We start from the raw sequence: 111,682 nt of genomic DNA, 5'->3' as shown, positions 1-111,682 counted from the left end.
CGTGTCGGCGGTAGACATGCCGGCGGTAGCTGTGTCATCGGTGAAGTTGGGGGTGAACCAGCGCTCGCGGACGGCGTCGGCCAGCGGCCCGGTCCCCTCCTTGCGTACCAGCGCCGCGCGTTCGTGCCACGGGCCCGGGTCGCCGAAGTGCGCCGAGGCGCAGACCAGAGCCAGCGAGCTCAGCCGTTCGGGGTGGTGGACCGCGAGCCACAGACCCACCGCTCCGCCGAGCGAGACGCCCGCGTACGCGAAGCGCCCGATACCCAGCGAGTCGGCGAGGTCCAGCACCAGTCGGGCCAGGTCGGCCACGGTGGCGCCACTCTCGGTCGTGACACCCTCGCTGGCATCCTCGCTCGTGACACCCCCGTTCGCGGCAGCCTCGACCCCGTGCACCGTGGGCAGCAGGTCGGCGGGCGAGCCGCCGTGGCCGGGGAGGTCCCAGCGCACGACGCGGCGGCTCCGGGCCAGCGCCGGGACCTGCGGGTCCCAGACGGTGAGCGAGGTCCCCAGCGACGGGCCGAGCAGCAGCGGCTCGGCGTCCGGGGCGCCGTCGACGCGGTGGTGCAGGACGGGGCTGGTCACGGTGCCTCCGAAAGAGCGCGGTCCACCAGGGCCGCGGACGAGCCCAGGTACCCGGCGGGGTCGGTCAGACGGCGCAGCTCCTCCTCAGCGAGCAGCCCGCGGAGCTGCGGTTCGGTGGCCAGCGCGGCGTGCAGGTCGAGGCCCGGCTCCGCCGCGCGGGCCGAGGCGCGCGACAGCGCGGACCTGGCCTCGCCCCGGCCGATCAGGGCGCCGAGGACCGCCGCGAGGCGCTCGGTGACGATCAGACCACCCGTCAGATCGACGTTGGCGCGCATCCGCTCCGGACGGACGCGCAGTTCCTCGGCGAGCTGACCCGCCTGCCGGGCGGCGCCGCCGACCAGCCGCAGTGCCTCGCGCAGCGGCTGCCATTCGGCGTGCCAGGCGCCGGCCGGGCGCTCGTCCTCGGCGACCAGCGAGCCGAACAGGATCCCGGCCAGCGCGGGGACCTGACGGGCCGCCGCCGCGATCAGCGTCGCGCGCACCGGGTTGGCCTTGTGCGGCATGGCCGAGGAGGGGCCGCCGCCACCCTCCGACAGTTCCCCGATCTCGGTGCGGGACAGGGTGAGCACATCGGCCGCGATCTTCCCCAGGGCGCCCGCGGTGAAGGCCAGCGCCGCGCCGAGGTCGGCGATGGGCGTACGCAGGACGTGCCACGGCAGGCGCGGTTCGGCCAGCCCGGTCTGCCGGCCGTACGCGGCGAGCAGCCGCAGGCCGAGGTCCCGGTCCAGGCCCAAGCCCGGGTCCGGGACCGACCCCGGCACCGCGTCGGAGCTCACCCCGGGTGCGGCCCCGTCCGCCTCCGCGTAAGCGTGGAATGCCGCGAATGTCCCTGCCGCGCCGCCCAGTTGGACCGGAAGACCGGCCCGGGTGGCGGCCACGCGGTCGCGTGCGTCCAGCACCAGGCTCCGCCAGCCGGCCGCCTTGAGGCCGAAGGTGGTCGGCACCGCGTGCTGGGTCAGGGTCCGGCCAGGCATCACGGTGTCGCGGTGCTCGGCGGAAAGGCGGGCCAGTGCGGCGGCGGTGCGCTCCAGGTCGGCGGTGATCAGCCCCAGGGACTCGACGGCCACCAGCATCATCGCGGTGTCCAGGATGTCCTGGCTGGTCGCGCCCCGATGGACGTAGGCCGCGGCCTCCGGGTCGCCATCGGCCAGGGCCGCGGTGAGGTCGGCGACCAGCGGGATGACCGGATTGCCCCCACCGCGGGCGCGCAGCGCCAGGCTGCGCAGGTCGAGGCGGGTGACCGCCGCGTCGACGACCTCCGCCACCCCGGCCGGGGCCAGACCGAGTTCGGCCAGGGCCCGGACCAGCGCGGACTCCGCCGTCAGCATCGCCCGCAGCACCGCGGTGTCCCCGGTCGCGGCGGCGACGGCCGAGCCCGCCGAGACGGGCGAGAGCAGGCCGACGTCGTCGGAGCGGACGTCCTCGGCCGAGGACGCCTGCGACAACTGGTGGGGTTCATTCGACAACGGTTCAGAAAACGGTTCATTCGAAGGCGGTTCATTCGAAGACAAGGAACGTCGTCTCCTTCTCCCCCTGCAGGTGGATGTCGAAGCGGTGGAGCTTCTCGTCCTCGCGCACGCACTCCAGGGACGCCCGCCGCTGCGGGGTCAGCGCGGAGAGCAGGGGGTCTGCGCCGTGCAGCGGATGGTCGGTCAGATAAGCGCGGGTGAAGAGGTGGTGCAGCAGCCCACGCGCGAAGACGCACACCGACAGGTACGGAGCGTCCCCGGGCGGCAGGGTGCGCAGCGTGTAGTGGCCGTCGGGGTCGGTGGCGACGCGGCCGAAGCCGGTGAAGTCGACGCCGTCGCGTCCCAGGAACCCGCCGGTGACCTGGTCCCGGCGCATCGACCCGGGGCGTCCGGCGCGTGCGCCTCGCTCGCCATCAGTCCGTCGGCTGTGTTCCGGGCCGGACTGCCAGAACTCCAGCAGCGCGTCGGGCACCGGCCGGCCGGCCCCGTCGTGGACGCGCCCGTGCACGGTGATCACGCCGGGGGCAGTTGCGGCGGCAACGTTGCCACCGTCGGGGAAGGGCAGGGCGTAGCCGAAGAACGGTCCGACGGTCTGCGCGGGGGTGGGGAGGCTCATCGGCCCTCCTCGATCCAGGTGGGCGACGGGCCGTCCAGCACGATGTCCCAGCGGTAGCCGAGCGACCGCTCGGGGACGGACACGTCGTGGTCGTACGCGGCGACCAGGCGTGCGCGGGCGGCCTCGTCGGTGACGGACTGCAGGATGGGGTCGTAGCGGAAGAGCGGGTCGCCGGGGAAGTACATCTGGGTGACCAGGCGCTGGGTGAAGGCCGCGCCGAAGAGCGAGAAGTGGATGTGCGCGGGCCGCCAGGCGTTGGCGTGGTTGCGCCAGGGGTAGGCGCCCGGCTTGACGGTGGTGAACGAGTACCCGCCCTGATCATCCGTCAGGCATCGGCCCACGCCCGTGAAGTGCGGGTCCAGCGGGGCCGGGTGCTGGTCGCGCTGGTGCGCGTACCGGCCCGAGGCGTTGGCCTGCCAGATCTCCACCAGCTGCCCGGTGACCGCGCGGCCTTGCCGGTCCAGGACGCGGCCGGTGACGGTGATGCGCTCGCCGAGCGGTTCGCCGGTGTGCTGGCGGGTCAGGTCGGCGTCCAGTTCGGTGACGTCGGTGACGCCGAAGACCGGGCCGGACAGCTCGACCGCGTCAGGGTCCCGTACCGCGATCAGCGGCTGGCGGGGGTGGCGCAGCGCGCTGCTGCGGTAGGGCGCGTAGCCGCGGGAGGGATGGTGCCGGACCGTCCCGGACCGGGCGTAGGCCTCGCTCTCGGCGGCGATCTCGCGGCTGATGTCCGCCTGGGTGAGTGTCATGGCGGTTGTCCTGCTTCCTCTCTGGCGGGGGCGCGCAGCCATCGCACGGGCGCGCGGGCGCACCGCGTTCGGGCGTACACGGGCTCAGACGCTCAGTACGCTCAGTTGCTCAGTTGCTCAGTTGCTCAGTTGCTCAGTTGCTCAGTTACTCAGTTACTCAGTGCACTCAAGGCGCTCAGGCGCCGGCGAGCTTCACGGGTGCGTCGGTTCGGGCGGCGACCTCTGCCGCGCTGACGCCGGGGGCGGTCTCGACCAGGACCAGGCCCCCGGACGTGACGTCCAGCACGCCGAGGTCGGTGATGACCCGGTGCACGCAGGCTCTGCCGGTGAGCGGCAGGGTGCAGTCCCGGACGATCTTCGGCGAGCCGTCCTTCGCGGTGTGCTCCATCAGGACGAGGACCCTGCGGGCGCCGTGGACCAGGTCCATCGCCCCGCCCATGCCCTTGACCGTCTTGCCCGGGACCATCCAGTTGGCCAGGTCACCGCCGGCGGACACCTGCATCGCGCCGAGGATGGCGGCGTCGATGTGGCCGCCGCGGATCATCCCGAAGGACATCGCGGAGTCGAAGAAGGAGGCGCCCGGCCGGACCGTGACCGTCTCCTTGCCGGCGTTGATCAGATCCGGATCGACCTGCTCCTCGTCCGGGTAGGGGCCCACGCCCAGGATGCCGTTCTCGGACTGCAGCACCACGTCCACGCCCTCCGGCAGGAAACTGGGCACCAGCGTCGGCAGTCCGATCCCGAGGTTCACGTAGCTGCCGTCGGTCAGCTCGGCCGCCGCGCGGGCCGCCATCTCGTTCCGGGTCCAGGCCATCAGACGCGCACCTCCGCTCGGATCCCGGGAACTCGCGTCCCGGCAACGGAGACCGTTCGCCGCTCGATGCCCTTCTCCGCGACCTGCGCGGGTGTCAATTCGACGACCCGCTGGACGAAGACGCCCGGCAGGTGGATCTCGTCCGGCCCCAGCACACCCGGCTCCACCAGTTCCTCGACCTCGGCCAGGGTGACCCGTCCGGCCATGGCGGCGAGCGGGTTGAAGTTCCGTGCGGCGCGGTGGAAGACGAGGTTGCCGTGCCGGTCCCCGCGGGCCGCTCGGACCAGGGCGAAGTCCGTGGTGATGCCGTGCTCCAGGACGTGGTCCCGGCCCTGGAACCGCCGGATCTCCTTGGGCGCGGAGGCGAGCGCCACGCCGCCGTCGGCGGCGTAGCGCCAGGGCAGGCCGCCGTCGGCGACCTGGGTGCCGACACCGGCCGGGGTGAAGAAGCCGGGGATTCCGCAGCCGCCGGCCCGCAGCCGCTCCGCGAGCGTGCCCTGCGGGACCAGCTCCACCTCCAGCTCCCCGCCCAGGTACTGACGGGCGAACTCCCTGTTGTCGCCGACGTAGCTGCCGGTCACCCGGGCGATCCGGCCCGCCGCCAGCAGCAGCCCGAGACCGGCGCCGTCCACGCCGCAGTTGTTGGACACCACCGCGAGACCGCCCGCGCCCTGCGCGAACAGGGCCTGGATCAGGACGTTCGGCACGCCGCTGAGGCCGAAGCCGCCCACGGCCAGTGACGACCCGTCGCCGATGTCGGCGACCGCCTCGGCGGCGGTCGGGATGACCTTGTCCATGCAGAAGTCCCAATCGGAGAGGTGCCCTGTCGCAGATGTTCGCCTGATGAACTAAGGTTCAGTTCCTGCTCGCGATGAGTCTGCTGCCGCCGGCCGCGCCTGTCAACGGGGGAACTCGCCACCCCATGCGACCGGGGCGACCGAGCCCACCGGCGCGGATTCACTACGGTGGGGCCACCAGCTGCCGAGAGAACCGATGCCACCCATGACCAGCACCGACAGCGACACACCCACCGACAGCGCCGCCCCCGCCGAAGCCGTGGGCCCGCTGATCCGCGGAATCGCCGTCCTGCGCCGACTCACCGACGCGGGCGGCCGACAGAGCCTGGGCGACCTCGCCCGCGCCACCGAGCTCGCCCGCTCCACCGTCGACCGGATCGTCAGGACCCTGGAGCGGATGGGCTATCTGCGTCTGGAGGGGCGCGACGCGGTGCTCACCCCCGGCCTGATGGAGCTCGGCAACGCCTACCTGGCGGCGGCGCGCCTCCCCGGCCTGCTCGGCCCGTACGCCGACCGGCTTGCCGACCGCCTGGACGAGTCGGTCTCCATCGCCGTCGACGACCCCGACGGCGTGCGTTTCGTGCACCAGGCCACCCGTCGGCGCGCGCTGTCCCTCAGCTTCCGCATCGGTGACCTGCTGCCGGCCGAGCGCACCGGCCCCGGCCCGCTGTTCGCCGCGGACTGGCCCGAGTCCCGGTGGACCCGCTGGCACGAACAGCGCGCCGCCGACCCTGAGGACGGCCGTTTCCCCGCCGTCCCGCCGCGCGCCGGAGCGGGTGTGGACACCTTCCCGGCCCGCGCCGCCCACGCGCGGGAGCAGGGCTGGTCGCTGGACGACCAGCTGATCGAACCCGGACTGGTCGCCCTCGCCCTGCCCGTGCACGACCCGGCCGGTCGTCAGGTCTGCGCGGTGAGCGTGGTCAGCCACACCAGCCGGCACGACGCCGACGCCCTGCGCGACGCCGCACTGCCGCCGCTGCGCGAGACCGTCGCGGCCATGGAGCAGGCACTGCGACTTCCTCCGCCGGTACCGCCGCCCGCCGCACCCGCCGCCGCACTGGCCGGGTGGACCGCGGCCTCCAAGCAGGAACTGGGCCCGGAGTTCGTGGAATCCCTGGCCCGCGGCCTGACCGTGCTCACCGCCTTCGGCGAGGGCCGGGCCGCCCTGCCGCTCACGGCCGTCGCCCAGGCGACCGGCCTGCCCCGGGCCACCGCGCGCCGGGCCCTGATCACCCTGGACCACCTGGGCTACGTCGCCCAGGACGGCAAGGACTTCCGGCCCACGACGCAGGTGCTCGCCCTGGGCTTCGCCCCGCTCTCGCGGCTGACGCTGTCCCAGATCGCCCAGCCCCACCTGGCCGCGCTGGCCGAGCAGGTCCACGAGTCGGCCTCACTCGCCGTGCTGGACGACACCGACATCCGGTACACCGCCCGCGCCGCCACCGACCGGATCATGAGCGTGGACATCACCGTCGGCACCCGGTTCCCGGCCCACGCCACGTCGCTGGGGCGGGTCCTGCTGGCCGGCCTGCCCCCGCAGGAACGCGACGCCCGGCTGGCCCGGGCGGAGCCGCGCGCCCTGACCCGGCACACCGTCACCTCGACCGCCGAGCTGTCGACCCTGGTGAAGGAGGTCGACCGGCAGGACTACGCCCTGGTCGACCAGGAGCTGGAGGAGGGTCTTCGCTCGGTCGCGGTACCGGTACGCGACCGGACGGGGCAGGTGGTGGCGGCCGCGAACCTCTCCACCCACACCGGCCGCCGCAGCCTGGAGGAGTGCCGAACCGCACTACTGCCCGCACTCCGGCAGGCAGCTGCCCGGATCGAGGCCGACCTGCACACGGCCGGACGCTTCGCCCGGATCACCCTCCGATGACCGCCCTCCCCGACGGCGGGGCGGGACGGTCAGCCCGCCAGCTCGGCGAGCTGGATGGTGTGCCGGGTGTGCTCGACCTTGGCCCGGAGGTACCGCAGGTTGCTGTCGGTGACATGCGCACCGGTGGGGACACGCTCGGCGACCTCGATGCCGAGCGCGGTGAGCTGGTCCGCCTTGTCGGGGTTGTTGGACAGCAGCCGGACGCGGTCCGCGTCCAGCGCGGCCAGCATCTGGGCGGCGGCGCTGTAGTCGCGGGCGTCCTCGGGCAGGCCCAGGGCCGCGTTCGCCTGGTAGGTGTCCAGGCCCTCGTCCTGCAGGGCATAGGCGTCCAGCTTGTTGTACAGGCCGATACCGCGGCCCTCCTGGCGCAGGTAGAGCAGATAGCCGCCGGTCGCGGCGATCCGCTCGACCGCCTCGCGCAGCTGCGGGCCGCAGTCGCAGCGGGCGGAGCCGAACACGTCGCCGGTCAGGCACTCCGAGTGCAGCCGCACCAGCGGGGCGCTCTCCGCGCCCGGGTCGCCCAGCACGACCGCGAGGTGCTCGGCACCGTCGACCAGCCCGTGGAAGGTGACCAGCTCGGCATCGACCGAGTATCCGTCGCCGAAGCGCAGCGGCACCCGGACCCGGGTGCGCACGGTGGCGGCGGGAAGGTTCTGCGACATCAGTGCTCCGCTCGTTCCAGGCGTGGTTCAGATTTGAACCAGTTGGACCTGGCCGACAGTACACTCAGATTCAAATTTGAACAACAGGAGTAGGCTTCCCCCATGGACGAACCGCGTTGGCTGAACAACCAGGAGAAAGCCGCCTGGATCAGCTTCCTGGCCGCCAGCAATCTGGTGACCCGCAGACTGGAGCAGCAGCTCAAGGATGATGCGGGGCTCTCGCACACCCAGTACGAGGTGCTGGTCCAGCTCTCCGCCGCCGAGGGCCGCGCGATGCGCATGACCGAACTCGCCGACCGGCTGGTCACCACCAAGAGCGGGCTGACCTACCAGATCACCCAGCTGGAACGCGCCGGGCTGGTCTTCCGGCGCTCCTGCCCCAGCGACGTGCGCGGGGTCTTCGCCGAGCTGACCGACCAGGGCATGGAGGTCCTGCGGATGGCCGCGCCCGGCCATGTTGCGGCGGTCCGCGAGGCCCTGATCGACGCACTGACCCCCGAGCAGCTGAACCACGTCGCCGCAGGGCTGGGCGAGGTCAGCCGCAGACTCCGCGGAACCGAGGCCCCCGACGCGGGCTAACGGGGCGGCCCGGCCGGCGGCGCGCTACCCGGGTACCGGTTCGCGGCCGGCGAGACGGGCCTCGGACTCGGCCAGCAGTTCGCCGACCGAGCGGCGCGGCGTGGCGGGACCCTCGGGGCCGTACCCGACGCGGAGCAGCATCTGTGGCTGGGCCGAGCCCGCGGCGAAGGGGTCGCGCAGCAGCCAGCGCAGATCCGGCCACTCCAGGGCCTGGTGCATCATCTGGGCGACCAGCCCGTGCGCGGTCAGCAGCAGCAGGACCCGTTCGAGCGCCTGGCCGGCCCGCAGCCAGTCGGCCGGTCCGTCGGCGGCGGTGGTGAGCAGCAGCAGGCGGGGATGGTCCTCGAACCGCTGCGACGGCTGGGCCCGGCCGGGCTCCAGACCGGTGTAGTCGCGCACCGGCACGCGGGCCTCGGCGTCCAGCGGCCCCAGGGCCGTGTACGGGATTCCGTAGGGCCCCTCGTTGGAGTCCCTCAGCCAGGACCGGGTCTCCGCGATCCGGTCCGGGTCGCCGGTACGCCGCAGCTCGGCGTCGGCCGTCAGTCCGAGCAGGCGGGTGGACTCCAGATCCCCCGGCAGCTGCAGTTCGGCGCCCTCGCTGCGGGCGGCCGCCACGAGTTCCCCCAGGACGGTGTCCGGGACCGGTTCGCCGGCGAAGGGCAGCCGGCTGCTGTGCCTGTGCGCGATGGCCCCGTACAGGTCCGGGCCGCGGTCGACGGCGGTGCGCAGCGGCCCGGCCAGCCGGACGGTGGCCAGCAGATCGGGGTCGCTCGCCTTGGGCAGCAGGTGCAGGACCGGGTCCCAGCCCAGGTGGGCCACCGCGACCTGCAGGTTGCACAGCGCCGCGCCCACGGACAGGTACAGCGCCCGGCCCTGCGGGTCGGCCAGCGGCAGCGACCGTTCCTGCGCGGCGTACACCTCGACGGTGCGGCTGTGCGGTTCCATCCGGAACCGCCACGGCTGGGTGTTGTGGATCGACGGCGCCGCAGTCGCTGCGGAGAGCAAGGTCTCCAGCACGGCGGCGTCCAGAACCGGTTCCGTTCGCACGGCAATCCCCTCCTCACGGGGACACGGCTGACTCCTGCCTCCAGTGTCCGCCAGCCACACCCACCCCCGCAGCGCCGGGCGTCCCCGCAGCGCCGAGGACCCCCGCCGCCCGCACGGCCGATCAGCCCACGCGCGGCCGGATCACGCCCCGGGACCTGCGGGCCTACCTGTCGGGACGTGACCCGAGCGGGACCGGCGCGGGGCGGTGACAGCTGCTCTCCACCTCGACCGCCCGGCCCTCGCCCGCTGCTGTCATCAGCGCCTCCATCACCTCCAGGACGTGGAAGGCGAGTTCGGCGTCGGCCCGGTGCGGCCGTCCCTGGGCGAGGGCCTGAGCCAGTTCGGCCAGGCCGTAGCCCCGGGCGCCGTCCCGGTAGCCACCGGCCTCGGGAACCTGCCGCCACTGCCGGGTCTCGGCCGAGTAGAGCTCGACCGGCCCGTCGAAGTCGTTCGGGTCCGGTACGCCGAGCGTTCCCCGGCTGCCGTAGACCTCGATGTGCGGCAGCCGTCCGGCCCACACGTCGAAGCTCAGCAGCAGCGTCGAGATCACGCCGTCGGCGTGCTCCAGCAGGCCGCTGACGTGGGTGGCCACCTCCACCGGGAACGCCGTGCCGGCCCTCGGCCCGCTCGCGATACTGCGGGTGCCGTGCGGCGTCGCAGCGAACCCGGTGACCCGGCGCACCGGGCCCAGCAGCTGGACCAGGGCCGTGAGGTGGTAGGGCCCCATGTCGAACAGCGGGCCGCCACCCGGCCGGTAGTAGAACTCCGGGTCGGGGTGCCAGAGTTCGTGCCCGGGGGTGACCATGAACGCGGTCGCGGCCACCGGACGTCCGATCGCGCCGTCGTCCAGCAGCGCCCGCGCGGTCTGCAGACCGGTGCCGAGCACGGTGTCCGGCGCGCAGCCGATCCGCACCCCGGCGCGCGCCGCCGCGTCCAGCAGCCCGCGCGCGGCCGCCGTGCCGGCCGCGAGCGGCTTCTCGCCGTAGACGTGCTTTCCGGCGGCGATCGCCGCCAGCGCCACCTCGGCATGGGCGGCGGGGACGGTCAGGTTCAGCACCGCGTCCACGTCCCGCGCCCGGAACAGCTCGTCCGGCAGGCAGGCGCGGGCGGCCGGCGCGAGCGGCAGCGCCGCCTCGGCCCTGGCCCGGTCCAGGTCCGCGACGGCGGTGACGGCGACGTTGTCCAGCCGTTCCAGGGTCCGCAGGTAGGCTGCGCTGATCTTTCCCGCGCCGACGACGCCGACCCTCAGCGGGCCGCCCACAGCAGCCCCCTTCGGGTGAGCCGGTCCACCTCGGGCAGCTCCAGGTCGGCCGGCCGATGCCCCAGCGTGCTGACGAACACCCGGCCGGCACCCCAGGTCCTGGCCCAGACGACCGGGACGACGGTGCCGGCCAGCTCGGGAACGTCCGGGTCGTCGGTGAACACCGTGTCCGCGAGCACCAGCACGGCGGGGTCGACGTGCAGGTAGTACTGCTCGGTGGTGACCGTGAACGGTTCCTCCCCGGCCAGCGCCGGATGCTCCCGGCCCGCCGCCGTGGGGCGCACCTGGTAGCGGGTGAACTCGCGCGGGTGGTGGACGAACTGGCCGCCGATCAGGAGCTGGTACCCGGTCTCCTCACGGAACGAGTCCACGATCCCGCCGTGCCAGCCGGCCAGCCCGGTTCCGGCCCGTACGGCCCCGGAGAGGCCGGCCGCCTGCGCGGCGCTGATCCCGCCCATGGTCCAGCACTGCACCACCAGGTCGGTACGGGCCAGCGCCTCGGCGTCGAGGTAGCTGTCCAGCGTCTCCGAGACCTCGACCGACCAGCCCCGCCGCGCGAGTTCGGCCGCGTAGCGGTCGCTCGCCGCGACGGGCTCGTGCCCGGACCACCCTCCGCGCACCACGAGTGCGTGCTTCCGTTCCCCTGCCACCTGTCACGACCTCCACTCCGCCGGCGCTGCGCCGCAGCCTAACGGTAGCCATGTGACATATGACAGCCCACAATACAAATGAGCGAGGCCGGCCCGGTTCAGGACACGTCCCCTTCCGGATCCCGATCGGGTGGCAGGTCGGCGGTACGGCCGGGGACCGGGTCCGACTCCAGGCCGAAATGCCCATCGTCTTCCGGCAGTTCGACGGGAACGCCCGGGTCTCCCCCCTCCAGGTCTCCCCCCTCCGGGGGTGCGCTCCCCGACGGTGCCTCCTCCGACGGGGCGGCGTCCTTGCGGGGACGGCCGCGGCGCGGCAGGCCGCCGACGTTGCCCGGCAGCCGTCCGCCCTGGGCCAGGGCCTGGCGCAGCAGGTACTCGATCTGCGCGGTGGTGCTGCGCAGTTCGTCCCCGGCCCAGCGGGCCAGCGCGTCATGCACGGCGGGGTCCAGGCGCAGCAGGATCTTCTTGCGTTCGGTCACCTGTCGGGCTTACTGATAGAGGGTGCCGGTGTTCACAACCGGCTGGGTGGCGTGGTCGCTGCACAGCACCACGAGCAGGTTGCTGACCATGGCCGCCTTGCGCTCCTCGTCGAGGTCGACGATCCCCTGGTCGGCCAGGTCGTCGAGGGCCTGGCGCACCATGCCGACGGCCCCCTCCACCAGCCGCTTGCGGGCGGCGACCACGGCGTCGGCCTGCTGGCGGCGGAGCATGGCCTGCGCGATCTCGGCGGCGTAGGACAGCCGGGTGATCCGGGACTCGATCACGTGGACGCCGGCCGACGCGACCCGCTCGGTGATCTCCGCCGACAGCCGCGAGGTGATCTCCTCGGCGTTCTGACGCAGCGACAACTGCCCCTCGCCGCGCGCGTCGTAGGGGTAGAGCCCGGCGATGTGCCGCACCGCGGTCTCGGTCTGGATCGCGACGAACTGGACGAAGTCGTCGACCGCGTACACGGCCTTGGCGGTGTCGTCGACCTGCCAGACCACCACCGCGGCCATCTCGATCGGGTTGCCGTCGGCGTCGTTGACCTTGAGAACCGCGCTCTCGTGGTTGCGGATCCGGGTCGACACCCGGCGGCGCTTGGTCAGCGGATTGACCCAGCGCAGCCCGGTGGCCCGCACGGTCCCGTCGTAGCGGCCGAACAGCGACACCACCCGGGCCTGCCCCGGTGCGACCGCGGTCAGCCCCAGCAGCGTGATCACTCCGACCGCGATCAGCACCGGACCGGCCGGCTTCGCCCCCGAGCCCCCGGAGGCGGCCAGCACCGCGCCGCCGATCACCAGCGCCAGGCCGACGACCAGCGCCGGCCCGCCGGCCAGCGAGCGCGCGACGCGCTCGGTCACCGGCGATTCCGGGGTCCGAACCCCCGTCCCGTCAGGTTGTCTCATGACCATCTCTCAACGCCTCCTGGAGGACTGAGTGCGGGCTGTGGGCTTGGTTCCGGTGATCAGGCGCTCGCGGTCGAAGAGCCTCGCGACGACCCGGTAGGCGGCGCAGTCGATCACCAGCAGGGCGCCGGCGAAGGCGAGGGCGATCGTCAGCGTCGGCTTGACCACCTGGAACGACATCAACGCGATCAGGGCGAGCGGCGGCAGGCTGGCCAGCGTACTGAGCTGCTGGGCGACTCGGGTGTCGCTCATCTTGGTGGACACGGCCAGCCCGACCCAGATCGCCCAGGCGGCCAGCAGCGGGATGTAGAACAACTCGGCGATCAGCTGCGGAGCGTGCCACACCGCCGAGGCGATCACCGGACTGGCCCCGATACTCACGATCGCCAGGAAGACACCGAAGATCAGGTACGCCAGGGCGGCCGCCGGAACGAGGTTCGCCACCGCCTTGCCGATCAGCAGTTCCTCGCGGCTGATCGGCGTGGTCAGGACGGGCTCCAGCGTCCCCTGTTCGCGTTCGCCGACCACCGCGTTGGCGGCGATGGTGGAGGGGATGAGCAGCGGGATCAGGAGCAGGAACATCAGCGAGAAGCCCACCGCGGTATCCAGACGCGAGCTCGACGCGGTGGCCTTGATGGAGAGGATGGTGGCGGTCGGCGAGATCAGGAACAGCACCGGAAGGACCGCCATCGTCGACAGGATGAAGCGGTTGCGCCGGTACTCGGTGAGTTCCTTGCGCACGACGGCACCGATGCGGGTCGCGTTGATGCTCATCGTGCCGCGCCTTCCTGGTCCTCGACCAGTTCGAGGTAGACGTCCTCCAGCGAGTACCGCGATTCGGTGATCGACAGTACGTCGGCTCCGGCCGCGACCAGCGCCCGGGTCACCGCGGGTGCCGCCCGCGCGGGGTCGGACACGGCCACGACATAGCCGGACGGGGTGGCGGCCGAAGCGCCCGCCGGGACGGCGGTCGGCGTCCCGGCGTCCCGCCAGCTCTCGACGGCGGGCAGGCCCGCGAAGATCCGGTCGGGGTCGCCCAACGGCGCGGCGGTCGTGACGGCGAGCGACCGGCTGAAGAGCATGTGACGCAGTTCGTCGGGTCGGCCGATGGTCCGCAGTCCGGTGTTCATGATGGCGACCCGGTCGCACAGCCGTTCCGCCTCGTCCAGCCGGTGGGTGGTCAGGAACACCGTGACGCCGCGCTGCCGGAGGGTGTTGATCAGGCCGTGCACCTCGTGCGCCGCCACCGGGTCCAGCCCCGAGGTCGGCTCGTCGAGGAACATCACCTCGGGGTCGTTGAGCAGCGTACGGGCCAGGGCCACCCGCTGGCGCAGGCCCTTGGACAGGCTGCCGCAGAGGTCCTGCGCGCGGTCACCGAGGTCGACCGCGTCCAGGGCCTCCCTGATCCGGGCCTGACGGCCCGGCAGGCCGTAGAGGCGCGCGAAGTACTCCAGGTTCTCCGTGACCGTCAGCCGCCGGTACAGGCCCGGCGCCTCGGGCATGATCGAGATGCGCCGGCGGATCTCCGCCTCATTGGCCGGGACCAGCGGAATGCCGGCCACCACCGCCGACCCTGACGTCGGCGCGATCAGCGTGCCCAGTATCCGGACCGTGGTGGTCTTGCCCGCCCCGTTGGGGCCCAGGAACCCGAACACCTCCCCGCGGGCGACGCTGAACGACACGTCGTCGACGGCGATCCGGTCACCGAACGTCTTGGTCATACCGCTGACTTCCACCGCCGCGGCCCCATCGGGGGGCACACGTGGGGACCTGTCGTGAACCTGGCTCATAGCGCCATCACCTCATACCGATAGCATAGTGATATCACTTTTTCCCACCCCCAGCCACCCCCGACTGCCACCGCTCGACCCGCCGATCTGCCACCGCCGCCCCTCAGCGACCGAAGGAGGCCGTTCCGGCTCCCCCGCTCGGCTAAAATCGGCCCGGTGAGCACAAGCAAAGCGCTGGCGGCGTGGCTGGGCGGGTTCTCCCGTGAACGGTTGACCGAGCTGCTGGAGCAGCGGGAGTTGCCGTATGCCGCGCAGTTCTCCGGAGGCTCGGACCTGCGGACGCTGGAGGGGCTCGCGGACCACCTGCTCACCGACGCCTCCGTGGGCGGCGCGCTGACCGCGCTCAACGTGCCCGACCTGCAGTTGCTGACCGCCGCAGCGGTCCTCGCGGAGCGCCGGCACGGCCCGCTCCCGGTGGACCCGGCGGGACCCGGACCGATGCTCACGGACACGTACGGGCGAGGCATCCGCCGGACGCAGACCCCGGAGCCGGATCCCGCCGAACGGGCGGTCCCCCGCGCCGATCTGCTGGCCTTCCTGCGGCTGGAGGGCGCCGCCCGCCAGGAGGCCGAGGCAGCGCTGGACCGGCTCGCGCTGCGGGCCCTGGTGCTGCCGCCGCACGGCGGGAGCGTTGTCGTACCCAACCTGCTGCACCGTGAGGCAGCCCGGGCCGGCGGCCGTCCGGTCGACCAACTGCTGTCCCGGGCCTACCAGTCGGCCGAGGTCCAGCGAATCCACCGGGCCCTCGCCCTGCCGACCGCAAGCACCCGGGACGCGCGCCAGCGCGCGGTCGTGGCCGTACTGTCGGATCCGGAGCAGATCCACGGCCTGGTCCGGCAGGCACCGCCGGAGGCCGTGGAACTGCTGGACCGACTGGTCGCCGGACCACCACTGCTGCGCACCCACTGCTTCCAGGACCGCTACGGCGGCGGCTACTACGGCTCCGGGGACAGCGTCTTCGTCTTCCGGCCCGGCGGCTCGGGCGATCCCGGCACCGACTGGCTGGCCGAGCGCGGGATGGTCGTCCCGGTCGGTCACGATCTCGCCGAACTGCCGCACGAGATCGGCCAGGCACTGCGCGATCCCGACGCCAGGCCGCCCTACGAACCCCGTCCGCCCCAGCCCGCGAGCACGACGGCGGTGGCTGCGGCGGCGGTGTCCCGGGAGGCGCAGGCAGCGGCTACCGCGGCGGCCTCGCAGGTCGAACTGCTGCTGCGCCAGGTCGACGCGCAGCCCCTGGCGGTCCGCAAGGCCGGCGGGATCGCGGTGCGGGACACCCGCCGGGTGGCGAAGCAGGCCGGGGTGAGTGAGGGTCAGGCCCGGCTGTGGCTGGATCTGGCGTCCAACGCGCACCTGATCACCGCTCGCTCACCCGAGCCCGAACCCGCCCCGCGCGGCCGCCGTCGTGCCACCCAGCCGCTGCCCGCACCCCAGGTGGTGCCGACCGAACGCTACGACCGCTGGCTCACCGCGCCACCGGCCGAACGGCTGCTGCCGCTGATCACCACCTGGGCGGTGACCCCCGAGGTGTTCAGCCACTGGCCGGACGGGGAGGAGACCCGGGTCGCCCTGGTCAGCCCGCAGGATCCGACCGCCGGGCCACTCCGCCACGCGCTGCTGGAGACACTGGCCGCACTTCCCGAAGGTCGTGGCGTGGACACCACCGATCCGGCGTCGCTGCGCGAGCTCGACCAGGCCGTGGTCTGGCACCGCCCGGCAGCTCTTAACACCGGCGCCGCGGCCGACGGCAGGCTCGCGGCGACGCTGATCGAGGCCCAACTGCTGGGCGTGGTCGCGCACGGGGCGCTGACGCCGGTCGGACACGGCGTCCTGGCGCTGCTGCGGGCGGGCGCGGCCCGCTACTTCCCGGCGGTGCCCGGAGCGGGTCCGTCCCTCAAGGACCGGCCCGCACTGGCCGAGGCCGTGCAGCAGCTGGCGAACGAACTGACGACACTGCTGCCCGCCCCGCAGGACAGGGCTCGCTTCCAGGCCGACCTCACCGCCGTCGTCACCGGTGCCCCCTCGGCGGACCTGACCGCCCTGCTGTCGTCCTGCGCGGACCGCGAATCCGAGGGACACGCCGTCGTCTGGCGCATCACCCCGGCCTCGGTCCGCCGCGCCATGGACGCCGGCGCCGACCCGGACGAACTGCTCCGACAGCTCAACGAGGTGTCCGAGGGCGGCCACCCGCTGCCCCAGCCCCTGGAGTACCTGGTCAGGGACACCGCCCGCACCCACGGCAGGATGCGCGTGGTCCGATCCGCCTGCTGCATCCGCTCCGACGACGAGGCCCTGGTGCTGGAGTTGTCCAGGACCAGGGCCCTCGGCAAGATCGGCCTGCGCCGTATCGCGCCCACCGTCCTGATCAGCACGGCCGACCCGGACACCACCCTGGCCGCGCTGCGCAAGGCCGGCTTCGCCCCGGTCCTGGAGGCCGAGACCGGCACCACCGTCCTCCAACGCGCCACCCAGGAGCGGGCACCGTCGAGGCCCGCCTCCCTCGCCGACGCCTTCCGCGGCCACGGCCGCGGTGCCACCACCGCCCCGGCCCTCGCCACCGCCCTGCTGGAAACGCGCCCGTCCTCCGCCCGGGGCAGGGAGCGCTGACGGAACTCGGGGCGCGGCGTGGGTCATCGCGAACCGAGCCCGGCTCAGGCCGCAGCGGACAGCGGCGTCAGTGGGGGGTAGCGGGTGTTGAGGGGTGGGGACATGTCGGGTGGAGGGACGGCATGGGGGGTGCCGTTGCGCATCTGCAGTTCCCAGCCGGTCTGGTGCAGATCGGTGTGGTGTTCGCCGCAGAGCAGGGCGAGGTTGTCCAGGCTGGTGTCGCCGCCGTCGGCCCAGTGGACCAGGTGGTGGGCCTCGCACCAGGTCGGGGGCCGGGTGCAGCCGGGCCACACGCAGTGCCGGTCGCGGGCGACGACCGCGTCGCGCAGGTGTCCGGGGACGGTACGGGTGGCGCGGCCGATGGACACCGGGCGGTCCTGACCCCGGGTCAGGATCACCCGCAGCCGACAGTCACACGCCTCCTTGCGCAGCTGCCAGGCCGTGAGCCGGTAACCGCGGGTGGTGTCCGCCGACGCCCTCGGGCGCAGCAGTCCCGCCAGACCGTTCCCGGACCCGTGGTCGGTGCCGACCACGTCGCCGGTCACGTTCCGCGCCTGGACGCCGTCGAGGGTGTCGTTGAGGGTGGGGTGAGTGGGGCATTCGGGCCGGAAGGCGTCAAGGTCGGCGATGAGGGTCAGCTGGGGGCGCTGGCCGCCGGTGGTGGGCAGCGCGTCCGACCGCAGGGCCAGGTCCGCGACGGTGGCCAGGGCGTCGCCCATGCGCTGGGCGTGGCTGCGCGGGTCGCCGTCGGCCGGGGCGGCGGTGGCGGCCTCCAGCGCGACCCGCAGCCGCTCGCCGGCCAGCGGGGACAGTTCCCCGGACAGCACCCAGAACGGGTCGTCCGAGGTGCCGGTGGGCGAGAGCTTGACCCAGGACTGGAACGCCGCCGGCGCCTCCCTCTGGGCAGGCTGAGCGTCGGTGACCAGGTGGGCGTGGATCTGCTTCGCGGCCTGGCGCACATGGGCCAGGTGCAGCTTGGGGGTCTGTTCCAGCATCAGCGCCTGTGCCTGCTCGCGCGCGGTGTCGTCCTCGATCGGGGCGAGTTCGTGGGCCAGAATCTGTGCCTGGTCGTACGACAGCTCCCCGCGCGCCTGCGCCTCGCGTACCTGCGGCAGCCGGTCCAGCTCCCGCGCCAGGGTCACCATCTGCCCCGCCCGTGCGTGGGCCAACTGTGCGTGCGTGCGCAGGAACCCCTTGGTGGACCGGCAGCGCACCGCGCACGGCCCGCCGGTACGGTCGAACACCGCCAGCCGGCGCAGTTGCTCGGCCGCCAGCATCTCCCCCAGCCGCTGCAGCGCCAGGACCTGTTCCGCCAGTTCCCGCGCGCCGCTGGCGTGCAGTTGCTGCTCGTCCTGGCTCGTGAGCGCATCCAGCAGCGTGTGCACCGCCGACGGCAGGGTCCGCAGCGGATCGGTGAACCGCGCCTGCCGCGAGGACCACGGCGTGCCGGTGACGTGGCGGGCACCGTCCGCATCCTGCGGCAGTCCCAACCAGCCCGCCGACGGGTCCGCAGACCCTACCGGCGACGTGAGCGTATGGGGAGACCGAGCCTGCGACCCGAAGGACACCACCGACGGGGAGACCACCCCACCCATGGACGCTTCGCCGTCACCACACTCGCCCCCGAACAACGAGGCGTCCATAGAACAATTATGACACCCCATTCAGTCGCGACCAACGCCCAGCGATCACCCACACGGGTGAAAAAACCCCAGCTCACGGCAGGCAATCCCCACGTATGCGGCGGCGGACCTGTTCAGTACACCCCACGCGGCGGTCATGCCCGGACGTACCCGCCGGGAAGGCCGCTCACGGCGCGACGGCCGCCCTCCACCCCCCACAGCCGGGTCACTCCGCGCAGCCGGAACGCTCGGCATCCGCTCGCAGCGCGGTGACCGGGTCACGGCGCCGGGCCCGCCGCGCCCCCGCATGCGGCGAAGTCACCGGCCTGGGCCGAACACATCGTGCAGGACCCATTGACGAGCCGCCATGTGAACGCTAACAATGCCGTATCGCACAGCACAGCGGCACCACCACAGCGACAACGCGGTAGCGTTCAGCGGACCGGGCGCAGAAGGGGACAACCATGACGGCTGACAGCAGCACAATCGGGCGCAAGCCCGTAATGGCCGATGTCGCACGGCTGGCCGGGGTGTCCCACCAGACGGTGTCCCGGGTCCTGAACGACAGCCCGAACGTCAAGGATCAGACCCGGGACCGGGTGCTGCACGCCATCCGGGAACTGGACTACCGGCCGAACTCGGCCGCCCGCGCCCTGGTGACCAGGCGCTCGCAGACCCTGGGCGTGGTCAGCTTCGACACCACGCTCTACGGCCCGGCGTCCATGCTCTACGGGATCGAGCAGGCGGCACGGAGCGCCGGGTACTTCGTCAGCATCGCCAGCCTGCGCTCGCTCGACGCGCGGTCCATGCAGGAGGCCATGGAGCGGCTGCACGACCAGGCGGTGGAGGGCGTACTGGTGCTGGCGCCGCAGATCTCCGCCGTCGGCGCGCTCGCGCAGGTCAGCGGCGAGGTTCCGGTGGTCGCGATCGGGTCGGGACCCCAGGCGCGGGTGCCGGCGGTGGCCGTCGACAACAAGGCGGGCGCCCGGGCGGTGACCCGCTACCTGCTGGACCTCGGCCACCGCACGGTGCACCACGTCGCCGGGCCGTCGACCTGGCTGGACGCCCAGATGCGCCTCGCGGGCTGGCGGGCGACCCTGGCCGAGGCCGGGGCGGCGGAACCGGCGGTGCTGGCGGGCGACTGGAGCGCCCGCTCCGGCTACGAGGCCGGGCTGCAGCTGGCGGAGGACCCGGAGGTCACGGCGGTGTTCTGCGCCAACGACCACATGGCGCTCGGGCTGCTGCGGGCACTGAACGAGGCCGGCCGGGCCATCCCGGGCGACATCAGCGTGGCGGGCTTCGACGACATCCCCGAGGCGTCCTACTTCACTCCCCCGCTCACCACCGTCCGCCAGGACTTCGGCGAACTGGGGCGCCGCGGCCTGGAGTTGCTGGTCGAGCAGATCGAGGGCGGGGTCCGGGTCAGGCCCCGCATGCTCGTCCCGCCGGAGCTGGTGCTGCGCCGCAGCACCTCCGCGCCGCGGGGCTGACCCGCGTCGACGGCCGAGGCGCACGAACGGGGCACACGAACGACGGCGCCGGCCCCTCGGACGGACAACCGCCGCGAGCGCGGACCGCAGATCCATCCACACCAGCATCCTGCCGCCATCAAGCCAAGATTGTGAGCGCTAACATGACCAGTGGACCGCTGAAGGTCACCGTCGGCGTGGACTTCGGCACGCTCTCCGGGCGCGCGGTGGTCGTCTCCGTCGAGGACGGTGCACAGCTCGCCGACGCCGTGTACGCGTACCCCCACGCCGTGGTCGACCAGGCGCTGCCCGGCGGCGGCCCGGCGCTGCCACCGGACTGGGCGCTGCAGATTCCCGAGGACTGGCGCGGGGTGCTGCGCCACGCCGTACCCGAGGCGCTCGCGCGGGCCGGGGTGACGGCCGATCAGGTCATCGGCATCGGGACCGACTTCACCGCCTGCACGGTACTGCCGACGACCGCCGACGGCACCCCGCTGTGCGAACTCCCAGAGTACACCGACCGTCCGCACGCGTACCCGAAGCTGTGGCGGCACCACGCCGCGCAGCCGCACGCCGACCGGATCAACGCCCTGGCCGCCGAGCGCGGCGAGTCCTGGCTGCCCCGCTACGGCGGGAGAATCTCCAGCGAGTGGGAGTACGCCAAGGCGCTTCAGCTGCTGGACGAGGACCCCGGACTCTACGCCGCGACCGAGCGCTGGATCGAGGCCGCCGACTGGATCGTCTGGCAGCTCACCGGCACGGAGTCCAGGAATCTGTGCACCGCCGGCTACAAGGGCATCCACCAGGACGGCACCCGGCCGTCCAGCGGCTATCTGGCCGCTCTCGACCCGGGCTTCGCGGACTTCACCGCCAAGCTCGACCACCCGCTCTCCCCGCTCGGCGGGCGGGCGGGCACCCTGACGGCCCGAGCGGCGGCCTGGACCGGGATCAATGAGGGGACCCCGGTCAGCGTGGGGCACGTCGACGCCCACGTCACCAGTGCCGCCGCCCGGGCTCTGGACCCCGGCCACCTGCTGGCCATCATGGGGACCAGCACCTGCCACATCCTCAACTCCGACGTGCTCGCCGAGGTCCCCGGGATGTGCGGGGTGGTCCGCGACGGCGTGGTGCCCGGGCTGTGGGGCTACGAGGCCGGACAGAGCGGCGTCGGCGACATCTTCGCCTGGGCCGCCCGTACCGTGCTGCCCGGGCCCTACGCCGTCGAGGCACGCGAACGCGACCTGTCCGCACACGAGTTGCTGACCGAGAAGGCCGAGCGGCAGCCGGTCGGCGGGCACGGTCTGGTCGCGCTCGACTGGCACAGCGGCAACCGCTCGACCCTGGTGGACCACCATCTGTCCGGCCTGCTGCTGGGACTGACCCTGGACACCCGGCCGGAGGAGGTCTACCGGGCGCTGCTGGAGGCCACCGCCTTCGGTACCCGCGTCATCGTCGAGGCCTTCGAGAGTGCGGGCGTGCCGGTCACCGAGTTCACGGTGGCCGGCGGGCTGGCGCGGAACCGGTTCCTGATGCAGCTCTACAGCGACGTGCTGCGCCGGCCGATCAACCTGATCGGCTCGGAGCAGGGCCCGGCGCTCGGCTCGGCGATCCACGCCGCGGTGGCCGCCAAGGCCCACCCGGACATCCCCGCCGCGTCCGCCGCGATGGGCCGGATCGAACGGGCGGTGTTCACCCCCGACCCGACCCGGGCCGACGCCTACGACGCGCTGTTCGCCGAGTACCGCGAACTGCACGACCACTTCGGCCGCGGCGGCAGCTGTGCCATGCACCGGCTGCGCACTCTGCGCGACACCGCCCGCGAGGCAACCCACGACACCGCCCGTCACCCTGCTCCTGCCGATGCAGCCGAGGAAGGCCGCGCATGAACGAGATCGACACCCTGAAGGCCGAGGTCTGCGCACTCCACGCGGAGCTGCTGCGCTGGGGGCTGGTCGCCTGGACCAGCGGCAACGTCAGCGCCCGGGTCCCCGGCCGGGAGCTGCTGGTGATCAAGCCGAGCGGCGTCTCCTACGACGAGCTGACGCCACGCCAGATGATCGTCGCCGACCTGGACGGCACCGTCGTCGACGGCGACCACGCCCCGTCCTCCGACACCGCCGCGCACGCCTACGTCTACCGCGCCATGCCCCAGGTCGGCGGCGTGGTGCACACCCACTCCCCCTACGCCACCGCGTGGGCCGCGCGCGGCGAGCCGATCCCGTGCGGGATCACCGCCATGGGCGACGAGTTCGGCGACGACATCCCGGTCGGCCCGTTCGCGCTGATCGGCGACGACTCGATCGGCCAGGGCATCGTGGCCACCCTCGCCGACCACCGCTCGCCGGCGGTGCTGATGCGCCAGCACGGCGTGTTCACCATCGGACGGGACGCCAAGGCCGCCGTCAAGGCGGCGGTGATGTGCGAGGACGTGGCCCGCACCATGCACCTGGCCCGGCAGCTCGGGCCGGTCCGCCGCCTCCCCCAGGGCGACATCGACCGCCTGCACGACCGCTACCAGAACGTCTACGGCCAGCAGCCCAACACCCCTCGGCCCGGCAGCCCTCAGCCCACCGGCCCGCAGTCGGTGTCCGCGTCCCCCGAAGGAGCCCAGGCATGACCGTATCCGTCGCCCCCGAGGTCTGGTTCCTCACCGGCAGCCAGGACCTGTACGGCGAGGAGACGCTGCGCCAGGTCGCCGAGCAGTCCCGGGCCATCGCCGCCCACCTGGGTGCCCGGCTCGGCGCGCCGGTCGAACTGGTGTGGAAGCCGCTGCTCAAGGACGCGGGGGCGATCCGTCGGGCGATGCTGGACGCCAACAGCGCGGACGGTTGTGTGGGGGTGATCGCCTGGATGCACACCTTCTCTCCCGCCAAGATGTGGATCTCCGGCCTGGACGTCCTGCGGAAGCCGCTGCTGCACCTGCACACCCAGAGCAACGTCGAACTTCCCTGGGCCACCATCGACATGGACTTCATGAATCTGAACCAGGCCGCCCACGGCGACCGCGAGTTCGGCTACGTGCAGACCCGGCTCGGGGTGGCCCGGAAGACCGTGGCCGGGCATGTCACCACCCCGGGCGTGGCAGCCAGGGTCGACGCCTGGGCACGTGCCGCACTCGGCCGCGCCGAGCTGGCGTCCCTGCGGCTGGCCCGGTTCGGCGACAACATGCGCGACGTCGCGGTGACCGAGGGCGACAAGGTCGAGGCCCAACTGCGCTTCGGGGTCTCGGTGAACACCTACGGCGTCAACGACCTGGTCACCGCCGTGGACGCCGCCACCGACGCGGCCGTGACCGAACTGGTCAAGGAGTACCAGGACGTCTACGCGGTCGCGACCGAGCTGCGCGAGGGCGGGCAGCGGCACCGGTCGCTGCGCTACGCCGCCCGGATCGAGCTGGGGCTGCGCGGCTTCCTCCGGGACGGCGGCTTCGGGGCGTTCACCACCAACTTCGAGGATCTCGGCGGTCTGCGCCAGTTGCCTGGACTGGCCGTGCAGCGGCTGATGGCGGACGGCTACGGCTTCGCCGGCGAGGGCGACTGGAAGACCTCGGCGCTGGTGCGCACGCTGAAGGCGATGGCCGCGGGCCTGCCCGGCGGGACCTCGTTCATGGAGGACTACACCTACGACCTGGCGCCCGGACGGGAGTTGGTGCTGGGCTCGCACATGCTGGAGGTCTGCCCCTCGATCGCGGCCGGGACCCCGCGGGTCGAGATCCACCCGCTCGGCATCGGCGGCCGCGAGGACCCGGTCCGGCTGGTCTTCGACGCCGCGCCCGGCGAGGCCCTGGTGCTGGGCATGGCCGACCTCGGCGACCGGTTCCGGCTGGTCGCCAACGAGGTCGACGTGGTCGCCCCGCCGCAGCCACTGCCCCAACTCCCGGTCGCCCGCGCGGTCTGGCGGCCGCGGCCGGACCTGGCGACGTCCGCCGAGTCCTGGATCACCGCGGGCGGCCCGCACCACACCGTCTACTCCAGCGCCCTCGGCGGCGAGGAACTCGCCGACTTCGCCGAGATGACCAGGACCGAGCTGGTCCTGATCGGCTCAGGCACCACCACCCGCGCCCTGGCCAGGGAACTGCGCTGGAACCAGGCCTACTTCCGGCTGGCCCAGGGTTTCTGACCCGGTACGGCCGATTTCCTCCGTCGACTGCCACAGCTTGTCCGGACAAGACATCTGCACTTGTCTGGACAAGTCTGTCTGTGCTGGTTCCACTGTGTTGGTTCGCTGTTCGCTTGGACGACAGTCCGGACCGTTAGTTATGACCTGCACTGACACAGGTGCGCATCGACGGAAGGGTCGGCGGAGATGAGACTGACTTTGCGCGCGCTCGGCGGCGTGGTCGCGCTGCTGGGCGCACTGATCGTGGTGACACCAGCGAACGCGGCCACCACCAGCGGAAATCTGATCGTGAACGGGGACGCCGAGGCCGGGTACTGCACCACGGACTGGACCGCGGCCACCACCATGCCGGGCTGGACGGTGCTGTCGGGCAGCCCGGACGTCGTCTGCTACTCGGCGGGCAGCTTCGCCCACCCGTCCACCCCGGCGCCGGGCAAGGCCTTCTTCGCGCCCGGCAACCAGGGTGACGGCGCGATGGAGCAGACCGTCGACGTCTCCTCCGCCGCGAGCGCCATCGACGGCGGCGGCATCAGCTACAACCTGTCCGGCTGGCTGGGTGGCTGGACCACCTACGCCGGATACGCCCAGGTCTCGCTGAAGTTCCAGGACGCCTCGGGCAAGCAGGTCGGCACGACCGCCAACCTGCCCACCGTCTCCGCCTCGGACCGCTCGAACGCCACCTCCTTCCTGGCCCGCAGCGCCACCGGTGCCGTGCCGGCCGGCACCCGCTCGATCCAGGTCGAGGTGCAGTTCCTGCAGAGCTCCGGCGAGTCCGGCTACCTGGACAACCTGTCGCTCACCCTCAACACCCCGGTCACCGCGCCGGTTCTGGCCCCGCCGGTGTCCCAGGTGCCCGGATACGACCACGTCTTCATGGTCATGATGGAGAACACCGACTACTCGGCGGTGATGGGCGACCCGACCGACACCCCCTTCATCCACAGCCTGATGGCCCAGGGCGCCTCGATGTCGAACTACCACGGCGTCTACCACCCCAGCGACGAGAACTACCTGGCCATCTCCGGCGGTGACACCTACACCACGGGCGCGACGTACTGGCCGCACATCAACGACCCGGGCACCAACCTGGGCGACCGGATCGAGGCCGCCGGCAAGACCTGGAAGGCCTACGAGCAGGGCATGGGCACGCCCTGCAACACCACCACCCAGTACGACTCCGAGTACATGCCGGACGACGCGCCGTTCATCAACTACACCAACATCAGCGGCAACGCGACCCGCTGCGCCGCCCACCTGTTCGACACCAGCCAGCTGACCACCGACCTGCAGAGCGCGGCCACCACCCCCGCGTTCTCCTGGATCGCGGCCGACGACTACAGCGACGGCGAGGCCTCCGGCAACGGCAGCGCCGCCAGCCTCAAGACCCAGGACGGCTGGCTCAAGCAGACCCTCGCCCCGGTCATGACGTCCCCGGCCTGGACCACGCAGAAGTCGCTGCTCATCCTGACCTGGGACGAGGACACCAGCAACCCCGACAACCAGGTGGTCGCGGTCGTCGACGGCTCCCAGGGCACCGTCCCGGCCGGCACCACCAGCGCCAGCCGTTACGACCACTACAGCACCGCCCGCACCATCGAGGCGGCGCTCGGCCTGCAGGGCATCACCGCCAACGACACCTACGCGACGCCGCTCAACGACGCGTTCGTGCCCGGCTCGGCTCCCGCTCCCGCCCCGACCAGCACCCTGACCACCGCGACGCCGAGCGTCAGCAACGGGTCGAGTGTCACCTTCCAGTACTCGACCCCGGCGGGCACCACCAGCTCGACCAACTGGATCGGCATCTACCCCAAGGGGGTGACGCCCGGTCAGCAGTCCTCCCTGACCTGGCAGTACGCCCCCAGCGGCAGCGGCAGCCTCACCTTCAGCACCAGCAGCCTGTCCGGCCTCGGTTCGTACGACGTCTGGTACCTCTACAACGACGGCTACACGGCCCTGGCCGGCCCGGTCCCGCTGACCGTGAACTGACGGCAGAGGCTTCGGCCCCGCGCCGGCGCACCCACGCAGGCCCCCGGCGCATCGGCGCCCGGGGGCCTGCCCCGCGCAGCACGGCCGGAAGCACTGCGAACATCACACCGATCAATAAATGTAACGAGTCAACTTTTATATCCCGTACAAGAGCCTCCAGCCGAGTCGCATTTCCACCCTTTCATCCCGATCGATCCGGGGCGACGATGGTTACGGATGAACCGGGATCGGGAGCCCGGATCACGTCGACCGGAGGAGCGATCGCGATGGAAGCGAAAGAGTGGAACGTACGGGTCCAGATCATCGAGGACGGCGGTGACACCACCGCCCGCGCGATGCTCACCACCGGGGAGAACTCGACGCTCGTCGGCCGCGGAGTGGCGCGGCGCAATCCCGTCGACCGCCCGGTCGCGGTGATCGGCGACGAACTGGCCGCCAGCCGGGCGCTCGAAGACCTCGCCACCAAGCTCCACGACGTCGCTTCGCACGACTTCGCCTACCTGGCGGGTCCGGTCCAGCACGCCTTCCAGTGACGACCCGGCCGGAGCCCGCTGCTGTCCGGGCGATCGGGATCCCTGTACGATGCGGATCACCGTAGTTACCGGCCAGTAGAAGTGGCGTTCGCAGGGGGGCGAGACGGGTGCGGCCTGAACCGTCCTCCGTCCGGCCAGCCGCCTTGGAGGAACAGTCATGCCCACGCTCGACCGTCAGGACGACGTCTTCATCCTTGACATCGGTGACACCGAGAACCGCTTCCACCCCGACTGGCTCGCCTCGGTCAACGCCCTGCTGGACGAGGTGGAGCAGGCGGAAGGGCCCAAGGCCCTGGTGACCGCCGCGACCGGCAAGTTCTTCTCCAACGGCCTGGACCTGGACTGGCTGTTCGCCCACGCCGACCAGGCCGGCGAGTACGTGGCCGGGGTGCAGGAGCTGTTCGCACGGGTGCTGACCCTGCCGTTCGTCACCGTGGCGGCGCTGCAGGGGCACACCTTCGCCGCCGGGGCCATGTTCTCGCTGACCCACGACTTCCGGGTGATGCGCGCCGACCGTGGTTACTGGTGCCTGCCCGAGGCCGAGATCAACATCCCCTTCACCGTGGGAATGTCGGCCCTGATCCAGACCCGGCTGACCCCGCAGGCCGCGCACCGGGCGATGGTCACCGCCCACCGCTACGGCGGGAACGACGCCCTCGCCGCCGCCGTCGTCGACCACGCCGCGGGCGAGCAGGAGGTCCGGTCGAGCGCCGTCGGGATCGCCGCGCTCCACGCGGCCAAGGCCGGAGCGACCATCGGCACGATCAAGACCCGGATGTACGCCCCGGTGCTCGACGCCCTGCGGGAGAAGGACATCCCGCTCGGCTGACCGGACCCCCTGACCAGACCATGGCGCGGGGCCGGCCGTCAGGCGTGGGACGGCTCGGCCCCGGCGCGCCGTCCTGCTGACGGCTGCTCAGAACCGGTGCCCGCACAGCGGTATCCGCACCCCGCGACGTGTACCGTGCGCGCTCACGGCGCCGGGGCCGGGAGCGGGGCCGAGCGGTAGATCAGGTGCAGCCAGGCCGCGAGCAGCGAGTCGACCACCCGCTCCTCGGGGATGGCCAGCGCACCGCCGCCGAACGCGCCGTAGGTGTCCATCAGCACGCGTTCGTTCATCGCGTTCAGCATGACCGCCAGGTCGCGGGCGGGCAGACCGTCCGGAGCCGCGCCGCGGGCGCGCTCCGCCTCCACCGCCGCGGCGGTGATGTCGACCCAGTGGGTCATCGACTGGGTCCAGCGGGTGTGGATCTCGCCTCCCGCAGCGTAGCCCTCGGCGATGGCGAGAGTGATCGCGCGGTGGTCCCGGAACGCGACGAAGACACCGGTCAGCGCGCTGCGCAGGCGCTCGGCGGGGCTGGTCGCGAGCGAGCCGAAGGCCTCGGCCACGGCCTGGTCGGCCTCGGCGACGACACCCTCCAGCAGGGTGAGCAGCACCTCGTCCTTCGAGCCGAAGTAGAAGTAGAAGGTGGGCCGGGAGATCCCCGCGCCCCGGGCCAGGTCGTCGATGGAGATGTCCCGCAGCCGGCGCTCGGCGAGCAGCCGCTCGGCAGTCTCCAGGATCGCGGCGCGACGCTCGTCGCCGGTGGGCGGCGAGGGCTGTCGGGGCCGTCGGCAGCGGCGCGGTCGATCGGCGGCGGCGGTTGGCATACCCAGACCATACAAGACCGTTCACGCCCTCAGCAGGTCCCCACTCGACACACTGTTGACTGTGTCGTCGCAGCGTTGATACGTTCCGGCGACCAGCCCCGCCGCCAGCTCCCGCCGCCACGCTCCGGCCCGATACTCGGGGGAACGACATGCCGCAGTCTCCTGCACCGCATCAGCCGCCGCTGCAGGATCCCCACCGGGATCCCGCCGAGGTCCAGCACGCCGAGGTCGAGCATCTGGACGTGCTGATCGTGGGGGCCGGGCTGTCCGGGATCGGCGCCGCCTGCCAGCTCCGGCGCCAGCATCCGCGGCGAAGCGTCGCGCTGCTGGAGGCGCGCGACGCGATCGGCGGCACCTGGGACCTGTTCCGCTACCCCGGGGTGCGCAGCGACTCCGACATGTTCACCCTCGGCTACGCCTTCTCGCCGTGGACCGGGACCAGGTCCCTCGCCGACGGCGCCTCGATCCTGGACTATGTGCGGCGCACCGCACGCGAGTTCGGGGTGGAGGAGCTGGTTCGCTTCGGCCACCGGGTGGTGCAGGCCGAGTGGTCGTCCGCGAACGCGCGCTGGACGGTGACCGCCGAGCACGGCGACGGCTCCGAACCGACCACGCTCACCTGCTCGTTCCTCTACGCGTGCGGCGGCTACTACCGCTACGACGAGGGCTACACCCCGGACTTCCCCGGACTCGCCGACTACACCGGCACTCTGGTGCACCCTCAGAAGTGGCCGGAGGACCTCGACCACCAGGGCAAGCGGGTCGTCGTGATCGGCAGCGGTGCCACCGCGATCACCCTGGTCCCGGCGATGGCGGAGCGCGCCGCGAAGGTGACGATGCTTCAGCGCTCACCCACCTACGTGGTGTCGCTGCCCGCGCACGACCTCGTCGCCGACAAGCTGCGCCGGATCCTTCCGGCCCGGGCCGCCCACACCGCCGCGCGCTGGAAGAACGTGCGGGTGGCCGTGGCCTCGTACCAGCTGAGCCGGAAGGCGCCGAAGCTGATGCGCTCGCTGCTGACCCGGGGTGTGGCCCGGCAGCTGCCCGCCGGCTACGACGTAGGCACGCACTTCACCCCGCGCTACGAGCCCTGGGACGAGCGCCTGTGCGTGGTGCCGGACGGCGACCTGTTCAAGGCCATCAGCGCCGGTCGCGCCGAGGTGGTCACCGACCGGATCGCCCGCTTCACCGAGCAGGGCATCGCGCTGGAGTCCGGTGCCGAACTGCCGGCCGACATCGTGGTCACCGCGACCGGGCTGAACCTGCTCGCCTTCGGCGGCATGCGGCTGCTGGTCGACGGCACGGAGGTGCAGCTCAGCCAGACCGTGGCGTACAAGGCGATGATGCTGTCCGGGGTGCCCAACTTCGCCTTCACCGTGGGCTACACCAACGCCTCGTGGACCCTCAAGGCCGATCTGGTGGCGCAGTACGTCTGCCGGGTGCTGGCCCACCTGGACGAGCACGGCTACCAGACGCTGACGCCGGTGGCCCCCGACTCCCTGGTCCGCGAGCCGCTGATCGGCCTGGCCTCCGGCTACGTGCGGCGCAGCCTGTCCGACTTCCCCAGCCAGGGCACCACCGCGCCGTGGCGGGTCGACCAGCACTACCCGCGCGACGTACGGATGGTCAGGGACCAGCCGGTCGAGGACGGGGTGCTGCACTTCGGCCACGCCTCCGGCCCGGACGGCACCGAGACCTCCGCGACCTCCGCCGCCCCGAGGACCCTCACCGTCCGGGGGCGCACGGTGCGTTATCGCGAGACCGGCGCGGGCCGGCCCGTGCTGCTGCTGCACGGGGTGGCCCGGAGCCTGGACGACTGGTCCGAGCAGCACGATCTGCTGTCCGGCGAGTACCGGGTGATCAGCGTCGACCTGGCGGGCTTCGGCGGCTCGCAGCGGCTGACCGAGCCGACCACGCTGCCGGGCCTGGCCCGGGCCGTCGGGGAGTTCCTCGACGTGCTCGGCGTGGACGAGCCGGTACGGGTGGCCGGCAACTCGCTGGGCGGGGCGGTGGCGATGCGACTGGCGGTCCAGTCGCCGGACCGGGTGCACAGCCTGCTGCTGGTGAACAGCGCGGGCTTCGGCCGCGAGGTCACCGCGACGCTGCGGGTGCTGGCGATCCGCCCGCTGGGCCGGACACTGCTGCGTCCCAGCCGCCGGGCCTCGGTCATGGCCGAGCGGTCGATCTTCCACGACCGCACCTTCGCGACCCCGGCCCGGGTGGACCGCGCGCTCCGGCTGGCCGGGCGACCGGACGGCGCGTCGGTGATGCTGGAGACCCTGCACAGCCTGGGCGGTATCCGCGGTATCCGCGGCATCGACGCCGGGTGGCGCCGCGAGTTGCTCGCCGCAGTGGCCCCGCTGGACCTGCCGACCATGGTGGTGTGGGGCGACCGTGACCTCATCCTCCCGGCGCACCACCTCGACGCCGCCCGCGCCGCCTTCCCCCGGGCCCGCACCCACCTCTTCCCCCGGACCGGCCACATGCCGCAGATCGAGCGCTCGGAGGAACTGGCGAAGCTGGCCCTGGAGTTCTGGGCCTGAGCCCCGCCGGGCCTGACGCACGCCGGGCCTGGCCCACACCGGACCTGACGCACGCCGGGCCCGGCCGCTACCGGGGGACGCGCTCGGGGGTCGGCACCGGCACCGCCGCGGCGGCCAGGCGGCAGGCCTCGCGCTCGGGGCGCAGGAAGAACGCCGCCGTGAGGCCGGCCACCAGGACCAGGACCGCAGTGACCGTGAACGCGTGCCGGTAGCCCAGGGCCACGGTGGGCGCCGCGTCCACGATCCGGCCGGTGACCAGCGGCGACAGCGCACCGGCCAGCGCGTAGAAGCAGGCCACCGCACCGAGGACGACACCGCGCTGCTCCGGCGGGCAGATCCGCGCGCAGGCCAGCTGAGCGGCCGTCAGGATGACGTTCGCCAGCGCCATCGGCCCGAGCAGCAGGGCGATCCGCAGCCAGGTCGGACCACCGACGGCGAAACCGACCACGCCGGCTCCGGCCACGCAGACCAGCAGCCCGGTACCGGCGCCTTCGGGCAGCCGTCGGCGCCGGGGTGCGTCGGCCGATGCCGCGCGGCTGGTACGGGCGCCGTGGACCAGCAGTACGGCCCCGGTGGTGAGGCCTGCGGTCATGGTGATCAGCCCGGTCCCGTGGGGGCTGATGCCGACCACCTGGTGCCAGTAGTCGGGCATCCAGGTGAGACTCGCGCTGAGCAGCCAGTAGGCCGCGAAGCACCCGAAGGCGGCGCTCAGCACGGTGCCCGAGCGCAGCAGCGTCCGGTAGGGGACCCGGTGTCGCGGTCCGGTGTCCGACGCCACCGGTGCCGGATCGGACGGCGCGGTGCCGGCCACTGCCTCCCTCGCCGCCCGGGCCGCCCCGGTAGCACCCGCCGCGCCGGCCACCCTCGGCACCCCCGCCGCGCCGGCCACCCCGGCCACGCCGGCCACGCCGGTAGCCCCCACCGCCCCGGCCGTCCTCGGCGCCAGCGGGCCGTCGCGACCGAGCAGGAGCCAGAGCACCGTCCACACCAGCCCGGCTGTTCCGACGGTCCGGTTCGGCCTGCGGCTGTTCCTGCGGGCGACGCAGGGCGAGCGCGAGGCCGGGCCCGACGCGGTCCGGCTGTTCCGCGAGCGCGCCGAGCAGCGCGCCCGCGAGGGCCTGCCGCTGCATGTGCTGCTCGGCACCCATCTCACCGCCCGGCACGCGCTGTGGTCCGCGCTGCGGCGGCTCGCGCGCCCCGGCGAGGAGGAGGCGCTGCTCGAACTCACGCAGCTGCTGCTGGAGGGGCAGTCACGCGACATCGGCATCACCACCCAGGCCTACCTGGAGGAGCGGTCCAGACTGGCCGCCGACCCCCGCGAGCAGCACCGCGAGCTGGTCCGGGCCCTGCTCGACGGCTCGGCTCCGCCCGCCCCGGGTCAGGCTGAGGCGCTCGGCCTGACCCGGGGCGGCCAGGTGCTGGCCGTGCGGCCGACGACCGGGGCGGACGGGCAGGGCTCCCCGACCGGTGCGGCGGCCGTCGAACGGCGCCGGCTGCAACACAGGCTCCAGCTGCTGCTGGAACGGAGCGTGGACGCAGGCGCGCTGGTCCTGCTGGACGACCCGCAGGGCTACATCCTGCTGCCGCGTCCGGTCGGCTCCGGCCCCGACCAGCCGACCGGAAGGCCGACCGGCCTGCCGACGGATCCGCCGGCGGATCCGTCGACGGACCTGCCGGCCGGGCTGCCCCGGCTGCTCGCCGACGCCTGCGGCGAGGAGCTGCCGCTGTCCGTCGCCGGGTTCACCGACGTGGCCGGCTTCGTGCAGGCGGCCGGCACCGCGCGCGAGGTGCTGCGGCTGTGCCTGGCGCTGGATCGCGGCCCGGGCCCGCACCGCCTGGCCGACGTGCTGCTCGAATACCACCTCTCCCGTCCCGGGCACAGCGCCGGGGCGCTGAGCACCCTGCTCGACCCGGTCCTGGCGCAGCCCGAGCTCGCGGCCACCGTGCGCGGCTACATCGCCCGCCAGCAGGACCGCCGGGCCACCGCGCAGGCGCTGGGCCTGCACCCCAACACCGTCGACAACCGGATCCGCCGGGCCGGTGAGCTCATCGGCACCGACCTCACCACCCCGCGCGGCTACGCGCTGGCCCTGGCCGCCATGGCCGCCCGCGACCTCGGCCGGCCGCCGCACCCAGACCCGCCCAGACCCCTGAAACCGCTCTAGGGTGGGCGCATGGAGCCGATGCCACGCCGTGCAGCCCGCCCCGACAACCCGCTGCGCGTCCTGACCCTCGATCAACTGCGGCGCCGCACCAGCATGAAGTGGCGCACCTACCCCGAGGACGTGCTGCCGCTGTGGGTGGCTGAGATGGACGTGCCGCTCGCCGAGCCGGTGGCGCGGGCGATCACGGACGCGGTGGCGCTCGGCGACACCGGCTACCCGGCCGGGTCGGCGTTCGCCGAGGCGCTGGCGGCGTTCGCGTCCAAGCGCTGGGGCTGGGACGGCGTGGCCGTGGAACGTACCGCGATCGTGCCCGACGTGATGCTCGGCGTGGTCGAGATGCTCCGGCTGGTCACCCGGTCCGGGGATCCGGTGATCGTCAACAGCCCGGTCTACCCGCCGTTCTACCAGTTCGTGCGGAACATGGACCGGCAGGTGGTCGAGGCCCCGCTGGGGCCGGACCGGCGCGTCGACTTCGGCACGCTGGAGTGGGCGTTCCGGCGATCCGTCGCGGACGGCAGGGCGGCGGCGTACCTGCTGTGCAGCCCGCACAACCCGACCGGCACGGTGCACACCCCCGAGGAGTTGTCGGCCGTCGCCCGGCTGGCCGCGGAGTGCGGCGTGCGGGTGGTGGCGGACGAGATCCACGCTCCGCTGGTCGCCGCGGGGAGCACGTTCACGCCCTACCTGAGCGTGCCCGGCGCCGAGTCGGGACTGTCGCTGATGTCGGCCTCGAAGGCCTGGAACCTGGCCGGGCTCAAGGCGGCGCTCGCCGTCGCCGGTCCCGCTGCCGCCGCGGACCTGGCCCGGATGCCGGAGGAGGTCAGCCACGGCCCGAGCCATCTCGGCATCCTCGCCCACACCGCCGCACTGCGCGACGGCGGCGAGTGGCTCGACGCACTCCTGGCCGGTCTGGACGACAACCGCCGCCTGCTCACCGCCCTGCTCGCCGAGCGCCTCCCGGCCGTGCGGCAGACGCCGGCCCAGGGCACCTACCTGGCCTGGCTGGACTGCCGCACCCTCGGCCTGGGCGACGATCCCGCCGCCTTCTTCCTCGACCACGCCCGGGTGGCCCTCACCTCGGGCACCGGTTTCGGCACCGGCGGCGCGGGCCACCTGCGGATGAACCTGGCGACCAGCCCGGAACTCGTCACCGAGGCGGTCCGGCGCATGGCCGCCGCCCTCGCCCTCCGACCGGACGCCTGACCGGCTGACCGGCCGCTCGGTCCCCTCGGGTCGCGCTGTGTCCGTCAGTGGTGGTGCGAGCTGCCACCCGAGTCGTGGTGCGACGAGGAGGAGCCGCTGTCGTACGACGAAGGGGAGCTGGAGCCGGGGTTCCAGCCCGAGTCGTGCGCACCGTGGTGGCCCTGGTGGCCCTGGTGGCTCTGCGGGCCGTGGTGGCCGTGGTGGCCGTGCTGCGGGTGGTGGCCGTGGCCGCCGCCCTGCGCGCCCGGTGCGTTCCAGGTGCCGTGCAGCATCTGGCGCTGTTGCAGGTCGTCCTGCGGCAGCCAGTCCAGATTGCCCGGAACGGGGTAGGCGGGCCGGGGATGGCGCTGAGCGCCTGCCCGGGCCGAGCGCGAGACCGCGACCATGATCCCGACGAACACCAGTACCGCGATCCCGCCGATTGCGAGCATGATCAAAACCAGGCCGACCGCCATCTCGGCTCCTTCCCCCTCACCGGCGGGCGTGTCCGCCGGAGTAACCGCACTGTGCCCCAGTGCTGGTCAGGCGACACCGTACTTGACGAACTTCTGAGATTCGCGGCACCCACCCCCTGGACCGACCGGCCCCTCCACCGTGGGCGACCGGCCCGACCCCGTCCCCGGACACGTCGACGCGACCACCGGCCACGCGCTCGACTGGTCCCGTCAGAGCAGCCGCTCCCCCGCGGTGTCGTGATCCCGGCCCGGGCCGTGATCGGGGCCGGTGTCGCGGTCGATGTCGCGGTCGAAGTCCCGGTCGAAGTCGCGGTCCGGGCCGGTGTTGAGGTCGGGACGGTCGTCGTGGGCCGGGAGGCGCGGCGACGGGACGGCCGGCCCGGACCGAGCCGGACCGTCCGCAGCGCGGACCGCGTAGTCGGGGACCGGGCGCTGCCGGCGCCGGGCGGCCCGGCGACCGGTCCAGCGCAGCATCGGGCCCACGACGGCCAGGCCGAGCAGGGTGACGGCGGTACCGGCCAGGCAGTCCAGCAGATAGTGGTTGGCCGTGCCCATCACCACCAGCGCGATCACGAACGGGTAGAGCAGGCCCAGCACCCGCACCACCCGGTGGCGCGCGTAGCGGTAGATCAGCAGCCCGGACCAGAGCGCCCAGCCCACGTGAAGGCTGGGCATGGCCGCGAAGTCGTTGGTCATCGACCCGAGCCCCTGGGGCGCGCTGCCGCTGGCCCCCCACCAGCCGACGGCGGCGTGCTGGGCCATGGTGTCGTGGAAACCGCCCCCGTGTGGCAGCAGCCGCGGCGGCGCGGTCGGGAACAGCACGAATCCCACCAGCCCGAACACGGTGGCCAGGCCGAGCCAGGTGCGCGCGTGCGCATAGTGGGCGCGGTGGCTGCGCCACATCCAGATCAGCACCAACGGGGTGACCAGGTAGTGCAGCGAGGCGTAGATGTAGTCGGCCGGCACGCCGAGCCAGGCGTGGTGTGCGAAGGCCGAGTTCAGCCAGTGCTCGGGTTCCATCCGGAACCGGCGCTCGGCGTGCAGCAGCATCTCGCCGTGGTGCTCGGCCTGCTCCTCCTTGTTGTGGACGAGCAGTCGGCTGCCGTCGTAGGCGGCGTAGACCAGGAGCAGTAGCTCCCACTGCCAACGCCGGTGCCAGCGGCGGCGCTTGTCGACGGCGGGCGGAATGGGTGGTAGGGATGAGGCGGGTGGCGCTGAAGGTGACGGCATGGTGTTCGAGGACTCCCCCGTGGTGCAAACAGACGTTCACCCATACCGTACGCCGTACGCTAGCGCCGCCCCGACCCGGGTCCCACCCGCTCCCCTCTTCCGTCGCAGAGGCCGGTCAGCCGAAGATCCCGTCAGCCGAAGATCCCGGTCAGCCAGTCCTGCCAGGCTCGCGCCGCCTTCCCGGCGTCCGCACCGGCGGCGAAGTCGTGCACGCTGACGCCGACGGGGGCTCCGAAGTGGTTGCGGCCGAAGATCCGCACCATCGCGTCCCCGGTGCGCAGCCCGACGAACCAGCGGTTGCGGTAGTCGAGCACCGCCTCGAACGGCGCCCCGCCCGGGGCGGTGACCAGGACCGCGTCACCCTGGGCCGCGTTGTCGGGGATGCCGAGGGCACGACTCACCACGTCGAGCGCGTCCGGCGCGGTAGAGGCGGCCGGACCGTCGACCGAGGCGTAGGCGGCGCCGCGGCCGGCGAAGTGGCGCAGGTACTGCCGCAGGGTGTGCAGGTAGAAGTCGGTGTGCTTGTCGGCGCCGTCGTACTGGTCGTCCCAGTTGTCGACGAAGATCCCGCTGTGGACGTAGCGGACCCAGGATCCGCCGCCCTCCCGGGGCTCGATGACATGGTCCAGCTGGTTCAGGATCTGCCCGGCGACCCCGTCGGGGCTGTCGACCCGGCCGGTCAGCCGGTGCGGCGGGTCCCAGACGGCGACGACGCCGCCGAAGGGGGCCGCCCCGCCCTGCTTCGGCTCGTACTCCATCGGCCAGAGCCAGCCGGAGGTACCCGTGGTGATCGCGGTCCAGACCTGGTCGGGGCTCGCGTCGACCCCGAACTCGCGGACGATCTCGAACTCCCGGCCGACCGGGACCCTGGCTGCTGCGTTCTCGGACATGTGCGGTGACTCCTTCGACCTTCCGACCGGGCGGTTCAGCCGCGCTTCGGCGCGTAGACGACGTGGTGGACCCCCGAGCCGAACATCCGCGAGGAGACGACGTCCAGCGGAGTGCGCTCCAGCCCGTCCTGGAACAGGCGCTTGCCGTGACCGATCACCACCGGGTCGACGAGCAGCTCGATCTGGTCGACCAGGCCCTCCCGCAGCAGCCACTGGACCAGGGTCGCGCTGCCCATCACGGTGATGTCGCCACCGTCCTGCTCCTTGAGCCGGGAGATCGCGGCGGCCGGATCGGCGCCGATGACCGTGGAGTTGTTCCAGTCGGCCTTCTCCAGGGTGGTCGACACCACGTACTTGGCGACGTTGTTCATATGGTCGGCGCCGGGCGCGTCCGGCATGGCCGGCCAGGCCGCCGCGAAGCCCTCATAGGTGGTCCGGCCGAGCAGCAACGCGTCGGAGGCGGCCATCTGGGCCGCGACCGTGCCGGCCATGTCCTCGTCGAAGTACGCGCCGTGCCACTCGTGCGGCGACTCCATGACGCCGTCTGCGGTCAGGAACTCACTGACGATCAACTTCCTCATGACGACTCCTCGATGACGGTCCGTCCGGACCTCGGCTCGGGCTCGGGCGTGGGCGTAGGGGCGGGGGCGGGGCCGGCGACCGCGACGGGATCGCCGTGTCCGGGTTTGACGGTGGGGTGCAGGGCGACCACGATCCGGTGCGGGCGCCCGCCTTCGGCGTCCGCGTCGTGGTACTTGGCGACCAGCGCGCCGACGCCCCGGGTCAGCTCGTCGACGAACGCGGCCCGGTCGGCGGCGGTGGCGAAGCGGACCTCGCCGTCCAGGGCGAAGGTGGCCAGCCGCCGGTCGGCCCTGGCCGCGCCGGTGATCAGCACACCGACATCGCGTACCAGCCGGGCGGCGACCGCGAGCAGCCAACGCGCCGAGAGCTGGTCCCGGAAGCGGCCCGGGTCGGGCTGCACGGCTGCCAGCGCCTGCGGGGAGATGACATAGGAGGCCGCGGTGGCCCGCATCATCCGCTCGGTGACATTGCCCTTGCGGCGCTCGAACGCCAGTTCCACCAGCCCGTGCTGCTCCAGCGCCCGGAGGTGGTAGTTCACCTTCTGGCGGGGCAGGCCCACCCGGCCGGCCAGCATCGCCGCCGAGGCCGGCTCGCCGGCGAGCTCGGCGAGCAGCGCGGCGCGTATCGGATCCAGCGAGGCGGCCGCCGCGGCGGCGTCCTCGATCACGGTCACTTCCCACATGACCTCACCATCTCACCGACAACTTTATTTGTCCAGACAGAATGGGCTGTCGGAGTGGCGCCGTCCGCACGAAGCCGCGTACGGCCTGCCGAACCGGCCCCCTGATCGGTAATCTTCGAAGCCACCGCGGCCCGCGCAGACACAGGTCGCGGACGCCAGAGCGACGAAGGGGACGAGGATGTCCGCAGAGCCCGGTCCGCAGCTCTCGCACCGGCAGGGCGAGTCGGCGCCGCCGCTGCCCGAGCGCACCATCGGCGCCGATCTGGCCCGCACCGCGCGACTGTTCCCGCACCGCGAAGCACTGGTGGAGTGCGCCTCCGGCCGCCGCTGGACCTACCAGGGATTCGACGCGGCCGTCGACGACCTGGCCCGGGGCCTGTGCGCGGCGGGGGTCGAGGTCGGCGACCGGGTCGGCATCTGGTCGCCCAACTGCGCGGAGTGGGTCCTGCTGCAGTACGCCGCCGCGCGGGCCGGTGCGATCCTGGTCAACCTCAACCCGGCCTACCGCGAACACGAGATCGCCTACGCCCTGCGCCAGTCGGGGACGAAACTGCTGGTCTCGGCGACGCAGGTGAAGAGCAGCGACTATGTCGCGCTGGTCGCCGCCGTACGCGCGGACTGCCCGGCGCTGGAGCGGGTGGTCCACATCGGCACCGCCGACTGGGACACCCTGGTGACGGAGGGTCAGCAGCTGCCGCTGGAACGGCTTCGGGAGCGGGAGGCCGGGCTGACGGCCGACGATCCGGTGAACATCCAGTACACCTCGGGGACCACCGGATTCCCCAAGGGGGCGACACTGTCGCACCGCAACATCCTGGGCAACGGCTTCCAGGTGGCCGAGGTGCAGGGCTGGACCGAGCTGGACCGGGTCTGCCTGCCGGTCCCGTTCTACCACTGCTTCGGCATGGTGATGGGGAATCTGGGCGCGACCTCGCACGGCGCGTGCATCGTGGTCCCCGGACCGCTGTTCGACCCGGTGCAGGCGCTGGACGCGGTGCAGCAGGAGCGCTGCACCGCGCTCTACGGGGTGCCGACGATGTTCATCGCCGAACTCGCGCAGATCGAGGCGGCCCCGGGCCGCTGGGACCTGAGCTCGCTGCGGACCGGGACGATGGCCGGGTCGCCCTGCCCGGTGGAGGTGATGAAGCGGGTCATCGGCGAGATGGGCATGACCGAGGTGACCATTGCCTACGGGATGACGGAGACCTCGCCGGTCTCCACCCAGACCCGCCGCACCGACTCGCTGGAGCACCGGGTGGCCACGGTGGGGCGGGTGCACCCGCACGTCGAGATCAAGCTGGTCGACCCGCAGACCGGTACGACCGTGCCCACCGGCACCCCCGGCGAGCTCTGCACCCGCGGCTACTCGGTGATGCTGGGCTACTGGGAGGATCCCGAGCGCACCGCCGAGGCAGTGGACGCGGACGGCTGGATGCACACCGGCGACCTTGCCGAGATGGCGCCGGACGGCTATGTCTCGATCGTGGGCCGGATCAAGGACATGGTGATCCGCGGCGGCGAGAACGTCTACCCGCGCGAGGTCGAAGAGTTCCTCTACACCCACCCGGACATCGAGGACGTCCAGGTGGTCGGAGTACCCGATCCCCGCTACGGTGAGGAGCTGATGGCCTGGGTGAAACTCCGGCCCGGTGCACCTGAGTTGACGGTCGATCAACTCCGGGGGTTCTGCGCCGGCAAGCTGGCGCACTACAAGGTCCCGCGTTACCTGCACCTGGTCGACGGCTTCCCGATGACCGTCACCGGCAAGATCCGCAAGGTGCAGATGCGGGAGGAGTCCCTCAAGCTCCTGGGCGACTGATCGACTGCGCGACAGCGCGACAGCGCGACAGCGCGACAGCGCGACAGCGCGACAGCGCGACAGCGCGACAGCGCGAACCCGGATCGGCGGCCGACGCACCCTGTCGCCCGGCCGCCCTGGCACCCGAACCGCCCGGGCGTGGGCAAGCCTCGCGGTGCCACCTGAGGCGATCGTCACACCAGCCCGCGGCAGGCCGCCCACCCCGCGGTGGCCAAGGTCACATCGGCGTGGCCCAGAGGGCTGCCCAGCCATGTCCGGGGGCCCCTCCGGAGCCGGGTGAGGAAGAACACAAGGGCCGTCACAGTGCCTCAGCGGACACCGCTGAGGCACTGTCATATCCCGGGCCTATTGGTCGCATTACCGGACAGGGCAGACAAATGACCATGTATCGACCGGTAGCGGTTCCAGCCGCCTGAGCGCCCGGTGGCTTTGGACCCATCTGCACCGGTGTGTGACTGTGGTTGCCGGGCAGCGATGCCCCCCGTGGGAGAACTGCGACCGCCGCGTGTGTGCACAACCAGTCGGCGGCTCGCACCAGGCCTCCAGCAGGCCGCAGCAGGGCCACCGGGCTCCGGGCACCGCCCCGATGCCGGCCCCGCTCTCCCACCGCGCCGACCGAACCCCTTCAGGGCCTGCGGCGCTGCTCCCTGTCGTCAAGCTTTGGATGGACATGCTCTTCTCTGCACGCACGCCCGCCGGTCTGGCCACCTACTTCGTGATCGCGTCCGCGGCGGCGCTCGGCTCCGCCCTGGCCACCGGCGAGGCCCAGGCCCACACCCCGGCGAACGCGCAGGCAGCCGCCAAGCCGACCGTGACCGCCGCCAAGCCCGCCCCGGCGGCGCACCACGCCGCGCCGGCCGCCGCCAAGCCCGCCGCCGCCAAGCCCGCCGCCGCCAAGCCGACCGAGCACGCGAAGGCCCCGGCCGCCAAGCCGCAGCAGAAGACCTACGCCGACAACCTGGACGGCTGGATCGCGCAGGCGCGCGACATCCTGGCCGCGGACGGCGACAAGGTCCCGTCCGCCGCCTCCGTCAAGGCGCGCGCGATGACCGAGTCCTCCGGCAACCCGCTGGCGCAGAACCACTGGGACGGCAACCAGGCGCTCTACGGCGGCACCTACGGGCTGATCCAGACCATCAAGCCGACGTTCAACGAGTGGTCGCTCCCGGGTCACAAGGACATCCTCAACCCGGTCGACTCGATCATCGCCGGCGTCCGCTACGCCAACGACCGCTACGGTTCCTTCGAGACCATCGCCTACGGCAGCCAGGGTTACTGACCGTAGTCGGACGAGTCCGGCCCGGCAGGGCTGCGGGTACGTTCCACGCTCCTGTCCGCCCGGGCGACCGACCGCGCCGCCCGGCGATCCGGGCGATCCGGACCGCGGTCCGGGCGCCGGCGCGGCCGGGTCCATCCCCGGGTGGAGCGGGGACTCCACCCCGCGCCCCACCCGTCGGCCGATCCCCCCAGCAGGCCGGATCGGCAGGCTGGACCCATGAGCGCTACCGAGTACCTCCTCAACGCAGTCCTGGTCCTGCTCGTGATCCGGCAGATCCGCGGGTCCCGCCTGGACCTGGTCAACCTGCTACTGCCGCTGGCCATCGTCGGGGTCGTCGGCTTCCAGTACCTGCACTCCATCCCCACGGACGGCAACGACCTGGTGCTGATCCTCACACTGACCGGCGTCGGGGTGCTGCTCGGCGCAGGCGCGGCGGTCTCCACCCGGCTGTCGCTGGGCACCGACGGGGTGCCCTTCGCCCGGGCGGGCGTGACCGCCGCGGTGCTCTGGGTGGTCGGCATCGGCCTGCGGATGGCCTTCTCCTACGCCTCCACCCACGGCGCCGGGCCCTCCATCGGCCGCTTCAGCGTCGAGCACTCGATCACCGGCAGCCAGGCCTGGGTCGCCGCCCTGGTGCTGATGGCCCTCGGCGAGGTGCTGACCCGCCTGGTCGTCCTCCGGGTCCGCGGCCACCGACTCAGCGCCGCCGCCCGCCGGACCCGCCCCGCCCAGGTCTCCGGCTCCTGAGCAACCTCGACGCAGGACACCAGAACACAGGACGTCTGGACCGCTGGACACCGTGACGACCCCTGCGGGAGTGGGGGTCGTCACCTACGCTGCCTGACGGCGCGCAGTACGACGAACTTGCGGTCACTGGCCACGAGTTGGGCGTTGCCGAAGAGCCGCTTCAGTTTCGCGTGGTAGCCGAGGTGCCGGTTGCCGATCACCCAGAGCTCGCCGCCGGGGCGCAGCGCGGTGCGCGCTCCGGTGAACATCCGCCAGGCGACCGCGTCGCCCTCGGCACGATAGGTGTGGAACGGCGGGTTGTTGAGGACCAGGTCCACCGAACCCGGGGCGACGTCGACCAGTCCGTCGGCGGCCTCGAACCGAGCGACCCGGTCCGGTCCGAGGTTGGCCGCGAAGGTCTCCCTCGCGGAGGCCACGGCCTGGAACGACTCGTCCGTGAACAGCAGTTCGGCCTGCGGGTTGGCCAGCGCCACCGCCGTGCCGACCACGCCGTTGCCGCAGCCGAGGTCCACGACCAACTCGCGCCCGTCGCGACGGGGCAGGTGCTGCAGCAGGAAGCGGGTGCCGATGTCGAGGTGCTCGGCGCAGAAAATCCCGGCATGGTTGCTGACCGTACGCCCGGAGACCACCCCGACACCGTCCGGCAGCGCGTAGCTGATCGGCCAGGGGCTGACCGGTGCGGTCGGACGGGGCCGCGGGGTGCAGAAGATCAGACGCGCCTTGCGTACCGCAAGGGAGGTGCGGGTGGGTCCGAGGATCCGCTCGAACAGCTTGAGGGTGGAGGTGTGGATCTCGGTGGTCATGCCGGTGCCGACGACCACGGTGCCCGGGTGCAGCGACGGGGCGAGGCGGCAGAGCTGGTCCTCCAGGAGGGCGAGGCTCTTGGGCACGCGCACCAGCAGCACGTCGATGCGCGGCGGCGGCTGGTCCTGGGTGCTGAGCAGCCGCACCATGTCCAGGTCCAGCCCGTTCGCGGCGAGGTTGGCCCGGGTCGCCTCCTGGGCCAGGAACGAGTCGCCGATCTGGACCGGCCCGTGCTGCGCCAGCGCGGTGGCCAGCGCTCCCCAGCGGTCGCCGAGCAGCACCACGGTGCCGGACAGGTCCACGGGCTCGGCGGTGGCGGGGGCGATCCCGGGCTCGGCGGCGTCGGTCCCGTCGGGGCTGGTGCCGGTGGGGGCGTCCGGGCCTTCGAGATGGCGGAGCAGGTAGGCGTCGGCGGCGTCCCAGGCGCGGAGCTGGTCGCTGGGGTCGGCGGGCCAGCGGAGCAGGTCGTACTCAGCGTGTGCAGTCGTCAGGCGGTTCATTGTGGGATCAATCTAGCCCGGACCCGGCACCGGCCGGACCCGCCGCCCCCGCGCGCCGCGCGCCGATGGGTCAGCCTTGGCATGTGCAAAAAACATGAGCACGCCTCTTGTTTTGTTACTCGGCGGTATCTATGGTCTGGACTCGACCGATCGCTGTTCCCCCGCTCCGTACCACCCGGCCACCCCCGGGCGGTCTCCCCTGCCTTCACAGGAGCCACGCGTGATCAGACCAGCACGTAACGGATCAGCCATGAGCAGGACGGCCGCCCTCGCCGGCGCCGTCGTGCTCGCCACTGTCGGACTCGCCGGGACCTCTGCCGCGAGCACCCCCACTGCGACCCACACCGGGCACACGGCCTCGGCCACCGCAGCCAAGGCCCCCGCGATCGTCGCCCTCGGCGACAGTGCGATCTCCGGCGAGGGCGCGGGCACCGACACCAGTGACGGCTACTTCGCCGGCACGGACGGACCCAAGAACTACTGTCACCGGCACCCGCAGTCGGAGATCTTCGACACCGGGCTCTCCGGCGTCACCGGAATCGATCTCGCCTGCAGTGGCGCCCAGACCGGCGACCTGACCAGCGACCCGACCCTCGCGAAGATCACCGGCGGCGGGAGCGGCGACTTCGGCGAACCGAAGCAGGACACGCAGCTGGCCCAGACGGCGGCGAACTATCAGGTGAAGATGGTCGTGGTGACCATCGGCGCGAACGACGACTTCAACTTCAGCGGGATCATGGAGAGCTGCCTGGGGCAGTACTTCCCGATCCCCAAGTCCCAGGGCTGCCGCGACACCATCGGCAGCGCCACGATCAGCGCCCGCGCCAAGGCCGTGATCCCCAAGATCGAGGCCGCGCTCACCGACGTGCGCCAGACCATGCGCAACGCCGGCTACGCCGACGGCGACTACCAGCTGGTCATGCAGTCGTACTTCACCCCGATCACCCCGGACATCCGCGACAACAGCTACGCGGGCAAGGTCGCCGACGGCTGCCCGGCCTTCCCTGAGGACCTGGCCTGGGGCCACAACTGGGTGGTGCCGCAGCTGGACGACTCGCTGCGGACGGCGGCCGAGGCGGTGCCCGGGGTCCGTTTCCTCGACCAGCGCCGGGTCAGCTACGGCCACGAGGTCTGCGCCGAGTGGACCAGCTCGCCGTACGAGTACACCAACGGCGACGTGATCGACCTGAGCGAGAACACCCGCAACGGATGCGACTACTCCATCGGCATTCTGAGCCTGTGCGAGAACGAGATCCGGCAGTCGTACCACCCGCGCGTGGCCGGCTACAAGGGTGAGGGCGTCTGCCTCGGCGAGTTCTACGACACCGCCGCGCAGCAGGAGGCCTACTGCACCCTGGACCAGGCCGACGGCACCACCATCGAGCCGCTGACCGCTGGTCAGCCGTTCAACGACGCGCCGGAGGACGGCGCCTGGTACCAGCTCACCAATCACGCCACCGGCCAGGTCCTGGACTTCTCCGGCGGTGGCAGCTATGGCGACAGCACCAACGGCCGCCCGGCCATCACCTACGGCGCGGACGGCGGGCTGAACCAGTCCTTCGTGTTCGAGGCGAAGGCCGGTGGCAGCTACGAGCTGGACTTCAGCGGCAACCGCACCATGTGCCTGGACGCCACCGGCGGTTCCGCCGCCGCAGGGACCAAGCTGGAGCAGTGGGGCTGCAACGGCGGCGGCAACCAGCACTGGATGCTGGAGCCGGCCGGCAACGGCCTCTACAAGCTGGCCGATTCCCAGAACACCGGCATGGTCGCCGCGCCCGGCAGCAGCACCGACTCGGCCGGCAACCCGGTCACCGAGCTGCAGAACGACAACGGCGGGGCGGGCCAGCTCTGGCAGCTGACCAAGCTCGGCATCGTCTACCTGCACGGCTGATTCCGCCGACTGCGGCGACGCGGCAGCGGCCGGCACGAGGGGCGGCGCGCGACCGACGGGTCGTGCGCCGCCCCTTGCCACGCCCTCCGCGACCACGGTCGCGACCAGACGTTTCCGGATCGATCAGACCCTCTTGAACGATCAGACTTTCCTGAACGATCAGACGTTCTTGATCAGGGAAATCTCGAACTCCAGCGTGATCTTGTCGCTGACCAGCACACCGCCGGTCTCCAGCGGCGCGTTCCAGGTGATGCCGTAGTCCTTGCGGCTGATGGCGTGGCTGCCCTCGAAGCCGAGGCGGTGGTTGCCGAACGGGTCGGTGGCCGCACCCTCGAAGTCAAAGTCGAGCGTGATCGCCTTGGTGACGCCGCGTACGGTCAGGTCGCCGTCGATCTGCACGCTGCCGTCGGACAGCTTGACGCCGGTGGAGGCGAAGGTGATCTGCGGGTACTCGTCCATCGCCAGGAAGTCGTTGCTGCGCAGGTGTCCGTCGCGGTCGGCGTTGCGGGTGTCGATGCTGGCGACCTGGATGGAGAGACTGACCGAGGACTGCTCGGGCTTCTCGGCGTCGACCACGGCGGTGCCGGTGAACTCGTTGAAGGAGCCCCGGACCTTGGTGACCATGGCGTGACGGGCGACGAAACCGATCCGGCTGTGCGCCGGGTCGAGGGTGTAAGTGCCGGAGAGCTCGGGGGTGATGGCCGTGGTCATCGCGTCCTCCTCGGGGATTGTGTCCTTGGTGGTTGATGCGTCATCTATAGCCTAGGCAGGAGTAGGTGATGCGTCAACTACATCCGGTAGAGTGGCGCCATGAACGACAGCGACCTCGATGACCGCGACGCCGACGCGACCGAAGGCGGCAGCACGAAGACCGGCGCCGGGAGCGGCGGAGGCGCGCACTGGCTGGATCCCGCGCAGCAGCACGCCTGGCGCAGCTTCCTGGCGATGCAGGCCCAGCTCACGGCGCATCTCGGCCGCCAGCTGCAGGCCGAGTCCGACCTGTCCCTCGCGGACTACGAGGTACTGGTGCATCTGACCGATGTACCCGAGGGCCGTCGGCGGGTCATGGAGCTGGCCCGCGCGCTGAACTGGGAGAAGAGCCGGCTGTCGCACCATCTGTCGCGGATGGCCAAGCGCGGGCTGATAGCCCGCGAGGAGTGCGCCACCGACGGGCGCGGCTCGTTCATCGCGATCACGGCGGCCGGACGGCAGAGCATCGAGGCCGCCGCGCCGCGTCATGTCGAGACGGTGCGCCAGCTGGTGTTCGACGCCCTCGACGGCGAGCAGACCGCGACCCTGGCCGCGCTCTCCGAGCGGATCCTGCGGCAGATAGCCACCGAGGACCCGTGCCCGGACGCGTGACCCCAGGCCCGGCCGGCGGTAGTGCCGGCCGGCGGCAGTCCCGGCCGGCTGCAGCCCTGGCCTCCGGCGCGATGGCCCCGGCCTGCCCTGATCCGGCCGGGCCGGGGCACCCTCGGAGCGGCGCAGACCCGTGCCCTACAGTGGTGAATGCTCATTCACCTCGCCGGGATCCCACGGAGGACGACGCCCATGCCGCAGCACCCCACCGGGCGGGCCACCCTGGCCGTACTCGGATTCGGCGCCATCACGGCCACGCTGGTGCAGACCGCGGTGGTGCCGCTGCTCCCCGACCTGCCCCGGCTGACCCACTCCTCGGCGGCGGACGTCGGCTGGGTGGTCACCGTCACGCTGCTGACCGGCGCGATAGCCACGCCCGTACTCGGCCGCGCCGGGGACATGGTGGGCAAGCGGCCGATGCTGCTGGCCGCGCTGGGTGCGCTCACCGCCGGGTCGCTGGCCTGCGCGCTCACCTCCGACCTGGGCGTACTGCTGGCCGGACGCGCGCTGCAGGGGGTGGGCGCCGCGGTCATCCCGCTGTCGATCAGCCTGCTGCGCGATGTGCTCCCCCGCGAGCGGATCGGGTCGGCCGTCGCCCTGATGAGCTCGACGGTGGGCATCGGCGCGGCCGTCGGGCTGCCACTGGCGGCACTGCTGGTCCAGTACGCCGACTGGCACCTGATGTTCTGGGCCACCACCGCCCTGGCGGCGCTGGCGACGGCGCTCGCCTGGCGTCTGGTGCCCCGTTCCGCACCCGGGGCGGCCGGACGCTTCGACGTACCCGGTGCGCTGGGGCTGGCGGTCGCGCTGACCTGCGTCCTGCTCGCCGTGTCCAAGGGCGGTGACTGGGGCTGGACCAGCACCAGGATCGCCGGGCTGCTGGCCGCCACCCTGCTGGTCGGGGCCGGCTGGACCAGACGGCAGCTGCGCACCGCCGAGCCGCTGGTCGACCTGCGGCTGACGCTGCGTCCGGCGGTGGCGCTGCCGAACCTGGCGGCACTGCTGGCGGGGTTCTCCTTCTACGCCAACTCGCTGGTCACCGCACAGCTGGTGCAGGCACCCCGGGCCACCGGCTACGGGCTGGGGCTCGGTGTCGCGGCGGCCGGTCTGTGCCTGCTGCCCAGTGGGGTGCTGATGGTGGCCTTCGCCCCGCTGTCGGCGCGGATCTCGGCGGCGCGCGGGGCCAGGATCACGCTGGCGGCCGGGGCACTGGTGATCGCCATGGGCTATCTGCTGCGGATCGCGGACAGCCGGCAACTGGTCGCCGTCATCGGCGGGGCCGCCGTGGTCTCGGTGGGCACCGCGCTGGCGTACTCGGCGCTGCCCACCCTGATCATGCGGGCTGTGCCGCAGCAGCAGACGGCCGCCGCCAACGGCCTCAACGTGCTGATGCGGACCATCGGCCAGGCGCTGTGCAGCGCGGTGGTCGCGGCCGTGCTGGCGCACAGCCTGGTCAGCACCGGCACGGCCGGCGCCGGTATCGTCACCGCGCCCACCCTGAACGGCTACCGGACCGCCTTCGCCATCGCCTGTGCGGTCGCGCTGCTGGCCTGCGTGGCCGCCTGCACCATCCCGCGCGAACACCCCGACGTCGAGACACCCGCCGGCAGCGGTGCCGCCGCACAGCCGGCCACGGCGTCACCGGGTACCGTGCCACCGACGACCGTGCAACCGACCGCAGCGGAGGAGAGCACGTGACCCGAGGCCACCAGGTACCGCAGGCAGAGCAGCAGGCAGCGCCACCGTCAGAACCGCAGGGCGGGCCGCAGGCAGAGCAGCAGGACGTCCCGCCTCAGGACCCCGCTGCGGCTGCCCCGGCGGCCGGATCCCGTCCGCGCGATGCCGAGGCGCGACGGGCCGAGATCCTGGAAGCGGCGCGGCGCTCCTTCGGCCGACACGCGTACGCGGACACCACCATCGGGGCCATCGCCCAAGGGGCCGGGGTCAGTCCGGCCCTGGTGATGAAGTACTTCGGCAGCAAGGAACAGCTGTTCGCCCAGGTGTTCACCTTCGACGACGAGGACGCCCGGGCCCTGCTGGACGCCCCGCTGCCGGACCTGGCCCGGCATATGGTGCTGCGGGTGCTGAGCACCCAGACGGAGCACGGGCGCGACCCGATCCTGCGGATCGCCTTCTCCCGGCTGCACGCGGAGCAGGGGGAGGCGGTACGGGAGAACTTCAAGGCACGCGTCGTGGGCCGGCTCGCCGAACGGCTGCCGGGACCGGACGCCGGGCTGCGCGCCGAGATGGCGGTCGGCGTGCTGCTGGGACTGGGCGCGCTGTACGCGATGGTCCAGGCGGACGAGCTGCGGGCGCTGCCCCCGGAGCAGGTGGCCGAACGCTACGTCCCGCTGCTGGAACCCCTGCTGCTGGAGCAGCCGCCGACGGGCCGATCTCGGCGATAGGCTGCGGGAAGTGAAGTCCGTCGAAGGGAAGCCGGTCGTGCCCCGCTACGCAGCACTCATCCGAGGTATCAACGTCGGCGGGCACAAGAAGATCTCCATGGCCGAGCTGCGCGAGCTTCTCGCCACCTGGGGCTTCACCGACGTCAGCACCTACCTGCAGAGCGGCAACGCCGTGCTGACCAGCCCGGAGGGGCCGGACGCGGTGGCCGCCAGGATCGAGGACGGGATCCGCGAGCAGCTGGACATGACGGTACGCGTGCTGGTGCGCACCGGCCCGGAGCTGCAGGCCGTGATCGACGCCCATCCGCTGACGGCGGTCGCCGACAACGGCTCGCGGATGTTCGCCCACTTCCTGTCGGCCGACCCGGACCCGGCGCTGCTCGCCGAGAACGACCCGCGCAGCCTGGCGCCGGACGAGGTGGTCCTCGGCGACCGGGTCATCTACCAGTGGTGCCCCAACGGCGCCCTGGAGTCTCCCGCGGTGGGCCCGTTCGTCGAGCGGAAACTCAAACTGACCGTGACCGCCCGCAACTGGAACACCGTCACCAAACTGGCGTCGATGCTCGGCTGATTCCCCACTGAACGGTCGTACGACAATTCCTTCGCGCAGCACTCCTTTCGGTCCGCCACTGAATCTTCGGAACAGCTCGGTCACCGGATTGGTCGCGGTCCGAGCAATTCGGGTTTCCGCCCGTTCGGCCCAGCAGATGTTGGCTGACCTGCACAGAGTCCAGTCCCGGCACAGTTTCTGACCCATCGTTAGGGCGCGGCTTCTTGACGCCCGCCCCGGGCGGCGTTTGACTGCGCAGTGGCCGAACCTCGTCTGCCACGGACCGGCTGTGCGTCATCGCGCACCTTTCAGCGAGTCGCCGTCCACGGCTCGCGGCGTATGCCGCCGTCGCGGCTGCAGCCCATTCCTCCTTTCGTACGACCGAAGGAATTCGCCATGTCGACTGACACTTCGCTGCCCGAATTCGACGACACCGCGGAACCGTCGGGGCTGTCCCGGCGCGGCCTGATCCGCAACGCGGCCGGTGCGGGTGCGGTCGGGCTCGCCGCCGGGGCACTGCTCGGCACGGCGGCAGGCCCGGCCGCGGCCGGGGTGCGTGGTGAGGCCGAGCCGCGCGGCGCGGTCGAGGCCGAGCCCGCCACCGTCCCCGGCAGCGCCGACAGCGCCGAGCAGGACCCGGTGATCGTGCACCTGCGGGACGCCGGCTCCGGCGAACTGGACATCTACCGGGGCGAGACGCACCAGCGGGTCCAGGACCCAAAGCTGGCCGCCCAGCTGCTGCGCGCCGCCCGCTGACCGGTCCGGTTCCGGTCCGGTTCCGGTCCGGTCGACGCGACTCCCCTGCCCCCTTCGACACCCCCGAGGCCCATCATGTCGTCCCATCGCGAAGCCCCCGAGATCTCCAAGGACCCGGTGGCGGACAGCACCGACGTCTACGCCTTCGTCAGCCCCGACGCCTGCGACACCGTCACCCTGATCGCCAACTACATCCCGCTGCAGGGCGCCGCCGGCGGCCCGAACTTCTACGAGTTCGGCGACGACGTGCTGTACGAGATCCATGTCGACAACGACGGCGACGGCCGCCCCGACGTGACGTACCAGTTCCAGTTCACCACCCACGTGGGCAACCCGAACACGTTCCTCTACAACACCGGCCCGATCACCGCGCTGGACTCGCCCAGCTGGAACCGGCGGCAGACCTACACCCTGACCCGGGTCGAGGCCGGCGGCCGGACCACCGTGCTGGGCCGGGATCTGGCCTGCCCTCCCTGCAACATCGGCCCGCTGTCCACGCCGGACTACGCCGCGCTGGCCGACGCCGCGGTCCACACCGTCGGCAAGCACCGCAGGGTCTTCGCCGGTCAGCGCGCCGAGGGCTTCTACGTCGACCTGGGGTCGATCTTCGACCTGGCGAACCTGCGGCCGTTCCAGCAGTTGCACAACCAGTTCGGCATGAGCGTGTTCACCGGGCCCGCCCCGGGCGTGAACACCACCAAGGAGCTGAACGTCCACAGCCTGGCGCTGCAGGTGCCGATCACCGAGCTGACCCGGCGCGGCTGGAACGGCGGGGACGTCAACGACCCGCGCGCGACGATCGGCGTGTGGACCACCGCAGGCCGCCGCCAGGCCCGGGTGATCGACGCCGGGCACGGCACCGACCACGAGTCCGGCCCCTACGTGCAGGTGTCCCGGCTGGGCAATCCGCTGGTCAACGAGGTGCTCATCCCGATGGGCAGCAAGGACCGGTGGAACTCACTGCCCCCGGCCGACGACAAGAAGTTCGCCGGGTACGTCGCCAAGCCGGAGCTCGCCGGACTGCTGCCGGTGCTCTACCCGGGCGAGTTCCCCCAACTCGACGCGCTCAACAAGTCCGGCAAGCCCCGCGCCGACCTGCTGGCGATCCTGCTCACCGGGATCCCGGCCGGGATCGTCCCCGGCTTCCAGAACCACACCGGGGCCACCAAGGCGGACATGCTGCGCCTCAACATCGCGGTGCCGCCGGCCAAGTCCCCCAACATCCTCGGCCTGGTGGCCGGCGACCCGGCGGGCTTCCCCAACGGCCGCCGGGTGTTCGACGACGTGGTGACGGTGGAGCTGCGCGCCATCGCCGGCATCACCTACCCGCTGGTGGACAAGTCGTTCACCCCCGACGCCGCGGCCGGCGTGATCACCGACGGGCTGACCCCCGCCGACGTCAAGAACCCGTACCTGGACCGCTTCCCCTACCTGGGCGTCCCCTACGACGGGTACCACAACCCGTCCTGAACCGCCCGTCAGTGCCGGTGCCGGCGGTGCCCTCCCCGCCGCCGGCACCCCTCCTCTGGCCCCACCCCCTGCACCGTCCCCGGAGGACGTCATGCCGCACACCCATCCCCACCCACTGCCCCAGCCCCACGAGGACCTGCAGCCCCACGAGGACCGGCACGCGCACACCCCGCCGGAGGCGCATGCGCACACGCATGCACCGCTGCCCGCGCCCTCGCGGGAGGGGACCGTGGTGCTGGAAATCGGCGGCGAGCTGGGCGCGCTGATCCTGCACACCGGCCCGGCCGAGGACGGCCTGGAGATCGAGGTCAGCCCGCTGGGGAACGACGACCACCGCACCCACGCCGCCGTGCGGCCCCGGCTGCTGGCGGACCGTACGGTGCACTGCGCGGTGATCTCGCCGCTGCCGGCCGGCCGCTACACGGTCTGGCGGGACCACGAGACCGGCGCCGCCCAGGTGGACGTCCCGCCCGGCGGCGTCGCCGAGCTCCGCTGGCCCCCGGCCGACAGCTGACGGCGGGGGCTTGCGGGCGCTGACCTCGGTGGGCTCCAGGGATCGGCGGCACGGGGGTCCTGGCGTCAGGGCAGCTTGACCGCGAGGATGTCCACCGGGCAGATCTCGGGGGCGACGGCGAACATCGTGGGCGCCAGTTCCTTCAGCGCGTCGGCGATCCGTCCGTTGAGGTGCGCGGAGCGGCCCTGCTCGTCCTCGAAGGTGTCGAACACCCCGAACACGGTGGGGCTCTCCTTGAACGAGAACCAGGTGACCGTGCCCTTCTCCTCGCGCGCCAGCTCCAGGGCACCCCGCAGGGTGGCCTCCGCCTGGTCGGCGAACTCGGGCTTGGCCTCGATGCGGACCCGGAATCCCAGCTGCGACATGATGCGCTCCGTTCTCTCGTCGTTGGTCGGCGTCCGGCCGACCTCTTATGAAGTTATTCGGCTGCGCACCCTGCCGCTCAGTGGCGGGTCCGACTGATCCGATACCGTTCCCGTCATGCGCGTATCCGTACTCGTTCTCGACGGCGTCTTCGACTCCGGGCTCGCGGCAGTCCTGGACATCCTGGGGTGTGCCAACGAGCTGCGGCGGCGGCTGCCCCAGCCGCCACCCGCCTGGGAGGTCACCACCGTCGGCTTCGGCGACACCGCGCGCACCGGCGCCGGTCTGACCGTCAGCACCGCTCCCGTCGGCGACGCCGGCGGCTGCGATCTGCTGCTGCTCCCCGCGGTGGGCGAGCGGCGGCCCGAGAGGCTGGTCGACTACCTGTCGGGGCCGGACTCGGCGCCCGCACGCGAGCTGCTGGTCCGGACCCGGAGCGCGGGCACCCCCATCGCCTCCGCCTGCGCCGGCACCTTCCTGCTCGCCGAGTCGGGGATCCTGAACGGGCTCAGCGCCACCACCACCTGGTGGCTCGCCCCGCTGTTCCGGCAGCGCTACCCGCAGGTGACGCTCGATCAGAACCGGATGGTGACCAGCTGCGACGGCGTCACCACAGCAGGGGCCGCCTTCGGGCACGTCGACCTCGCGCTGAGCATCGTGCGCCGGAGCAGCCCCGCCCTGAGTGACCTGGTCGCCAACTACCTGGTCATCGACGAACGACCCTCCCAGGCCGCCCACACCATGACCGGTGCCCTGGCCGCCGCGGACCCCACCGTCGCCGCGTTCGAGCGCTGGGCGCGGGCCCATCTGCACGAGCCGCTGAGTGTCAGGGACGCCGCCGAGTCCATCGGTGTCAGCGAGCGCACCCTGCAGCGCACCACCCGGGCCGTCCTGGGCACCTCGCCGGTCCGCTTCGTCCAGGACCTGCGCGTCGAACAGGCCACCCATCTGCTGCGCAGCACCGACCACACGATCGAGGCGATCGCCCGGCGGGTCGGCTACGAGAACGCCAACACCCTGCGTGTCCTGCTCCGCGACCGGACCGGCAACACCGCCGGCCGCTACCGCCGCGGCTGACGCCACCCCCGCCGCTACCCCTGCCACCGGCGCTGCGGCGGGGTCAACCGGCGGGCGCGATCGCCTGGCTGTAGAGGTTCTGGACGTCGTTGCCGAAGTAGGGGCTGTAGGAGACGTCGTTGGTATCGCCGCCCTGCTGGTAGCCGCCGATGACGCCGATCACCGTGCCGGTCCTGGTGGTCTTGTCGAAGGCGGTGAGCCATGGGCTGCCGCTGGTGCCGCCCGGGTAGCCGGTGCAGGCGATCTGCATCTGCCGCTCGCTCTGCTGCGTGGTCCGGTTGAAGCAGGAGATCGGCATGCCGGCATCGGCGGGATAGCCGGTGATCTGGACGACCCGGTCGAAGCCCAGGTTGACGCCCAGGGTGTTGGCGCCGAGCGCGTCCTCGATGTTCCTGCCGCCGACCGTCCCGACGGTCACGAAGGCGACGTCCAGGTCGGGGTCGGACGCGCTGATCCAGCGCTGGTCGACCACGATCCTGGTGACCGGCCACTGGCCCTGCGGGGTGGCGCCGTCCCGGTAGTCGGGGACGAAGACCAGGTCGGTGCTGTAGCTGCCGCCCTTGCCGCCGTGGACGCAGTGCGCGGCGGTGAGGATCAGGTTCCTGCCCGCGCTGTGGACCACGCTGGCGGTGCAGAAGTGGTCACCGCCCGCGTCGTGGTTGAAGATCGCGCCGACCCGGGCGTTGTTGGCCGTCGCCTTGGCGGTGTGCGAGGTGCCGCCGTGCTTGGAGAGCGCCCGCTCAAGGCGGCTCGTGCTCCAGGTGCCGGCACTGCCGGACGGGGTCGCGCCGGTCCCGGGGGTACTGCCGCCGCCGCAGCCGGTCAGGGACACGGCGAGCGCGAAGGCGAACGCGACGACGGACGGCCGCAGCCGCCGCTGCCGGTGGGTCCGGTTGCGCATGCGTCGTTCCGCCTCCCTGTCGCCTGGGGTCGATCCTGGCGGTTTCCGCGCCGGGATGCCCACGTCCCTGGGCCGATCGGATGAACCCCGCGACGCGGCGATCCGGAACCGGCACCGCAGGCCGGACGCCCGGCCGGAGGCCCGCCGGGGCCGGGCGGGCGTCGGGCGGGCGTCAGGCCGGGTAGGCGCGGGTCTGTGCTGCCTTGACCGCGGCCCAGACCTGGCTGCCCTCGGCGAGGCCGAGTTCGGCGACGGAGGCCGGGGTGATGTCGGCGGTGATCCGCAGCGGGCCCAGCAGGTCGAGCCGGACCTGGTCACCGTGCAGCTCCATCCCGGCGACGGTCACCGGCCACTGGTTGCGGGCGCTGGTCTCGGGCCGGGTCCGGTGCACCGTGACGGCCGCCGGGGGGAAGGCGGCGAACACCGGTCCGCTGTGTTCGTCGGCCGTGGCCAGCACCGCTGAGTCGTCGCCGGCCTCGTCGGTGACCCGTACCTCGTGACCGTGCGCGAAGCCCCGGTAGAGGTTGAGCCCGACCAGGCGGGCGATGTAGTCGCTGCGCGGGTGCCGCGCGATGTCGGCGGGAGTGCCGTGCTGTACGGCACGGCCGTCCTCGATCACGGTGAGCCGGTCGGCCAGCACCATGGCGTCCAGCGGGTCGTGCGTCACCAGCACCGCGACGGCGTCGAAGGCGGCGAGGTGGCGCCGCAGCTGGGTGCGCACGTCCAGGCGGGTCCGGGCGTCCAGGGCGGCCATCGGCTCGTCGAGGAGCAGCAGCCGGGGGTGCGGGGCCAGGGCACGGGCCAGCGCCACCCGCTGGGCCTGGCCGCCGGACAGGGTGCGCGGCCGGGCGCCGGCCTGCTCGGCGAGGCCGACCCGTTCCAGCCACTCGGCGGCCTCGGCGCGGGCGGCCGCCTTGCGCAGCCCGCGGGTGCGCAGTCCGAAGGCGACGTTGTCCAGCGCGCTGAGGTGCGGAAACAGCAGGTAGTCCTGGAACACCACGCCGACCGGGCGCTGCTCGGGCGGCACCCGGAGCCGGGCGTCCGGCTGCTCCAGGGTCCGGCCGTCAAGGGTCAGCCGTCCGCCGGTGAGCGGGGTCAGGCCGGCCAGGGCGCGCAGGGCGGTGCTCTTGCCCGCGCCGTTGGGCCCGAGCAGCGCCAGGACCTGCCCGGGCCGGGCGGAGAGTTCGACGTCGAGACGGAACGGCGGCGCCACGACTGTGGCGTGTGAGGCCGCGGCGTGTGGGGCCGCGCCATGTGAGGCTGCCGCACATACCGCTCCCGCGCGCGGGGCGTGCTCGACCACGAGGTGCGCGTCCAGGCCGTCGGCGGTGACGGGTTTCTGAAGAGTGGTCACGCGGGGCCTCCGGTCCAGCGTCCGCGCAGGCCGACCAGGACCAGGACCGAGACCACGAGCAGCACCAGGCTCAGCGCGATGGCGTTGGCCGGGTCGTCCTGCAGTGCGAGGTAGACGGCGAGCGGCATGGTCTGCGTGGTGCCGGGGAAGTTGCCGGCGAAGGTGATCGTGGCGCCGAACTCCCCCAGCGCGCGTGCCCAGGCCAGCACGCTGCCGGCCGCGATGCCGGGCGCGACCAGCGGCAGGGTGACCCGGCGGAAGGCGGTGAACCTGCTGGCGCCCAGGGTGGCCGCGGCCTCCTCGTAGCGGGCGTCGGCGCCGCGCAGCGCGCCCTCGACGCTGAGCACCAGGAACGGCATGGCGACGAACGCCTCGGCAACCACCACACCGGCGGTGGTGAAGGGGAGGGTGATGCCGAAGGCGCTGTCGAGCCAGCGGCCGACGATCCCGTTGCGGCCGAAGAACAGCAGCAGCGCGACGCCGCCGACCACCGGCGGCATCACCAGCGGCACCGTGACCAGGGTCCGGGCCAGCCTGCGGCCGGGGAAGTCGGTACGGGCCAGCAGCCAGGCCAGCGGTACGCCGAGGACCAGCGACACCGCCGTCGCGGCCGTCGCGGTGAACAGCGACAGCCGCAGCGCGGGCCAGACGGTGCCGCCGCCGAGGGCGGTCGGCAGGCTTCCCCACGGTGCCCGGACCAGCAGCCCGATCAGCGGCAGCACCAGGAAGACGAGGCCGGCCAGGGCCGGCAGCAGCAGCGCCGCCGGCACCCCGCCCCGGCGCGCGCCGCCGCGCCACGCCGCGCGCCGTCCCGCCCGCAGGCCGGGACGCCGGACTGCGGACGGGTCGGACGCGGCGGTGTCGTCACCGGTCGGCGTGGCGCGGGGGTGGGTCACGGCGCCTGGAAGCCCGCAGCCGCGAGGACCTGCTGGGCCGGGGCCGAGACGATGTAGCTGCTGAACGCGGCGGCCGCGGCGCTGTTGCCGCTGTGGGCCAGCGGGGCGATCGGGTAGGTGGTGACGGCCTGCGTCGCAGCCGGGAAGTCGACTCCGGTGACCTTGCCCATCGCGCCCTTCACGTCGGTCATGTAGACCAGCGCCGCGTCGACCTCGCCCAGCTCGACCTTGTTCAGGGCGCTGGTGACGTCCTGCTCGTAGGTGACCGGGGTGACCGACACCTTGGCGGCGGCCAGGGCCTTCACCGCGGCGGCGCCGCAGGGGACGGTCTTGGCACAGAGCGCCACCTTGTTCGCCGGGAGGGCGAGCGCGGCGATGCTGTCGATGTGCTTGGGGTTGCCCGGCTGGACCGCGATCTCCAGCGTGTTCTTGGCGAAGTTCACCGGGGCCGTGGCGGTGTCGTTGGCCTTGGTGACCGTTGCCATGGTGGCGGTGCTCGCCGCGGCGAAGACGTCGGCGGGGGCGCCCGAGACGATGCTCGCCGCCAGGGTGTCGCTGCCACCGAAGTTGAAGCGGACGGTCACCCCGGGGTGGGCGGCCTCGAACTGCTTGCCGAGCTCGGTGAAGGTCTGCTTCAGCGAGGCGGCCGCGAAGACGGTGACCGTGCCGGTCACGGCACTGCTCGACGAGGCGGACGCGGACGCGGAGGCGGACGTCGACGAACTGCTGCTCGCCGTCGAGCCGGAGGAGCTGCACCCGGAGAGGGCGAGCAGGGCGACGGCGGCGGCAGTGGCGATCGCGGCAGCAGGACGGATTCTGTTCATGTCGGTACTCCCCATAGGTGATGGTGATGGTAGGTCAGCGGGCAGGTACGGGACAGGCACGGCCCGGACAGGCATGGCCGTGACAGTGCCGGTGCGGATCCGGCCGGGACCGGACCGGGCCGCACGCGACGCCTGGTCGCCGTCAGGCCCGTTCGCCGTCAGGCCCGTTCGACGACCACGTTGGTCGACTTGATGACAGCGACGGCCGGAACACCGGGTTCCAGGCGCAGTTCCTCGGCCGACTCGCGGCTGATCAGCGAGACCACCCGGAACGGACCCGCCTGGATCTCCACCTGCGCGGCGACGTCGCCGAGGATCACCTCGGTGACGATGCCCCGGAAACGGTTCCGCGCGGACGAGGGGACGCCCTCCGCGGCGGCGTTCTCGGGCCGGGCCAACTCCCGGGCGAAGGCCGCGAGCTGGGGCCCGGGGATGATGCGGTGCCCGTGCTCGTCGCGGTCGGCGACCAGTCGACCCGCGTCGACCCAGCGCCGCATGGTGTCGGCGCTGACACCCAGCAGGGCCGCCGCCTCACCGATCCGATAGCTGTTCATGTGTCGATCATCCTGTCGCATCTGCGATCTCCTCGTCACTCGTAGCATGGCACAGGCAAGGTCGCCGTCCCCTCAGGCCTCGCATGTGCGTCCAGACCAAGGCATTTCCGGACACCCGACCCGGTCCGGATGATCGTCCAGGCGTGACGCGCCCGGCGCCCCGGCGATAGGTTGATCCTCTAACGAGGGGACCCTGGCATGGATCAGCCTGCCGTCCGCCGCGCGCGGCGCGCGGTGTCGGTCGTCTTCGCCGCGCACGGAGCGGTGTACGGGACCTTCGCCACCCGGATCCCGTGGATCAAGGAGCATCTGCACCTGAGCGCGGGGCAGCTGGGCCTGGCCCTGGTCGCGCCGGCGATCGGATCGTTCGCGGCGATGCCGCTGGCCGGCCGGCTGCTCCACGGGCGCGGCCACCGGTCCGCGATCCGGCTGCTGATGACGCTGTGGTGCCTCGCGCTGCTGCTGCCCGCGTTCGCGCCGGACCTGCCGCTACTGCTGCTCGCGCTGCTCCTCTACGGCGCCGCGTCCGGCACGGCCGACGTGGCGATGAACGCCCATGGCGTCGAGGTGGAACAGCGCATCGGCCGGTCCATCATGTCCGGCCTGCACGGCATGTGGAGCGTCGGCACGCTGCTGGCCTCGGCGGTCGGCGCGGTGGCGGCCGGGGCCGGGCTGGACGCCCGGGTGCACCTCGGCGCCATGGCCGTCCTGCTGCTGGGGATCTCGCTCTGGGCCTGCCGGGGGCTGCTGGACCTGCGGTCCCAGCCGGAGGCCGAGGCGCCACCGCGCTTCGCCCTGCCGCCCAGGTCCGCCGTGGCGATCGGACTGGTGGGCTTCTGCGCGGTCTTCGCCGAGGGCGCCAGCGGCGACTGGAGCGGCGTCTACCTCCGCGGCACGGCCGGCGCCTCGGCCGGGGTCGCGGCGGCCAGCTTCACCGCCTTCGCCTGCATGATGGCGGCGAGCCGGCTGGTGGGCGACGCCGTAGTCCGGCGGATCGGGGCGGTGCGCACGGTCCGGTACGGCGGGGGTGTCGCGGCGCTGGGCGGGGTGCTGGTGGTGATCTCCCGCACACCGGTCCCGGCGATCTGCGGGTTCGCGCTGCTGGGCGTGGGCATCGCGGTGGTCGTCCCGCTCTGCTTCGCGGCGGCCGGGCACGGCGAGGAGATCGGCGGCGGCGGGAACCCCAGTCGCGCCATCGCGGGCGTGGCCACCGTCACCTACACCTCGGGACTGGTCGCTCCGGCCGTGATCGGATCGATCGCCCAGGCGACCTCCCTGCCGGTCTCCTTCGCGGTGGTGACGGTTCTCGTGACGGGGCTGATCGTGGGTGCGGGCCGACTCGGCCCGGCCGGGCGAATACGAGGCGACAGCGGTGCGGTGAACGCCGCGAATGGGAGCCCTGCCGCGGAGAGCGTCAGTGGCGGCGGCGAGGGCTGAATCATCACCGTCCGATTCGACGAATCGTCATGCAGCCGTGGAGAAAAGGAAAATCGGCTGGCCCTTGTCGGGGTCAGCCGCAATGATGACTCAAAGGCGATTCACCGGATGGTTCCCGGGGGTGGCGTGGTGAAACGGGGCCCGACGGGATCTCAGTAGAACCAGTGAACACCCATTCGCACAGCTGTGCGAATGGAACCAGATGATTCGACCTTGCGTCCGAACAGAACGTCAGATCGGTTGACACAAACGGCGTGGCGACACGACCGGACGGGTGCCTTGTCGGTGATCAATGCGATACTCGGACAGCGCGGTGGAACAGTACTGACGCACCAGGCACTTACAGCAGGCCAGAAAAACTGTGCACGTAAACCATCGTGCGCGACACGGGGTAGCAGGACGGATGGGGAGGCACGGCATGGGAGCAGCACTGCGTGACGACTACCGCGGATGGCTGGCGCCCTCCGGGAACTATCCGGTGGCGGTACCCGACTATGAGGAGCCCTGGGATTCCCCGGAGCTCGTTCCCAGCCCGCGCGCGCCGCAGATCACTTCGGTGCGCCCGACGGGCTTCGAGTCGGCACGCGTCATCGGCGAGCACGTTCGCGTGGGCACGCCGGTGATCATGGACCTGACGGAGATGACCGACGCCGACGCCAAGCGGCTGGTCGACTTCGCGTCCGGGCTCACCTTCGGCACCCGGGGCAGCATCGAGCGGATCGCCCGGCGGGTCTTCCTGCTGGCCCCGCCCGAGGTCGAGGTCATGGTCATCGACGGCTCGGACGACGAGACCGGCTTCTACAACCAGAGCTGAGCAACTCCGCCGCGAGGCAGAACTGAGCGACGTCACGGCCGCCTCGGCAGGCCGGTGTCAGTGCCGCTCCCTAGGCTGGCGGTCCAGGGTGTCCACCCTGGACCGCCGGCCTTTTCGTCTGTTCGGAGCGGGGTTGTCCACGCATGTTTGTTCTGCACGGTCTGTGGCGGACCGACCAGCGCCTCGCGCTCTGGGCCGAGGACGCGCGGCCGCGCCCGGATCAGGCGTTGGGGTCGGCGCCGGACGGTCATCCGCGTGCCTGCGGCGCGCCGGCGCTGGCCGGGCTGCTGTCGGCGGTCGGCCCCGGGCTGGAGTGGCTGGCCGGTGACGCGGACCACGGCGAGGCCGCCCTGCTGCTCCCCTCCCGGGACGGTGCTCCGCTCCCCTCCCCCGAGGCGGCCGGACCGCTCGCCGCGCCGACGGCCCGCGGAGCCCGGTTGACCGCCTGGCGCGTCCCGACGCTCGAGTTCGGCGCGGGCCAGGCGGCCCAGCTGCTCGGCGAGCTGTTCGATCCCCGGCACGCGGCGTTGCAGCCCGACCTGCCCGGAACCGGGCCGGTGGAGACCCCGTACGGCGCCTCGCTGCGCTGGCTGACCCAGGTGCACGATCTCGCCTGGCGACTGGTGGGGCGCGGCCTGGTCCTGCCCGCCCTGTCCCACGAACCCGACGGGGCCCATGCCCGCTGGACACCGACCCCGGACGCGGAGGCCCGCCGGGAGGCGGCCGCGCTGGCGGCGGACTGCCCCCCGGTCTGCCGGGCCGAGGTGCTTCCCGACACCACCGGCGGGGCGGCGGCCCCGGCGCGCGGCGGAGCGGCGATCGTCGCCGAGTTGCTCGCGGCCCTGGTCGACGCGGAGGTACAGGCGGTGCTGGTGGACCGTCCCCCGCTGCTCCCGTCCAGCCGGGGGCGGCTGCGTCCGCCGGCGACGGCGGCCGAACACTGGCTGTCCGCGCTCGGATCCATCGGTGGACGGGTGCGGCAGGCGGAGGAGGCCGATCTCGCCGTCCTGGAGCAGCGGCTGACGGCGTGGCACCGGTCGGCCACCGGTGTACCGGGGCCGTTGCGGCTCGGGTTCCGGCTGGTCGAGCCGCAGGGCACGGACGCGGTCGACGTGGACGGCGAGCCGGACGCGGACCGCTGGCGGCTGGAGTTCACCGTGCAGGTCGTCGACGACCCCTCCGTGGTGGTCGAGGCGTCCGCGCTGTGGGCGGGCGCCGCGGCCGCCGCCCCGCTGGCCGGACTCGTGGACCGGCCCGAGGCGGCGCTCGGCGCAGAGCTGGAACGCGCCGCCCGCTGCCGCCCCGAGCTCGAACCCGGCCTGCTGGCCCACCGTCCGGGCGGGATGGGTCTGGACCGTGCGGGCGCGCTCGACTTCCTGCGCGAGGCGGCACCTGCGCTGGCCGCGTCGGGGTTCACCGTGCTGCTGCCCGCCTGGTGGCGCCGGCCTGCTGCGCTCGGGCTCGGGCTGACCGCCAGTGCGGTGCAGGCCGGGGTGGTCGAGCAGCAGAGCCTGCTGGGCAAGGACGACATGGTCGAATTCCGCTGGCAGGCCGTGCTGGGCGAACAGCCGCTCAGCGCGCAGGAACTGGCCGCACTGGCGGCGACCAAGGAGACCCTGGTCCGGGTGCGCGGGCAGTGGTTCGAGGCCGACCAGGCCCGGATCGCGGCGGCGGTCGCCTTCCTGGAGCGGTCCGACCAGGGCGTGGTCTCGGCCGCCGAGCTGCTGCGGATCGCCTTGGGTGGCATGGACGGCATGGACGGAGTAGGCGGAACGGGCGGCAAGGAGCCGGGCAGCGGGCTGCCGATCCTGTCCGTCCAGGGCGAGGGCCCGCTGGGCGAGCTGCTGCGCCGGGTCCGGGTCGGGGTGGACGCGGCGGCGGCGCGGTCCGAGGAGCGAGCGTCCGGGGCACCAGCATCCGGGGAGTCGGCATCCGGGGAGTCGGCATCCGGGGCTCCGGCTTCCGAAGAACAGGCGTTCGAACCTGTGGTGGTGCCGCCCGGCTTCGGCGCGGTGCTGCGGCCCTACCAGGAGCGCGGCGTGGCCTGGCTGGCGTTCCTGGCCCGGCTGGGCCTGGGCGGGGTGCTCGCCGACGACATGGGGCTGGGCAAGACCGTGCAGACGCTGGCGCTGCTCGCCGTCGAGCATGCCGAATCCGACCCGTCCCCCGGCCCCACCCTCGTCATCGCCCCGATGTCCCTGGTCGGCAACTGGACCCGCGAGTGCGCCCGGTTCACCCCGGAGCTGCGGGTTCATGTGCACCACGGCGCGGGCCGGCCGGACGGGGCGGAGCTGCGCCGGGCCGTGGCCGGAGCCGACATCGTGATCACCACCTACGGCCTGGTGGTACGGGACTTCGAGGCACTGCGGGCGATCGGCTGGCACCGGCTGGTGGCCGACGAGGCGCACTACCTGAAGAACAGCGCCAGCCGGCAGTCCCGGGCGGTACGGGCACTCCCGGCCACGCACCGGCTGGCGCTGACCGGTACCCCGGTGCAGAACCGTCTTGCCGAGCTGCACTCCCTGCTGGACCTGGTCAATCCAGGCATGTTCGGCTCCGCCGAGCGCTTCAAGGAGCGCTACTCGGTGCCGATCGAACGCAATGCCAGCGACCGGGCCACCGCCGAACTGCGGCGCCGTACCCGGCCGTTCGTACTGCGTCGGGTCAAGACCGACCCGGCGGTCGCGGTCGACCTGCCGCGCAAGCAGGAGATGACGGTGCTGTGCAACCTCACCGCCGAACAGGCGGCGCTGTACCGGGCGGTGGTCGACGACCTGCTGCTGCGGATGGAGCGCAGCCGGATCCCCCGCTACAAGACCTCGGGGACCACCGGCTTCGAGAACCGCGGCCTGGTGCTGGCCGCGCTGACCCGGCTCAAGCAGATCTGCAACCATCCGGCCCAGTACACCGGCGAACGCGGCCCGGACGGCCGCCCGCGCCTGGCCGGGCGCTCCGGCAAGCTGGCGCGACTGGAGGAGACCCTGGAGGAGGCCGTCGCCGAGGGCGACCGCACCCTTGCTTTCACCCAGTACCGGGAGTTCGGCGCGCTGCTGCAGCCGTATCTGTCGGAGCGGCTGGACAGCGAGGTGCTGTTCCTGCACGGCGGGATGACCAAACGTCAGCGGGACGCGGCAGTGGACCGGTTCCAGGATCCCGACGGCCCGTCGGTGTTCCTGCTGTCCCTGCGGGCCGGCGGGGTCGGGCTCAATCTGACGGCGGCCAACCAGGTGGTGCACCTCGACCGCTGGTGGAATCCGGCCGTCGAGGAGCAGGCCACCGACCGGGCGTTCCGGCTGGGCCAGCAACGGGACGTACAGGTACGGCGGTTCGTCAGCGCGGGGACGGTGGAGGAACGGGTGGACGCGATGATCGAGGCCAAGCGGCGCCTGGCGGACGCGGTGGTCGGTTCCGGCGAGAGCTGGCTGACCACGCTGTCGGCGGAGGCCCTGCGCGAGGTGCTGACGCTGACCGAGGACGCCGTGAGCGAGGCCGACGCGTGAGCGCCGACCCGGTGCCGTGGTCGGCCCGCCTGCTGGAGCGGGTCCGCAGACTCGGGCTGCTCGGCCTGGACGGAGCGGTGCCGGCCGGACAGGACGGCGACGACGCGGCGTCCGGGCCGACCGTCTCCGGGCTGCGGGTGGCCGCCGGATCGGTCAGTGCGCGGGTCGACGACTGCGATGTGTGGCTGGACCTGCGGGTGTTCGAGGCGCCGCAGTGGGCCAGGATCGAACAGGCGGTGGCCGCGGACCGGGAGCTGGTCGAGCGGCTGCTCGACGGGGAGGTCCCCGACTCGGTCGACGCCGTGCTGGCCCGCGCCGGCCTGTCGCTGCTGCCGGCCCGGGCGGCGGATCTGACGCTGGAGTGCTCCTGTCCGCAGTGGGCGGTCTGCCGGCACATCGCCGCGGTGTTCGCCGCCTTCGGAGCGGCCGTGGACGCCGACCCGTTCCTGCTCTTCGGCTGGCGCGGACGCGACCGCGAACGGCTGCTGCGGCATCTGCGCGAGCTGCGGGCCGCGGTGGTGGTCGAGACGCCCGCCGACCCTGCGCCGGAGCGCCCGCTCGCGGAGTGCCTGGACGACTTCTGGACCGAGGGCGACCGGCACCGGAGGCTGCGGCTCGCGGAGAGCCCGGACCGCGCCGGCCGCGCGGAGGCCGCGGCCGCCCGCCTCGGCCCGTCCGGCATCGTGATCCGGGGCCGAACGCTGGAGGCGCTGCTGCAACCGGCCTACGACGCGCTGATCGACTGACCGGGAAAGCTGACACCGGAGAGACTCTCCCGAGATACCCATATATCCAATGAGACAAAGATGTCTCATATGAGCTATCGTCGATCCATGGCCACGGATCGCGACTCGGTACTCGACGCCGCCATCGGCGTACTCTCCCGGCAGCCCTCGGCCGCCCTGGACGAGATCGCGCGGGCGGCCGGCATCAGCCGGGCCACCCTGCACCGGCTCTTCCCCGGCCGCGACGCGCTGGTACGCGAGGTCGCGACCCTCGCGCTGCGCCGGATGGACGCCGCGCTGGACTCCGCCACCATCGACCGGGGCGACCCGGTCGCCGCCGTCCGCCGACTGGCCGACGCGGTGATCCCGAACGCCGACACGGCCGCGTTCCTCACCGGCGAGAGCCGGCTGTTCGAGGACAACGAGATCACCGCGGCCTGGGACCGGATGGACGCCCGGGTCTGCGCGCTGTTCCTGCGCGGGCAGCAGTCCGGCGCCTTCCGCGTCGAGCTGCCGGCCGCCTGGTTGAGCGAGGCCTTCTTCGACCTTCTCGCGGGTGTGGGCTGGGCCGTCCAGGAAGGACGCCTGGCCCCCCGCGACAGCACTCGCGCGCTGACCGAGCTGTTCCTCGGCGGCGCCCTCAGGAAAGACTGACCATGAGCAACGCCCCGAGCGTTCCGCACACCACCTCCGCCTACCGAAGTACCAGCCTGCCGGGAATGACTCCGCGCACCCGCTGGATCGCGCTGGGCGTGCTGGTACTCGCCGTCCTGCTGGTGGCCGTCGACGCCACCGTGCTGTTCCTCGCCATCCCCTTCATCAGCGAGAGCCTGGCGCCCTCCGCGACCCAGCTGCTGTGGATCGGCGACGGCTACTCCTTCGTGCTCGCCGGGCTGCTCGTCAGCATGGGCTCGCTCAGCGACCGGATCGGCCGCAGGCGACTGCTGCTGATCGGCACCGCGGCCTTCGGCGCGGCCTCGCTGCTGGCCGCCTACGCGCCCGGCGCGGCCTGGCTGATCGCCGCCCGAGCGCTGCTCGGCGTGGCCGGCGCCACCATCATGCCGTCCACCCTGTCGCTGATCCGCAACCTCTTCCCGGACGACCGCGAGCGCGCCAAGGCCATCGGCATCTGGGGCGCGGCGGCCACCGCCGGTGCGGCGGTGGGCCCGCTGCTGGGCGGGCTGATGCTGGAGCACTTCTGGTGGGGCTCGGTCTTCCTGATCAACCTGCCGATCGTGCTGTTGCTGCTGATCCTCGGCCGGCGGCTGCTGCCGGAGTCCCGTGACCCCCAGGCCGGGGCCTGGGACCTGCCCAGCGTCGGCTTCTCCCTGGTCGGGATCATCGGTGTGGTCTACGCCGTGAAGGAGGCCGCCGTCGGCGCCGCGCTCAGCCTGCACGTCCTGGCCGCAGCGGTGCTCGGCGTGGTCGGGCTGGTCTGGTTCGTCCGCCGCCAGCTGCGGCTGCCGGTGCCGCTGCTGGACGTCCGGCTGTTCGCCGACCGCCGGTTCACCGCGGCCACCCTCAGCGCGCTGATCGCCCTGGTCGGGCTCTCCGGCGTGGTGTTCTTCCTGTCGCAGTACTTCCAGCTGGTACGGGGCTACTCGCCCTTGCAGGCGGGCCTCGCCGACATGCCGGCCTTCGCCGGTTCGGTCATCGGCGGGCTCGGCGCCGCGTACCTCGCCAAGCGCTTCGGCCACCGCGGCACGCTGGCCGCGGGCCTGCTGGTGATGGGCCTGGGCCTGGGCGCGCTGGGCTGGGTGCACGCCGAGACCCTCTACCTGCTGATCGCGGTGGCCTTCCTGGCCGTCGGCATGGCCGAGGGCATCGTCTACGCACTGGCCACGACGATGGTGCTGGGAGCGGCCCCGCAGGAGAAGGCGGGCGCGGCCGGAGCCGTCTCCGAGACCGCCTACGAGCTGGGCACCGCGCTGGGCATCGCCCTGGTCGGCTCGGTGCTGGCCGCCGTGTACCGCTCCGGGCTGGTACTGCCGGCCGGCCTGAGCGGACCGGCCGCCGCCGAGGCCGAGAACTCGCTGGGCAGCGCCGTGCACGCCGCGGGTACGCTGCCCGGTACGACCGGCGAGGCGCTGCTGGCCAGCGCCAGGGACGCCTTCGTGCACGCGATGAACCTCGCCGCGCTGCTCTCCGGCGCGCTGCTGGTCGGGGCGTCGGTACTGGTCTCGGCCCTGCTGCGGCGCCGCCGTCAGGTCGCCGCACCGGTGGACCTTCCCGTCGCCGAGCACCAGCTCGACCACGCCGCCTGACGCACACGCCACGCGGGCGGTGGTGGCCGACGACGCGCGCTGGTGGGCCGCCACCGCGCTCGGCGTCTGCGGGGGGGCGGAACGGCGCCGCCGGCTAGCGGAGCGGGCGCCGGGCGTCGGCGAGGAGCCGGGTCCGGGTCGGCGCGGGAGCGGCCCCGGGGCCCGGGCGGTGCATGAACCACTCGGTGCCCAGGCACAGTTCGCGTAGATGCGGCTCCTCGAACGCGGTCACCCGCGCCCCGCGCTCGAACTCCGAGGCGTGCGCCCGCACCGCCTCCCACTTGACGTCCAGCCACGGCCGGACGTCGACCGCCGCGGCGATCCGGTCGTCCGGGGTGCAGGGCAGCGGGGTCTCCAGGCCGAGCGCGGTCAGGCGGCGGACCAGGGACTCGGGGATGGTGGCGAGCCAGAGCGACTCCACCGCCCAGGCCGCGCCGGCCTGCGGCCACTGGTGCGGACAGGCCGCCGCCTCGACCGCGACGAGCACGGCACGGTGCACCCGGACGTGGTCCGGGTGACCGGAGAGTCCGAAGGCGTCATAGCTGACCACGGCCGAGGGGCGGAACGAGCGGATCCGCGCGACCAGATCGGCGACCAGGTCGTCGAAGGGAGCGGCGCACAGGCTGCCCGCCCCGCGGCCGCGCGGCCCCGAGTCGCGATAGGGAAGCATGCCGGACTCCGCGACCCCGAGCACGGCCAGCGCCTGCGCCAGCTCCTTGGTCCTGGTGCCCGGCTCAGCGAACGAGGGACCCTCCGCGAGCTCACCGTCGGTGCAGGTCAGCACGGCAGTCGGTCGGCCTTCGGCGGCGTGCTGGGCCAGCACGCCACCCGTCCACAGCGACTCGTCGTCCGGGTGGGCGTGAACAGCCATCAGGCTCCGCTGCCGGTCCATCTGTACCCTCCCCGCTGCCGGCCCCGTCCTGACTCACTCCACGACGGGGATGCACCAGAGTAACGGGCGCCACGGACAAGCACCTCCCGGCGCCCCGCCGCCGGGCGGCGCGGTGTCACCCGCTAGCGGATTCCACCTGCTGTACCAGCCATTCGCACAGCTCGTGGGTCTCCAGCGCGTCCCGCGCGGACAGCGTCCGGCCCTCGCGCAGGGCGTCCAGGAACTCCCGGACCACCTGCTCGATCCCACGCTGGCGGGCGACCGGCACCCAGTCCCCGCGTCGCTGCAGCGTGGGACGGCCGCTGTGGTCGACGGTCTCGGCGAGGTTGTGGACCTGGAACTTGGAGTTCTGCCCGGAGACCTCCAGGATCTCCTCGGTCGAGCCGCTGAGCCGGTTCATCACGCCCAGGGCGGTGAACCCGTTCCCGGACAGTTCCAGCACCAGATGCTCCAACAACCCGTCCCGGACCCGGAACCGGGCCCGCCGCTCCTCGACCGCACCGGGGACCAGGAACCGCAGGGTGTCCACCACGTGCACGAAGTCGTCGAAGATGAAGGTACGCGGCAGCTCCGCGAGCGCCTCGCGGTTCTTCTGCAGCAGGATCAGGTCGCGCGGCCGCTCCGCCGCCTGCGCGTAGCCGGGCGCACGGCGGCGGTTGAAGCCGACCATCAGCGAACGGCCGGTGGACTCGGCCAGTTCGACGAGCTTGCGCGAGCCCTCGACGGTGTAGTCGAGCGGCTTGTCCACGTAGACGTCGACACCCGCGCCGAGCAGCGTCCCGACGATGTCGACATGCGCGCTGGTGGCGGCGTGCACGAAGGCGGCGTCGAGCCCGGCCTCCAGCAGCGAGTCCAGCGTGGTGTGACGCTGCGCCAGCCGGTACTGGTCGCCGATCCGGTCGAGCGTGGCCCGGTTCCGGGTCATCAGCCGCAGGTCCAGGCCGGGTTCGGCGGTGAGGACGGGCAGATAGGCCTTCTCCGCGATGTCGCCCAGACCGATGACACCCACGCGAAGGAGGTGGTCCTGCCGTGTCTCCACTGCCATGCCTGTTGCTCCCCGCGCTGGTACCGAAATGCGGACGGGCCCGCCCGGTGGTCAGTATCCCCCGGAGCCGCAGCGGCACGCGCTGCGGCTCCCGCCCTGCACGGTGCGGCCGGTCAGAGCCGGCCCATGTCCTTGATGACCCGCCTGGCCTGGGCGAAGAGCATGCCGACGTTGACCGACTTGCGGCAGACCACGACGGCGACCACCTCGTCCTCGCTGTCGACGCGGAGGAAGACGTGGGTCAGGTTGTCGCTGTTGATGAGGATCTCCTGGAAGTAGTGGCGGTCACTGACCACGCCCCGGCGTTCCTTGAAGATGTCCTCGATCATCACCACATTGCGTCCCTGGAACATGTCGAGGGTCGCGGCCGCGAGCATGTCCAGCACCTCCGGCGGGTGCGAGTCGACGGTCTCGACGGACAGCAGCATGCCGGTCGACATGTCGATGATGCCTGCGGCCAGGCAGTCGGGGACCTCCTCGCGGAGCGTCTTCACCAGCGCGAAGACCCGCTCGGACATGGTCGTTGGTGCGCTGGAACCATTGGTTCCGGTTGTGCTCATCGTGCTCCTTCTCGGGTGGGGTGTCGTCGGTCGGCGGGTGCCGTGGGCTCACGAACCGCTGCTGACCGCCACGAACGGCGGCAGCGGGACGAGTTCGCCCCCGCAGGGTTCCGCGTCGCAGGGTTCCGCGTCGCGGGGTTCGGTATCGCGGGGTTCGGCGCTGTGCGGGTCGGCGTCGTGAGGCGGCGCGCCAGGGGGTTCGGTGTCGCGGGGTTCTGCCCCGCGGGGGCGGAGGACCGCGAGGCCCTCGCTCAGCATCCGCGAGGTCTCCATGGTGACCGTGTAGACCCCGCGGCCGATCAGGAAGGCGATGTCACGGCAGCTCCGTCGGCCGTCGACGTGCGCCAGGATCTCCCGCCGGTCGTCGCCGAGCGATTCCACCGGGAGGCGGCCCGCCCGGTCGGCGGGCAGCACCCGGTCCCGGTACGGACAGAGCGGCTCCTGCCGGGAGGCCAGCGCCCGCAGTCGGCGTTCGGTCTCCCGCATCAGGCGCTCCGGTTCGATCCCCGGCGCGGCCGGCAGCACATGGGCGACCGCGCTGCCCTCCAGCGAACAGGTGTCGATCCGGCCCGCCGCCACGGCGAAGGCACCGTCCAGCACCGCCATCAGGCAGACGAGTTGGAGTTCCGCGGCGCCGACCAGCGCGCTGCTGACCAGAGGTGACCGGGCCGGTCCCGTCATCGTGTCGATGCCGAACGCGTCGGCGCTGAACGCGGCGGCCCACTCCGCCTCGCCGATCCGGCCGGAGGCCAGCAGCAGCGTGGCGGCGTCCGGGGCGCCCGGGGTGTCCACGGCGGTGATCCGACCGTCGGTCAGATGCAGCGCACCGCCCGGGTCTCCGGCCACCTGGAGCACGCCGGACAGATGCCGGTCCGGGCAGCGCGCGAGCATCTGGACGATGGGGGCGGTGGCACCCGGACGCACCGGCGGCGGCACCTCGGTCGGCGATATCGCCGTCACACCATCTCCTCCGGACATCAAAGAAAGCCTCCGGACATGAAAGAACCTCTCCGAATCCGATCGGATATGTCGCACCGGAATGACCCGCGCAACACGCCGACAGGACGCAGGGCGGCGTCGAATCCCGGCGAATTCCCTCCGCCGGGCTCATGTGATTATCCAACCCTCGATGGCCAACCGTAGTCAAGCCAATCCGGAAAGTGACCACCGAGGGCCGGAGGTGTGCCTTCCTCCCCGCGCGCACCCGCCCCCGCGTGCACCCGCCCCCGCCTGGCTACCGGCTCGCGGGCAACGGGTCCGGCTCGTCCTCCTGGGCCCGGCGCAGCTGTTCCAGCACCTCGCCGCGCTCCGCCAGCATCACGGTGAGGATCTGACGGGCCGTGCGCAGCAGGTCGGCGACGTCGCCGCCGGCCAGCGCGTAGCGCACCGTGGACCGTTCCCGGACCGAGACCACGATGCCCGAGCGGCGCAGCACGGCCAGCTGCTGGGAGAGGTTGGACGCCTCGACGCCGATCTCCCCCAGCAGCTCGTGGACCGGCTTCGGCCCGTCCTGCAGGAGTTCCAGCACCCGGATCCGGACCGGGTGGCCGAGCATCCGGAAGAACTCGGCCTTGACCTGGTAGAGCGGTGGCTGGCTCACAGGTCCAGCCCGGCCTCGACCTGCTGCAGTCCCCGCCTGGCCATGGCCAGGTTGGAGCGTTTGCGGTCGAGCGCCAGGTACAGGAAGAGCCCCGCGCCGCTGCGCGAGGTGAGCGGCCGGATGAGGTGGTACTGGCTGGTGAGGGTGATCAGGATGTCGTCGATGCTGCCGGTCAGGTCGAGCATCTCCATCACCCGGAGCTTGGCGCGGACCAGGTCCGTGTTGCCGGCAGCGGCGACGTTCAGATCGAAGTCCTTGCCGCCTCCCATCGTGCCCAGCGCCATTCCGCTGGTCACGTCGACGAGGGCGGCACCGATGGCGCCCTCGATCATCATTGCTTCCTTGAGTGCGATCTCTGTATTCGCCATGACGGTGACGCTAGGGAATCGCCCGGCTACCGCACTGGTGAATTGCAGAATTCCGCAATTCACCAGTGCGGTAGGTGTACTGTGCCCGGCGTCAGAGCTCCGGGCCGAGCCGGACCGGGAGCTGGGCGAGGCCCCGGGTGCGGACCGAGGGACGGGGGCGCAGCTCCCCGCGCGGGACGGCGAGGACGGCCTGCGGATGGCGCTGGAGCAGGACGGTGACCGCGGTGGTGGTCTCCAGCCGGGCCAGTGCCGCGCCCAGGCAGTAGTGCGGGCCGTGGCCGAAACCCAGGGTGCCGGGCCTGGTGTCGCGGTCCAGCGAGATCTCGTCGGGACGGTCGTAGGCCTCCGGGTCGCGGTGGGCCGAGCCGAGGGCGATCAGCACCGGCTCACCGGCCGGGATCCGCACCCCGCCGATCTCGACGTCCTGGGTCGGGAAGCGCCGGATCGCCAGCTCCACCGGCCCGTCGAACCGAATCACCTCCTCCACCAGGGCCGCGACGGCGTCGGGTTCCGCGGCCAGCCGCTCCCGCAGTCCGGGCTCGGTCAGCGCGGCCGCGGCCGTCGCCGCGATGGCGTTGACGGTGTTCTCGTACCCGGCGAAGAGCAGCAGGAAGGCCAGGCTGAGCAGTTCGTCGGAGTTCAGCCGGTCGTCGCCGTCGTGTGCGGTGACCAGCGCCGACAGCAGGTCGGGGCCGGGCTCGGCGCGCTTGGCCGCGATCTGGCGGGCCAGCGAGGTGACGATGCCCTCCAGGGCGTCCTTGAGCTGGGCTCGGGAGGAGGCCGACGGGTCGAGCACGATCGCGGTCCAGCGGTGGAACCGCTGCGACTCGGCCCGGTCGACGCCGAGGATGTCGCAGAGCAGGGTGAGCGAGAGCGGGGCCGCGTAGGCCTCGACCAGGTCCACCGGCGCGGTCCCGGCCTTCGCTGCGGCCTCGGTCAGCAGCTCGGCGGCGACACCGTGCACGCGCTCCCGCAGCGCCTCCATCCGGGCGGCGCTGAACGCCGGTGCGACCAGGCGGCGCAGCCTGGCGTGGTCGGCGCCGTCCATGTTGAGCAGGTTGGCGTCCAGCACCGGGGGCAGCGACAGGCCGCCGTAGGCGCCGGGGGCGGCGTTGCTCCGGTCCAGCGAGAGGGCGGGGTCGGCGAGCGCCGCGCGGGCCTCCGGGTAGCGGGTGATCAGCCAGACCGGCCGGCCCTCGGGCCCGAGCACCCGGTGCACCGGCCCCGCCTCGCGCAGCTTCGCGTACATCGGGTAGGGGTCTGGGCCGAACGCCTCGTCAAGGCTGGGCAGGGCGAGGGGATCTGAGGACATCAGTACTCCGCGGTGCAGGTTCGGGACGGTCGGACGGGCGATCGCCGGCCGGGCGGTCAGCCGGCGGCGGGTTGGGGTGCGGGGTGGGCGTCGCTGCGCGGGTCGGTGTCGGCCAGCACGGAGGCGACCACGGGCGAGCCGGTGAGCGCGGCCGCGACCCGGGTCAGCCAGGCGATCTCCGCGGCGGCGTCGGCGCCGCCGGGGTCGGTGTCCGGGCGCTCCGCGCTGCTCGGATCCCGCTCGGAGCGGGGCAGTTCGATGCCGAGGGATCTGGCCCGCAGCACCGCCGCGAGCTGCGCCGCCTCGACCACGGCGGCCAGTTGCTCCGGGCCGAGGCCGGCCTGGCGGCCCGCGCTCTCGGCCCGTGCCGCGATGTCGGGGTCGAGGAAGGGGCGCAGTTCCAGCCGGCTGTCCCGGATCTCGACGTAACGGCGGGTCAGCCGGTAGCCGGCCCGCAGCGCCACCCGGCCCGGACGGCGGCCGCGCCGCCAGCCGGGGCCCTCGGTGTCGAGCACCACATACGGCACCGCCTCGGTCAGGGCGTGCCAGAGCGGGTAGAGCTGCCAGTAGGGCCGGTGTGCCCGGGCCCAGTCGGCCACGACGGTCAGCCGCGGGCCCCAGCGCGGGATGGTCCAGCCGATCGGCGGCATCAGCACGCCGATGCCGACCGCGAGCCGGGCGACGTTCTCGTACCGGCCGGGGCTGATGGCGATCCAGCGCTCCAGTACGTCGGCGATCCGGACCGCGCAGTAGGGCAGCGCGAGCAGGTTCCCGAAGGCGTTGATCCGCAGTCCCCGGCGCAGCCAGGGCCGCCCGCCGATCCTGGCCAGTTGCAGGGTCAGCCGCACCACGACGATCTGCAGCACCGCGTAGGTGACGATGTAGACCATCAGGTAGGCGTTGATGAAGGGGTTTCGGGCGTTGTCGGGGACGAAGGTGGTCGGGTCCTCCGCGCTCACCGGCGCGGCCAGGAACAGCGCCGCCATCAGCGCCACGACGGCGGTGAGCGCCAGCCCGTAACGGCGGATCAGCCGGTGCGCCCGCTCGGCCGGGTAGCGCCAGAGCATGCAGGCCGCGAGCACGCAGAAGGTGAACGGCATCACCAGGCCCTGGCTGACCAGCATCGCCAGGTTCGGGTAGTGCGTGAGCCGGTCGAATCCCGACCACACCTGCGGCGAGGCGAAGAAGAAGATGCCGCCCAGGCAGACGAAGGCGGCGACCACCGCGGCCAGCGGCGTGTTCCGCTGCCGGCGCAGGTCGCGGGCCTTGTAGAGGCAGGCCACCCACGCCGTCAGTGCGGCGATGGGATACAGGACGCTGTTCACGGGCCCCCCGGTGAGCTGCCGTCGCCGAGCGAGCGGCTGATTCGGTCGACGACGCCGCCCGCGCCGCCCGCGATCGACCACTGCGTCTCAGCGGTGAACCGGGCTATGCGGGCGAACAGCATGGTGGCGATCATCTCGGCCTGCTGTTCCTCGGGCGTGGAGTAGTTGCTGCGGCCGTTGATGCTGCGCACCAGCCGCGGGTCGAGGTGCTTGAAGACGAAGCGGCCGGCGTCGGGGTCGGCCAGCGGGTCGGCGAGGTGACCGGCGATCAGATGCCCGATCTCGTGCAGCCCGACGACGTCGCGGTGCGGTCCGGTGAGGCCCGCGGTGATGAAGATGATGTCCCGGTCGTCCAGCGCGGCCACCATGCCGCAGGGCAGCGCGGTCGGCAGGTCGACCTCCATCAGGGTCAGTGGCCGGCCCCGGCGCACGCCGAGGTCGTGGCAGAACCGGGTCAGGTCGAACGGCGTCGGCAGTTCCAGGTCCCTGATCAGCCTGGCGCACGCCCGACGGAGCGACCGCGACATGCCTGCCCCCTTCGGTCGACGCCTCATGCTGTCACCCTCACGCCCGCCTCCGGCCTCGGGGGTCGGCGTCCACGGCGGCGGCGTCACCGGTGGGGTCGCCGGCGGCGGAGGCCCCCGCCGGGTCGGTGATCGGCGGGAGGTTGTTGGCCCGGCGCAGCACGTCCAGGATGGCCTGGACGGGTACCAGGTCCTCCCCGGCCAGCCCGGCCGAGCGCAGCGCGATCGACCGCACGCCGAGGTCCTTGAGCAGCGTCGCCGCCTCGATCTCCTCGGCGATCCCGCGCTCCGTCTCGGGCGGCAGCGCGTCCTCGTGGAAGTAGCCCGGCGGGACGTGGAAGAACTTCGCCAGCGCGTCGATGGTGCCCATGGTCGGGTTGGCGTTCCGCCCGCTGCGCAGATTGCCGAGGTTGGTCGGCGAGATCCGCAGCAGTCCCCGCTCGGCGATCAGCGCCGACAACTCGGAGTCGGAGTACGGCGAGGGGCGGTCCTTGGGGGTGACCGCCGCAACCAGTCCGTTGATCTTCTCAGCCAGCGTCCGCGGCTGTCCGGCAGCAGCCATGCGACACCTCTCGGATCAGCCTCTCACTGAAGTGAGAGTGAAGGACATGTGTACGCACTTGAGTTGGTAGGGCGTACCTGCCTAGGATACCGACCGACCCTGGTCGGAGAAATTCTCCGAAAACCGCCGGTCAGGCGGATGACGTATACCTGCCATGCGCTCATCATGCCAGGCCGCCCAGGCGCCGAGCCACCGGGCCCCGGAAACGGGTGCGGGCACTGTCCCGACCACCTGATCCGCGATGCCTCACCACAGGGGAGTGAGGCATCGCGGTACCCCCGTCAGGCCGCGTGCACCAGCGGACCGCCGCCCAGCGTCCGGCGGGTCCAGCGGGTGCACCGCCCCGGGGCGCGGGACGCTGTGCCGTCCGCTGCGACCGTACCTCGCCGGCGGACGGCGCAGTCCCACTCGCGTCCGGCCGGCGGACCGGGTGACGGCGCGTCAGTCGGATCAATCCGTGCTCCCGTTCGAGTGATCCGCCGATCCGACAACCGCGCGCGTCCGCGCAGTTCAGCGGGGTGGTCCCGGCCGCCACGCCGACCCCGGGGGTATCCGGGGCGACGCGGCCGCGGCCTCTCTCCTGGAGCCATGCGCCTGCACTCCGACGCCGCCGCCACGGCCGACGCCACCGGCCCCGGCCCCTGGCCGACCTCGCGCCGGACCCTGCTCCGCACCGCCGTCGGCGGTGGGGCGGGGGCCCTGCTGGTGGCCGCCGCCGGGCCGGCCGGCGGCCAGCAGAGCCGGGACCACGTGGTCGCGGCCCAGATCCGTGCCGAGTACCTGCACGGCTGGGCCGGCTACACCGGCAGCGCCTGGGGCTACGACGAGGTGCGGCCGGTGAGCCGGCGTCCGCACGACTTCTTCGCGGCCGGCCACACCTTCGGCCTGTCCATCGTGGAGGCCCTGGACACCCTGCACCTGATGGGCGAGGACGCCGAGGTCGCACGCTGCTGCGCCTGGATCGAGGCGCACTTCGATCCCGCGCAGGACGCCTGCGTGCAGGTGTTCGAGACGGTGATCCGGCTGGTCGGCGGCCTGCTGTCGGGGTATCGGGCGACCGGTCGCAGCGCCCTGCTGAGCCGGGCCAGGGAACTGGGTGACCGGCTGCTGCCCGCCTTCACCTCCTCGCCGACCGGCATCCCCTACACCCACGTCAACCTGCGTACCGGCGAGGTGCGCGGCGCCACCGTGGCGCTGGCCGAGGCCGGCAGCAGCGTGATGGAGTTCGGGCTGCTGTCCCGGCTGACCGGGGACGACCGCTACCTCGACGCGTCCGTGCGGGCCTACCGGGCCGTGATCGACCGCCGCAGCCCGCTGGACCTGCTGGGGACCAGCATCCACGCGGAGACCGGCCGCTGGGTCGACTGCGTCTCCAACGCGCCCAACCCGCCGGTGGACTCCTTCTACGAGTACCTGTGGGGCGGCGGCGCGCTGCTCGGCGACCGCCGGCTGACCGCCTGGTACCACCTGCTGACGGACGCGGTGGTGCGCCGGCAGTCCGTCACGCTGGGCGGCCGGCTGTGGTTCCGCCCGGTCGACTTCCGCACCGGCGAGGCCGCCGGACCGCTGCGGCAGTCCGAGCTCGGCGCCTTCTACGCCGGGCTGCTCGCCAAGGGCGGGGACCTGCCGCGCGGTGCCGCCTACCACGCGACCTGGACCGAGGTGCTGGACCGGCATCCGGTACTGCCGGAGACCATCGACTGCGCCACCCTGGACGCCGTCGACCGCTGCGGGCAGCTGCGCCCGGAGTTCGCCAACGCGGCCTTCGACCTCTGGCGGCTGACCGGCGACGACACCTACCGGCAGTCCGCGTTCCGATACTTCGACGGCATGCGCGCCTACCAGCGGGTCCCCGGCGGCTACACCGTCGCCGAGGACGTGACCATGGGCGCCGTGCGCCTGGGCGACCTGACGCCGGGGTACTGGTTCGCCGAGAACCTGAAGTACCTGTGGCTGATGTACTCGGCGACCCCGCGCTTCGACTACCGCGGCGGGATCCTCTCCACCGAGGGCAAGGTGCTCCAGGGGCTGCGCCCGGCCCGGGCCTGACGGCGGGCCCTGCGCCGGACAACGCTCGCAGGGCCGGGCCCCGACGCCGCGAGCGCTATCCGGGGCAGGGCGGGCCGGGGGCCGGGTCCAGCGAGCCTATCCGCTCGGCCAGCGCGCTGAACTGCTCCGCGCCGAGGGGGGTGACCACCCGCTCGCGCAGGGCGTCCGCGAGCGCGAGAGCGGCCTTCATCGCCACCTCCACACCGTCCGCGGTGAGGACCGCGAGCACCACCCGCCGGTCCCCCGGCGACGGCCTGCGCTCGATCAGGCCGGCCCCGGCGAGCCGGTCGGCGACCTTGGTGGTGCCGGCGGTGGTGAACCCCAGCGTGGCGGCGAGCTGGTTCATCGGCGCGGACTGCTCGGGCGCGGTGAGCAGGAACCAGAGCACCTGGAAGGACGACGGCGCGATCCCGGCCTTGTCATCCACATCGGCGAGGAGCTGCTCGGTGATCCGGCGGAACCCCGACTGCAGCCGGTTCCACTCCTCCAGCAGCGTCAGATCCCCTGAGTCCGGACACCGGCCCGAGGCCTCCGTGCGCATCCGCTCCGCCACGACGGTGCCCCCTCCCACGCTTTCGATCCATGTCCTTGCCCAGGATAGCAACACCAGCTAGTGTCTAACTAGTTACTTAATACTCGGTTATCTATCCTCGCCGGGCTCCCGGCACAGAAGGGACCACGCCATGTCCGCATCCCCCACCGCCGACGCCGCCTCCGCACTCAAGGCGCTCCCGGCCGGTCACTACGTCCTGGACCCGTCCCGCTCCTCGGTGCGGATCCAGCACAAGACCATGTGGGGCCTGGTCACCGTGAAGGGCGGCTTCACCGGGCTCACCGGCACCGCCGAGATCCCCGCCGACGACTCCCCCGCTTCCGGCAGCCTCACCGTCGACACGGCCACCCTGGACACCGCCCACACCAAGCGCGACGAGCACCTGCGCTCCGCCGACTTCTTCCACATCCAGCAGCACCCGACCCTGGTCTTCACCGCCCAGGAGGCCGTCCCCACCGCGGACGGCGGCGTCAAGGTGACCGGCAGCCTCACCGTCCGCGGCGTCACCGAGCCGCTGAGCCTCACCGCGACCGCCGCCGAGGTCACCGCCGACTCGGTGTCGCTGACCGCGGAGACGACCGTCGACCGTGCCTCCTTCGGCCTCGGCTGGAACAAGATGGGCATGCTCAAGGGCCTGACCGGCGTCACCGTGAAGGCGACCTTCACTCTGCAGAAGTAGCCTTCAGGCTGCCGCTCGCGCGCTGGTGCTCGACCTCCACGCCGAGCGCCTCGCCCGGGCCGGGCCGGTGGTTCACCATCAGGAACGCGACCACCGCCGCGAGCACCAGGATGCCGAAGGCGACCGTGGTCGCCACGGTGTAGCCGTGCACCGCACCCGCGTTGGCCACCGCGACGTCACTGGCGTTCCGGCCGACCAGGTAGGCCGTGGTGGCACTGGCGGCGATGGTGTTGAGCAGCGCGGTCCCGATCGAACCGCCCACCTGCTGGGCGGTGTTGATGGTCGCCGAGGCGGCCCCGGTCTCCTGCGGCGCCACCCCCAGGGTGGCCACGCTCAGGCTGGGCATGAACACCAGGCCCATGCCGAGGCCGAGCAGGATCTCGGCCGGCAGCACCGTGGTGGTGTAGCCGCTGCCGGCCTTCAGCTGGGTCATCCAGGCCATGCCGGAGGCCGCCAGCAGCAGCCCGGGCACGATCAGGTTGCGGGTCGGGACCCTGGTCATCAGCCGGGCCGCCACCGTGGTCGAGCTGAGCATGATGGCGGCGGTCAGCGGGAGGAAGGACACGCCGGTCAGCACCGGCGAGTAGCCCTTGATCTGCTGCTGGTAGAAGGTCAGGAAGAGGAACAGCCCGAACAGGCCGATCACGGCCAGCCCTATTGCCAACGCGGCTCCGCCGCGGTTGCGGTCGCGGACGATGTGCAGCGGCAGCAGCGGGTGCGAGCTGCGCCGCTCGACCTGGGTGAACAGGACCAGCAGCAGCGCCCCGCCGATCAGGCAGGACAGCACCAGCGCGTCACCCCAGCCGCGGGACTCCGCCTGCGAGGTGCCGTAGACGATGGCCAGCAGTCCGCCGCAGCCGAGCACCGCGCCGGGCAGGTCCAGCCGGACCCGGTGGCCCCTGGCGATCAGGTCGTTGCGGAGCAGGACCGAGGCGGCGAACGCGGCGCCGATGGCGATGGGCACGTTGACGAACAGGCACCAGCGCCAGTTCAGGTACTCGGTCAGCAGTCCGCCCGCGATGAAGCCGACGGCGCTTCCACCGGCGGCGATCGCACCGAAGATGCCGAAGGCCGTGCTGCGCTCCCTGGGGTTGCTGAAGGTGGTGGAGAGCAGCCCCAGGGCCGAGGGAGCCAGCAGCGCCCCGAAGGCGCCCTGCAGCGCGCGGGCGGCGAACAGCATGACGGGGGTCACCGAGGCGCCGCCGAGCGCCGAGGCGGCGGCGAAGCCCAGCAGTCCGATGACGAAGGTGCGCTTGCGGCCGACCAGGTCGCCGATCCGGCCGCCGAGCAGCAGCAGTCCGCCGAAGGCCAGCGTGTAGGCGGTGATCACCCACTGCCGGTCGCCGACGGAGATGCCCAGGTCCTTCTGGGCGGAGGGAAGCGCGATGTTCACGATTGTGATGTCGAGGACGATCATCAGCTGGGCCACGGCGATGACGGCGAGGGCACGCCAGCGACGGGGGTCGACAGCTGCTTGGGGACTGGTGGGGGAGGTGGGGTGCGGCGACGACACGGCAACGGCCTTCCAGGAGGATCGGGCGGCGGATGCTAGTGACACTTCTCCAGTCTCAAGTCACGGCTCGTCCCATTAATTCCGTCATTCCCGGACAAATCGTGATATGAGGACTATGAGCATCCACCGTAGAGTGGAGTGCCTCGGTCCGCATCGGTCCTCGACGACTGGTCCACGACGACTGGTGGTGCGCACGGTGATACGCGGGGTCCACCTCGAATCGCAGTGGCGGCGCGAGGCGCTGCGCACCAACCTGTGGCTGGTGCCGAGCCTGGAAGTGGTGCTCGCGGTCGTGCTGTTCCTGGGGACGCTGTCCCTGGACCGGGCCGCCTACCGGGGGACGCTGGCGCTGCCGTCCTGGGTCATCAGCGGCAGCGCGGACGCCGCCCGGCAGATCTTGGCCGCCATCGCGGCCGCCCTGATCACCGTGGTCGGCGTGGTGTTCTCGATCATGATCGTGACGCTGACCCTGGCGTCCACCCAGTTCGGGCCGAGGATGCTGCGCACCTTCATCCGGGACCGCAGCACCCAGCTGACCCTGGGCACCTTCGTCGCCACCTTCGTCTACGCGATCCTGTCCCTGGTCGCCATCGGCCCGGGCTCGCACGGCGACTTCGTACCGCACCTGTCCATCACGGTCTGCCTGGCGCTGGTGCTGGCCGACCTGGCGGTGCTGATCTACTTCATCCACCACATCGCCACCTCGATCCAGCTGCCCCGGGTGATCGCCGGCATCGCCGCCGAACTGTCCGAGGCGATCGAGGCGGGGGCGGGCGAGCCGGAGTGGTCCGGCGGGGTCGAGCAGGGGCCGACCACGGACGAGCTGCACGCCCGGCTGGACGCCTCGGGCGGCATGGTCCCCGCGCCCAGCAGCGGCTACCTGCAGTTCGTCCGGCACCGGACGCTGGTGCGCATCGCCACCGAACTGGACGCGGTGATCCGGCTGGACCACCGGCCCGGCCACTTCCTGGTGCGCGGGCACCAGCTGGCGACCGTGTGGCCGGCCGAGGCGGCGCCCGAGGTCGCCCGCAGCTTCGCCCGGGCCCACATCACCGGCTCGTCACGGACGCTGGCCCAGGACATCTCCTTCGCGGTCGACCAGCTGGTCGAGATCGCGATCCGGGCGCTTTCGTCCGCGGTGAACGACACCTTCACCGCGCTGGCCTGCATCGACTGGCTCGGCGAGAGCCTGTGCCGGATCGCCGCGCACTGGCAGCCCAACCCGGTGCACCGGGACGCCGAAGGCCGGATCCGGGTGATCACCGTGCCGGTGAGCTACGACCGGCTGGTGCAGCGCGCGTTCGAGAAGATCCGCCAGTCCGCGCACGGCATGCCGGCCGTCCTGATCCGGCAGCTCGACGCGCTCGCCGAGATCATGGCCGAGACCACCGGCCCCGAGCAGCGCCGGGTGCTGGTGGCCCAGGCCGAGATGATCGAGCGGGTGAGCACCGGGACCGTCCCCGAAGCGGCCGACCGTGAGGACGTGCACCGCCGCTATCTGACCGTGCTAGCCCTGCACCAGCGCCTCGACGGCGCCGGGCGCTGACGGCCGGGCCGGCTCGGGACGGCCGGCTGTGTGGGGACGGCTGGTGTGTGGGGACGGCTGGTTGTGGGGGACGACTGTCAGGTGCGTTCGAGGCGGCGCGGGTGCTCGATGTGCGTGTCCGGTCCGGGGTAGAGGAGGGACACATGGCCGTCCTCGGTCCAGCGGACGTCGTACGGCGGGGTGCCGTCCTCGTGGTGCAGCCCGACGACCTCACCGCAGCGGCGGGCCCGTCCCGTGGTGGAGCTCTCCACCAGTACCTGGTCACCGATCGTTGCCTTCACGGCTGCGACTCCTTCCGGTGGGTTCCCTCCCATCATGCGCCCGCCGCCCGGGTTCGGCGGCGCGGCGTACCCGGGTTCCCGCGTCGCCTGCGCCGGCCCGCCGTGGCCTACGCTGGCCGCATGCACGAGGCTGGCGCAGGCACCGACGGAGTACGGGTCCTGGTCGTCGAGGACGACGAGGGGATCGCCGGGTCCCTGGTGCGGGGGCTGACCCGGGCCGGGTACACGGCGTCCAGCGTCGACAGCGGCCGGGCCGCACTCGCCGTGGCCCCGGTCCCCGACGTGGTGCTGCTGGACCTCGGGCTGCCGGACATGGACGGCGTCGAGGTCTGCCGGCGGCTGCGCGGACGTCCGGAGACCGCGATCATCGTGGTGACCGCCAGGGGCGAGGAGGGCGACCGGGTCACCGCACTGGACGAGGGCGCGGACGACTACCTGGTCAAACCGTTCGGCCTGGCCGAACTGCTGGCCCGGATGCGGGCGGTGCTGCGCCGCACCCGGCCGTCCGAGCCGGTGCAGCTGCGGCACGGGCAGCTGACGGTGGACCCGCGCACCCGCAAAGTCACCGTGGCCGGGGCCGAGGTCACACTCACGCCCAAGGAGTTCGACATCCTGGAGTGTCTGGCGACCGATCCGGGACGGGTGGTCACCCGCCAGGAGATCCTCGAACGGGCCTGGGACGCGCACTGGTACGGGCCCACCAAGGTGCTGGACGTGCACATGGCCGCGCTGCGCCGGAAGCTGGGCGTCCCCGGACTGGTGGAAACGGTCTACGGACGCGGATTCCGGCTGGGCGAGTCGGACTGAGCCGGCCGAGGCTTTACCGGATCCGAAGACTTTCTGAACCGGAACCCGACCGTCCATGGCGGACTCTGGACACCGGGCACCCGGCCTCCGAACGGCATACCGCACCGGAGGCACGGGCACCGGCCTGGTCCGTACCGTCGACGCGCGAGGAGTCCCACCATGCCGCACCACGGTCAGGTCCCCGGCGGATCCGCGATACGCCGCCGCGACCGGGGCCGGCGCCGCGTCCGGCTCGCCACCATCGGGATCGCGGTCGCCGCGGCCGCCGGATCGATCGCGCTGAGCACCGGATACGCGCAGTCGCTGCCCGGCAGAACCGCTGCGGCCACCCCGAGCCCCACGCTCCCGCCCACAGCCGTGCCCACGCCGACGACCACGCCGACGACCACGCCCGTCAACGCGTCACCGGCACCGTCAACAACGACGCCGACTCCGTCGCCCTCGCGGACGCCCACCCGCACCACGGCGCCGAAGACCCGGGTACCGGCGATCGCGCCGGCCGGCCGGGCACCGCAGCCGGTGACCACCACCCCGGCCCTCCAGCCGCCCACCACCGCGCCACAACCGGTGCAGCCGACCCAGGCGCCGGTGGCGACCCAGGCGCCCGCGACCACCACCTCGGGGGCCTCGTGACCGAGTCCGGGAAGTAGCCCGCAGCCGTCTGCCGGGCCGGTGCTGACCCTCCGTCTGAACCACTTCTTAGCCCGGGACCGGGCAGAATGCTGCCCGGTCCCACCGCAGGTCTGCCGGCGACGGTGCGGCACACGGGACCGTTCCCGTACCAGCGGAAGGTGCTCCATGTCTGCGATCGGCGACGCCCCGGCCACCACCGGCGGCCCGCGCTCGGCCCCGTCCCCCGAGCCGGACGGCCCCGAGGGCAACGAACGGCTCACCGCCACCACCGGCGCGGTGCTGCTGGCGTTGTTCGCCGCGGAGGGCGTCACCATCCTCTCGCTGAGCCGACTGCTCAGCTGGCACTACTTCATCGGTCTGCTGCTGATCGGTCCGGTCTGCCTCAAGCTGGGCTCGACCGGCTACCGCTTCGCGCGCTACTACACCGGCTCCCCCGCCTACCGGCGGAAGGGACCGCCGGTCCCGCTGCTCCGAATGCTGGGCCCGCTGGTCATCCTCACCAGCGTCGGCGTCATCGGCACCGGCGTCGCCCTGGCCTTCCTCGGCCGCGACCCCGGTCCGCTGCCGTTGCCCATGCTGTTCCTGCACAAGGCGAGCTTCGTCTGCTGGGCCGCCGTGATGACCGTCCACGTCGTCGCCTACCTGTGGCGACTGCCCCGGCTGATCGCCCCCGACCTGCGCCGTCGCCGTCCCGACGAGCCCGGAGGCGCCGCCGTGCGGTGGTCCCTGCTGGCCCTGTCCCTGGGCGGCGGCGTCATCCTGGCCCTGGCCTGCACCCCGCTGGTGTCCCGCTGGCGATGACGCCCGCAGCCGCCGGGACAGGGACCCGGTGACGCCGAACGCCCCCGCACTGCGGGGGCGTTCGGCGTCACACGGGGCTGTCGGCCTCGTCCGGCGGTCAGCGATGGACTGTCAGCGGTAGACGCGGACGTAGTCGGCGGCGAAGGAGAACGGGGCCGTGCCGGAGGGGGCGGGGTGGTACTTCCCGGCGCCGACCGACAGGTTGAGGATCAGGTACGCGGACCAGTTGCTGCCCACGCCGTGGCCGTCGGAGTAGACCTTCACGCCGTTGACGTACCAGTCGACCGAGGTCGCGCCGTAGTAGGTTCCGATGGTCACCCACGTGCCGGGCGCGATGGCGGCGGCGTTGGTGTAGTAGTCCTGGGCGGGGCTGACGTGGTTGGTCAGCTCCAGCAGGTTGGGGTTGTCCGGGTGGTACTCGAAGGAGTCGATCTCACCGTTGCCGGTGGTGCCGTTCTTCCAGGTCCACAGCGCGGGCCAGGCACCTTCGGCGGAGGGCAGCTGGACCCGGGTCTCGGCGTAGTCGCCGGTCCTGACCTGGAAGCCCTCGGTGGAGCCCTGGGTGGTGAGCAGGCCGGTGGTCCAGGCCTGGTTGCCGTTCTCCAGGGTGTGCGAGGAGGGCGAGGCGGTGAAGGTGGCGACGCCGTTGGCGACCGTCACGGCGCTGGGGTCGAGCCAGTCGAGCTTGTTGTCGTCCGGGTTGTGGTTGCCGTACCGGTACGAGGGGGTGGTGCTGCCGACCCAGCGCGAGCCGTAGGCGACCGGGCCGCTGAACTCGTCGCTCCAGACCAGCGACTTGCCGGCGACCGGCGCGGCCGTGGCCGGTGCGGTCGGGGTCACCGGCGGAGCGACCGGGGGCGTGAGCGGAGGGGTCACCGGGGGCGTGACCGGCGGGGTCTTCGCGGCGGAGACGGTCAGGGTGTGGGAGGCCAGGTTGTGCCAGACACCGTCGGTGCCCTGCCAGAAGCCGAACTCCGTGTACGAGCCGGCCGGCAGGCTGCGTGCGGCGGTGGTGATCGAGACGCCGGCGGGGCAGATCCGGACGTTGCCGGACGAGCCGGGGAAGTCGAGGTTGCGGCCTGCGGCGTCACGGACCCCCACGCCCAGCGTCCTCACGGTGAAGCAGGCGCTGGAGTGGACCGCGAGGGACGCGGTGGCGGTGCTGCCGGCGGTCAGGGCGGTGGGGGTGAGCCGGTCCTGGGTGACCCGGGGGGTGGCGGCCTGGGCCTGCGTGGCCAGCGGGACGGCGGCCAGGGCGGCGGCGGCCAGGCCTATGACGGCGGCGGAGTTCACGCCGAGGCGTACGGGCATGGCGGGGAGACGCATAAAGGGGTCCTCGTGACACGCCTGCGAGGTGAGCTGTCGGGTTCGGGCCTGAGGTGGCCCGGCCGCGTGGGGGCGCGGCTTCACCCCGAGCCGGGCCCGGGCCCGCGCGCGGCCGTGGAGGCGACGCGGGTACGGCAAACCGACCTGGTTCCCCCGCTCTCGTCCGATTCGTGCTCGGTTGCCCGCCGACGGGTGGACGGGATTCGGCGTCCCGACGGCGAGGTCCGCCCGAGGCGGAATGTGCAGGTTAGGCAGAGTGACGTTGTTCGTTCAACGTCCAGCCATGAGCTGTGCCATGTCTCACACATCGGTCCGGGAACCGTTGCTGTGAGTTCACGGGCAGGTGCAGACAGCGGCGATGGCATCGGGCACACTGATCCACCACATCCCCCCGCTCGAACGGAGCCCACGGCATGGAAACGACCTCTCCCGACGCCGGCGTCAGACCCGCGACCGGCGCGAACGCGCTGGCCGAGAGGGTCGGACCGAATCCGTCCGGAGTGCTGAACGAACTGGTGATGGAGCTCGCCCGCGCTCTCGGCGAGAACCCGCGCGAGGTAAACCTGAGCCTCAACCGGAAGCTGGGCGTGGAGAGCCGGATCAACCAGAGCGAGGACGTCATCCGCCAGGGCGTGGCGATCGCCCGCGACTGGCTGAGCGGGCTCGGCTGACGGCAGACCGGCCGACGGGGGGCCGGTGCCGTGACGCGGGTGTGTCATCCGCGCGCCGCCGGGCGGTGCTCCGCGTAGGCTCGGCGCTGTGACGTTCAAGGGCTGGCGCGCCGAGGCGCTGGAGTTCTACGAGGGTCTGGAGGACGACAACTCCAAGTCCTTCTGGACCGCGCACAAGGCCGTCTACGAGGCCGAGGTGTACACGCCGATGGCCGAGCTGCTGACCGAGCTGGAGGACGAGTTCGGCGAGGGGAAGATCTTCCGCCCGAACCGCGACGTCCGCTTCAGCGCCGACAAGTCCCCGTACAAGACCGCGATCGGCGCCACCCTCAGCCGGGGCGGCTACGTCCAGCTGTCGGCGGACGGGCTCGGAGCCGGGGCCGGGTACCACATGATGAGCGCCGACCAGCTGGAGCGCTACCGCGAGGCCGTCGCCGAGGAGGTCACCGGCGAGGAGCTGCTGCGGGTGATCGCCGGCGTGGAGGCGCACGGCATAGGGGTCAGCTCGCGCGACCCGCTGAAGACCGCACCGCGCGGCTACGCCAAGGACCACCCGAGGATCGCGCTGCTGCGCAACAAGGACCTGGTCGGCTGGCGGCAGTGGCCGGTCGAGCCCTGGCTGGGGACGGCGGCGGCGAAGCGGCACGTGGTGGACTTCCTGCGGCACAGCCGGCCGCTGACCGAATGGCTGGACGCCCACGTGGGCGAGTCGCTCGCACCCCGGGGCCGGTAGCCCCCGCTCCCCCGCGGCCCGGACCCCAGATCTGCGGTGAGTCCGCCGCCGGTCCACGTCCCGTCGAATTGAAGAAGTTTTCAACTGGTGGCATGGTGAGGTCAGCAGGTGCGAGGGTTCGCCGGAGCCCCGGCGCAGGCCCCGTTTCTCCTGGCAAGGGGACTGTTGTGGACGAATTCGCCGAGCAGTCGGAGCAGACCGCACCCGATGAGCCCAGCGCGCAGGCAGACGCCCGCGTCCAGGCCGCCCGAAGCGCACTGGAGGCGGCCGCCGGCTCCTCGGACCCGGTCGCACTCCGCGACTCGCTGGACGAGCTGGAGGACGCCCTCCGGTTCGCCCGCGACAGCGACGAGGGCAACGGTGTCGAGGGCAACGGCGTCGAAGGCAGTGGCGCCGAGGACAGTGGTACCGAGGCGCCTCCGGTGGGGGGTGACGACGAGCTGACGAGGGGTTGAGGGCTGTGCCGGTCCCGCTGTACCAGGCCAAGGCCGAGTTCTTCCGAATGCTGGGGCACCCGGTCCGGATCCGGGTACTGGAACTGCTGCAGGACGGGCCGACACCGGTGCGCGAACTGCTCGCGCAGATCGAGGTGGAGCGCTCCAACCTGTCCCAGCAACTCGCGGTACTGCGCCGCTCCGGCATCGTGACCGCCACCCGCGAGGCCGACACCGTGGTCTACGCGCTGGCCGGTACGGACGTCGCCGACCTGATGCGGGCCGCCCGCCGCATCCTCACCGACCTGCTGGCCGGACAGCAGGACCTGCTCGCCGAACTGCGCCTGGCCGAGACCGCATCGGCCGACGCCGCCCTGACCCGGGCACCGCTGACGCAGACATCGCTGCCGCAGACATCGCTGACCATGGCCGAGGCACAGCCGGGAGGCGCGCCGCCGGCCGAGCGCCAGCCCGTATGACCGTCCGCCCGAACCACGCCACCGCGCAGCCGCAGCCCCTGGAAGGGGACCCAGGAATGTCCGACCCTGTCGACCGGCCGATCGTCACCGGTTCCACCGAGGGCAGCAGTGTCCGCTCCAACCGGGGCGTGTGGATCCGCGCGTTCATCTACGTGATCGGGTTCCACGTCTTCGCCGGCTTCGTGATGCTGCTCTTCTACTTCGGCGGCCGGAACCACTGACGCGGTACCGGCGCGGCACCGATACGGCGCGGCGGCGGTCAGGAGCGGCGGCGCAGGATGCCGCGGATCAGCGCGGCCTGCCCGACGTGCTGGAGGTCGTCCGCGATCACGCTGATCAGCCGCACGCCGAGGGTGACCGGCGGGTTCCAGCGGGTGTCGACGACCCGGTCCAGGTCGGCGTCGCGGATGTCGGCCAGATAGGTGAGGGTGTGCTGGTGCACCGCGTCGTAGTAGTCCGCCAGCTGACGCGCGGTGATCCCCTGGAACGCTCCCACCTCGGCGCTCCGGTGGCCGTAGCCGGTGGCGTCGACCGGGTAGGACAACCCGAAGGCCTGGTGCCAGCCCCCGGTCTGCCAGACCTGGTCCGTGCCGGCGACATCGGCGAGGTGGTCGTCCTGGATCCGGGTCAGATGCCAGACCAGCCAGCCGATGGAGTTGGCGTCGTCGTCGACACGCACGTCGACATCACCGTCCGACAGGCCGCGCAGCACGTCGTGAACGCTCTCGCGCACACGGGCAAAGGCATCGGTCAGCAGGTCGACGCTCGCGGTCATCGCAGCCTCCATCGCGGTTCTTGCAGTCACGGTTCCTGTGCGGACGATCCAATCCTCACGCATCATCAGTCACCCTGGGGCAAGACGCGCCACATCGGGCGATCTCGGAGCCCGGTCAGGGCCGGAAGGGCAGGGCCGGCACCTCGAAGCAGTTGGTGTTCATGTCGGGCACTTGGGTCACCCAGCCGCCGTTCTGCCAGCGGGCGACGTCGAGGCAGGCGTGCTGCGGCCCGGTCGGCGGCGGGGTGGGCACGAAGTCCGCGGGGATCAGCAGCCCGTGCGCGTCGTAGGGCTGTGGACGCTGCATGAAGGCGTCCACGCAGGCCCGGTCCACGGTGGCGCCGCAGGACGCGGCCGCGTCGGTGAACCACTGCGCGGCGGCGTAGCCCTCCAGCTCCCACTGCGACAACTTCGCCTCCCGGTCCGGGAAGTACCTTCGCATCGCGGCGCGGAAGGCGGCCACCGCCGGATACCGGACGTCCTCGTAGTTGCGGCTGCCCGAGGTCACCCAGAGCGCGTTCAGGCAGCCGGGGACGCCGCCGTAGTCCGAACCGGTCTGCGCGGACCAGTTCTGCACATTGGTCACCTTCGCCGCCACCGACACCCCTGCCCCCGTCATCGCCTGGCAGAGCGCGACATTGCCGCGGGTGTCCATGGCGTCCAGCAGCAGCTGCGTCCCCTGTGCCTTCATCCCGGCCGCCACGGCGCCGAAGTTGGGCAGCGCGAAGTCCACCGTCTCGTTGAGGACCTGGTAGCCCTCGGCCTTGAGGCCCTGGACCAGCTGGGCGGCGTAGCGGGCCGAGTCGGCCTGGTTGTAGGAGATCACGGCTGCGCTGTGCAGTCCGAGCTTCTGCCTGAAGTACCGGTAGACCTCGGTGGTCTGGTACTCGGTGCCGTTCCAGCCGACGGACCTGCCGTCGCGCGGCTCGGAGCTGCCGTTGATCGCGTACAGGTGCTGGTACTGGTCGTAGGCGGTGCCGATCGGCTCGCCGCCGACGTCGGGCACGCCCTGGGAGCTGACGTAGGGGGCGCCCGCGTAGTCCAGGGCGCTGGTCGCCACCAGCGCGACCACGTGGTCCTGGTCGATCAGCTGGTGCACACAGGTCTGGTTGCCACTGCCGGAGCCGCTGTCGTCGCAGGTGACCACCTTGATCTGACTGCCGTTCAGGCCGCCGGAGGCGTTCAGGGCCCGGAAGAACGCCTCGGCGCCGTAGAGCGGGCCGCTGAAGGTGTCGGTGCCGAGCAGGCTGCTCAGCGAGGTGACGATGCCGACGGTGATCGGCGCGGACGCGGTGGACGGGCTGCCCGGGGCGGGGGCCGCGCCGGAGAAGTCACGCTCGGGCAGCCTGCTGCCGCAGCCGGAGAGCAGCAGCGCCGCGACGGCCGCCATCGCGGCGGCGCGCGCGAGTCCCGACGGCCGGCTCACCCGGGATCAGGAGCAGCCGGGCACTGCGGCCCCGCCGCTGTTGAGCTTGACCAGGCTGCACAGCGTGGCGTCGGCGACCTTCCAGGTGCCGCCTTCCAGCACCGACTTGCCGGCGGCGCCGGGCAGCGCGGGGGTGCCGCCCTCGCACAGGTTGAAGGTCACGTCGGCGGCGGTGGCGCCGGTGAAGTTCACCGTCAGCACGGTCACCGTGGCCTTGGCGGCGAGCGGGTTGCCCGCGAAGCCCTGGAGCACCGGCGCGAACAGCACGCCGTTCTGCAGCAGGGCGATCTTCGCGGAGGAGGGGGTGGCCGGGTCGAAGAACTTGGTGAAGGCCGAAGCGACCTGGGTACCCGCCGTCGCCGTGTCAGCAGGTCCGCTGCCGCTCACAGTGGGCATGCTGGTGCTGCTGCACGCCGCGGCGGAGGCCGGGGCCGAACCACTGGAACCGGACGCCGGTGCGGAACTGCTCGGCGCCGAGGTGCTCGGAGCCGAACTACCCGGTGTCGAACTACTGCCGCTGCCGGCCGTGCTGCTGCTACCACTACTGCAGGCGGTGGCGACCAGCAGCGCCGCAGCACCCAGACACATCAACGAAGCTGATCTGCGAACGCCCGTGGATCCGTTGACCATGGAACCCTCACCGCCCGACGACCGAAGTGGCCCGATGGGTCAGTTTATCAGGGGAGACTATGACGAGACCCCGCGAATCCGCCGAAAAGGTGACGGCCCTGACGGTCGCCGCGGGGCGGGTGCTGCGCCCGCATCTCGGCTGGATCTGCTGCACGGCGGGGGCATTGCTCTGTGCGCTCGGCTGGTACGGGGTGTCCGGGGAGCGCTACGCCGCGCGGCAGATCCCGTACCTGGCGTCGGCGACCGCCCCCGGGGTGGCGCTGATCGTCGGCGGTCTGGTGCTGCTCGCCGCACGGAGCAGGTCCGCGGCGGGCGGCGCGGCGGAGGAGCGGATGCGGCTGCAGGTCGCGTTGCTGTACCGGTTGCTGACCGAGGCGGAGGAACCGCCCGCCGAGGCTCCCGGCGTGGCCGGGGCCCCCGGCACGTCCGCGACTCGCGCGGCGACGGCTCCGGCGGCGACGCGTCGGGAGACTGCGGAGCAGGAGACGGCGGGACGGGAGGCTGCGGGACGGGAGTCCGGGGCGGACGGCGGGCTGTTGACGGTGCCCGGGGGGCGGACCTACCACCGGCCGGAGTGCCCGCTGATCGAGGGCCGCCTCGATCCGGAGCCGGTCACCCGGTCCGGGATCGCCGAGCGCGGACTGCGCCCGTGCCCGCTGTGCGACCCGCCGGAGCGCTGAGCCATGGCCACCCCGCTCGCGCTCGACCTCGCGGTCGCCGGCGTCGCCGTGGGCAGTGCCGCCGCGCTGTCCGGCGTCGGCCTGGTGGTCTGCTACCGCGCCACCGGCGTGCTGAACCTGGCGCAGGGCGCCGTCGCCATGGTCACCGCCTATGCCCTGCGGCAGACGGTGGTGGTGTGGCACTGGCCGAAGGTGCTCGCGATCGCCTGCTGCGTGCTGGTCTTCGCACCGGGCCTGGGCTTCCTGATGGACGTCGCGGTGTTCCGCCGACTGCAGCGCCGCAACGCGGGCACGGCGGAGACCCTGGTGGCCGGGCTGGGCGTGTTCGTGCTGCTGATCGGCGGCGCGGCACTGCTGTGGGGGCTGACCCCGCTCGGCGACGCGCCCTCCGTGCTGCCGTCGACGCCGCTGGTCGCCCCCGGCGGGCTGCGGCTGACCACCGACACGGTGGTGGACCTCGGCGCCGTGCTGCTGCTGACCGCCGCCGTGGGCGCGGTCAACCGCTGGACCCCGTTCGGCACGATGCTGCGCGCGGTGGTCGACAACCGCCGCCTCGCCGAGCTGTCCGGGCTGGACGCCGACGCGGTCTCCTCGGTCGGCTGGGCCTTCGGCGCGTTCACGGCCGGGCTCACCGGAGTCCTGCTGGCGCCGGGGCTGCGGCTCGACCCGTACGGGCTGCCGCTGCTGGTGATGGAGACGATGGCGGTGGCGGTCGCGGCCGGGCTGCGCAGTCTGCCGCTCGCGGTCGGGGCAGCGCTGGCGCTGGGGATCGGCCAGAGCGAGTTGACGGCGGTTCACCTCGGCGGCGGACCGGCCGCGGTGCTGCAGTCGGTGAGCGCGAACCTGTTCGTGCTGGCGCTGGTGATCGTGGTGCTGATCCCGGGCAGGCTCTCGGTGCCGGAGACCGCCTCCGGACTGCTGCTGCCCGGGGACCGGCCACGCTCGCCGCTGACCCGGATCCTGCTGCAGGCGGCGGCCCTGGTGATGCTCTTCGGCCCGCTCGGCCTGCGCGGCAACGACCTGCGGCTGCTGCTGCCGGGACCGGCGCTGGCCCTGGTGCTGCTCTCACTGGTCGTGGTCACCGGCTACGGCGGGCAGATCTCGCTGGGCCAGGCCGGCTACGCGGGCCTGGGCGCGCTGCTGACCGGGGCGTTCGCCGGCGGCGCGGTGCCCGGGGTGCCGGCCCTGCCGGCCGCGCTGGCGCTGCCGCTGGCGGTGCTGGTCGCCGCCCCGTTCGGGCTGCTGGTCGGCTGGCCGGCGATCCGGCGGCGCGGGCTGGCCCTGGCGCTGACCACCTTCGCGGTCGGCACGGCGATGAGCCGGCTGGTGTTCCAGCAGCCGTACCTCACCAGCGGGCTGAGGCTGGACCGGACCGGGGCCTGGGGCAACGACCGGGTCTTCTACGCCGTCGAGCTGGTGCTGCTGGGCGCGGCGCTGCTGCTGGTACGGGCACTGCACGGGGGCCGGCCGGGCCGGGCGCTGGGCGCGATGCGCGACCACGAACCGGCCGCGTACGCCTCGGGGGTGAACGTGCCCTGGCTGAAGCTGCTGGCGTTCACCGCCGGGTCGGCGCTGGCCGCGCTCGGCGGCGGGCTGCTCGGGCTGGGCAGCCAGGCCTTCGACCCCAACGCCTTCGATCCGGTGCTGGGCCTGCTGTGGTTCGCCGCCGTGGTCGTCTTCGGCGCGGGCAGCGCGTCCGGCGCGGTGCTGGCGGCGGTCGCACTGACCACGGTGGACGCCGCGACCACGGCAGGCGTCTCGGCGGCGGCGGTGGGCGTACTGGCCCTGCTGCGCGGCCGGTTGACCGGCGGCCGGGGGTCCGGCGCGGTGGCGCCCGCACCGTCACCGGCGGGCCAGGACCGCCCCGCTGCGGCGACCGACGGGGCCGTGGTCCCGGGGGTGCGGCTCAGCCCGCTGGGACGGCGGCTCGCCACCCGGATCCAGGCGCGCGGAGGTGTCCGGTGACCGCGCGGGCGACGTGGCTGGCCGCGGACCGGCTGGTCCGCCGCTACGGTGGGGTGAGCGCGCTCGACCAGGTGTCCATCGAGGTGCCGCCGGGCCGGATCACCGCGCTGACCGGGCCGAACGGCGCCGGCAAGAGCACCCTGTTCCGCTGCCTCAGCGGGGCCGAGCGGCCGGACGCCGGCCGGGTACTGCTCGGCGGACGCGACGTCACCCGGCTGCCCGAGCACGCCAGGGCGCGGCTCGGGCTGGCCCGTACCTTCCAGCAGATCGCGGTGTTCCCCGGCCTCTCCGTCGCCGACAACCTGCGGGTCGGCGCCGAGCAGGCCGGACGCCTGCCGCCCGCGCGGGCGGCCGCGGCGGTGGCCGGGACGCTGAGGCTGCTCGGCCTGGACCGCATCGCCGACCACCCCACCTCCGCCCTGCCGACCGGAACCCTCCGGCTCGTGGAGCTGGGCCGCGCGCTCGCCGCCGACCCCGGCGTGCTGCTGCTGGACGAACCCGCCGCCGGGCTGGACCGGGACGAGACCGAGCGGCTGGCGGTGCTGCTGACCGCGCTCGCGGGGAACGGCCTCGCGGTGCTGCTGGTCGAGCACGACCGCGAGCTGGTGGACCGGATCGCCGACAGCGTCCACACCATGGCCGCCGGACGGATCACCACAGACGCCGACGGCGCCGGCGGCGGGCCGCACCGCGAGGGGTACCGCGAAGGGCCGGACGGGGGGAGCGTCGCCGATGGCCGTTGAGATCGCCCTCGACCGGGCCCGGGTCCGCTACGGACCGCTGGAGGCCCTGCACGGCGTGGACCTGCGGATCCCGCAGGCACGGCTCACCGTGCTGCTGGGACGCAACGGCGCCGGCCGCAGCACCGCCCTGCACGCCCTGGCCGGGACGGAGCCGCTGGCGGACGGCCGGGTCACCTGGTTCGGCGGCGGGCCGCACGGTCGCGACATCACCGGCCTCGGCGCCTTCCGGCGTGCCCGGATGGGCGTGGCCCTGGTCCCCGCCGAGCGCGCCGTGTTCCCCTCGCTCTCGGTGGCCGACCATCTCTCCCGTCTCGACGCTTCCGCTCATGCGGCCGCGCTGGAGCTGTTCCCGGAGCTGAGCCGGCTGCTCGAACGCCGGGCCGGCACGCTGTCCGGCGGCGAGCAGCAGATGGTCGCCCTGGCCGCCGCGCTGGCCGGTCCTTCGCGGCTGCTGCTGCTGGACGAGCTGGGGCGCGGGCTGGCCGAGCCGGTGGTCGCCCGGGTGCACGCGGCGCTGGCGGCGGCGGTCGCCACCGGCCGCACGGTGCTGCTGGCGGAACAGGCACTGCCGCAGGGCATGGCCGCCGACCTGGTCTACGTCCTGCACCGCGGCTCGGTGGCCTTCGCCGGTGAGCCGGGCGACCGCGCGGCGGCCGCCTTCCTCGGCGGCGCGCCCCCCGACCGGACCTGACCGCCTGTCAGCGGCGCGGGATCGCTTCGGCGGTGGCGCGGGCGCGTCCCGGCAGGGTCACTGCGCGGAGCGCCAGTGCAGGCGGCCGAGGCTGATCAGGCGCAGCTGGCGCCGCGCGGTGTCGGCGATCCGCCGCTCCGCGCCGGGGTCCCCGTCCGCCTCCAGCAGGGCCGCGGCGACATGGACGGCGTGGTCCACGTAGAGGTCGGCCAGCATCCTGACGTCGGCCGGGTCCCAGCCCTCGGACGCCGGCTGCAGCGCCAGATCCCCGGCCAGGTCCTCGGCGAACTGGCGGAACCGCACCGCGATGGCGTCCCGCACCGGCTGCACCCCGCCGTGGCGCTCGCGGGCGAGGAAGCGGAAGTGCGCGCGGTTCTCGTGCACGTACTGGACGATGACGTCCACGGTGCGGTCGATCACCTCGTCGGTGCCGGACTGTTCGGCGCGGATGGCGCGCAGCAGTGCGCGCAGGCTGCCGAAGGACTCGTCGACCAGCGCCACCCCCAGCTCCGGAAGGTCGCGGAAGTGCCGGTAGAAGGCACTGGGAGTGATCCCCACCTCCCGGGTGACCTCGCGCAGGCCGACGCTGCTCAGGCTCTGGTGTTCGAGCAGGTGCAGCCCGGCGTCCAGGAGGGACTGCCGGGTCTGCTGCTTCTGGGCCTGCCGGACCCCTGCGGTGTGGTTCATCTCATACAGTAAACAACTGTTCTCTGTAGAAGGCGAACGGGGCACGGGAGTAGTCTGAGGCAAGTCAGTGAACAGATGTACTCTCAACTGCCGCGAATGGACGCACCATGGTTCTGCTCTTCGGGCTTCTCGCCCTCAGTTCCCTGATCTGGGGCGCCGCCTCCTTCGTCAGCTCGCCCTCACTGGTCCTCGGCTGCGCGCTGGTCGCGTGCTGGCTGGTGGCCTTTGCCGTGCGCGAGCGCCTCGCCCGCCGGGCCGCGCGATGAGCGCCGTCACCGGGGCGGCGCCGGTCGCCCGCGACGACACCGCCGTCGCCTCCTTCATCCTCGGCCTGCTCGGGCTGTTCTTCTTCAACATCGTGCTCGGCCCGCTGGCGATCGTCCTCGGCGGCATCTCCCTCGCCCGGGGCACCCGGCGGCGCGGACGGGCCCTGCTCGGCGTCGCCCTCGGCATCGCGGACCTCGCCCTGCTCGGCGTGCTGCTGGCGACCCACACCGGTGGCCTCACCCTGCACCTCGGCTTCTGACCCCTCGGGGACGTGCCGATGGCGATCAGGGCGGCGAAGGCGCACCGTGGAGGGTGAATCCGCTGGAGGCGATCACCATGCACACTGTCGTCGGATGGCACATCGAGATGGAGTTCCAGGAGCTGGAACACAAGACGGCCGCGGCCGCGATGCTGCGGCTCGCGGACGGCACCGAACTCAGGGCCCACGGCTACACCAGCCGGCATCCCAGCGACGCGGACCAGCCCAGGGTCGGCGAGGAACTCGCCGCCGCCCGCGCCCTCAACGATCTGGCCAGCCAGTTGTTCTCCAAGGCGCGCGGCGAGATCGACCAGGAAAGCCACCTGCGCACCTACCCGATGATGTAGCGGCCGGTGACGTAGCGCGCCGCTGCCGGGACCGGCAGGTCACCCCCGATCGCACCGCAGCTGCCCCGTCCACGTACGGAGTGGGTACTGTGTGGTGCCGCGCCGCCCGACAGTGGGCGGCTCGGCAGGGCGACGAGGACGGTGTGCGGCGTGCGGGTGGCGGATCGGTACCGGTTGGACGACACCATCGGCCGGGGCGGCATGGGCGAGGTGTGGCGCGCCTGGGACGAGGTCCTCGGCCGTCCGGTCGCGGTGAAGCTGCTGCTGCCCGGCGTCGGCGACCCGCTGGCCGCGGCCCGGTTCCGCCAGGAGGCGCAGACCGCGGCCCGGCTGAGCCACCCCCACGTCGTCTCGGTATATGACTTCGGTGAGGATCTGGGCCGTCTCTACCTGGTGATGGAACTGGTCGAGGGACGCACGCTGGCGGACCACCTGACCGCGCGCGGCGCGCTCTCCCCGGCCGAGGTCGCGGACATCGGCGCGCAGGCCGCGGCGGGTCTCGCCGCCGCGCACCGCGAGGGCGTGGTGCACCGGGACGTGAAGCCCGGGAACCTGCTGCTCGCCACCGACGGCGTGGTCAAGGTCGCCGACTTCGGCATCGCCCGCTTCGCGGACGAGACCACGTCCGCGCTGACCAGCGCCGGCATGGTGCTGGGCACCAGCATCTACCTGGCCCCCGAGCGCGCGCTGGGCCGCCCGGCCGGCCCCTCCTCCGACGTCTACGCGCTCGGCTGCGTCCTCTACGAGCTGCTGGTGGGCCGCCCGCCGTTCCAGGCCGACACCGCCCCGGGGCTGCTGTTCCAGCATGTCGAGGCGGTACCGACGGCCCCGGCGGAGCTGCGCGGCGGGCTGCCCGCCGGGTTCTCCGACCGGCTGATGCGGCTCCTGGCCAAGGACCCGGACCACCGGCCGAGCGCCGACCAGGTCGCGCAGTGGCTGCGCGGGCAGCAGCCGGCCGCCGACGGGCGTGCCCTCGGCCGCACCGCGGCCCAGCCGTCGGTCGGCGTCGACGGCCGGGGCGAGCGGGCACCGGACCCGTCCCGGCGACGCTCGCGGCTGATGGTGGGCGCGGGCGCCACCGTGGTCGGCGGCGCGCTCGCGGTCGCGCTGGGGATGGCCCTGATGCCGGCCGGCAACCGCGCGGCAGCCTCGTCCCGGGGTCACGCCCCGGCGAGCATGGCCGCCCACACCCCCGACTACCAGCCGTCCTTCACCACCGCGCCCGCGCCCACCCACGAACCCTCCAGAACGCCCGCCCCGGCCGCCACCAACCCGGCGGTGCTGCTGGGCCAGCTGTCCCGGGCGCTGCGTACGGCGGCCGGGGCGGGCCAGCTGGCGGCGCCCGTCGACGCCGCGGTCCAGAAGACCATCGCCCAGGCCCAGGCCGCGCAGGCCCAGGGCAAGGCGGCGGTGGTGCGCGGGCTGGTGCACACCATCGACGTCCAGCTCGCCGCCGCCAGGCAGCACCACCAGTTCACCCCCACCCCCGCCCTGGACCAGCTGCTGTCCCACCTCACCGCCCACGCCTAGCGCGGTGGGATCGTCGCTCAGTACGACTTCCGCTCAGTACGACTTCGGCAGGCCGAGGCTGTGCTGGGCGACGTAGTTGAGGATCATCTCGCGGCTGACCGGAGCGATACGGGTCACCCGCACCGCGCTCCACAGCCCGCCCAGGCCGTACTCGACGGTCATCCCGTTGCCGCCGTGCGCCTGGATCGCGGCGTCCACCGCCGCCTGGGCGTACTCCCCCGCCGCGAACTTGGCCATGTTGGCCGCCTCCCCGGCCTCCGCGTCCAGGCCGGCGTCGTAGAGCCAGGCCGCCTTGGCGGTCATCAGCCGGGCCAGCTCGACGTTGATCTTCGCCTGGGCCAGCGGATGGGCGACGCCCTGGTGCGCGCCGATCGGAGTGCCCCACACCTCGCGCTCGTTGGCGTAGGCGGCGGCCTTCCCCAGGGCGAAGCGGGCCATCCCGTTGGTCTGGGCGGCCACGGTGATCCGTTCCGGGTTCAGCCCGGAGAACAGCGCGGCCAGCGCGGTGTCACCCTCGCCGACCAGGGCGTCGGCGGGGAGCCGCACATCGTCGAAGTAGCAGAGGAACTGCTTCTCCGGCCCGGGTATCGCCATCTCGATCGGGCTGAACTCGAAACCCGGCGCGTCGGTGGGGACCACGAACAGGGCGGGACGCAGCCGGCCCGTCCCGGCGTCCTCGGTACGGGCCACCACCAGCACCGAGTCGGCCTGGTCGACGCCTGAGATGAAGCACTTGCGGCCGCCCAGCAGCCAGTCCCCGCCGTCCCTGCGGGCGGTGGTGCTGAGCTTGTGGGAGTTGGAACCGGCGTCGGGCTCGGTGATGGCGAAGGCCATCGTCAGGGTTCCGGCGGCGATCCCCGGCAGCCAGCGCTGCCGCTGCTCCTGGGTGCCGTACTTGGCGATGACGGTCCCGCAGATCGCGGGCGAGACCACGATCAGCAGCAACGGGCAGCCACCGGTGGCGAGTTCCTCGGCGACGATGGCGAGTTCCTGGATCCCGGCGCCGCCACCGCCGTACTGCTCCGGCAGGTTGACCCCAAGGAAGCCCAGCTTGCCCGCCTCCGCCCACAGTTCGTGGGTCCGCTCCCCCGCCTTCGCGGTGCGGGTCATGTACTCGTGACCGTAGCGAGCGGCCAGTGCGGCCACCGAGGCCCGGAGTTGCCGGTGCTCGTCGGACTCGACAAAGCTCATTGCTGCTGCTCCTTGGAGGTGTCGGAGGTGATGACCGCGAGCACGGAGCCCGCGTCGACCTGGTCGCCGACGGCGACGCCCAGCGCGGTGACGGTCCCGTCGGCGGGGGCCGTGATGCGGTGCTCCATCTTCATGGCCTCGATCACCAGCAGTTGGCTGCCCGCGGCGACCCGCTCCCCTTCGGCGACACCGAGCCAGACCACATGGCCCGGCATCGGTGCCAGCAACGATCCTGCGGCCAGCCGGACCTGAGGCTCCGGCAGGGCGGGGAGAGCGCGGAGGACGACCGACCCGAGCGGGCTGTCCACGGTAACGCTGGCACCGTCGTGGCGGGCGACCTCGAAGGTCCGGCGCAGACCACCCTGCTCCAGCACCACCCGGTCCGGCCTCCGGCTCAGCACGGTGACGTCGTCGAAGCCCTCGGCGGTGACACCATGACGTGTCGTCAGATAGCCGACCTCGACCCGCCCCTGCGGGCCCTCGAAGGACCGTCGCTGCGGCTGCGAGCGGAGGTTGCGCCAACCCGCCGGCAGGGTCGGGCGGTTGGCGGGGCGGTCGGCCGGACGGTCGGCGCCGGCCGACGCGGAGGCGGCCAGCGCGGCGGCCAGGGCGGAGAGCCGGACCGCGGACGGGCCGGCCAGCGGGGCGGCGAGGCCGGCCAGCCGGCCGGGGTCGGCTCCGGCACCGTCCAGGAAGCCGGTGTGGGCGCGGCCGGCCCGGAAGTCGGGATCCCGCAGGATGCGTACCAGCAGGTCCCGGTTGGTCGGCACGCCGTGCAGGCGCGCCCCGGCGAGTGCGGCGGCCAGCCGGCGCGCGGCGGCGGCCCTGGTCGGCGCCCAGGCGATCACCTTGGCCAGCATCGGGTCGTAGTGGACCCCCACCCGGCTCCCCGCCTCGACACCCGAGTCCAGCCGCAGCCCGTACGCGCGCGGCACGGTGAAGTGCGCGTCGGTCCCTGGCACCTCGAACCGGCTGAGGGTACCGGTGTGCGGGCGCCACTGCGCCGCGCCGTCCCCGTCCGGTTGCAGGGTCTCGGCGTACAGCCGTACCTCGATGGCGTGGCCCCGGGCGACCGGCGGCTCCGCCGGCAACGCGGCCCCCTCGGCGATCTCGATCTGGGCCCGCACCAGGTCGAGGCCGTAGACGCACTCGGTGACCGGATGCTCCACCTGCAGGCGGGTGTTGACCTCCAGGAAGACGAACCGCCCGGCCGGGTCGGCCGCGTCCAGCAGGAACTCGACGGTGCCCGCGCCGGTGTAGCCGATCGCGGTGGCCGCGCGTACCGCCGCCTCGCACAGCCGGGCCCGCAGCTCGTCGCCGACGGCCGGGGACGGGCACTCCTCCACGATCTTCTGGTGCCTGCGCTGGATCGAGCACTCCCGCTCGCCCAGTGCGCGCACCGTTCCGTGGCCGTCGGCGATGATCTGGACCTCGATGTGGCGGGCGTCGACCAGCAGCGGCTCGCAGAAGACGGTGGCGTCGCCGAAGGCGGAGGCGGCTTCACGACGCGCCGAGGCCAGGGCCTCGGCCAGTTCGTCGAGCTCGTGCACCGCGCGCATGCCGCGGCCGCCGCCACCGGCCGAGGCCTTCACCAGCACCGGCAGGTCGGCGGCGGTGATCCGGTCCGGGTCGAGATCCGCCAGCACCGGCACCCCGGCCTTGGCCATCAGCCGCTTGGCGGCGACCTTGGAGCCCATCGCCTCGATGGCCTCCGGCGGCGGCCCGACCCAGGCCAGTCCGGCGTCCAACACGGCGCGGGCGAAGTCGGCGTTCTCGGAGAGGAAGCCGTAGCCGGGGTGCACCGCGTCGGCGCCCGCCTCGATCGCCGCCTTGATGATGGCGTCGGCACGCAGATAGGTGTCGGTCGGAGCAGCGCCGGGCAGCCGGACCGCGAGGTCGGCCTCGGCCGCGTGCGGGGTGTCGGCGTCCGGGTCCGAGAACACCGCGACGGTCTCGATGCCGAGATCCCGGCAGGTCCGCTGGATCCGCCGGGCGATCTCGCCCCGGTTGGCAACCAGCAGTCTGGTGATCTGGCGCTCCACCAGTTCCGCTGGTTGTGCCGGATGCTGGTCAGTCATGGTGGGGATCCTCACATCCGGAAGACGCCGAAGCCGGTGGCCCCGGTGACGGGGGCGCTGTGCAGCGCGGACAGGCAGATGCCCAGCACGGTGCGGGTGTCGCGCGGGTCGATCACGCCGTCGTCGTGCAGCCGCCCGGACAGGAAGGGGGCCAGCGACTCGCGCTCGATCTGCGCCTCGACCATCTCGCGCAGTTGCCGGTCGGCGACCTCGTCGTAGTCCTGCCCGCGCGCGGCGGCGGCCTGCCGGGCGACGATGGACAGCACCCCGGCGAGCTGCGCCGGGCCCATCACCGCGGACTTGGCGTTCGGCCAGGTGAAGAGGAAGCGCGGATCGTAGGCCCGCCCGCACATCCCGTAGTTGCCCGCGCCGTAGGAGGCGCCCATGACCACGGTGAGATGCGGCACGGTGCTGTTGGACACCGCGTTGATCATCTGCGCGCCGTGCTTGATGATGCCGCTCTGCTCGTATTCGCGGCCGACCATGTAGCCGGTGGTGTTCTGCAGGAACAGCAACGGGGTGTCGGCGGCGTTGGCCAGCTGGATGAACTGCGTCGCCTTCTGCGACTCGGCGCCGAAGAGCACCCCACGGGCGTTGGCCAGCACGCCGATCGGGTAGCCGTGCAGGGTGGCCCAGCCGGTGACCAGGCTGGTGCCGTAGAGCGGCTTGAACTCGTCGAAGCGCGAGCCGTCGACGATCCGGGCCAGCACCTCGCGCGGGTCGAAGGGCACCCGCAGGTCGGCGGAGACGATGCCGAGCAGGTCCTCCGGGTCGTACCGGGGATCCTCCACCTCAGCCGCCGGGACCGGGCCCCGCTTGCGCCAGTTGAGCCGGGCGACAATGCGCCGGCCGATCCGCAGCGCGTCGTACTCGTCGGCCGCCAGGTGGTCGGCCAGGCCGGAGGTGCGGGCGTGCATCTCGGCGCCGCCCAGCGACTCGTCGTCGGACTCCTCCCCGGTGGCCATCTTCACCAGCGGCGGGCCGCCGAGGAAGACCTTGGCCCGTTCGGCGACCATGACCACGTGGTCGCTCATCCCCGGGACGTAGGCGCCGCCCGCCGTGGAGTTGCCGAACACCAGTGCCACGGTGGGGATCCCGGCGGCCGACAGCCTGGTGAGGTCGCGGAACATCCGGCCGCCGGGAATGAAGATCTCGGCCTGACTGGGCAGGTCGGCCCCGCCCGACTCGACCAGGTTCACCAGCGGCAGCCGATTGGTCGCGGCGATGTCCAGCGCCCGGCCGACCTTACGCGCCGTCCACGGGTTGGACGCGCCGCCGCGCACGGTGGGGTCGTTGGCGACGATCACGCACTCGACGCCCTCGATGACGCCGATCGCGGTCACCACACTGGCGCCGACCGGGTAGTCGCTGCCCCAGGCCGCCAGCGGCGAGAGTTCCAGCAGTGGCGAGTCCGGATCGATCAGCAGCTCGACCCGCTCGCGGGCCAGCAACTTGCCCCGGGCGTGGTGGCGTTCGACATAGCGGGGACCACCGCCCGCGAGCGCCTTGGCGTGCTCGGCGTCCAGCTCGGCGAGGCGTTCCAGCATCGCCGCGCGGTTGGCGGCGGCGTCCGGGGCGGCCGGGTCGTGGGTACTGCTCAGCCGGGTCAACGGGCTTCCTCCGTACCGTCGTTGCCGGTGGCGGGCAGCAGTGCCGCCGGGATGTCCACCGGGCGGGCCCGGAGCCACTCGCCGACGGCCTTGGCCTGCGGGTCGAACCGCGTGGTCGAGGAGACGCCCTCGCCGAGCAGCCCGTCCACCACGAAGTTCAGCGCGCGCAGCGCCGGGAAGGCGTGGCGGCGCACCGGCAGCCGGGCCGTCTCGGGTAGCAGGGACCGGAACTGATCGACGGTCAGACTGCGTTCCAGCCAGTGCCAGGCCTCGTCGGTGCGGGCCCAGACGCCGACGTTGGCCGTGCCGCCCTTGTCGCCGCTGCGGGCGCCGACCAGGGTGCCGAGCGGCACCAGGCGGGTCGGCCCACCCTCCGCTGTCGGAACCGCCGTTGCCGACGCCATCGCGTCCGGAGCCGTCCCCGTCGGCGCGAGCGGCTCGGCGGGCTCGGCAGGCTCGGCAGGCTGGGCGGCGGGCTCGTCGAGGCGGCGGGTCAGGGCGGCGGGGGCGATGGTGCGCCGGGTGCCGTCGGGCAGCACCGCCGTGTGCTCCACCGCGCCGGCCTCCACGTAGGCGGCGGTGTAGACCCCGTACGGGGAGGCGTCGCCGGGCGGCGCGGTGACATGGAAGCCGGGGTAGCCGGCCAGCGCGAGTTCGATCGCGGCGCCGCTGAAGGCCCGTCCGACCACCTTCTGGTCGGGGTCCTTGACGGTGCAGCGCAGCAGCGCGGCCGCCTCCTCCTCGACATCGGCGTCCGGACGGCCGGTCCGGGTCAGCGACCAGCGGAGCTCCTTGGGCGGCCGGGCCGCCAGGGCCGTCTCGACCTGCTCGCGCACCAGCTCGGCCTTCTCCTCGACGGCCAGGCCGGTGAGCACGAAGACGGTCTCGTTGCGGTAGCCGCCGAGGTGGTTCAGGCAGACCTTGAGGTCGGGCGGCGGCGGCTCGCCGTGGACGCTGTGGACCCTGACCCGGTCGGGACCGTCCGGGTCGAGGCGGACGGTGTCGAACCGGGTGGTGACGTCGGGCCCGGGGTAGCGGGGCCCGGCGATCTCGTACAGCAGCTGCGCGGTGACGGTGCCGACGGTGACCGCGCCGCCGGTGCCCGGGTGCTTGCTGATGACCGACGATCCGTCGGCGTGGATCTCCGCCAGCGGGAATCCGGGCCGCCGGACGTCGTGCTCCTGGAAGAAGGAGTAGTTGCCGCCGGTGGCCTGCGCTCCGCACTCCAGGATGTGCCCGGCCACGGTGGCGCCCGCCAGGGCGTCCCAGTCGTCCCTGGCCCAGCCGAAGTGCGCGGCGGCGGGGCCCAGTACCAGCGAGGCGTCGGTGACGCGTCCGGTGACCACGATGTCGGCGCCGGCCTCCAAGCAGGCGGCGATCCCCCAGCCGCCGAGGTAGGCGTTGGCCGTCAACGGCCCTCCCAGGCCCAGGGGTTCGGCACGCGGCAGCAGGTCGTCGCCCTCGACGTGGGCGATCCGGGGGGCGAGTCCGAGGCGTTCGGCCAGCGTCCGCAGCTCGCGGGCCAGCCCGGCCGGGTTGAGGCCGCCCGCGTTGGCGACGATCCGCACACCCCGGTCCAGCGCCAGGCCCAGGCACTGCTCCATCTGCTTGAGGAAGGTGGTCGCGTAGCCGGCGTCGGGGTTGCGCAACCGGGCCCGGCCGAGGATCAGCATGGTGAGTTCGGCCAGGTAGTCGCCGGTGAGGACGTCCAGCGGGCCGCCTTCGATCATCTCCTGGACGGCGCTGAAGCGGTCGCCGTAGAAGCCTGAGGCGTTGCCCACGCGCAGCGGGGGCGGGGTGGTCCCGGGCCGGCTCATCGACGGTCCTTCCTGGTGGGGGCGGGCGGGGTGGAGGCAGGAGGGGTGGCGGCGGGCGGGGTGAGGTCGAGCGTGCGGGCGAGGTTGTCCGCCCAGTGGCGCAGCATCCGGTCCCGCCGGGCGCTGTCGTCGGTGAGGATGTTGGCCAGGGCCAGGCCCCGGATGAAGTCCAGGGTCACCGCGACCTCGTCCCGCACCCCGGGCAAGTCCGGGTCCACGCCCAGCAGTTCGAGCGTGATCTGGTGGGCGCCGCGGCCGATCCGGGCCTCCAGCGGCACCAGCGCGGCGTGCAGCGCCGGATCGGTACGGGCACCGACCCACAGTTCGATCGCGGCCTCGAACAGCGGCCCGGTGTAGAGCGAGGCCAGCAGCCGCAGCACGTCCAGGACCCGGGTCGGACCGCCCTGCATGGCGGCGGCCCCGGCCCGGATCTCCTCGATCCGCACCGACGCCAGATGCTCGACGGCGGCCACCACCAGGTCGTTGCGGGTCGGGTAGTGGTGCAACTGGGCGCCCCGGGAGACCCCGGCCCGGGCGGACACGGCCGTGGTCGAGGTCCCGGCCCAGCCGAGCTCGGCCAGGCACTCGATCGTCGCGTCCATCAGCCGGAGCCGGGTGGCCCTGCTCCTGGCCTCCTGCCGGTTGCCGAGCGGAGCGGACGGAGCGGCAGGAGCGGACGGAGCGGCAGGAGCGGGCAGCGCGGACGTCGGCGGCGGTACTGCGGAATGCGCCATGGAGCGAGCATGGCCCGCCGGTTGGGAAACAGTCAACCCTGATTGTTTCTCTGGTCGCAGGCGGAGCCGACCGTCACCCGGGCATGCAGAAGCAGGCGGCGGCGGACCGGTGGTCGTCAACCCGGTCAGCCGCCGCCTCGCCCCCGCCTCGCCCCCGCCTCGTCGCGTCCGAGCCGGGGGTTGCCTGAGCCTGCCTCAGAACTCCTCGCCGCGCTCCGCCCTGGCCACCAGTGCGGCCGGCGGCGCGAAGCGGTCACCGTACCGGGCGGCCAACTCCTCGGCCCGGGCCACGAATCCGGCCAGGCCGCCCTGGTACTGGTTGACGTACTGCAGCACCCCACCGGTCCACGGCGGGAAGCCGATGCCGAGGATCGAGCCGATGTTGGCGTCCGCGACCGAGGTCAGCACGCCCTCGTCGAGGCAGCGCACCGACTCCAGCGCCTCGATGAACAGCAGCCGTTCCTTCATGTCCTCGAACGGAATACCCGCCCCGGGCACCGCGAAGGCCTCGCCCAGTCCCGGCCACAGCCGGCCGCGCCGGCCGCCGGCGTACTCGTAGAAGCCGGCGCCGGCCGCGCGCCCGGCGCGGTCGAACTCGTCCAGCATCCGCCCGACCACGGCCTCCGCCGGGTGCGGCTGCCAGCTGCCGCCCTCGGCCACGACCGCGGCCCTGGTGGCGTCGGTGACCTTGCGGGTCAGCGTCAGCGTCAGCTCGTCCAGCAGTTGCAGCACCGGCGCGGGGTAGCCGGCCTGCAACGAGGCCTGCTCGATCGAGACCGGGCTCAGGCCCTCGGCCAGCATCGCCAGGCCCTCGTTGAGGAAGGTGCCGATCACCCGGCTGGTGAAGAAGCCCCGGCTGTCGTTGACCACGATCGGGGTCTTCCGGATCAGCCGCACCACGTCGACCGCCCGCGCCAGCGCCGCGTCACTGGTCCGCTCGCCACGGATGATCTCCACCAGCGGCATCTTGTCGACCGGCGAGAAGAAGTGCAGGCCGATGAAGTCCTCCGGCCGCTTCACGCCCTCGGCCAGCGAGGTGATCGGCAGGGTGGAGGTGTTGGAGCAGAGCAGCGCGTCCGGGGCCACCAGCGGCTCGGTCTCGGCGAAGACCCGGTGCTTCAGCTCGACGCTCTCGAAGACGGCCTCGATCACCAGGTCGCAGCCGGCCAGGTCGGCCGGGTCGGCGGTCGGGGTGATCCGCGCCAGCAGCTCGTCCGCCCGCTCCCTGGTGCTGCGGGACCGGGCCACCGCCTTCTCGACCAGGGCGGCCGAGTAGCCCTTGCCCTTGGCGGCGCTCTCCACGGTGACGTCCTTGAGCACCACCTCGACGCCGGCCCTGGCGCAGACGTAGGCGATGGCCGCGCCCATCATCCCGGCCCCCAGCACGCCGACCCTGGTCGGACGGAACTCCGGGTGGCCCTCCGGGCGGCTCGCCCCGGCGTTGGCCTGCTGCAGGTCGAAGAAGAGCGCCTTGATCATGTTGCTGGAGATCTGGCCGCAGACCAGCTCGACGAAGTAGCGGCCCTCGACCGTCAGCGCGGTGTCCACGTCCACCTGGGCGCTCTCGACCGCCGCGCAGAGGATGCTGCGCGGGGCGGGGTAGGGGGCGCCCTTGAGCTCCTTGCTCAGCCCGGCCGGGAAGGCCGGCAGCATCGCCGCGAGCGCCGGGGTGGACGGGGTGCCGCCGGGGATCCGGTGGCCCGGGCGGTCCCAGGGCTGGGCCGCGTCCGGGTTGGCCGCGATCCAGGCGCGGGCGTCGGCCAGCAGTTGCTCGCGGGTCGGCACGACCGCGTGCACCAGGCCGATGCCCAGCGCGTCTCCGGGCCGGTACTGGGTTCCCTTCAGCAGCAGCTTGAGCAGCGCGTCGGCGATGCCGAGCAGCCGCACCGAGCGGACCACCCCGCCCGCACCCGGCAGCAGACCCAGCGTCACCTCGGGGAAGCCGAGCCGGGTCGCCGGACCGTCCAGCACGATCCGGTGGTGGCAGGCCAGGGCGATCTCCAGCCCGCCGCCGAGCGCCGACCCGTTCACCGCGGCCACCACCGGGCGGCCGAGGCGCTCCAGCCGGCGCAGCTGGCTCTTGATCGTCGTGGTCAGCTCGGTGACCGCCGCCGCGTCCTCCGGCGTGGCGGCGACCAGGTCGTGCAGATCCCCGCCGGCGAAGAAGGTCTTCTTGGCCGAGGTGACGATCACCCCGGTGATCGACTCGCGTTCCGCCTCCAGGCGGTCCACGGTGCGGCCCATCGAACGCAGGTAGGCCGTGTTCATGGTGTTCGCGGACTGGGCCGGGTCGTCCAGGGTCAGCACGACGACCCCGTCGGCTCCCTGTTCCCAGCGGACGACCTCGCGGTCGTGGTCAGCATGGTCAGCGGTCATGGCTTCCGTCCCGGTCATCGACATCCCCTAGATCCGCTCGATCACGGTGGCGATGCCCATGCCGCCGCCGACACACAGGGTGACCAGGCCGTAGCGCTGGTCGCGGCGTTCCAGCTCGTCCAGCACGGTGCCGACCAGCATCGCGCCGGTGGCGCCCAGCGGGTGGCCCATGGCGATGGCACCGCCGTTGACGTTGACCTTCTCGGCCGGCACGTCCATGTCCTTCATGAACCGCAGCACCACTGCGGCGAAGGCCTCGTTCATCTCGACCAGGTCGATCCGGTCCATCGTCAGACCGGCCTTGGCCAGCGCCTTGCGGCAGGCCGGGGCGGGGCCGGTGAGCATGATGGTCGGGTCGGCGCCGGACACCGCCGTGGCCACGATCCGCCCGCGCGGCGTCAGGCCGAGGTCGCGCCCCGCCTGCTCGCCGCCGATCAGCACCAGCGCGGCGCCGTCGACGATGCCGGAGGAGTTGCCCGCGGTGTGGACGTGGTCGATCGCCTCGACCCAGTGGTACTTCTGCAGGGCGACCGCGTCGAAGCCGAGGCCGCCGACGTCGGCGAAGGAGGGCTTCAGCCCGCCGAGGCCCTGCACCGTGGTGGTGGCGCGGATGTGCTCGTCGCGGTCGAGGACCACCAGACCGTTGCGGTCCCGGACCGGGACCACGGACCGCGCGAAGCGGCCCTCGGCCCAGGCCGCGGCGGCGCGGGTCTGCGACCGCACCGCGTAGGCGTCCACGTCGTCGCGACTGAAGCCCTCGATGGTGGCGATCAGGTCGGCGCCGATGCCCTGCGGGACGAAGCCGGTGCCGAGACTGGTCTCCGGGTCCATCGCCCAGGCGCCGCCGTCGCTGCCCATCGGCACCCGGGACATCGCCTCGACGCCGCCGGCCAGGACCAGATCCTCCCAGCCCGAACGGACCTTCTGCGCGGCCGTGTTGACGGCTTCGAGGCCGGAGGCGCAGAACCGGTTCAGCTGGACCCCGGCCACCGTCTCCGGCAGCCCGGCCGCCAGCGCGGCGGTCTTGGCGATGTCGGAGCCCTGCTCGCCGATCGGGGTCACCACGCCGAGGACCACGTCGTCGATGCGGCCCGGGTCCAGGCCGGGGTTGCGCCGCCCGACCTCTCCGATCAGGTCGGCGACCAGCGTCACCGGCTTCACCCCGTGCAGCGAGCCGTTGGGCTTGCCGCGCCCCCTCGGTGTGCGCAGCGCGTCGTAGATGAACGCCTCTTCGGACATCGGTCTCCTCATCGATCGCCGACCGGACCGCATACGCCATGCCGGACACGCTCGGTGTGACAGCACTCGCGGTGTAGCAGCGGCGATGTTACCGACGAGGAAAGCTACTGCCTAGTAGCAATCGCCCCCGGAATGGCCGGACCGTCACCGCGCGTACTCAGAACGGGTAGCCCGCGATCTCCGCCCGCACGGTCAGCCACTGGGTCTCGGTGAACGCCTCGACGGCGGCCTGCGGCCCGCCGCAACGGGAGCCCGTGCCGGATCCCGCGACACCGCCGAATGGGGCGTTGGCCTCGTCGGACACGGTCTGGCCGTTGATGTGGACGATCCCGCTGGGCACCGCGTCGGCCACCGCCATCGCCGCGCCGACCTCGCCCAGGATGCCGAGCGACAGACCGTACTCGCTCCCCCGGGCCAGCTCGATCGCCTCGTCCACGGTGCGGAACGGCACCACCGGGGCGACCGGGCCGAAGACCTCCTCCGCATAGGCGGGCATCTCCGGGGTGACCCCGGCCAGCACGGTCGGACGGTAGAACAGTCCGTCATGGCTGCCGCCGGCCGCCAGCCGGGCGCCGGCCCGCACGGTACGGCGCACCAGGCCGTCGATCCGTGCCACCTGCCCGGCGTCGATGACCGGCCCCAGGGCCACCGCCCCGGTCGCGGGGTCGCCCACCGGCAGCGCCTCGGCAGTGGCCGCGAGCCCGGCCACGTAGGCGTCGTGCAGGCTCTCGTGGACCAGGTGGCGGCCGGTGCTCATGCAGATCTGGCCCTGGTGCAGGAAGGAGCCGAAGGCTCCCGCCGACACCGCCCGTCCCAGGTCCGCGCCCGGCAGCACGACCAGGGCGTTGTTGCCGCCGAGTTCCAGGTGCGCCCGCTTGAGGTGCTGCCCGGCCAGCGCGCCGACGGTCCGGCCGGTGGCCGTGGAACCGGTGAAGCAGACCACCCGCACCTCCGGCGCGGTGACCAGGGCCGCGCCGGTCCTCGCGTCCCCGGGCAGCAGCTGCAGCAGGCCCGGCGGCAGTCCGGCCTCCTCGAAGACCCGCACCAGCGCCACCCCGCCGCCGACCGTGGTGCGCGGATCGGGCTTGAGCAGCACCGCGTTGCCGAGCGCCAGCGCCGGGGCCACCGAGCGGATCGCCAGGATCAGCGGGAAGTTGAACGGGGCGATGACCGCGACCACCCCCGCCGGGAGGCGCCGGGCGAAGCTCCAGCGCGGTTCGTTGCTCGGCAGCACCGAGCCGGACGGCAGCGCGGGCAGCGCGGACGCCTAGTAGCACTCCTGCGCTGCGGCGGCGGTCTCCACCTCGGCCTTGGCGGGCACCGAGCCCCCCTCACGGACCAGCCAGTCGCCGACCTCGGCCGCGTGCCGCTCCCAGAGCCGGCCGGCCTCGCGCAGCACCGCGGCCCTGCGCTCGTGGGAGGCGGCCGCCCAGTCCCGCTGCGCGGCCCGCGCCGCCCGCGCCGCATCGGCCACGTCCCCGAGGGACGCCAACCCGATCCGCCCCAGCGTCGCGCCGGTCGCCTTCTCCAGCACGGCCAGCTCGCCGTCCCCGCCGGGCCCCCATCCCCCGGCGGTCCGGATCCTCCCGGACCAGACGCCCGGGTCGAGCAGCGGTCCCTGGTGATCGGTCATATCGGCTCCTCGGTTCTTCCCTCCAGGGTCCCCCGCCGCGCCTCCCCCGGCCAGGCGTCGACAGGGAACCGGGGGGCTTGATCCGCCGTCCCTACGCTCGACGCCGAGGGGGCGTCGAGCGCGTCGGGCATCTGGCCGAACCGCCGGGGGGAACCGGGGGCCGAACCGTCGTGGCGAGGCGGTGGGGGCCGCGACGACGGCCCGGGGACTGACACCGCCGACCCCACAGGGGCAACCTCCGACCTGATGGGGCGTCAAGACGCTATTTTCGTATCGAAACCATGTGCCACTGACGTGCGCCCGAGCCACAACAGGAAGGTCGACATCCATGGCATCACCCCGTTCGACTCGCATCACCCGCGCACTGGCGCTCAGCCTGGGCAGCGCCGCCGTCGCGGCTCTGATGCCGCTGGGCCTGGCCGCCCCGGCGCAGGCGTCCAGTGCGCCGATCTGCAGCTCCAGCAGCCACAAGGCGCTCGCCGCCAAGCTGTCCAAGGACATCAGGGCAGCCATGACGGGACGTCACGACACCATCGCCGTCGACGTCTGGGATGCGAACACCGGCGTCTACTGTGCGGTCAACGCGTCCGCGCACTTCGACTCCGCCAGCGTGGTCAAGGCGACCATCATGGGCGCGGTGCTGCGCCGGGCACAGGACCAGCACCGCGGGCTGACCTCCTGGGAGAGCAGCAACCTGCATGCGATGATCACCCAGTCGGACAATACGGCCGCGAGCAACCTCTGGGGCAGCCTCGGCCGGGCGCGGTTCTCCGCGTTCCTCCGGATGACCGGGATGACCAGCACGGTCCCCGGCCCGGGCGGCTACTGGGGACTCACCCAGATCACCGCGCGGGACGAGATGAAGCTGCTGGACCACTTCACCGACGACCACTCGGTGCTGTCGGCCCACTGGCGCGCCTACGCGCTGAACCTGATGTCCGAGGTCACCCCCTCACAGCGGTGGGGTACCCCGTACGGGACGCCGTCGGGGGTGACCGCGCACAACAAGAACGGCTGGCTGCCGCGCGCCACGCACGGCTGGCGGGTGCACAGCATCGGGGTCTTCACAGGTAAGGGCAAGGACTACCGGATGACGGTGCTCACCGACGACAACGCGACCATGGGCTACGGCATCACGACCATAGAGCGTATCGCTCTCGCGGTGCACCGCGACATCGGCGGCTCGACCACCCGGTCGGCGCTCGCGCCGCAGGTCACGGGCCCCGCGACCGAGACCGGTGACGGCTCGGCCCCGTACGGCCAGGTCGGCTGACGCCGGGCACGGCGCCCCCGCGGGCTCCCGGTCAACCGGTCGGTTGAGAAGGAGCCCGCGGGGGCGTCGGCCGCTCCGGTCGCGCCGGTGCGGACTTGGGCCAACGATGGGGTGCAAGCCCCGGCGTCACCGGCCCGGGCCGTCGAATCCGCTGCAACGGGAGGGCTCTCCGTGTACTCCAGCGAGTTGACCGCGCAGGTGCTGGCCGACCTGCGCGCA

The 111,682-nt window shown here is 72.8% G+C and carries 107 protein-coding genes, 1 pseudogene and 1 riboswitch (2 of these 109 only partly in view); of the genes and pseudogenes, 52 read left to right on the top strand and 56 right to left on the bottom strand.

The features are described 5' to 3' along the window. The 6 genes from pcaC to ABH925_RS01320 form a co-directional block, all read right to left on the bottom strand. On the bottom strand, positions 1–582 hold the 5' end (the start) of the coding sequence (gene pcaC / locus ABH925_RS01345; RefSeq protein WP_370144711.1) for a 4-carboxymuconolactone decarboxylase. 705 nt of this gene lie to the left of the window's left edge; 582 of the gene's 1,287 nt are visible here — the first part of the coding sequence; its start codon is at positions 580–582; its stop codon lies beyond the left edge, outside the window. Next, positions 579–2,048 (bottom strand): 3-carboxy-cis,cis-muconate cycloisomerase, encoded by a 1,470-nt coding sequence (gene pcaB, locus ABH925_RS01340; RefSeq protein WP_370144710.1) that lies wholly within the window; start codon positions 2,046–2,048, stop codon positions 579–581. Before pcaB ends, pcaC begins: the two co-directional genes overlap by 4 nt. A gap of 31 nt (positions 2,049–2,079) precedes the next feature. After that, entirely contained in the window at positions 2,080–2,667 is a 588-nt protein-coding gene (pcaG, locus tag ABH925_RS01335; protein WP_370144708.1) for a protocatechuate 3,4-dioxygenase subunit alpha, read from the bottom strand. After that, positions 2,664–3,416: a protocatechuate 3,4-dioxygenase subunit beta gene (pcaH, locus tag ABH925_RS01330; protein ID WP_370144707.1), complete on the bottom strand. Its 753-nt coding sequence runs from the start codon at positions 3,414–3,416 to the stop codon at positions 2,664–2,666. Before pcaH ends, pcaG begins: the two co-directional genes overlap by 4 nt. A gap of 175 nt (positions 3,417–3,591) precedes the next feature. After that, positions 3,592–4,230: a CoA transferase subunit B gene (locus ABH925_RS01325; protein WP_370144706.1), complete on the bottom strand. Its 639-nt coding sequence runs from the start codon at positions 4,228–4,230 to the stop codon at positions 3,592–3,594. After that, positions 4,230–5,027, bottom strand: coding sequence for a CoA transferase subunit A (locus ABH925_RS01320; protein WP_370144705.1), 798 nt, complete (start codon positions 5,025–5,027; stop codon positions 4,230–4,232). The genes ABH925_RS01325 and ABH925_RS01320 overlap by 1 nt, the downstream gene beginning before the upstream one ends. Before the next feature lie 196 nt (positions 5,028–5,223). On the opposite strand from ABH925_RS01320, the gene ABH925_RS01315 reads away from it, so the two are divergent. After that, positions 5,224–6,903, top strand: coding sequence for an IclR family transcriptional regulator C-terminal domain-containing protein (locus ABH925_RS01315; RefSeq protein ID WP_370144703.1), 1,680 nt, complete (start codon positions 5,224–5,226; stop codon positions 6,901–6,903). Positions 6,904–6,932: 29 nt separating this feature from the next. On the opposite strand, the gene ribA is transcribed toward ABH925_RS01315, so the two are convergent. Then, on the bottom strand, positions 6,933–7,565 hold the full coding sequence (ribA, locus tag ABH925_RS01310; RefSeq protein ID WP_370144702.1) for a GTP cyclohydrolase II: 633 nt from the start codon (positions 7,563–7,565) through the stop codon (positions 6,933–6,935). A 102-nt stretch (positions 7,566–7,667) separates the two neighbouring features. Between ribA and ABH925_RS01305 the strand changes: the two genes are divergently transcribed. After that, positions 7,668–8,144, top strand: a complete 477-nt coding sequence (locus ABH925_RS01305; RefSeq protein WP_370144701.1) for a MarR family winged helix-turn-helix transcriptional regulator — start codon at positions 7,668–7,670, stop codon at positions 8,142–8,144. Positions 8,145–8,168: 24 nt separating this feature from the next. Here ABH925_RS01305 and ABH925_RS01300 read toward each other — a convergent pair whose 3' ends face one another. The 7 genes from ABH925_RS01300 to ABH925_RS01270 form a co-directional block, all read right to left on the bottom strand. Continuing rightward, positions 8,169–9,191, bottom strand: coding sequence for a nitroreductase family protein (locus tag ABH925_RS01300; RefSeq protein WP_370144700.1), 1,023 nt, complete (start codon positions 9,189–9,191; stop codon positions 8,169–8,171). Between the two features lie 163 nt (positions 9,192–9,354). Beyond that, complete coding sequence (locus tag ABH925_RS01295) at positions 9,355–10,452, bottom strand: Gfo/Idh/MocA family protein (RefSeq protein WP_370144699.1); 1,098 nt, start codon at positions 10,450–10,452, stop codon at positions 9,355–9,357. Beyond that, positions 10,437–11,102, bottom strand: coding sequence for a ThuA domain-containing protein (locus ABH925_RS01290; protein WP_370144698.1), 666 nt, complete (start codon positions 11,100–11,102; stop codon positions 10,437–10,439). The genes ABH925_RS01295 and ABH925_RS01290 overlap by 16 nt, the downstream gene beginning before the upstream one ends. A gap of 98 nt (positions 11,103–11,200) precedes the next feature. Beyond that, positions 11,201–11,581 carry a hypothetical protein gene (locus ABH925_RS01285; RefSeq protein ID WP_370144697.1) on the bottom strand — a complete coding sequence of 127 codons (381 nt, stop codon included), beginning with the start codon at positions 11,579–11,581 and terminating at the stop codon, positions 11,201–11,203. Positions 11,582–11,590: 9 nt separating this feature from the next. Beyond that, positions 11,591–12,490: an SPFH domain-containing protein gene (locus ABH925_RS01280; protein WP_370144696.1), complete on the bottom strand. Its 900-nt coding sequence runs from the start codon at positions 12,488–12,490 to the stop codon at positions 11,591–11,593. A gap of 9 nt (positions 12,491–12,499) precedes the next feature. Next, positions 12,500–13,264, bottom strand: a complete 765-nt coding sequence (locus ABH925_RS01275) for an ABC transporter permease subunit (RefSeq protein WP_370144695.1) — start codon at positions 13,262–13,264, stop codon at positions 12,500–12,502. Further along, entirely contained in the window at positions 13,261–14,211 is a 951-nt protein-coding gene (locus tag ABH925_RS01270) for an ABC transporter ATP-binding protein (RefSeq protein ID WP_370144694.1), read from the bottom strand. The genes ABH925_RS01275 and ABH925_RS01270 overlap by 4 nt, the downstream gene beginning before the upstream one ends. A gap of 225 nt (positions 14,212–14,436) precedes the next feature. Here ABH925_RS01270 and ABH925_RS01265 point away from each other — a divergent pair, with 225 nt between their 5' ends. Continuing rightward, positions 14,437–16,887 (top strand): helicase-associated domain-containing protein, encoded by a 2,451-nt coding sequence (locus tag ABH925_RS01265; protein WP_370144693.1) that lies wholly within the window; start codon positions 14,437–14,439, stop codon positions 16,885–16,887. A gap of 44 nt (positions 16,888–16,931) precedes the next feature. Here the strand turns inward: ABH925_RS01265 and ABH925_RS01260 are convergent, their stop codons facing one another. After that, positions 16,932–18,377, bottom strand: a complete 1,446-nt coding sequence (locus tag ABH925_RS01260) for a DUF222 domain-containing protein (RefSeq protein WP_370144692.1) — start codon at positions 18,375–18,377, stop codon at positions 16,932–16,934. A 596-nt stretch (positions 18,378–18,973) separates the two neighbouring features. Between ABH925_RS01260 and ABH925_RS01255 the strand changes: the two genes are divergently transcribed. From ABH925_RS01255 to ABH925_RS01225, 7 genes are all read left to right on the top strand, one after another. Further along, positions 18,974–19,999 (top strand): LacI family DNA-binding transcriptional regulator, encoded by a 1,026-nt coding sequence (locus tag ABH925_RS01255; RefSeq protein ID WP_370144691.1) that lies wholly within the window; start codon positions 18,974–18,976, stop codon positions 19,997–19,999. A 143-nt stretch (positions 20,000–20,142) separates the two neighbouring features. Continuing rightward, positions 20,143–21,864 (top strand): ribulokinase, encoded by a 1,722-nt coding sequence (gene araB, locus ABH925_RS01250; protein ID WP_370144690.1) that lies wholly within the window; start codon positions 20,143–20,145, stop codon positions 21,862–21,864. Then, positions 21,861–22,595 (top strand): L-ribulose-5-phosphate 4-epimerase, encoded by a 735-nt coding sequence (locus ABH925_RS01245; protein ID WP_370144688.1) that lies wholly within the window; start codon positions 21,861–21,863, stop codon positions 22,593–22,595. The genes araB and ABH925_RS01245 overlap by 4 nt, the downstream gene beginning before the upstream one ends. After that, entirely contained in the window at positions 22,592–24,097 is a 1,506-nt protein-coding gene (gene araA / locus ABH925_RS01240) for an L-arabinose isomerase (RefSeq protein WP_370144687.1), read from the top strand. Before ABH925_RS01245 ends, araA begins: the two co-directional genes overlap by 4 nt. A 186-nt stretch (positions 24,098–24,283) precedes the next feature. Continuing rightward, positions 24,284–26,083, top strand: a complete 1,800-nt coding sequence (locus ABH925_RS01235; protein ID WP_370144686.1) for an alkaline phosphatase family protein — start codon at positions 24,284–24,286, stop codon at positions 26,081–26,083. 266 nt (positions 26,084–26,349) lie between these two features. After that, positions 26,350–26,616, top strand: a complete 267-nt coding sequence (locus ABH925_RS01230) for a DUF1876 domain-containing protein (RefSeq protein WP_370144684.1) — start codon at positions 26,350–26,352, stop codon at positions 26,614–26,616. A 157-nt stretch (positions 26,617–26,773) separates the two neighbouring features. Continuing rightward, complete coding sequence (locus ABH925_RS01225) at positions 26,774–27,445, top strand: enoyl-CoA hydratase-related protein (RefSeq protein ID WP_370144682.1); 672 nt, start codon at positions 26,774–26,776, stop codon at positions 27,443–27,445. A gap of 143 nt (positions 27,446–27,588) precedes the next feature. Here ABH925_RS01225 and ABH925_RS01220 read toward each other — a convergent pair whose 3' ends face one another. Further along, positions 27,589–28,266 carry a TetR/AcrR family transcriptional regulator gene (locus ABH925_RS01220; RefSeq protein WP_370144681.1) on the bottom strand — a complete coding sequence of 226 codons (678 nt, stop codon included), beginning with the start codon at positions 28,264–28,266 and terminating at the stop codon, positions 27,589–27,591. A 149-nt stretch (positions 28,267–28,415) separates the two neighbouring features. Between ABH925_RS01220 and ABH925_RS01215 the strand changes: the two genes are divergently transcribed. Beyond that, on the top strand, positions 28,416–30,809 hold the full coding sequence (locus tag ABH925_RS01215) for an alpha/beta fold hydrolase (RefSeq protein WP_370144680.1): 2,394 nt from the start codon (positions 28,416–28,418) through the stop codon (positions 30,807–30,809). A 67-nt stretch (positions 30,810–30,876) separates the two neighbouring features. Here ABH925_RS01215 and ABH925_RS01210 read toward each other — a convergent pair whose 3' ends face one another. Then, positions 30,877–32,070 carry an MFS transporter gene (locus tag ABH925_RS01210; protein ID WP_370144679.1) on the bottom strand — a complete coding sequence of 398 codons (1,194 nt, stop codon included), beginning with the start codon at positions 32,068–32,070 and terminating at the stop codon, positions 30,877–30,879. 154 nt (positions 32,071–32,224) lie between these two features. Between ABH925_RS01210 and ABH925_RS01205 the strand changes: the two genes are divergently transcribed. Further along, positions 32,225–32,974, top strand: coding sequence for a helix-turn-helix domain-containing protein (locus ABH925_RS01205; RefSeq protein WP_370144933.1), 750 nt, complete (start codon positions 32,225–32,227; stop codon positions 32,972–32,974). Positions 32,975–32,983: 9 nt separating this feature from the next. Continuing rightward, a complete protein-coding gene (locus tag ABH925_RS01200) occupies positions 32,984–34,177 on the top strand; it encodes a MalY/PatB family protein (RefSeq protein WP_370144678.1) in 1,194 nt (397 codons plus the stop codon). A gap of 44 nt (positions 34,178–34,221) precedes the next feature. Here the strand turns inward: ABH925_RS01200 and ABH925_RS01195 are convergent, their stop codons facing one another. From ABH925_RS01195 to ABH925_RS01175, 5 genes are all read right to left on the bottom strand, one after another. Next, complete coding sequence (locus tag ABH925_RS01195; protein WP_370144677.1) at positions 34,222–34,632, bottom strand: hypothetical protein; 411 nt, start codon at positions 34,630–34,632, stop codon at positions 34,222–34,224. A 210-nt stretch (positions 34,633–34,842) separates the two neighbouring features. Continuing rightward, positions 34,843–35,862: a phosphatase PAP2 family protein gene (locus tag ABH925_RS01190; protein ID WP_370144676.1), complete on the bottom strand. Its 1,020-nt coding sequence runs from the start codon at positions 35,860–35,862 to the stop codon at positions 34,843–34,845. Positions 35,863–35,993: 131 nt separating this feature from the next. After that, complete coding sequence (locus ABH925_RS01185; protein WP_370144675.1) at positions 35,994–36,752, bottom strand: SRPBCC domain-containing protein; 759 nt, start codon at positions 36,750–36,752, stop codon at positions 35,994–35,996. 35 nt (positions 36,753–36,787) lie between these two features. Beyond that, entirely contained in the window at positions 36,788–37,333 is a 546-nt protein-coding gene (locus ABH925_RS01180) for a dihydrofolate reductase family protein (protein ID WP_370144674.1), read from the bottom strand. Continuing rightward, complete coding sequence (locus ABH925_RS01175) at positions 37,330–38,016, bottom strand: ArsR/SmtB family transcription factor (protein WP_370144673.1); 687 nt, start codon at positions 38,014–38,016, stop codon at positions 37,330–37,332. Before ABH925_RS01175 ends, ABH925_RS01180 begins: the two co-directional genes overlap by 4 nt. Before the next feature lie 178 nt (positions 38,017–38,194). On the opposite strand from ABH925_RS01175, the gene ABH925_RS01170 reads away from it, so the two are divergent. The 3 genes from ABH925_RS01170 to ABH925_RS01160 all read left to right on the top strand — a co-directional run bounded on the left by ABH925_RS01170 (position 38,195) and on the right by ABH925_RS01160 (position 41,861). Continuing rightward, on the top strand, positions 38,195–39,835 hold the full coding sequence (locus tag ABH925_RS01170) for an AMP-binding protein (RefSeq protein ID WP_370144672.1): 1,641 nt from the start codon (positions 38,195–38,197) through the stop codon (positions 39,833–39,835). A gap of 670 nt (positions 39,836–40,505) precedes the next feature. Continuing rightward, entirely contained in the window at positions 40,506–41,114 is a 609-nt protein-coding gene (locus tag ABH925_RS01165) for a transglycosylase SLT domain-containing protein (RefSeq protein ID WP_370144671.1), read from the top strand. A 216-nt stretch (positions 41,115–41,330) separates the two neighbouring features. Then, a complete protein-coding gene (locus tag ABH925_RS01160) occupies positions 41,331–41,861 on the top strand; it encodes a hypothetical protein (RefSeq protein ID WP_370144670.1) in 531 nt (176 codons plus the stop codon). Positions 41,862–41,941: 80 nt separating this feature from the next. Here ABH925_RS01160 and ABH925_RS01155 read toward each other — a convergent pair whose 3' ends face one another. After that, positions 41,942–43,165 (bottom strand): methyltransferase, encoded by a 1,224-nt coding sequence (locus ABH925_RS01155; protein WP_370144669.1) that lies wholly within the window; start codon positions 43,163–43,165, stop codon positions 41,942–41,944. A gap of 250 nt (positions 43,166–43,415) precedes the next feature. On the opposite strand from ABH925_RS01155, the gene ABH925_RS01150 reads away from it, so the two are divergent. Next, positions 43,416–45,056 carry an RICIN domain-containing protein gene (locus tag ABH925_RS01150; protein ID WP_370144668.1) on the top strand — a complete coding sequence of 547 codons (1,641 nt, stop codon included), beginning with the start codon at positions 43,416–43,418 and terminating at the stop codon, positions 45,054–45,056. A gap of 159 nt (positions 45,057–45,215) precedes the next feature. On the opposite strand, the gene ABH925_RS01145 is transcribed toward ABH925_RS01150, so the two are convergent. Continuing rightward, on the bottom strand, positions 45,216–45,767 hold the full coding sequence (locus ABH925_RS01145; RefSeq protein WP_370144667.1) for a YceI family protein: 552 nt from the start codon (positions 45,765–45,767) through the stop codon (positions 45,216–45,218). A 234-nt stretch (positions 45,768–46,001) separates the two neighbouring features. On the opposite strand from ABH925_RS01145, the gene ABH925_RS01140 reads away from it, so the two are divergent. From ABH925_RS01140 to ABH925_RS01110, 7 genes are all read left to right on the top strand, one after another. Continuing rightward, positions 46,002–46,418, top strand: a complete 417-nt coding sequence (locus tag ABH925_RS01140) for a MarR family winged helix-turn-helix transcriptional regulator (RefSeq protein WP_370144931.1) — start codon at positions 46,002–46,004, stop codon at positions 46,416–46,418. A 189-nt stretch (positions 46,419–46,607) separates the two neighbouring features. Continuing rightward, the gene (locus ABH925_RS01135; protein ID WP_370144666.1) at positions 46,608–48,113 is read left to right on the top strand and encodes an MFS transporter; all 1,506 of its coding nucleotides are present in this window, start codon (positions 46,608–46,610) and stop codon (positions 48,111–48,113) included. After that, on the top strand, positions 48,110–48,820 hold the full coding sequence (locus tag ABH925_RS01130; RefSeq protein ID WP_370144665.1) for a TetR/AcrR family transcriptional regulator: 711 nt from the start codon (positions 48,110–48,112) through the stop codon (positions 48,818–48,820). Before ABH925_RS01135 ends, ABH925_RS01130 begins: the two co-directional genes overlap by 4 nt. Before the next feature lie 10 nt (positions 48,821–48,830). Beyond that, positions 48,831–49,391: a DUF1697 domain-containing protein gene (locus tag ABH925_RS01125; RefSeq protein WP_370144663.1), complete on the top strand. Its 561-nt coding sequence runs from the start codon at positions 48,831–48,833 to the stop codon at positions 49,389–49,391. A gap of 375 nt (positions 49,392–49,766) precedes the next feature. Then, on the top strand, positions 49,767–50,126 hold the full coding sequence (locus ABH925_RS01120; RefSeq protein WP_370144662.1) for a hypothetical protein: 360 nt from the start codon (positions 49,767–49,769) through the stop codon (positions 50,124–50,126). 75 nt (positions 50,127–50,201) lie between these two features. After that, positions 50,202–51,596 (top strand): DUF4331 domain-containing protein, encoded by a 1,395-nt coding sequence (locus tag ABH925_RS01115; protein WP_370144660.1) that lies wholly within the window; start codon positions 50,202–50,204, stop codon positions 51,594–51,596. A gap of 91 nt (positions 51,597–51,687) precedes the next feature. Next, positions 51,688–52,110, top strand: coding sequence for a hypothetical protein (locus ABH925_RS01110; protein ID WP_370144659.1), 423 nt, complete (start codon positions 51,688–51,690; stop codon positions 52,108–52,110). Between the two features lie 65 nt (positions 52,111–52,175). Here ABH925_RS01110 and ABH925_RS01105 read toward each other — a convergent pair whose 3' ends face one another. After that, positions 52,176–52,475 carry a putative quinol monooxygenase gene (locus ABH925_RS01105; RefSeq protein ID WP_370144658.1) on the bottom strand — a complete coding sequence of 100 codons (300 nt, stop codon included), beginning with the start codon at positions 52,473–52,475 and terminating at the stop codon, positions 52,176–52,178. Between the two features lie 115 nt (positions 52,476–52,590). Between ABH925_RS01105 and ABH925_RS01100 the strand changes: the two genes are divergently transcribed. Further along, positions 52,591–53,550, top strand: a complete 960-nt coding sequence (locus ABH925_RS01100) for a GlxA family transcriptional regulator (protein ID WP_370144657.1) — start codon at positions 52,591–52,593, stop codon at positions 53,548–53,550. Between the two features lie 43 nt (positions 53,551–53,593). Here the strand turns inward: ABH925_RS01100 and ABH925_RS01095 are convergent, their stop codons facing one another. The 5 genes from ABH925_RS01095 to ABH925_RS01075 form a co-directional block, all read right to left on the bottom strand. Next, complete coding sequence (locus ABH925_RS01095; protein ID WP_370144656.1) at positions 53,594–54,451, bottom strand: trypsin-like peptidase domain-containing protein; 858 nt, start codon at positions 54,449–54,451, stop codon at positions 53,594–53,596. Between the two features lie 172 nt (positions 54,452–54,623). Continuing rightward, a complete protein-coding gene (locus tag ABH925_RS01090) occupies positions 54,624–55,664 on the bottom strand; it encodes an ABC transporter ATP-binding protein (protein WP_370144929.1) in 1,041 nt (346 codons plus the stop codon). A 137-nt stretch (positions 55,665–55,801) separates the two neighbouring features. After that, a complete protein-coding gene (locus ABH925_RS01085; RefSeq protein ID WP_370144655.1) occupies positions 55,802–56,701 on the bottom strand; it encodes an ABC transporter permease in 900 nt (299 codons plus the stop codon). Further along, on the bottom strand, positions 56,698–57,525 hold the full coding sequence (gene modA, locus ABH925_RS01080) for a molybdate ABC transporter substrate-binding protein (RefSeq protein ID WP_370144654.1): 828 nt from the start codon (positions 57,523–57,525) through the stop codon (positions 56,698–56,700). Before modA ends, ABH925_RS01085 begins: the two co-directional genes overlap by 4 nt. A gap of 158 nt (positions 57,526–57,683) precedes the next feature. Further along, the gene (locus tag ABH925_RS01075; RefSeq protein ID WP_370144653.1) at positions 57,684–58,079 is read right to left on the bottom strand and encodes a molybdopterin-binding protein; all 396 of its coding nucleotides are present in this window, start codon (positions 58,077–58,079) and stop codon (positions 57,684–57,686) included. A gap of 198 nt (positions 58,080–58,277) precedes the next feature. Here ABH925_RS01075 and ABH925_RS01070 point away from each other — a divergent pair, with 198 nt between their 5' ends. The 6 genes from ABH925_RS01070 (at position 58,278) to ABH925_RS01045 (ending at position 66,819) form a co-directional block, all read left to right on the top strand. Next, the gene (locus tag ABH925_RS01070) at positions 58,278–59,516 is read left to right on the top strand and encodes an MFS transporter (RefSeq protein WP_370144652.1); all 1,239 of its coding nucleotides are present in this window, start codon (positions 58,278–58,280) and stop codon (positions 59,514–59,516) included. Positions 59,517–59,934: 418 nt separating this feature from the next. Then, positions 59,935–60,330 carry a cell division protein SepF gene (locus ABH925_RS01065; protein ID WP_370144651.1) on the top strand — a complete coding sequence of 132 codons (396 nt, stop codon included), beginning with the start codon at positions 59,935–59,937 and terminating at the stop codon, positions 60,328–60,330. A gap of 143 nt (positions 60,331–60,473) precedes the next feature. Beyond that, a complete protein-coding gene (locus tag ABH925_RS01060) occupies positions 60,474–63,830 on the top strand; it encodes an SNF2-related protein (protein WP_370144650.1) in 3,357 nt (1,118 codons plus the stop codon). After that, the gene (locus tag ABH925_RS01055; protein ID WP_370144648.1) at positions 63,827–64,576 is read left to right on the top strand and encodes a hypothetical protein; all 750 of its coding nucleotides are present in this window, start codon (positions 63,827–63,829) and stop codon (positions 64,574–64,576) included. The genes ABH925_RS01060 and ABH925_RS01055 overlap by 4 nt, the downstream gene beginning before the upstream one ends. Before the next feature lie 87 nt (positions 64,577–64,663). Further along, on the top strand, positions 64,664–65,209 hold the full coding sequence (locus tag ABH925_RS01050) for a TetR/AcrR family transcriptional regulator (protein ID WP_370144647.1): 546 nt from the start codon (positions 64,664–64,666) through the stop codon (positions 65,207–65,209). Between the two features lie 2 nt (positions 65,210–65,211). Next, positions 65,212–66,819 (top strand): MFS transporter, encoded by a 1,608-nt coding sequence (locus ABH925_RS01045; protein WP_370144646.1) that lies wholly within the window; start codon positions 65,212–65,214, stop codon positions 66,817–66,819. 94 nt (positions 66,820–66,913) lie between these two features. On the opposite strand, the gene ABH925_RS01040 is transcribed toward ABH925_RS01045, so the two are convergent. From ABH925_RS01040 to ABH925_RS00995, 10 genes are all read right to left on the bottom strand, one after another. Then, a complete protein-coding gene (locus ABH925_RS01040; RefSeq protein ID WP_370144644.1) occupies positions 66,914–67,690 on the bottom strand; it encodes a PIG-L deacetylase family protein in 777 nt (258 codons plus the stop codon). 136 nt (positions 67,691–67,826) lie between these two features. Then, positions 67,827–68,756: a Gfo/Idh/MocA family protein gene (locus ABH925_RS01035; RefSeq protein WP_370144643.1), complete on the bottom strand. Its 930-nt coding sequence runs from the start codon at positions 68,754–68,756 to the stop codon at positions 67,827–67,829. Between the two features lie 113 nt (positions 68,757–68,869). Then, positions 68,870–69,274, bottom strand: a complete 405-nt coding sequence (locus tag ABH925_RS01030) for a hypothetical protein (RefSeq protein WP_370144928.1) — start codon at positions 69,272–69,274, stop codon at positions 68,870–68,872. A gap of 90 nt (positions 69,275–69,364) precedes the next feature. Further along, complete coding sequence (locus tag ABH925_RS01025) at positions 69,365–70,276, bottom strand: MarR family transcriptional regulator (RefSeq protein ID WP_370144641.1); 912 nt, start codon at positions 70,274–70,276, stop codon at positions 69,365–69,367. Positions 70,277–70,550: 274 nt separating this feature from the next. Then, complete coding sequence (locus ABH925_RS01020) at positions 70,551–70,871, bottom strand: ArsR/SmtB family transcription factor (protein WP_370144927.1); 321 nt, start codon at positions 70,869–70,871, stop codon at positions 70,551–70,553. Positions 70,872–70,912: 41 nt separating this feature from the next. Next, positions 70,913–71,284, bottom strand: a complete 372-nt coding sequence (locus tag ABH925_RS01015) for a hypothetical protein (RefSeq protein WP_370144640.1) — start codon at positions 71,282–71,284, stop codon at positions 70,913–70,915. A gap of 91 nt (positions 71,285–71,375) precedes the next feature. Further along, the gene (locus tag ABH925_RS01010; protein WP_370144638.1) at positions 71,376–72,596 is read right to left on the bottom strand and encodes a cytochrome P450; all 1,221 of its coding nucleotides are present in this window, start codon (positions 72,594–72,596) and stop codon (positions 71,376–71,378) included. 56 nt (positions 72,597–72,652) lie between these two features. Then, entirely contained in the window at positions 72,653–73,921 is a 1,269-nt protein-coding gene (locus ABH925_RS01005; protein ID WP_370144636.1) for an MAB_1171c family putative transporter, read from the bottom strand. Next, entirely contained in the window at positions 73,918–74,448 is a 531-nt protein-coding gene (locus ABH925_RS01000; protein WP_370144635.1) for a hypothetical protein, read from the bottom strand. Before ABH925_RS01000 ends, ABH925_RS01005 begins: the two co-directional genes overlap by 4 nt. A 37-nt stretch (positions 74,449–74,485) precedes the next feature. Beyond that, positions 74,486–75,007, bottom strand: a complete 522-nt coding sequence (locus tag ABH925_RS00995) for a helix-turn-helix domain-containing protein (RefSeq protein WP_370144634.1) — start codon at positions 75,005–75,007, stop codon at positions 74,486–74,488. Between the two features lie 588 nt (positions 75,008–75,595). Here ABH925_RS00995 and ABH925_RS00990 point away from each other — a divergent pair. Then, the gene (locus ABH925_RS00990) at positions 75,596–77,056 is read left to right on the top strand and encodes a glycoside hydrolase family 47 protein (RefSeq protein WP_370144633.1); all 1,461 of its coding nucleotides are present in this window, start codon (positions 75,596–75,598) and stop codon (positions 77,054–77,056) included. Positions 77,057–77,111: 55 nt separating this feature from the next. Here the strand turns inward: ABH925_RS00990 and ABH925_RS00985 are convergent, their stop codons facing one another. Further along, a complete protein-coding gene (locus ABH925_RS00985) occupies positions 77,112–77,627 on the bottom strand; it encodes a MarR family winged helix-turn-helix transcriptional regulator (RefSeq protein WP_370144632.1) in 516 nt (171 codons plus the stop codon). A 112-nt stretch (positions 77,628–77,739) separates the two neighbouring features. Here ABH925_RS00985 and ABH925_RS00980 point away from each other — a divergent pair, with 112 nt between their 5' ends. Further along, positions 77,740–78,288, top strand: a complete 549-nt coding sequence (locus tag ABH925_RS00980) for a YceI family protein (protein ID WP_370144631.1) — start codon at positions 77,740–77,742, stop codon at positions 78,286–78,288. Here ABH925_RS00980 and ABH925_RS00975 read toward each other — a convergent pair. Next, positions 78,272–79,705 (bottom strand): MFS transporter, encoded by a 1,434-nt coding sequence (locus tag ABH925_RS00975; RefSeq protein WP_370144926.1) that lies wholly within the window; start codon positions 79,703–79,705, stop codon positions 78,272–78,274. The two genes, ABH925_RS00980 and ABH925_RS00975, sit on opposite strands and share 17 nt — an antisense overlap. Before the next feature lie 280 nt (positions 79,706–79,985). On the opposite strand from ABH925_RS00975, the gene ABH925_RS00970 reads away from it, so the two are divergent. After that, entirely contained in the window at positions 79,986–81,347 is a 1,362-nt protein-coding gene (locus ABH925_RS00970; protein WP_370144629.1) for a DUF2254 domain-containing protein, read from the top strand. 77 nt (positions 81,348–81,424) lie between these two features. On the opposite strand, the gene ABH925_RS00965 is transcribed toward ABH925_RS00970, so the two are convergent. Further along, entirely contained in the window at positions 81,425–81,628 is a 204-nt protein-coding gene (locus ABH925_RS00965) for a DUF1918 domain-containing protein (protein WP_370144628.1), read from the bottom strand. Between the two features lie 120 nt (positions 81,629–81,748). Between ABH925_RS00965 and ABH925_RS00960 the strand changes: the two genes are divergently transcribed. The 3 genes from ABH925_RS00960 (at position 81,749) to ABH925_RS00950 (ending at position 83,869) form a co-directional block, all read left to right on the top strand. Continuing rightward, positions 81,749–82,435 carry a response regulator transcription factor gene (locus tag ABH925_RS00960; RefSeq protein WP_370144626.1) on the top strand — a complete coding sequence of 229 codons (687 nt, stop codon included), beginning with the start codon at positions 81,749–81,751 and terminating at the stop codon, positions 82,433–82,435. Between the two features lie 159 nt (positions 82,436–82,594). Beyond that, positions 82,595–83,068 carry a hypothetical protein gene (locus tag ABH925_RS00955; protein WP_370144624.1) on the top strand — a complete coding sequence of 158 codons (474 nt, stop codon included), beginning with the start codon at positions 82,595–82,597 and terminating at the stop codon, positions 83,066–83,068. A gap of 165 nt (positions 83,069–83,233) precedes the next feature. Further along, positions 83,234–83,869 (top strand): hypothetical protein, encoded by a 636-nt coding sequence (locus ABH925_RS00950; protein ID WP_370144622.1) that lies wholly within the window; start codon positions 83,234–83,236, stop codon positions 83,867–83,869. A gap of 111 nt (positions 83,870–83,980) precedes the next feature. Here the strand turns inward: ABH925_RS00950 and ABH925_RS00945 are convergent, their stop codons facing one another. Next, on the bottom strand, positions 83,981–85,195 hold the full coding sequence (locus ABH925_RS00945) for a hypothetical protein (RefSeq protein ID WP_370144620.1): 1,215 nt from the start codon (positions 85,193–85,195) through the stop codon (positions 83,981–83,983). Between the two features lie 21 nt (positions 85,196–85,216). After that, positions 85,217–85,366, bottom strand: a riboswitch (cyclic di-AMP (ydaO/yuaA leader). Between the two features lie 242 nt (positions 85,367–85,608). On the opposite strand from ABH925_RS00945, the gene ABH925_RS00940 reads away from it, so the two are divergent. The 5 genes from ABH925_RS00940 to ABH925_RS00920 all read left to right on the top strand — a co-directional run bounded on the left by ABH925_RS00940 (position 85,609) and on the right by ABH925_RS00920 (position 87,733). Next, positions 85,609–85,866 (top strand): hypothetical protein, encoded by a 258-nt coding sequence (locus tag ABH925_RS00940; RefSeq protein WP_370144618.1) that lies wholly within the window; start codon positions 85,609–85,611, stop codon positions 85,864–85,866. An 88-nt stretch (positions 85,867–85,954) separates the two neighbouring features. Next, positions 85,955–86,599, top strand: a complete 645-nt coding sequence (locus ABH925_RS00935; RefSeq protein ID WP_370144616.1) for a DUF2461 domain-containing protein — start codon at positions 85,955–85,957, stop codon at positions 86,597–86,599. Positions 86,600–86,766: 167 nt separating this feature from the next. Then, positions 86,767–87,054 (top strand): hypothetical protein, encoded by a 288-nt coding sequence (locus tag ABH925_RS00930; RefSeq protein ID WP_370144614.1) that lies wholly within the window; start codon positions 86,767–86,769, stop codon positions 87,052–87,054. A 5-nt stretch (positions 87,055–87,059) separates the two neighbouring features. Continuing rightward, positions 87,060–87,512, top strand: a complete 453-nt coding sequence (locus tag ABH925_RS00925) for an ArsR/SmtB family transcription factor (RefSeq protein WP_370144612.1) — start codon at positions 87,060–87,062, stop codon at positions 87,510–87,512. A gap of 56 nt (positions 87,513–87,568) precedes the next feature. Beyond that, complete coding sequence (locus ABH925_RS00920; RefSeq protein WP_370144610.1) at positions 87,569–87,733, top strand: DUF6126 family protein; 165 nt, start codon at positions 87,569–87,571, stop codon at positions 87,731–87,733. A gap of 38 nt (positions 87,734–87,771) precedes the next feature. Here the strand turns inward: ABH925_RS00920 and ABH925_RS00915 are convergent, their stop codons facing one another. The 3 genes from ABH925_RS00915 to ABH925_RS00905 all read right to left on the bottom strand — a co-directional run bounded on the left by ABH925_RS00915 (position 87,772) and on the right by ABH925_RS00905 (position 90,109). Next, positions 87,772–88,287, bottom strand: coding sequence for a DUF664 domain-containing protein (locus tag ABH925_RS00915; protein ID WP_370144608.1), 516 nt, complete (start codon positions 88,285–88,287; stop codon positions 87,772–87,774). A gap of 115 nt (positions 88,288–88,402) precedes the next feature. After that, the gene (locus ABH925_RS00910) at positions 88,403–89,713 is read right to left on the bottom strand and encodes an ABC transporter substrate-binding protein (RefSeq protein ID WP_370144606.1); all 1,311 of its coding nucleotides are present in this window, start codon (positions 89,711–89,713) and stop codon (positions 88,403–88,405) included. A 6-nt stretch (positions 89,714–89,719) separates the two neighbouring features. Next, positions 89,720–90,109 carry a hypothetical protein gene (locus ABH925_RS00905; RefSeq protein ID WP_370144604.1) on the bottom strand — a complete coding sequence of 130 codons (390 nt, stop codon included), beginning with the start codon at positions 90,107–90,109 and terminating at the stop codon, positions 89,720–89,722. 293 nt (positions 90,110–90,402) lie between these two features. On the opposite strand from ABH925_RS00905, the gene ABH925_RS00900 reads away from it, so the two are divergent. The 4 genes from ABH925_RS00900 to ABH925_RS00885 are packed head-to-tail and all read left to right on the top strand — an operon-like array spanning position 90,403 to position 94,422. Further along, on the top strand, positions 90,403–91,023 hold the full coding sequence (locus tag ABH925_RS00900; RefSeq protein WP_370144602.1) for a hypothetical protein: 621 nt from the start codon (positions 90,403–90,405) through the stop codon (positions 91,021–91,023). 3 nt (positions 91,024–91,026) lie between these two features. Continuing rightward, a complete protein-coding gene (locus ABH925_RS00895) occupies positions 91,027–92,988 on the top strand; it encodes an ABC transporter permease (RefSeq protein WP_370144600.1) in 1,962 nt (653 codons plus the stop codon). Then, positions 92,985–93,731, top strand: coding sequence for an ABC transporter ATP-binding protein (locus ABH925_RS00890; protein WP_370144598.1), 747 nt, complete (start codon positions 92,985–92,987; stop codon positions 93,729–93,731). The genes ABH925_RS00895 and ABH925_RS00890 overlap by 4 nt, the downstream gene beginning before the upstream one ends. Beyond that, positions 93,721–94,422 carry an ATP-binding cassette domain-containing protein gene (locus ABH925_RS00885; RefSeq protein WP_370144596.1) on the top strand — a complete coding sequence of 234 codons (702 nt, stop codon included), beginning with the start codon at positions 93,721–93,723 and terminating at the stop codon, positions 94,420–94,422. The genes ABH925_RS00890 and ABH925_RS00885 overlap by 11 nt, the downstream gene beginning before the upstream one ends. A 57-nt stretch (positions 94,423–94,479) precedes the next feature. On the opposite strand, the gene ABH925_RS00880 is transcribed toward ABH925_RS00885, so the two are convergent. Next, a complete protein-coding gene (locus tag ABH925_RS00880; RefSeq protein WP_370144594.1) occupies positions 94,480–95,109 on the bottom strand; it encodes a TetR family transcriptional regulator in 630 nt (209 codons plus the stop codon). A 107-nt stretch (positions 95,110–95,216) separates the two neighbouring features. Between ABH925_RS00880 and ABH925_RS00875 the strand changes: the two genes are divergently transcribed. The 4 genes from ABH925_RS00875 (at position 95,217) to ABH925_RS00860 (ending at position 97,512) form a co-directional block, all read left to right on the top strand. Next, entirely contained in the window at positions 95,217–95,375 is a 159-nt protein-coding gene (locus ABH925_RS00875; protein WP_370144592.1) for a hypothetical protein, read from the top strand. Continuing rightward, positions 95,372–95,635 (top strand): DUF4190 domain-containing protein, encoded by a 264-nt coding sequence (locus ABH925_RS00870; RefSeq protein WP_370144590.1) that lies wholly within the window; start codon positions 95,372–95,374, stop codon positions 95,633–95,635. Before ABH925_RS00875 ends, ABH925_RS00870 begins: the two co-directional genes overlap by 4 nt. A 77-nt stretch (positions 95,636–95,712) precedes the next feature. Beyond that, positions 95,713–95,982, top strand: coding sequence for a DUF1876 domain-containing protein (locus ABH925_RS00865; protein WP_370144588.1), 270 nt, complete (start codon positions 95,713–95,715; stop codon positions 95,980–95,982). A gap of 174 nt (positions 95,983–96,156) precedes the next feature. Beyond that, on the top strand, positions 96,157–97,512 hold the full coding sequence (locus tag ABH925_RS00860) for a protein kinase (protein WP_370144586.1): 1,356 nt from the start codon (positions 96,157–96,159) through the stop codon (positions 97,510–97,512). A gap of 33 nt (positions 97,513–97,545) precedes the next feature. Here ABH925_RS00860 and ABH925_RS00855 read toward each other — a convergent pair whose 3' ends face one another. From ABH925_RS00855 to ABH925_RS00820, 8 genes and pseudogenes are all read right to left on the bottom strand, one after another. Beyond that, the gene (locus ABH925_RS00855) at positions 97,546–98,703 is read right to left on the bottom strand and encodes an acyl-CoA dehydrogenase family protein (RefSeq protein ID WP_370144584.1); all 1,158 of its coding nucleotides are present in this window, start codon (positions 98,701–98,703) and stop codon (positions 97,546–97,548) included. Next, positions 98,700–100,781 (bottom strand): biotin carboxylase N-terminal domain-containing protein, encoded by a 2,082-nt coding sequence (locus ABH925_RS00850; protein ID WP_370144582.1) that lies wholly within the window; start codon positions 100,779–100,781, stop codon positions 98,700–98,702. Before ABH925_RS00850 ends, ABH925_RS00855 begins: the two co-directional genes overlap by 4 nt. Positions 100,782–100,792: 11 nt before the next feature. Continuing rightward, positions 100,793–102,328, bottom strand: a complete 1,536-nt coding sequence (locus ABH925_RS00845) for an acyl-CoA carboxylase subunit beta (RefSeq protein WP_370144925.1) — start codon at positions 102,326–102,328, stop codon at positions 100,793–100,795. A gap of 59 nt (positions 102,329–102,387) precedes the next feature. Continuing rightward, a complete protein-coding gene (locus ABH925_RS00840; RefSeq protein ID WP_370144580.1) occupies positions 102,388–104,208 on the bottom strand; it encodes an acyclic terpene utilization AtuA family protein in 1,821 nt (606 codons plus the stop codon). Then, complete coding sequence (locus ABH925_RS00835) at positions 104,205–104,942, bottom strand: TetR/AcrR family transcriptional regulator (RefSeq protein ID WP_370144578.1); 738 nt, start codon at positions 104,940–104,942, stop codon at positions 104,205–104,207. The genes ABH925_RS00840 and ABH925_RS00835 overlap by 4 nt, the downstream gene beginning before the upstream one ends. A 195-nt stretch (positions 104,943–105,137) precedes the next feature. Continuing rightward, the gene (locus ABH925_RS00830; protein WP_370144576.1) at positions 105,138–107,318 is read right to left on the bottom strand and encodes a 3-hydroxyacyl-CoA dehydrogenase NAD-binding domain-containing protein; all 2,181 of its coding nucleotides are present in this window, start codon (positions 107,316–107,318) and stop codon (positions 105,138–105,140) included. Positions 107,319–107,345: 27 nt separating this feature from the next. After that, positions 107,346–108,557: an acetyl-CoA C-acetyltransferase gene (locus ABH925_RS00825; protein WP_370144574.1), complete on the bottom strand. Its 1,212-nt coding sequence runs from the start codon at positions 108,555–108,557 to the stop codon at positions 107,346–107,348. A 157-nt stretch (positions 108,558–108,714) separates the two neighbouring features. Then, positions 108,715–110,190: pseudogene (locus tag ABH925_RS00820) on the bottom strand (aldehyde dehydrogenase family protein). 328 nt (positions 110,191–110,518) lie between these two features. Here ABH925_RS00820 and ABH925_RS00815 point away from each other — a divergent pair. Both ABH925_RS00815 and ABH925_RS00810 read left to right on the top strand, forming a co-directional pair. After that, positions 110,519–111,463 (top strand): serine hydrolase, encoded by a 945-nt coding sequence (locus tag ABH925_RS00815; RefSeq protein ID WP_370144572.1) that lies wholly within the window; start codon positions 110,519–110,521, stop codon positions 111,461–111,463. Between the two features lie 171 nt (positions 111,464–111,634). After that, positions 111,635–111,682: the 5' end (the start) of a chemotaxis protein gene (locus ABH925_RS00810; RefSeq protein WP_370144570.1), read on the top strand. It continues 1,080 nt past the right edge of the window; the window shows 48 of its 1,128 coding nt (coding positions 1–48); it begins with the start codon at positions 111,635–111,637; its stop codon lies off the right edge, out of view.

Origin of the sequence: Streptacidiphilus sp. EB129, assembly GCF_041262645.1 — a bacterium.
GTDB lineage: Bacteria > Actinomycetota > Actinomycetes > Streptomycetales > Streptomycetaceae > Streptacidiphilus.
The sequence above is the reverse complement of the archived record's forward strand: the minus strand, read 5'-3'. Positions and strand labels throughout refer to the sequence as shown.

What these genes read in the sequence shown, in the direction of transcription:
- pcaG (WP_370144708.1), bottom strand. Translation starts at nt 2,667, where the DNA reads ATGAGCCTCCCCACCCCCGCGCAGACCGTCGGACCGTTCTTCGGCTAC.
- pcaH (WP_370144707.1), bottom strand. Translation starts at nt 3,416, where the DNA reads ATGACACTCACCCAGGCGGACATCAGCCGCGAGATCGCCGCCGAGAGC.
- ABH925_RS01325 (WP_370144706.1), bottom strand. Translation starts at nt 4,230, where the DNA reads ATGGCCTGGACCCGGAACGAGATGGCGGCCCGCGCGGCGGCCGAGCTG.
- ABH925_RS01320 (WP_370144705.1), bottom strand. Translation starts at nt 5,027, where the DNA reads ATGGACAAGGTCATCCCGACCGCCGCCGAGGCGGTCGCCGACATCGGC.
- ABH925_RS01315 (WP_370144703.1), top strand. Translation starts at nt 5,224, where the DNA reads ATGCCACCCATGACCAGCACCGACAGCGACACACCCACCGACAGCGCC.
- ribA (WP_370144702.1), bottom strand. Translation starts at nt 7,565, where the DNA reads ATGTCGCAGAACCTTCCCGCCGCCACCGTGCGCACCCGGGTCCGGGTG.
- ABH925_RS01305 (WP_370144701.1), top strand. Translation starts at nt 7,668, where the DNA reads ATGGACGAACCGCGTTGGCTGAACAACCAGGAGAAAGCCGCCTGGATC.
- ABH925_RS01280 (WP_370144696.1), bottom strand. Translation starts at nt 12,490, where the DNA reads ATGAGACAACCTGACGGGACGGGGGTTCGGACCCCGGAATCGCCGGTG.
- ABH925_RS01275 (WP_370144695.1), bottom strand. Translation starts at nt 13,264, where the DNA reads ATGAGCATCAACGCGACCCGCATCGGTGCCGTCGTGCGCAAGGAACTC.
- ABH925_RS01270 (WP_370144694.1), bottom strand. Translation starts at nt 14,211, where the DNA reads ATGACCAAGACGTTCGGTGACCGGATCGCCGTCGACGACGTGTCGTTC.
- ABH925_RS01255 (WP_370144691.1), top strand. Translation starts at nt 18,974, where the DNA reads ATGACGGCTGACAGCAGCACAATCGGGCGCAAGCCCGTAATGGCCGAT.
- araB (WP_370144690.1), top strand. Translation starts at nt 20,143, where the DNA reads ATGACCAGTGGACCGCTGAAGGTCACCGTCGGCGTGGACTTCGGCACG.
- ABH925_RS01245 (WP_370144688.1), top strand. Translation starts at nt 21,861, where the DNA reads ATGAACGAGATCGACACCCTGAAGGCCGAGGTCTGCGCACTCCACGCG.
- araA (WP_370144687.1), top strand. Translation starts at nt 22,592, where the DNA reads ATGACCGTATCCGTCGCCCCCGAGGTCTGGTTCCTCACCGGCAGCCAG.
- ABH925_RS01235 (WP_370144686.1), top strand. Translation starts at nt 24,284, where the DNA reads ATGAGACTGACTTTGCGCGCGCTCGGCGGCGTGGTCGCGCTGCTGGGC.
- ABH925_RS01230 (WP_370144684.1), top strand. Translation starts at nt 26,350, where the DNA reads ATGGAAGCGAAAGAGTGGAACGTACGGGTCCAGATCATCGAGGACGGC.
- ABH925_RS01225 (WP_370144682.1), top strand. Translation starts at nt 26,774, where the DNA reads ATGCCCACGCTCGACCGTCAGGACGACGTCTTCATCCTTGACATCGGT.
- ABH925_RS01220 (WP_370144681.1), bottom strand. Translation starts at nt 28,266, where the DNA reads ATGCCAACCGCCGCCGCCGATCGACCGCGCCGCTGCCGACGGCCCCGA.
- ABH925_RS01215 (WP_370144680.1), top strand. Translation starts at nt 28,416, where the DNA reads ATGCCGCAGTCTCCTGCACCGCATCAGCCGCCGCTGCAGGATCCCCAC.
- ABH925_RS01210 (WP_370144679.1), bottom strand. Translation starts at nt 32,070, where the DNA reads ATGTCGCGTGACTGCCCCTCCAGCAGCAGCTGCGTGAGTTCGAGCAGC.
- ABH925_RS01200 (WP_370144678.1), top strand. Translation starts at nt 32,984, where the DNA reads ATGGAGCCGATGCCACGCCGTGCAGCCCGCCCCGACAACCCGCTGCGC.
- ABH925_RS01195 (WP_370144677.1), bottom strand. Translation starts at nt 34,632, where the DNA reads ATGGCGGTCGGCCTGGTTTTGATCATGCTCGCAATCGGCGGGATCGCG.
- ABH925_RS01190 (WP_370144676.1), bottom strand. Translation starts at nt 35,862, where the DNA reads ATGCCGTCACCTTCAGCGCCACCCGCCTCATCCCTACCACCCATTCCG.
- ABH925_RS01185 (WP_370144675.1), bottom strand. Translation starts at nt 36,752, where the DNA reads ATGTCCGAGAACGCAGCAGCCAGGGTCCCGGTCGGCCGGGAGTTCGAG.
- ABH925_RS01180 (WP_370144674.1), bottom strand. Translation starts at nt 37,333, where the DNA reads ATGAGGAAGTTGATCGTCAGTGAGTTCCTGACCGCAGACGGCGTCATG.
- ABH925_RS01175 (WP_370144673.1), bottom strand. Translation starts at nt 38,016, where the DNA reads ATGTGGGAAGTGACCGTGATCGAGGACGCCGCCGCGGCGGCCGCCTCG.
- ABH925_RS01170 (WP_370144672.1), top strand. Translation starts at nt 38,195, where the DNA reads ATGTCCGCAGAGCCCGGTCCGCAGCTCTCGCACCGGCAGGGCGAGTCG.
- ABH925_RS01165 (WP_370144671.1), top strand. Translation starts at nt 40,506, where the DNA reads ATGCTCTTCTCTGCACGCACGCCCGCCGGTCTGGCCACCTACTTCGTG.
- ABH925_RS01160 (WP_370144670.1), top strand. Translation starts at nt 41,331, where the DNA reads ATGAGCGCTACCGAGTACCTCCTCAACGCAGTCCTGGTCCTGCTCGTG.
- ABH925_RS01155 (WP_370144669.1), bottom strand. Translation starts at nt 43,165, where the DNA reads ATGAACCGCCTGACGACTGCACACGCTGAGTACGACCTGCTCCGCTGG.
- ABH925_RS01150 (WP_370144668.1), top strand. Translation starts at nt 43,416, where the DNA reads ATGAGCAGGACGGCCGCCCTCGCCGGCGCCGTCGTGCTCGCCACTGTC.
- ABH925_RS01145 (WP_370144667.1), bottom strand. Translation starts at nt 45,767, where the DNA reads ATGACCACGGCCATCACCCCCGAGCTCTCCGGCACTTACACCCTCGAC.
- ABH925_RS01140 (WP_370144931.1), top strand. Translation starts at nt 46,002, where the DNA reads ATGCAGGCCCAGCTCACGGCGCATCTCGGCCGCCAGCTGCAGGCCGAG.
- ABH925_RS01135 (WP_370144666.1), top strand. Translation starts at nt 46,608, where the DNA reads ATGCCGCAGCACCCCACCGGGCGGGCCACCCTGGCCGTACTCGGATTC.
- ABH925_RS01120 (WP_370144662.1), top strand. Translation starts at nt 49,767, where the DNA reads ATGTCGACTGACACTTCGCTGCCCGAATTCGACGACACCGCGGAACCG.
- ABH925_RS01115 (WP_370144660.1), top strand. Translation starts at nt 50,202, where the DNA reads ATGTCGTCCCATCGCGAAGCCCCCGAGATCTCCAAGGACCCGGTGGCG.
- ABH925_RS01110 (WP_370144659.1), top strand. Translation starts at nt 51,688, where the DNA reads ATGCCGCACACCCATCCCCACCCACTGCCCCAGCCCCACGAGGACCTG.
- ABH925_RS01105 (WP_370144658.1), bottom strand. Translation starts at nt 52,475, where the DNA reads ATGTCGCAGCTGGGATTCCGGGTCCGCATCGAGGCCAAGCCCGAGTTC.
- ABH925_RS01100 (WP_370144657.1), top strand. Translation starts at nt 52,591, where the DNA reads ATGCGCGTATCCGTACTCGTTCTCGACGGCGTCTTCGACTCCGGGCTC.
- ABH925_RS01095 (WP_370144656.1), bottom strand. Translation starts at nt 54,451, where the DNA reads ATGCGCAACCGGACCCACCGGCAGCGGCGGCTGCGGCCGTCCGTCGTC.
- modA (WP_370144654.1), bottom strand. Translation starts at nt 57,525, where the DNA reads ATGAACAGAATCCGTCCTGCTGCCGCGATCGCCACTGCCGCCGCCGTC.
- ABH925_RS01075 (WP_370144653.1), bottom strand. Translation starts at nt 58,079, where the DNA reads ATGAACAGCTATCGGATCGGTGAGGCGGCGGCCCTGCTGGGTGTCAGC.
- ABH925_RS01070 (WP_370144652.1), top strand. Translation starts at nt 58,278, where the DNA reads ATGGATCAGCCTGCCGTCCGCCGCGCGCGGCGCGCGGTGTCGGTCGTC.
- ABH925_RS01065 (WP_370144651.1), top strand. Translation starts at nt 59,935, where the DNA reads ATGGGAGCAGCACTGCGTGACGACTACCGCGGATGGCTGGCGCCCTCC.
- ABH925_RS01060 (WP_370144650.1), top strand. Translation starts at nt 60,474, where the DNA reads ATGTTTGTTCTGCACGGTCTGTGGCGGACCGACCAGCGCCTCGCGCTC.
- ABH925_RS01050 (WP_370144647.1), top strand. Translation starts at nt 64,664, where the DNA reads ATGGCCACGGATCGCGACTCGGTACTCGACGCCGCCATCGGCGTACTC.
- ABH925_RS01045 (WP_370144646.1), top strand. Translation starts at nt 65,212, where the DNA reads ATGAGCAACGCCCCGAGCGTTCCGCACACCACCTCCGCCTACCGAAGT.
- ABH925_RS01040 (WP_370144644.1), bottom strand. Translation starts at nt 67,690, where the DNA reads ATGGCTGTTCACGCCCACCCGGACGACGAGTCGCTGTGGACGGGTGGC.
- ABH925_RS01035 (WP_370144643.1), bottom strand. Translation starts at nt 68,756, where the DNA reads ATGGCAGTGGAGACACGGCAGGACCACCTCCTTCGCGTGGGTGTCATC.
- ABH925_RS01030 (WP_370144928.1), bottom strand. Translation starts at nt 69,274, where the DNA reads ATGTCCGAGCGGGTCTTCGCGCTGGTGAAGACGCTCCGCGAGGAGGTC.
- ABH925_RS01020 (WP_370144927.1), bottom strand. Translation starts at nt 70,871, where the DNA reads ATGCTCGGCCACCCGGTCCGGATCCGGGTGCTGGAACTCCTGCAGGAC.
- ABH925_RS01015 (WP_370144640.1), bottom strand. Translation starts at nt 71,284, where the DNA reads ATGGCGAATACAGAGATCGCACTCAAGGAAGCAATGATGATCGAGGGC.
- ABH925_RS01010 (WP_370144638.1), bottom strand. Translation starts at nt 72,596, where the DNA reads ATGTCCTCAGATCCCCTCGCCCTGCCCAGCCTTGACGAGGCGTTCGGC.
- ABH925_RS01000 (WP_370144635.1), bottom strand. Translation starts at nt 74,448, where the DNA reads ATGTCGCGGTCGCTCCGTCGGGCGTGCGCCAGGCTGATCAGGGACCTG.
- ABH925_RS00995 (WP_370144634.1), bottom strand. Translation starts at nt 75,007, where the DNA reads ATGGCTGCTGCCGGACAGCCGCGGACGCTGGCTGAGAAGATCAACGGA.
- ABH925_RS00990 (WP_370144633.1), top strand. Translation starts at nt 75,596, where the DNA reads ATGCGCCTGCACTCCGACGCCGCCGCCACGGCCGACGCCACCGGCCCC.
- ABH925_RS00980 (WP_370144631.1), top strand. Translation starts at nt 77,740, where the DNA reads ATGTCCGCATCCCCCACCGCCGACGCCGCCTCCGCACTCAAGGCGCTC.
- ABH925_RS00975 (WP_370144926.1), bottom strand. Translation starts at nt 79,705, where the DNA reads ATGATCGTCCTCGACATCACAATCGTGAACATCGCGCTTCCCTCCGCC.
- ABH925_RS00960 (WP_370144626.1), top strand. Translation starts at nt 81,749, where the DNA reads ATGCACGAGGCTGGCGCAGGCACCGACGGAGTACGGGTCCTGGTCGTC.
- ABH925_RS00955 (WP_370144624.1), top strand. Translation starts at nt 82,595, where the DNA reads ATGCCGCACCACGGTCAGGTCCCCGGCGGATCCGCGATACGCCGCCGC.
- ABH925_RS00950 (WP_370144622.1), top strand. Translation starts at nt 83,234, where the DNA reads ATGTCTGCGATCGGCGACGCCCCGGCCACCACCGGCGGCCCGCGCTCG.
- ABH925_RS00945 (WP_370144620.1), bottom strand. Translation starts at nt 85,195, where the DNA reads ATGCGTCTCCCCGCCATGCCCGTACGCCTCGGCGTGAACTCCGCCGCC.
- ABH925_RS00940 (WP_370144618.1), top strand. Translation starts at nt 85,609, where the DNA reads ATGGAAACGACCTCTCCCGACGCCGGCGTCAGACCCGCGACCGGCGCG.
- ABH925_RS00920 (WP_370144610.1), top strand. Translation starts at nt 87,569, where the DNA reads ATGTCCGACCCTGTCGACCGGCCGATCGTCACCGGTTCCACCGAGGGC.
- ABH925_RS00915 (WP_370144608.1), bottom strand. Translation starts at nt 88,287, where the DNA reads ATGACCGCGAGCGTCGACCTGCTGACCGATGCCTTTGCCCGTGTGCGC.
- ABH925_RS00905 (WP_370144604.1), bottom strand. Translation starts at nt 90,109, where the DNA reads ATGCCCACTGTGAGCGGCAGCGGACCTGCTGACACGGCGACGGCGGGT.
- ABH925_RS00900 (WP_370144602.1), top strand. Translation starts at nt 90,403, where the DNA reads ATGACGAGACCCCGCGAATCCGCCGAAAAGGTGACGGCCCTGACGGTC.
- ABH925_RS00895 (WP_370144600.1), top strand. Translation starts at nt 91,027, where the DNA reads ATGGCCACCCCGCTCGCGCTCGACCTCGCGGTCGCCGGCGTCGCCGTG.
- ABH925_RS00885 (WP_370144596.1), top strand. Translation starts at nt 93,721, where the DNA reads ATGGCCGTTGAGATCGCCCTCGACCGGGCCCGGGTCCGCTACGGACCG.
- ABH925_RS00880 (WP_370144594.1), bottom strand. Translation starts at nt 95,109, where the DNA reads ATGAACCACACCGCAGGGGTCCGGCAGGCCCAGAAGCAGCAGACCCGG.
- ABH925_RS00875 (WP_370144592.1), top strand. Translation starts at nt 95,217, where the DNA reads ATGGTTCTGCTCTTCGGGCTTCTCGCCCTCAGTTCCCTGATCTGGGGC.
- ABH925_RS00870 (WP_370144590.1), top strand. Translation starts at nt 95,372, where the DNA reads ATGAGCGCCGTCACCGGGGCGGCGCCGGTCGCCCGCGACGACACCGCC.
- ABH925_RS00865 (WP_370144588.1), top strand. Translation starts at nt 95,713, where the DNA reads ATGCACACTGTCGTCGGATGGCACATCGAGATGGAGTTCCAGGAGCTG.
- ABH925_RS00855 (WP_370144584.1), bottom strand. Translation starts at nt 98,703, where the DNA reads ATGAGCTTTGTCGAGTCCGACGAGCACCGGCAACTCCGGGCCTCGGTG.
- ABH925_RS00850 (WP_370144582.1), bottom strand. Translation starts at nt 100,781, where the DNA reads ATGACTGACCAGCATCCGGCACAACCAGCGGAACTGGTGGAGCGCCAG.
- ABH925_RS00845 (WP_370144925.1), bottom strand. Translation starts at nt 102,328, where the DNA reads ATGCTGGAACGCCTCGCCGAGCTGGACGCCGAGCACGCCAAGGCGCTC.
- ABH925_RS00840 (WP_370144580.1), bottom strand. Translation starts at nt 104,208, where the DNA reads ATGAGCCGGCCCGGGACCACCCCGCCCCCGCTGCGCGTGGGCAACGCC.
- ABH925_RS00835 (WP_370144578.1), bottom strand. Translation starts at nt 104,942, where the DNA reads ATGGCGCATTCCGCAGTACCGCCGCCGACGTCCGCGCTGCCCGCTCCT.
- ABH925_RS00830 (WP_370144576.1), bottom strand. Translation starts at nt 107,318, where the DNA reads ATGACCGCTGACCATGCTGACCACGACCGCGAGGTCGTCCGCTGGGAA.
- ABH925_RS00825 (WP_370144574.1), bottom strand. Translation starts at nt 108,557, where the DNA reads ATGTCCGAAGAGGCGTTCATCTACGACGCGCTGCGCACACCGAGGGGG.
- ABH925_RS00815 (WP_370144572.1), top strand. Translation starts at nt 110,519, where the DNA reads ATGGCATCACCCCGTTCGACTCGCATCACCCGCGCACTGGCGCTCAGC.